The 111,838-nt window shown below is 72.0% G+C and carries 104 protein-coding genes, 6 pseudogenes and 1 riboswitch (1 of these 111 running past the window's edge); of the genes and pseudogenes, 39 read left to right on the top strand and 71 right to left on the bottom strand.

The features are described 5' to 3' along the window. The 6 genes from ACIBTS_RS12765 to ACIBTS_RS12740 all read right to left on the bottom strand — a co-directional run. On the bottom strand, window positions 1–652 hold the 5' portion of the coding sequence (locus tag ACIBTS_RS12765; RefSeq protein WP_399318870.1) for an amidohydrolase family protein. It extends 230 nt beyond the left edge of the window; only the first 652 of its 882 coding nucleotides appear in the window; its start codon is at window positions 650–652; its stop codon lies beyond the left edge, outside the window. Beyond that, entirely contained in the window at window positions 649–1,005 is a 357-nt protein-coding gene (locus tag ACIBTS_RS12760) for an L-rhamnose mutarotase (RefSeq protein WP_399318868.1), read from the bottom strand. Before ACIBTS_RS12760 ends, ACIBTS_RS12765 begins: the two co-directional genes overlap by 4 nt. Continuing rightward, entirely contained in the window at window positions 1,002–3,014 is a 2,013-nt protein-coding gene (locus ACIBTS_RS12755) for a hypothetical protein (RefSeq protein WP_399318866.1), read from the bottom strand. The genes ACIBTS_RS12760 and ACIBTS_RS12755 overlap by 4 nt, the downstream gene beginning before the upstream one ends. A gap of 74 nt (window positions 3,015–3,088) precedes the next feature. Continuing rightward, entirely contained in the window at window positions 3,089–3,994 is a 906-nt protein-coding gene (locus ACIBTS_RS12750; RefSeq protein WP_399318865.1) for a carbohydrate ABC transporter permease, read from the bottom strand. A gap of 55 nt (window positions 3,995–4,049) precedes the next feature. After that, entirely contained in the window at window positions 4,050–4,964 is a 915-nt protein-coding gene (locus ACIBTS_RS12745; RefSeq protein ID WP_319670518.1) for a sugar ABC transporter permease, read from the bottom strand. After that, a complete protein-coding gene (locus ACIBTS_RS12740; RefSeq protein WP_399318862.1) occupies window positions 4,961–6,322 on the bottom strand; it encodes an ABC transporter substrate-binding protein in 1,362 nt (453 codons plus the stop codon). Before ACIBTS_RS12740 ends, ACIBTS_RS12745 begins: the two co-directional genes overlap by 4 nt. A 385-nt stretch (window positions 6,323–6,707) precedes the next feature. Here ACIBTS_RS12740 and ACIBTS_RS12735 point away from each other — a divergent pair, with 385 nt between their 5' ends. The 3 genes from ACIBTS_RS12735 to ACIBTS_RS12725 all read left to right on the top strand — a co-directional run bounded on the left by ACIBTS_RS12735 (window position 6,708) and on the right by ACIBTS_RS12725 (window position 11,808). Continuing rightward, the gene (locus tag ACIBTS_RS12735) at window positions 6,708–7,505 is read left to right on the top strand and encodes a FadR/GntR family transcriptional regulator (protein ID WP_079663701.1); all 798 of its coding nucleotides are present in this window, start codon (window positions 6,708–6,710) and stop codon (window positions 7,503–7,505) included. Window positions 7,506–7,657: 152 nt separating this feature from the next. Further along, a complete protein-coding gene (locus ACIBTS_RS12730) occupies window positions 7,658–8,821 on the top strand; it encodes an exonuclease SbcCD subunit D (protein WP_399318860.1) in 1,164 nt (387 codons plus the stop codon). Beyond that, the gene (locus tag ACIBTS_RS12725; protein WP_399318859.1) at window positions 8,818–11,808 is read left to right on the top strand and encodes an AAA family ATPase; all 2,991 of its coding nucleotides are present in this window, start codon (window positions 8,818–8,820) and stop codon (window positions 11,806–11,808) included. Before ACIBTS_RS12730 ends, ACIBTS_RS12725 begins: the two co-directional genes overlap by 4 nt. On the opposite strand, the gene ACIBTS_RS12720 is transcribed toward ACIBTS_RS12725, so the two are convergent. Further along, a complete protein-coding gene (locus ACIBTS_RS12720) occupies window positions 11,802–12,248 on the bottom strand; it encodes an Lrp/AsnC family transcriptional regulator (RefSeq protein WP_399318857.1) in 447 nt (148 codons plus the stop codon). The genes ACIBTS_RS12725 and ACIBTS_RS12720 overlap by 7 nt on opposite strands. A gap of 178 nt (window positions 12,249–12,426) precedes the next feature. On the opposite strand from ACIBTS_RS12720, the gene ACIBTS_RS12715 reads away from it, so the two are divergent. Continuing rightward, window positions 12,427–12,906, top strand: a complete 480-nt coding sequence (locus ACIBTS_RS12715; RefSeq protein WP_399318856.1) for a rhodanese-like domain-containing protein — start codon at window positions 12,427–12,429, stop codon at window positions 12,904–12,906. A 134-nt stretch (window positions 12,907–13,040) separates the two neighbouring features. Here ACIBTS_RS12715 and ACIBTS_RS12710 read toward each other — a convergent pair whose 3' ends face one another. After that, window positions 13,041–14,756 carry a DUF885 domain-containing protein gene (locus ACIBTS_RS12710; protein ID WP_399318855.1) on the bottom strand — a complete coding sequence of 572 codons (1,716 nt, stop codon included), beginning with the start codon at window positions 14,754–14,756 and terminating at the stop codon, window positions 13,041–13,043. 33 nt (window positions 14,757–14,789) lie between these two features. After that, a complete protein-coding gene (locus ACIBTS_RS12705; RefSeq protein ID WP_079663707.1) occupies window positions 14,790–15,281 on the bottom strand; it encodes an Lrp/AsnC family transcriptional regulator in 492 nt (163 codons plus the stop codon). 60 nt (window positions 15,282–15,341) lie between these two features. Here ACIBTS_RS12705 and ACIBTS_RS12700 point away from each other — a divergent pair, with 60 nt between their 5' ends. Next, window positions 15,342–16,544 (top strand): trans-sulfuration enzyme family protein, encoded by a 1,203-nt coding sequence (locus ACIBTS_RS12700; protein WP_399318853.1) that lies wholly within the window; start codon window positions 15,342–15,344, stop codon window positions 16,542–16,544. A gap of 51 nt (window positions 16,545–16,595) precedes the next feature. On the opposite strand, the gene ACIBTS_RS12695 is transcribed toward ACIBTS_RS12700, so the two are convergent. The 3 genes from ACIBTS_RS12695 to ACIBTS_RS12685 all read right to left on the bottom strand — a co-directional run bounded on the left by ACIBTS_RS12695 (window position 16,596) and on the right by ACIBTS_RS12685 (window position 21,378). Beyond that, window positions 16,596–17,966 (bottom strand): GNAT family N-acetyltransferase, encoded by a 1,371-nt coding sequence (locus tag ACIBTS_RS12695; RefSeq protein ID WP_399318895.1) that lies wholly within the window; start codon window positions 17,964–17,966, stop codon window positions 16,596–16,598. Between the two features lie 262 nt (window positions 17,967–18,228). Further along, window positions 18,229–19,815, bottom strand: coding sequence for an alkaline phosphatase D family protein (locus ACIBTS_RS12690; RefSeq protein ID WP_399318851.1), 1,587 nt, complete (start codon window positions 19,813–19,815; stop codon window positions 18,229–18,231). A 120-nt stretch (window positions 19,816–19,935) separates the two neighbouring features. Further along, window positions 19,936–21,378, bottom strand: a complete 1,443-nt coding sequence (locus tag ACIBTS_RS12685; protein ID WP_399318850.1) for a PLP-dependent aminotransferase family protein — start codon at window positions 21,376–21,378, stop codon at window positions 19,936–19,938. Here ACIBTS_RS12685 and ACIBTS_RS12680 point away from each other — a divergent pair. Continuing rightward, window positions 21,369–22,262, top strand: a pseudogene (locus ACIBTS_RS12680) (DMT family transporter); the annotation flags it as partial. The gene ACIBTS_RS12685 and the pseudogene ACIBTS_RS12680 overlap by 10 nt on opposite strands. Before the next feature lie 45 nt (window positions 22,263–22,307). On the opposite strand, the gene ACIBTS_RS12675 reads toward ACIBTS_RS12680, so the two are convergent. Both ACIBTS_RS12675 and ACIBTS_RS12670 read right to left on the bottom strand, forming a co-directional pair. Then, entirely contained in the window at window positions 22,308–23,138 is an 831-nt protein-coding gene (locus ACIBTS_RS12675; protein WP_399318849.1) for an alpha/beta fold hydrolase, read from the bottom strand. Between the two features lie 190 nt (window positions 23,139–23,328). After that, window positions 23,329–23,982: an NAD(P)-binding domain-containing protein gene (locus ACIBTS_RS12670; protein WP_319670530.1), complete on the bottom strand. Its 654-nt coding sequence runs from the start codon at window positions 23,980–23,982 to the stop codon at window positions 23,329–23,331. 282 nt (window positions 23,983–24,264) lie between these two features. Between ACIBTS_RS12670 and ACIBTS_RS12665 the strand changes: the two genes are divergently transcribed. After that, window positions 24,265–25,026 carry a GntR family transcriptional regulator gene (locus ACIBTS_RS12665; RefSeq protein WP_399318848.1) on the top strand — a complete coding sequence of 254 codons (762 nt, stop codon included), beginning with the start codon at window positions 24,265–24,267 and terminating at the stop codon, window positions 25,024–25,026. A 129-nt stretch (window positions 25,027–25,155) separates the two neighbouring features. Here the strand turns inward: ACIBTS_RS12665 and ACIBTS_RS12660 are convergent, their stop codons facing one another. From ACIBTS_RS12660 to ACIBTS_RS12650, 3 genes are all read right to left on the bottom strand, one after another. Further along, entirely contained in the window at window positions 25,156–26,313 is a 1,158-nt protein-coding gene (locus ACIBTS_RS12660) for an ROK family transcriptional regulator (RefSeq protein WP_399318846.1), read from the bottom strand. A gap of 121 nt (window positions 26,314–26,434) precedes the next feature. Further along, on the bottom strand, window positions 26,435–27,097 hold the full coding sequence (locus ACIBTS_RS12655; protein ID WP_319345436.1) for a response regulator transcription factor: 663 nt from the start codon (window positions 27,095–27,097) through the stop codon (window positions 26,435–26,437). A gap of 14 nt (window positions 27,098–27,111) precedes the next feature. Further along, window positions 27,112–28,266: a histidine kinase gene (locus tag ACIBTS_RS12650; protein ID WP_319670552.1), complete on the bottom strand. Its 1,155-nt coding sequence runs from the start codon at window positions 28,264–28,266 to the stop codon at window positions 27,112–27,114. Between the two features lie 110 nt (window positions 28,267–28,376). Here ACIBTS_RS12650 and ACIBTS_RS12645 point away from each other — a divergent pair, with 110 nt between their 5' ends. The 3 genes from ACIBTS_RS12645 to ACIBTS_RS12635 are packed head-to-tail and all read left to right on the top strand — an operon-like array spanning window position 28,377 to window position 30,462. Next, the gene (locus ACIBTS_RS12645; protein WP_399318844.1) at window positions 28,377–29,300 is read left to right on the top strand and encodes an ABC transporter ATP-binding protein; all 924 of its coding nucleotides are present in this window, start codon (window positions 28,377–28,379) and stop codon (window positions 29,298–29,300) included. Further along, window positions 29,297–30,028: an ABC transporter permease gene (locus tag ACIBTS_RS12640; RefSeq protein WP_399318842.1), complete on the top strand. Its 732-nt coding sequence runs from the start codon at window positions 29,297–29,299 to the stop codon at window positions 30,026–30,028. The genes ACIBTS_RS12645 and ACIBTS_RS12640 overlap by 4 nt, the downstream gene beginning before the upstream one ends. 59 nt (window positions 30,029–30,087) lie before the next feature. Beyond that, complete coding sequence (locus tag ACIBTS_RS12635) at window positions 30,088–30,462, top strand: hypothetical protein (protein WP_399318841.1); 375 nt, start codon at window positions 30,088–30,090, stop codon at window positions 30,460–30,462. A 74-nt stretch (window positions 30,463–30,536) separates the two neighbouring features. Here ACIBTS_RS12635 and mug read toward each other — a convergent pair whose 3' ends face one another. The 14 genes and pseudogenes from mug to ACIBTS_RS12565 form a co-directional block, all read right to left on the bottom strand. Beyond that, window positions 30,537–31,034 (bottom strand): G/U mismatch-specific DNA glycosylase, encoded by a 498-nt coding sequence (gene mug, locus ACIBTS_RS12630; protein WP_399318839.1) that lies wholly within the window; start codon window positions 31,032–31,034, stop codon window positions 30,537–30,539. A gap of 53 nt (window positions 31,035–31,087) precedes the next feature. Beyond that, window positions 31,088–32,530 (bottom strand): adenylosuccinate lyase, encoded by a 1,443-nt coding sequence (gene purB, locus ACIBTS_RS12625; RefSeq protein WP_399318838.1) that lies wholly within the window; start codon window positions 32,528–32,530, stop codon window positions 31,088–31,090. Between the two features lie 73 nt (window positions 32,531–32,603). Beyond that, the gene (locus ACIBTS_RS12620) at window positions 32,604–33,668 is read right to left on the bottom strand and encodes an aminotransferase class I/II-fold pyridoxal phosphate-dependent enzyme (protein ID WP_399318836.1); all 1,065 of its coding nucleotides are present in this window, start codon (window positions 33,666–33,668) and stop codon (window positions 32,604–32,606) included. Further along, a complete protein-coding gene (locus ACIBTS_RS12615; protein ID WP_399318835.1) occupies window positions 33,665–35,053 on the bottom strand; it encodes a radical SAM protein in 1,389 nt (462 codons plus the stop codon). Before ACIBTS_RS12615 ends, ACIBTS_RS12620 begins: the two co-directional genes overlap by 4 nt. Then, window positions 35,013–35,309: a hypothetical protein gene (locus ACIBTS_RS12610; RefSeq protein WP_399318833.1), complete on the bottom strand. Its 297-nt coding sequence runs from the start codon at window positions 35,307–35,309 to the stop codon at window positions 35,013–35,015. Before ACIBTS_RS12610 ends, ACIBTS_RS12615 begins: the two co-directional genes overlap by 41 nt. A gap of 284 nt (window positions 35,310–35,593) precedes the next feature. Continuing rightward, window positions 35,594–35,788 (bottom strand): annotated as a pseudogene (locus tag ACIBTS_RS12605) (TetR family transcriptional regulator); the annotation flags it as partial. 398 nt (window positions 35,789–36,186) lie between these two features. After that, window positions 36,187–36,339 (bottom strand): annotated as a pseudogene (locus tag ACIBTS_RS12600) (glycoside hydrolase family 27 protein); the annotation flags it as partial. A gap of 77 nt (window positions 36,340–36,416) precedes the next feature. After that, entirely contained in the window at window positions 36,417–37,775 is a 1,359-nt protein-coding gene (locus tag ACIBTS_RS12595; protein WP_399318831.1) for a glycoside hydrolase family 43 protein, read from the bottom strand. A 460-nt stretch (window positions 37,776–38,235) separates the two neighbouring features. After that, complete coding sequence (locus tag ACIBTS_RS12590; protein ID WP_399318829.1) at window positions 38,236–39,078, bottom strand: SGNH/GDSL hydrolase family protein; 843 nt, start codon at window positions 39,076–39,078, stop codon at window positions 38,236–38,238. A 151-nt stretch (window positions 39,079–39,229) separates the two neighbouring features. Next, entirely contained in the window at window positions 39,230–40,243 is a 1,014-nt protein-coding gene (locus tag ACIBTS_RS12585) for a hemolysin family protein (protein WP_399318827.1), read from the bottom strand. After that, a complete protein-coding gene (locus ACIBTS_RS12580; protein WP_399318826.1) occupies window positions 40,240–41,583 on the bottom strand; it encodes a hemolysin family protein in 1,344 nt (447 codons plus the stop codon). The genes ACIBTS_RS12585 and ACIBTS_RS12580 overlap by 4 nt, the downstream gene beginning before the upstream one ends. Before the next feature lie 170 nt (window positions 41,584–41,753). After that, window positions 41,754–42,179 (bottom strand): GNAT family N-acetyltransferase, encoded by a 426-nt coding sequence (locus ACIBTS_RS12575; RefSeq protein WP_399318824.1) that lies wholly within the window; start codon window positions 42,177–42,179, stop codon window positions 41,754–41,756. Between the two features lie 360 nt (window positions 42,180–42,539). Further along, the gene (locus tag ACIBTS_RS12570) at window positions 42,540–45,107 is read right to left on the bottom strand and encodes an ABC transporter permease (RefSeq protein WP_399318823.1); all 2,568 of its coding nucleotides are present in this window, start codon (window positions 45,105–45,107) and stop codon (window positions 42,540–42,542) included. Window positions 45,108–45,111: 4 nt separating this feature from the next. Then, window positions 45,112–45,948 (bottom strand): ABC transporter ATP-binding protein, encoded by an 837-nt coding sequence (locus ACIBTS_RS12565; protein WP_399318821.1) that lies wholly within the window; start codon window positions 45,946–45,948, stop codon window positions 45,112–45,114. 147 nt (window positions 45,949–46,095) lie between these two features. Between ACIBTS_RS12565 and ACIBTS_RS12560 the strand changes: the two genes are divergently transcribed. Continuing rightward, entirely contained in the window at window positions 46,096–46,386 is a 291-nt protein-coding gene (locus ACIBTS_RS12560) for an antitoxin (RefSeq protein WP_399318819.1), read from the top strand. 4 nt (window positions 46,387–46,390) lie between these two features. Beyond that, a complete protein-coding gene (locus tag ACIBTS_RS12555; protein ID WP_319670548.1) occupies window positions 46,391–46,765 on the top strand; it encodes a fic family toxin-antitoxin system, toxin component in 375 nt (124 codons plus the stop codon). Window positions 46,766–46,769: 4 nt separating this feature from the next. Here the strand turns inward: ACIBTS_RS12555 and ACIBTS_RS12550 are convergent, their stop codons facing one another. Together ACIBTS_RS12550 and ACIBTS_RS12545 are read right to left on the bottom strand one after the other, a co-directional pair. Beyond that, a complete protein-coding gene (locus ACIBTS_RS12550) occupies window positions 46,770–47,498 on the bottom strand; it encodes a class I SAM-dependent methyltransferase (RefSeq protein WP_399318817.1) in 729 nt (242 codons plus the stop codon). 82 nt (window positions 47,499–47,580) lie between these two features. Next, window positions 47,581–48,267, bottom strand: coding sequence for an esterase/lipase family protein (locus ACIBTS_RS12545; RefSeq protein ID WP_399318815.1), 687 nt, complete (start codon window positions 48,265–48,267; stop codon window positions 47,581–47,583). 114 nt (window positions 48,268–48,381) lie between these two features. On the opposite strand from ACIBTS_RS12545, the gene ACIBTS_RS12540 reads away from it, so the two are divergent. Then, window positions 48,382–50,598, top strand: coding sequence for a LuxR C-terminal-related transcriptional regulator (locus ACIBTS_RS12540; RefSeq protein WP_399318814.1), 2,217 nt, complete (start codon window positions 48,382–48,384; stop codon window positions 50,596–50,598). Here the strand turns inward: ACIBTS_RS12540 and bioD are convergent. Genes bioD through bioB form a run of 3 tightly spaced genes read right to left on the bottom strand, consistent with a single transcriptional unit; the run spans window position 50,595 to window position 53,795 of the window. Continuing rightward, window positions 50,595–51,317 (bottom strand): dethiobiotin synthase, encoded by a 723-nt coding sequence (gene bioD, locus ACIBTS_RS12535; RefSeq protein ID WP_399318812.1) that lies wholly within the window; start codon window positions 51,315–51,317, stop codon window positions 50,595–50,597. The genes ACIBTS_RS12540 and bioD overlap by 4 nt on opposite strands. 2 nt (window positions 51,318–51,319) lie before the next feature. Continuing rightward, the gene (locus tag ACIBTS_RS12530; protein WP_399318810.1) at window positions 51,320–52,600 is read right to left on the bottom strand and encodes an adenosylmethionine--8-amino-7-oxononanoate transaminase; all 1,281 of its coding nucleotides are present in this window, start codon (window positions 52,598–52,600) and stop codon (window positions 51,320–51,322) included. Further along, window positions 52,593–53,795 (bottom strand): biotin synthase BioB, encoded by a 1,203-nt coding sequence (gene bioB, locus ACIBTS_RS12525; protein ID WP_399318808.1) that lies wholly within the window; start codon window positions 53,793–53,795, stop codon window positions 52,593–52,595. The genes ACIBTS_RS12530 and bioB overlap by 8 nt, the downstream gene beginning before the upstream one ends. A 147-nt stretch (window positions 53,796–53,942) precedes the next feature. On the opposite strand from bioB, the gene ACIBTS_RS12520 reads away from it, so the two are divergent. Then, window positions 53,943–55,070, top strand: coding sequence for an 8-amino-7-oxononanoate synthase (locus tag ACIBTS_RS12520; protein ID WP_399318806.1), 1,128 nt, complete (start codon window positions 53,943–53,945; stop codon window positions 55,068–55,070). A 75-nt stretch (window positions 55,071–55,145) separates the two neighbouring features. Here the strand turns inward: ACIBTS_RS12520 and ACIBTS_RS12515 are convergent, their stop codons facing one another. Both ACIBTS_RS12515 and ACIBTS_RS12510 read right to left on the bottom strand, forming a co-directional pair. After that, on the bottom strand, window positions 55,146–55,379 hold the full coding sequence (locus tag ACIBTS_RS12515) for a DUF397 domain-containing protein (protein ID WP_079663737.1): 234 nt from the start codon (window positions 55,377–55,379) through the stop codon (window positions 55,146–55,148). Between the two features lie 9 nt (window positions 55,380–55,388). Further along, window positions 55,389–56,249, bottom strand: coding sequence for a helix-turn-helix transcriptional regulator (locus ACIBTS_RS12510; RefSeq protein WP_319675164.1), 861 nt, complete (start codon window positions 56,247–56,249; stop codon window positions 55,389–55,391). A 213-nt stretch (window positions 56,250–56,462) separates the two neighbouring features. Here ACIBTS_RS12510 and ACIBTS_RS12505 point away from each other — a divergent pair, with 213 nt between their 5' ends. Next, on the top strand, window positions 56,463–56,945 hold the full coding sequence (locus tag ACIBTS_RS12505; protein ID WP_399318804.1) for an ATP-binding protein: 483 nt from the start codon (window positions 56,463–56,465) through the stop codon (window positions 56,943–56,945). Between the two features lie 53 nt (window positions 56,946–56,998). Here the strand turns inward: ACIBTS_RS12505 and ACIBTS_RS12500 are convergent, their stop codons facing one another. From ACIBTS_RS12500 to ACIBTS_RS12490, 3 genes are all read right to left on the bottom strand, one after another. Continuing rightward, window positions 56,999–57,472, bottom strand: coding sequence for a C40 family peptidase (locus tag ACIBTS_RS12500; RefSeq protein WP_319675166.1), 474 nt, complete (start codon window positions 57,470–57,472; stop codon window positions 56,999–57,001). Window positions 57,473–57,475: 3 nt separating this feature from the next. Further along, window positions 57,476–57,687: riboswitch (cyclic di-AMP (ydaO/yuaA leader) on the bottom strand. A gap of 338 nt (window positions 57,688–58,025) precedes the next feature. Further along, entirely contained in the window at window positions 58,026–58,331 is a 306-nt protein-coding gene (locus tag ACIBTS_RS12495; RefSeq protein WP_399318802.1) for a hypothetical protein, read from the bottom strand. A 7-nt stretch (window positions 58,332–58,338) separates the two neighbouring features. Then, entirely contained in the window at window positions 58,339–58,971 is a 633-nt protein-coding gene (locus ACIBTS_RS12490) for an ATP-dependent Clp protease proteolytic subunit (RefSeq protein ID WP_399318800.1), read from the bottom strand. Window positions 58,972–59,045: 74 nt separating this feature from the next. On the opposite strand from ACIBTS_RS12490, the gene ACIBTS_RS12485 reads away from it, so the two are divergent. The 8 genes from ACIBTS_RS12485 to ACIBTS_RS12450 all read left to right on the top strand — a co-directional run bounded on the left by ACIBTS_RS12485 (window position 59,046) and on the right by ACIBTS_RS12450 (window position 65,926). Continuing rightward, window positions 59,046–59,324, top strand: a complete 279-nt coding sequence (locus ACIBTS_RS12485) for a type II toxin-antitoxin system Phd/YefM family antitoxin (protein ID WP_079663743.1) — start codon at window positions 59,046–59,048, stop codon at window positions 59,322–59,324. A 266-nt stretch (window positions 59,325–59,590) separates the two neighbouring features. Continuing rightward, the gene (locus ACIBTS_RS12480) at window positions 59,591–59,893 is read left to right on the top strand and encodes an urease subunit gamma (RefSeq protein WP_010988499.1); all 303 of its coding nucleotides are present in this window, start codon (window positions 59,591–59,593) and stop codon (window positions 59,891–59,893) included. A gap of 10 nt (window positions 59,894–59,903) precedes the next feature. Continuing rightward, window positions 59,904–60,215, top strand: a complete 312-nt coding sequence (locus tag ACIBTS_RS12475; protein WP_399318798.1) for an urease subunit beta — start codon at window positions 59,904–59,906, stop codon at window positions 60,213–60,215. Beyond that, on the top strand, window positions 60,208–61,929 hold the full coding sequence (locus ACIBTS_RS12470) for an urease subunit alpha (RefSeq protein WP_399318797.1): 1,722 nt from the start codon (window positions 60,208–60,210) through the stop codon (window positions 61,927–61,929). The genes ACIBTS_RS12475 and ACIBTS_RS12470 overlap by 8 nt, the downstream gene beginning before the upstream one ends. 28 nt (window positions 61,930–61,957) lie before the next feature. Beyond that, complete coding sequence (locus tag ACIBTS_RS12465; RefSeq protein WP_399318795.1) at window positions 61,958–62,632, top strand: urease accessory protein UreF; 675 nt, start codon at window positions 61,958–61,960, stop codon at window positions 62,630–62,632. A 136-nt stretch (window positions 62,633–62,768) separates the two neighbouring features. Next, complete coding sequence (gene ureG, locus ACIBTS_RS12460; RefSeq protein WP_399318794.1) at window positions 62,769–63,446, top strand: urease accessory protein UreG; 678 nt, start codon at window positions 62,769–62,771, stop codon at window positions 63,444–63,446. A 1-nt stretch (window position 63,447) separates the two neighbouring features. Next, window positions 63,448–64,206 (top strand): urease accessory protein UreD, encoded by a 759-nt coding sequence (locus ACIBTS_RS12455; protein ID WP_399318792.1) that lies wholly within the window; start codon window positions 63,448–63,450, stop codon window positions 64,204–64,206. A 118-nt stretch (window positions 64,207–64,324) separates the two neighbouring features. Then, window positions 64,325–65,926 carry an alpha/beta hydrolase gene (locus tag ACIBTS_RS12450; protein ID WP_399318790.1) on the top strand — a complete coding sequence of 534 codons (1,602 nt, stop codon included), beginning with the start codon at window positions 64,325–64,327 and terminating at the stop codon, window positions 65,924–65,926. Window positions 65,927–66,037: 111 nt separating this feature from the next. Here ACIBTS_RS12450 and ACIBTS_RS12445 read toward each other — a convergent pair whose 3' ends face one another. The 6 genes from ACIBTS_RS12445 to ACIBTS_RS12420 all read right to left on the bottom strand — a co-directional run bounded on the left by ACIBTS_RS12445 (window position 66,038) and on the right by ACIBTS_RS12420 (window position 73,785). Further along, entirely contained in the window at window positions 66,038–66,820 is a 783-nt protein-coding gene (locus ACIBTS_RS12445; RefSeq protein WP_399318892.1) for a lysophospholipid acyltransferase family protein, read from the bottom strand. Window positions 66,821–66,960: 140 nt separating this feature from the next. Next, entirely contained in the window at window positions 66,961–68,220 is a 1,260-nt protein-coding gene (locus tag ACIBTS_RS12440; protein ID WP_399318789.1) for a PP2C family protein-serine/threonine phosphatase, read from the bottom strand. Window positions 68,221–68,286: 66 nt separating this feature from the next. After that, window positions 68,287–70,956: a SpoIIE family protein phosphatase gene (locus ACIBTS_RS12435; protein WP_399318787.1), complete on the bottom strand. Its 2,670-nt coding sequence runs from the start codon at window positions 70,954–70,956 to the stop codon at window positions 68,287–68,289. A gap of 113 nt (window positions 70,957–71,069) precedes the next feature. Further along, on the bottom strand, window positions 71,070–72,323 hold the full coding sequence (gene rocD / locus ACIBTS_RS12430) for an ornithine--oxo-acid transaminase (protein ID WP_399318785.1): 1,254 nt from the start codon (window positions 72,321–72,323) through the stop codon (window positions 71,070–71,072). Then, a complete protein-coding gene (gene ddaH / locus ACIBTS_RS12425; RefSeq protein WP_399318890.1) occupies window positions 72,320–73,132 on the bottom strand; it encodes a dimethylargininase in 813 nt (270 codons plus the stop codon). The genes rocD and ddaH overlap by 4 nt, the downstream gene beginning before the upstream one ends. Before the next feature lie 167 nt (window positions 73,133–73,299). Next, window positions 73,300–73,785 (bottom strand): Lrp/AsnC family transcriptional regulator, encoded by a 486-nt coding sequence (locus tag ACIBTS_RS12420; protein WP_319673445.1) that lies wholly within the window; start codon window positions 73,783–73,785, stop codon window positions 73,300–73,302. Between the two features lie 78 nt (window positions 73,786–73,863). Between ACIBTS_RS12420 and ACIBTS_RS12415 the strand changes: the two genes are divergently transcribed. From ACIBTS_RS12415 to ACIBTS_RS12400, 4 genes are read left to right on the top strand one after another with little or no spacing between them, the layout of a single operon-like run. Beyond that, the gene (locus tag ACIBTS_RS12415; protein WP_399318783.1) at window positions 73,864–74,616 is read left to right on the top strand and encodes a LytR/AlgR family response regulator transcription factor; all 753 of its coding nucleotides are present in this window, start codon (window positions 73,864–73,866) and stop codon (window positions 74,614–74,616) included. A 2-nt stretch (window positions 74,617–74,618) separates the two neighbouring features. After that, the gene (locus ACIBTS_RS12410; RefSeq protein WP_099937805.1) at window positions 74,619–74,978 is read left to right on the top strand and encodes a hypothetical protein; all 360 of its coding nucleotides are present in this window, start codon (window positions 74,619–74,621) and stop codon (window positions 74,976–74,978) included. Window positions 74,979–75,008: 30 nt separating this feature from the next. Further along, on the top strand, window positions 75,009–76,754 hold the full coding sequence (locus tag ACIBTS_RS12405) for a cation acetate symporter (RefSeq protein ID WP_399318781.1): 1,746 nt from the start codon (window positions 75,009–75,011) through the stop codon (window positions 76,752–76,754). Beyond that, on the top strand, window positions 76,751–77,956 hold the full coding sequence (locus ACIBTS_RS12400) for a sensor histidine kinase (RefSeq protein ID WP_399318779.1): 1,206 nt from the start codon (window positions 76,751–76,753) through the stop codon (window positions 77,954–77,956). The genes ACIBTS_RS12405 and ACIBTS_RS12400 overlap by 4 nt, the downstream gene beginning before the upstream one ends. Here the strand turns inward: ACIBTS_RS12400 and ACIBTS_RS12395 are convergent, their stop codons facing one another. Both ACIBTS_RS12395 and ACIBTS_RS12390 read right to left on the bottom strand, forming a co-directional pair. Then, window positions 77,957–78,127: a hypothetical protein gene (locus ACIBTS_RS12395; protein WP_361709030.1), complete on the bottom strand. Its 171-nt coding sequence runs from the start codon at window positions 78,125–78,127 to the stop codon at window positions 77,957–77,959. 61 nt (window positions 78,128–78,188) lie between these two features. Beyond that, a complete protein-coding gene (locus ACIBTS_RS12390; RefSeq protein ID WP_399318778.1) occupies window positions 78,189–79,139 on the bottom strand; it encodes a cytochrome c oxidase assembly protein in 951 nt (316 codons plus the stop codon). Window positions 79,140–79,279: 140 nt separating this feature from the next. Between ACIBTS_RS12390 and ACIBTS_RS12385 the strand changes: the two genes are divergently transcribed. Beyond that, window positions 79,280–80,059 (top strand): HAD family hydrolase, encoded by a 780-nt coding sequence (locus ACIBTS_RS12385; protein WP_399318776.1) that lies wholly within the window; start codon window positions 79,280–79,282, stop codon window positions 80,057–80,059. Window positions 80,060–80,083: 24 nt separating this feature from the next. Here the strand turns inward: ACIBTS_RS12385 and ACIBTS_RS12380 are convergent, their stop codons facing one another. The 4 genes from ACIBTS_RS12380 to ACIBTS_RS12365 all read right to left on the bottom strand — a co-directional run bounded on the left by ACIBTS_RS12380 (window position 80,084) and on the right by ACIBTS_RS12365 (window position 84,913). Then, window positions 80,084–81,517, bottom strand: coding sequence for a hypothetical protein (locus ACIBTS_RS12380; protein WP_399318774.1), 1,434 nt, complete (start codon window positions 81,515–81,517; stop codon window positions 80,084–80,086). Between the two features lie 195 nt (window positions 81,518–81,712). Continuing rightward, window positions 81,713–82,738, bottom strand: coding sequence for a 6-phosphofructokinase (locus ACIBTS_RS12375; protein ID WP_399318772.1), 1,026 nt, complete (start codon window positions 82,736–82,738; stop codon window positions 81,713–81,715). Window positions 82,739–82,928: 190 nt separating this feature from the next. Then, window positions 82,929–83,657, bottom strand: coding sequence for a glutamine amidotransferase (locus ACIBTS_RS12370; RefSeq protein ID WP_319344941.1), 729 nt, complete (start codon window positions 83,655–83,657; stop codon window positions 82,929–82,931). Between the two features lie 17 nt (window positions 83,658–83,674). Next, entirely contained in the window at window positions 83,675–84,913 is a 1,239-nt protein-coding gene (locus ACIBTS_RS12365) for a MurT ligase domain-containing protein (RefSeq protein WP_079663764.1), read from the bottom strand. A gap of 158 nt (window positions 84,914–85,071) precedes the next feature. On the opposite strand from ACIBTS_RS12365, the gene def reads away from it, so the two are divergent. Beyond that, the gene (gene def, locus ACIBTS_RS12360; protein ID WP_399318770.1) at window positions 85,072–85,626 is read left to right on the top strand and encodes a peptide deformylase; all 555 of its coding nucleotides are present in this window, start codon (window positions 85,072–85,074) and stop codon (window positions 85,624–85,626) included. Window positions 85,627–85,644: 18 nt separating this feature from the next. Here the strand turns inward: def and ACIBTS_RS12355 are convergent, their stop codons facing one another. Next, entirely contained in the window at window positions 85,645–86,286 is a 642-nt protein-coding gene (locus ACIBTS_RS12355) for a TetR family transcriptional regulator (RefSeq protein ID WP_399318769.1), read from the bottom strand. 178 nt (window positions 86,287–86,464) lie between these two features. Here ACIBTS_RS12355 and ACIBTS_RS12350 point away from each other — a divergent pair, with 178 nt between their 5' ends. Further along, the gene (locus ACIBTS_RS12350) at window positions 86,465–87,694 is read left to right on the top strand and encodes an acyl-CoA dehydrogenase family protein (RefSeq protein ID WP_399318767.1); all 1,230 of its coding nucleotides are present in this window, start codon (window positions 86,465–86,467) and stop codon (window positions 87,692–87,694) included. Between the two features lie 19 nt (window positions 87,695–87,713). Here the strand turns inward: ACIBTS_RS12350 and ACIBTS_RS12345 are convergent, their stop codons facing one another. The 7 genes from ACIBTS_RS12345 to ACIBTS_RS12315 form a co-directional block, all read right to left on the bottom strand. Then, entirely contained in the window at window positions 87,714–88,232 is a 519-nt protein-coding gene (locus tag ACIBTS_RS12345; RefSeq protein WP_399318765.1) for a cupin domain-containing protein, read from the bottom strand. An 86-nt stretch (window positions 88,233–88,318) separates the two neighbouring features. After that, window positions 88,319–89,383: a type III polyketide synthase gene (locus ACIBTS_RS12340; protein ID WP_399318763.1), complete on the bottom strand. Its 1,065-nt coding sequence runs from the start codon at window positions 89,381–89,383 to the stop codon at window positions 88,319–88,321. Window positions 89,384–89,531: 148 nt separating this feature from the next. Then, entirely contained in the window at window positions 89,532–89,768 is a 237-nt protein-coding gene (locus ACIBTS_RS12335; RefSeq protein WP_319251986.1) for a DUF6213 family protein, read from the bottom strand. A gap of 25 nt (window positions 89,769–89,793) precedes the next feature. Further along, window positions 89,794–91,188, bottom strand: coding sequence for an NADP-dependent succinic semialdehyde dehydrogenase (locus ACIBTS_RS12330; RefSeq protein WP_399318761.1), 1,395 nt, complete (start codon window positions 91,186–91,188; stop codon window positions 89,794–89,796). A 76-nt stretch (window positions 91,189–91,264) separates the two neighbouring features. Continuing rightward, window positions 91,265–91,747 carry an NUDIX domain-containing protein gene (locus tag ACIBTS_RS12325; RefSeq protein ID WP_399318759.1) on the bottom strand — a complete coding sequence of 161 codons (483 nt, stop codon included), beginning with the start codon at window positions 91,745–91,747 and terminating at the stop codon, window positions 91,265–91,267. Next, window positions 91,744–93,282: an ATP-dependent DNA ligase gene (locus tag ACIBTS_RS12320; RefSeq protein WP_399318758.1), complete on the bottom strand. Its 1,539-nt coding sequence runs from the start codon at window positions 93,280–93,282 to the stop codon at window positions 91,744–91,746. Before ACIBTS_RS12320 ends, ACIBTS_RS12325 begins: the two co-directional genes overlap by 4 nt. 118 nt (window positions 93,283–93,400) lie before the next feature. Next, complete coding sequence (locus ACIBTS_RS12315) at window positions 93,401–94,342, bottom strand: NAD(P)/FAD-dependent oxidoreductase (RefSeq protein ID WP_399318757.1); 942 nt, start codon at window positions 94,340–94,342, stop codon at window positions 93,401–93,403. Between the two features lie 79 nt (window positions 94,343–94,421). Here ACIBTS_RS12315 and ACIBTS_RS12310 point away from each other — a divergent pair, with 79 nt between their 5' ends. From ACIBTS_RS12310 to ACIBTS_RS12285, 6 genes are all read left to right on the top strand, one after another. Further along, on the top strand, window positions 94,422–94,994 hold the full coding sequence (locus tag ACIBTS_RS12310; RefSeq protein WP_319673460.1) for an XRE family transcriptional regulator: 573 nt from the start codon (window positions 94,422–94,424) through the stop codon (window positions 94,992–94,994). Window positions 94,995–95,107: 113 nt separating this feature from the next. Then, window positions 95,108–96,085: an NADPH:quinone oxidoreductase family protein gene (locus ACIBTS_RS12305; RefSeq protein WP_399318755.1), complete on the top strand. Its 978-nt coding sequence runs from the start codon at window positions 95,108–95,110 to the stop codon at window positions 96,083–96,085. Beyond that, window positions 96,082–97,326, top strand: coding sequence for an acyl-CoA dehydrogenase family protein (locus tag ACIBTS_RS12300; RefSeq protein ID WP_399318753.1), 1,245 nt, complete (start codon window positions 96,082–96,084; stop codon window positions 97,324–97,326). Before ACIBTS_RS12305 ends, ACIBTS_RS12300 begins: the two co-directional genes overlap by 4 nt. After that, complete coding sequence (locus ACIBTS_RS12295) at window positions 97,323–98,405, top strand: acyl-CoA dehydrogenase family protein (RefSeq protein WP_399318751.1); 1,083 nt, start codon at window positions 97,323–97,325, stop codon at window positions 98,403–98,405. The genes ACIBTS_RS12300 and ACIBTS_RS12295 overlap by 4 nt, the downstream gene beginning before the upstream one ends. Before the next feature lie 177 nt (window positions 98,406–98,582). Continuing rightward, window positions 98,583–99,443, top strand: a complete 861-nt coding sequence (locus ACIBTS_RS12290; RefSeq protein WP_399318749.1) for a phosphatidylinositol-specific phospholipase C/glycerophosphodiester phosphodiesterase family protein — start codon at window positions 98,583–98,585, stop codon at window positions 99,441–99,443. Between the two features lie 157 nt (window positions 99,444–99,600). After that, window positions 99,601–99,795 (top strand): hypothetical protein, encoded by a 195-nt coding sequence (locus tag ACIBTS_RS12285; RefSeq protein WP_319677462.1) that lies wholly within the window; start codon window positions 99,601–99,603, stop codon window positions 99,793–99,795. Between the two features lie 21 nt (window positions 99,796–99,816). Here the strand turns inward: ACIBTS_RS12285 and ACIBTS_RS12280 are convergent, their stop codons facing one another. The 7 genes and pseudogenes from ACIBTS_RS12280 to ACIBTS_RS12250 all read right to left on the bottom strand — a co-directional run. After that, window positions 99,817–101,046, bottom strand: coding sequence for a phosphodiester glycosidase family protein (locus ACIBTS_RS12280; RefSeq protein ID WP_399318747.1), 1,230 nt, complete (start codon window positions 101,044–101,046; stop codon window positions 99,817–99,819). Between the two features lie 156 nt (window positions 101,047–101,202). Further along, window positions 101,203–102,420, bottom strand: a complete 1,218-nt coding sequence (locus tag ACIBTS_RS12275) for a bifunctional class I SAM-dependent methyltransferase/NUDIX hydrolase (RefSeq protein ID WP_399318746.1) — start codon at window positions 102,418–102,420, stop codon at window positions 101,203–101,205. A 91-nt stretch (window positions 102,421–102,511) separates the two neighbouring features. Further along, window positions 102,512–102,961, bottom strand: coding sequence for a carboxymuconolactone decarboxylase family protein (locus ACIBTS_RS12270; protein WP_399318744.1), 450 nt, complete (start codon window positions 102,959–102,961; stop codon window positions 102,512–102,514). A 93-nt stretch (window positions 102,962–103,054) separates the two neighbouring features. Continuing rightward, the gene (locus ACIBTS_RS12265; RefSeq protein ID WP_399318742.1) at window positions 103,055–104,959 is read right to left on the bottom strand and encodes a glycoside hydrolase family 97 catalytic domain-containing protein; all 1,905 of its coding nucleotides are present in this window, start codon (window positions 104,957–104,959) and stop codon (window positions 103,055–103,057) included. A gap of 55 nt (window positions 104,960–105,014) precedes the next feature. Beyond that, window positions 105,015–107,315: a glycosyl hydrolase family 95 catalytic domain-containing protein gene (locus ACIBTS_RS12260; RefSeq protein ID WP_399318740.1), complete on the bottom strand. Its 2,301-nt coding sequence runs from the start codon at window positions 107,313–107,315 to the stop codon at window positions 105,015–105,017. A gap of 287 nt (window positions 107,316–107,602) precedes the next feature. Further along, a pseudogene (locus tag ACIBTS_RS12255) lies at window positions 107,603–108,291 on the bottom strand (sugar phosphate isomerase/epimerase family protein). A 23-nt stretch (window positions 108,292–108,314) separates the two neighbouring features. Next, window positions 108,315–108,608: pseudogene (locus ACIBTS_RS12250) on the bottom strand (inositol 2-dehydrogenase); the annotation flags it as partial. Here ACIBTS_RS12250 and ACIBTS_RS12245 point away from each other — a divergent pair. After that, window positions 108,600–108,773, top strand: coding sequence for a substrate-binding domain-containing protein (locus ACIBTS_RS12245; protein WP_399318888.1), 174 nt, complete (start codon window positions 108,600–108,602; stop codon window positions 108,771–108,773). The pseudogene ACIBTS_RS12250 and the gene ACIBTS_RS12245 sit on opposite strands and share 9 nt — an antisense overlap. 70 nt (window positions 108,774–108,843) lie before the next feature. On the opposite strand, the pseudogene ACIBTS_RS12240 reads toward ACIBTS_RS12245, so the two are convergent. The 3 genes and pseudogenes from ACIBTS_RS12240 to ACIBTS_RS12230 all read right to left on the bottom strand — a co-directional run. After that, window positions 108,844–109,041: pseudogene (locus tag ACIBTS_RS12240) on the bottom strand (hypothetical protein); the annotation flags it as partial. 110 nt (window positions 109,042–109,151) lie between these two features. Continuing rightward, the gene (locus ACIBTS_RS12235) at window positions 109,152–110,270 is read right to left on the bottom strand and encodes a sensor histidine kinase (RefSeq protein ID WP_399318738.1); all 1,119 of its coding nucleotides are present in this window, start codon (window positions 110,268–110,270) and stop codon (window positions 109,152–109,154) included. Next, window positions 110,267–110,929 (bottom strand): response regulator, encoded by a 663-nt coding sequence (locus ACIBTS_RS12230; RefSeq protein WP_399318886.1) that lies wholly within the window; start codon window positions 110,927–110,929, stop codon window positions 110,267–110,269. The genes ACIBTS_RS12235 and ACIBTS_RS12230 overlap by 4 nt, the downstream gene beginning before the upstream one ends. 254 nt (window positions 110,930–111,183) lie before the next feature. Here ACIBTS_RS12230 and ACIBTS_RS12225 point away from each other — a divergent pair, with 254 nt between their 5' ends. Continuing rightward, window positions 111,184–111,474 (top strand): hypothetical protein, encoded by a 291-nt coding sequence (locus ACIBTS_RS12225; protein WP_399318737.1) that lies wholly within the window; start codon window positions 111,184–111,186, stop codon window positions 111,472–111,474. Window positions 111,475–111,516: 42 nt separating this feature from the next. Beyond that, window positions 111,517–111,759: a hypothetical protein gene (locus ACIBTS_RS12220; RefSeq protein ID WP_399318736.1), complete on the top strand. Its 243-nt coding sequence runs from the start codon at window positions 111,517–111,519 to the stop codon at window positions 111,757–111,759. The last annotated feature ends 79 nt before the right edge of the window (window positions 111,760–111,838 follow it).

The raw sequence follows: 111,838 nt of genomic DNA, 5'->3' as shown, positions 1-111,838 counted from the left end.
CGTGGTCCGCCTCGGTGATCAGCCCCGACACCTTGCAGACCACCTGCGAATGTGCGGCCAGTAGACGCAACCGGCTTTCCCAGTCGGCCAGTTCACCGTCGGCGATCGACGGCTTGCCGGCGTGGTCGAGCACCTGGGGCAGGTCCGGGAAGCGCTCGGCCAGCCGGATCGCCTGGTCGAGCTGGTGGCTGCGGACGAGCACGTCGTAGCAGAGCCCGCGGTCCCGGACCGCCGCCAACCCGCGTTCGACATCGGGGCGTTGCAGCCATTCCGGATCCGTCTCGCCCTGCACGAGATGACGCAGGGACCGCAGATACGTACCGCCCGGCCCGGCGAGCAACCCGTCCAGCAGCTCGCCGACCCCCGGGGACGTCAGGTCCGCCCAGCCGACCACGGCCCCGATCAGCGGCTCCCGCTCCGCGAGCGCGAGCAGGTCCTTCGTCTCGGGCACGTCCGGCACGCACTGCACGACCACCGTGCTGTGCAGTCGGCGGCCCGCGATGGGCTGGGTGGCAGCGGTACGCAGGTCGTCGGGGGTGAAGGTGCGACGGATCGTTGCCAGTGCGGGGTCGTCGAGCCAGGGCTGGGGACGCTGGGCGAGGTCCCACAGGTGGTGGTGGGCGTCGATGAGCGGGGCGGTGGTGGGGGTCACTGACGGTCCAGGTCGGGTCGGTCCATGAGCGGGTTCAGGTGCCAGATCTCGGGGAGCTCCGTCCACTGGCGGGAGTCGCCCCGGTCGGGCCAGGGCTCCTGGCAGGGGTCGGTGAGCTTCCACCACTGCTGGGTCTCGGGGTCGGCTTCGAGGGCGGCCATGTCGGCCTCGAAGTCGTCGCCGTGGTACTCGAAGTAGGCGAACAGGACGTCACCGTGGAGGAAGATGCTGAAGGTGCGGATGTTCGACCGGTGCAGGGCGGCTTCGACGCCGGGCCAGACGGCCGAGTGCAGCTCGAGGTACTCTTCGCGGCGCTCGCGTCGGAGTCTGATGGTCTGGGCGACGCGCTTCATGCGGCTTCTCCCTCCGTGCCCGGCGAGGGCGGGCCGGCCGGGGTGTCGAACGGAGTGCGGTAGCTGGGGGTGCCGGCGCGCAGCCGGAGACGCAGGGTGAGCTTGACGCGGCTGGAGGCGGGCAGCCGGACCGTCAGGAAGGTGCTGTCGCAGACCTGCTCCGACTCGGTGACGACGGGCTCGGCGTGGCCGTAGTCGTACATGTCCCCGATCCAGCCGTCGTCCGCGCAGGTCGTGTACCGGACAGCGGCGATGGTGTGCTCGGCGAAGGCGCCCGCCTGGACGATCAGCGTGCGCTCGGCCTCGGGGGAGAGGTTCACCAGCTCGACGGTGGTCGCGTCGGGGTCGATGCAGGTGACCAGAGCGGCCACGTCCGGCGGCAGGCCGGCACGGCGGGCCTCGGCGTCGTGGTAGCGCAGCCGGGCCTGCTGCAGGCCGCCGTTGTACAGCACCTGGGGGCCGCCCCAGGTCAGCTGGACGAGGGCCTCGGTGACCACGGGGTTGGACTGCTGCCACACGTGGATGTCGGCCTCGGGCACGTCCAGGTCGCGGTAGCGGTCGATGCGCCGCAGGCGGTGGCGGACCTGGGCCTGGGCGGTGGCGAGGATCCGCTCGGGGTAGCCGGGGTCGTCCCCGGCGAGGAAGGCGAACCATGCCTTCTCGTGCCCGGACTCCTCCTTGGACCGGAACGGCCGCACGGTACGCCAGTCGATGCCGTCGGCCTCACGCAGCCCCTCCAGCCGGGCGCGGTCGGCGCCTGCGGCCGTGTGATGCCACAGGGCCACCGGTACCGGCGCGGTGACGGGGTTGTAGTCGAACCAGCCCGCGTCGTTGCGGCGGAACGGAACGTGGAACGTGGGCGTGTGGATGTCGGGGCCGAGTTCGACCGCCCACTTGGAGGGGAGGCTGGAGTCCGCCTCCGTGTGGGGCATCACCTTGCCGCGGCCGATGAGGGCGTCCAGGGAGGTCGCGACCATGGAGAGACAGTCGTCGTCGCCGGTGACCGTGGCCGCCGCCAGCGCCGCCACACAGGCCGCGTGGCCCACGCTGTGCCAGCCGTGCGGCCAGGACCAGCCGTAGTGGCCGCCGTACCAGCGGCCCTCCAACAGGCTGCCGACGACACCGTCCGGGCCTGCGTTGTCCGGGACGAGACCGCCGTTCGCCTCGGTGCGCTCCCGCCACGCGCCCACGTACTCGACGATCCAGTCGCGGTAGCGGTCCTCGCCGGACAGGATCCAGGCGTTGAGGACCAGCCCGGCCGCGGCGAGGTTGACCGCGGTGTCGCCGACGCCCATCCGGTCCCGCATCTGCGCGCCGAGCCGCGGGTCCGCCGAGAGCGGGAAGGGGCCGCCGTCCGCCTCCGGGATCCAGTCGAGCGGGAAGCCGTACGTCTGCGCCTCCTTGAGCAGCCAGGGATAGACGTCGCCGTCGAACAGGCCCGTGCGGTCGGGGTCGCTGCCGTTGTGCGGGCGGGTGATGACGCGATGCTCGGGGTCGTAGTTGCTCTTGGCCGGGTCGACGTACAGCTCGGCGAAGCGCAGGGCGCGCTCGGACCAGCGGTCGGGGGCGGCCATGCACAGGAAGTAGAGCAGCAGCAGGCTCTCGCCCTGATGGAACCAGTCGTAGCCGCGCTCGAACTCGTCCCGCAGCATGCCCAGTTCGGTGAGCTGCCGGGTCACGCCCTCCCAGTGCTTCTCACTGGCGGGCAGCAGATCGTCGGCGCCCCCGAGGAGATACAGCTGGGGCCAGTTGAAGAACACCTCGTAGAAGTCGTCCACACCGTCGCGGGTGGTCAGCGGGCCGGAGTAGTTCAGTTGTCCGTCCGGGCCGGTGAAGTCGCGGGCGAAGCGCCGCCAGGCGTGGTCGAGGAGGTCGAACAGGGACCGCTGGGCCACGGCCCAGCCGGGTGGTTCGAGCAGCGGCACCCGCGCCTCGATCTCGGGTGGTGCGACCGGGTGGTCGCAAGGGGCGTCCTCGGCCGTGGCGCGGTCGGCAGAGCTGAAGGGCATGGGAGATCTCCGTTCGGGGCGGGCGGCGGGACGGCGCGCGCCGGGGGCGACGGCCGGGCGGCCGGGACGGGCCGCTATTCCTTGGTGGCGCCGGCGAGCATCCCGCTGACCAGGAAGCGCTGGGCGAAGAGGAAGACGATCAGCACCGGCGTGATGGCGACGAGCGTCGCCAGAGCCAGCTGCGGGCGCTGGATCGCCAGGTCACCGACGGTCGGATTGAAGGACGGCACGTTGCTGAGCAGGGTTCCGACGCCCACCTGGATGGGCATCTGGCTGCTCTCGGGGAGCATGACGTACGGCAGGAAGTAGTTGGTCCAGTTGGCGACGAAGCTGAAGAACCCCACGAGCGCGATGACCGGGGTCGCCAGCGGCAGCGCGATGTGCCAGAAGACGCGGAACTCCGAGCAGCCGTCCATCCGTGCCGCGGCCAGCAGGTCCTTCGGTACGGCGGTGCTGAAGTAGATGTATGTCAGGTACACGCCGAACGGGTAGAACGAGTACGGCAGGATGATCGACCACATCGTGCCGATCAGATGCACCGCGTTGATCTCCAGGAACAACGGCACCACCAGGGTGGCGTTCGGCATGAGCATCACGACCAGGGTCGCGACCAGCAGGGTGTGCCGGCCGCGGAACTCGGTCATGGCCAGGGCGTATCCCGCGGGAATGGCGACACCGAGAGTGATGACCAGCGAGATCGCCGCGTAGAGAGCGGAGTTGCCCAGCCACTGCATGACGGCGTTGTCCTGGAACGCCGTGAGCGCGTCCCAGTTGGCCTTCAGTGCGTGCAAGGAGCCGAAGGACAGCGGGTTGTCGTGGACCAACTGCTGGTCGGTCTTGGTCGCCGCGAGGACGAGCCACAGCACCGGCAGCACGAAGAAGGCGAGGAACGCGGCCAGCACGGATCCGGTCAGCAGCCGGGAGGCCAGGCGCCCTACGGGCGGGCGACGCGGCGGCTGGAGGTGGTGAGATCGGCTCATGAGGGGCGCTTCCCGTTCCGAGCTCGCGGTGGCGGCGACGGGACCGCCAGAGGTTTTAGTCGGCATCGAAGAACCCCGACCGTGCGACGAAGACGGCGGCGGCCGACACGCTGACGACCAGGAGCTCCACCGAGACCGCGGCGGCGCCGTTGATGTTGTTCATCTGGAAGGCGAAGTCGTACGTCAGCTGGTTCAGCGAGTAGTCGCGTCCGGCGACGCCCACGCTGGCGAGGGACAGCAACTGCGGCTCCACGAAGAGCTGGGCGCCGCCCGCGAAGGCCAGGATCACCATGTACACGATCCACTTGCGGAGCATCGGGATCTGCACGTGCCAGGCGGTCTGCCAGGCGCCCGCGCCATCGATGCGCGCGGCTTCCATGACGTCCGTGGGGATGTTGTTGAGCGCGCCGTACATGACGACGATCCAGCCGCCCGCGCCGGTCCAGAACGCGATGACCGTGAACAGCAGGGGCAGGTTGCCGGGCGCGATCACCTCGCCGAAGGTGTGGAACCCCATCGCGCCCAGCAGCGAGCTGACCGGGCTCACCGTCGGGTCGAGCATGAACAGCCACACCAGCACGCTCGCGGCGCCGGCGAGCGCTCCGGGGACGTAGTAGAGGAAACGCAGCGCCTTGCCGACGGAACCCGAGGCCAGGCGGTGCAGCAGCAGTGCCAGGGCCACCACGAACACCACCAGGGACAGGAGCCAGCAGGCGAGGTAGACGCCGACATGGCTCACGGCGTCCAGGAAGCGGAAGTCCTGTGCCGTGGTGACGAAGTTGGCGAAGCCGGTGACCGTGCCTCCGGCGTCGGTGAAGGCGAAGTAGACCGCGTAGGCGGTCGGTAGGACGCCGAAGGCGACCAGCAGGACCACGTAGGCGGCGACGAAGGCCATACCGGCCCGGCTCTGCCGGGCGGCGCCGCGACGGCGCCGGGCGGCAGAGCCGGCCGGGGAGTGGGTGAGGGTCACTGGGAGACCTTGTATCCGTTGGACTTGGCGTACTTGACGATGGAGTCCTGCCAGGCCGGCAGCATCGAGACGACGCTCTTGCCCTGGGTCAGGCCGGGCTTGACGGTGGCGGCCCAGATCGCCTCCTGGCTGAACTGCCCCGAGCCCCAGCCGGGCCAGACCTGGGAGGACGCGGCCTTGAGGGCGCTCAGGTCACCGGCGAAGTAGCCGGAGGCGTCCTGTCCCTTCAGCCAGGTGTCCGCGGCGGGCGCGTATGCGGGGAAGCCCGGAGCCTTGGCGCCCTGGTAGGCGTTGTCCGTCGTGACCCACTTCAGGAAGTCGGTGGCGGCCTTGATGTGCGCGGAGTGCTGGGACAGCAGCCAGGTGCCGCCGCCGACGTTGCCCGTGGACGGCGAGGTCTCCCCCTTCCACTGCGGGATGGGCGCCGCCGCGATCTGCTTGGCCGGCGTCTTGAAGGTGCCCTTGAACAGCGCGCCGCCGTACCAGGCGGGGCCGGGCATGAGCAGGACCTTGTCGGTCTTGTTCTTGCCGAAGTCGGTGCTGAAGACCCCGCTGATGGACATGGACCTGTTCTTGATCAGCACGTCCATGAGCCCGGCCATCTTCGTGCAGGCCTCGCTGGAGGTGTTCACCGACACAGCCTTCGGTCCGGTGATGTGGTTGGCGCCGCACTTGCTCGCCCACAGGTAGATCTCGGGGGTGAAGGAGTCGCCGGCGTCGCCCACCAGATAGCCGGGGTGCTCCTTGGCCACCTTCTCGCCGAGCGTCTGGTACTCCTCCCAGGTCGTCGGAACCTGGTAGCCGAACTTCTTCAACAGCGGCGCGTTGTACCAGAGCACTGCCTGGGAGAGGTCGTTGCGCAGACAGTAGACGGTGCCGCCCACCGTGCAGACGTCGTTGGCGCCGGCGGCGAAACCGGTCAGGGTCGCGGTGGGGATCAGGCCCTTGTCGAGGGGCGCGGCGAAGCCCGCGTCGACCGCCCAGGTCGCCTCGTTGTTCTGCGAGCTGAACACGACGTCCGGCCAGCCCTTGCCGGTGCGGTTGAACAGCTGGACCTTGGTCTGGAGATAGTTCGAGCCGTTGGCGTCGCCGTCGTAGGTGACGATGTCCAGCTTCACGTCCGGGTGCTGCTGCTGGTACAGCTTCGCGGCGTCCACGCGGGTCGCGTCCACCCAGACGGTCAACGCGCCGTCCTTCTGCGGCACCTGGGCGAAGCCGTCCTTGGTCGTCGTACCCGTGGCGCCGCCGCCGCAGGCAGTCAGGGTGAGCGCCGCGGTGGCCGCGCAGCCGGCCAGCAACGCCACACGCCTCTTGCTGGACGCCCTCTCCCGGCCGGACGAAGGCTTGTTGACGGTCATGTGCGACTCCACTGGTTTCACAGGGCGCCCCGACCAGGGGTGGCACGGCGCGCGAAGGTGAGGCGACGCCAGGCCGAACCGGTCGGGCGTCGGGGACCGCGGACGGCCGTATCGCGTGCCGTCGCGGAAGAAATTAGCCGCCTTATCGAGTGAATCGTCAAGGGTTTGTGCAGCCTTCTCCCCGGCGATCTGCGGATGACGGTGCAACGCAGAGTCGAGGAATGCCCTATAAATTGCTATTTGCGTCAGTTGTGCCTCTTGCTTCCTGCTTCACAAAGAAGGACCCATCCGCTTGATGAGTACGACTCATCGAGGTTTGGGATACGATGGGCACGGCTCCACGGCGATCAGCCGTCCCAGTTGCGTCAGCCAGGAGGCAGGACAGATGAACGACACGCCCGCGGCCCAGGCGGCCTTGCCGACGCAGGCGCCCGCGGTTGTCACGGCAGCGGTGAGCGGCGCGGACGAGCGGCGTGACTACCGGCCCGGCTACGAGGTCGTGGCGGAGCGGATTCTCGAGTTCATCGCCGAGGCCCGTCTGTCGGCAGGTGATCGGCTGCCCACGGAGAACGATCTGGCGCAGAGGCTGAACACCAGCAGGGCGGTGGTGCGGGAGGCCGTGAAGATCCTTTCGGCGCTCGGCCGGGTCCGGGCGCACAAGGGGCGCGGACTGTTCGTCGCGGACGACGAGGGCATGCTCCTCACCAGCCGCTGGGGCGGCTTCTTCCGCCCCGTCGACCTCGATCACGTGCTCATGCTGTTCGAGTTCCGCAGGGTCCAGGAGACGGCCGCGAGCAGTCTGGCCGCCACCCGGGCCACGCCTGCCGAGCTGCGGACCATCGAGGTGGCCATGCAGCAGTGTCGGCACGGGTTCGTCCACGGTCAGGTCGACGAGTTCAACCAGGCGGACGAGGACTTCCACATGGGCGTCGCCGTCGCCTCGCACAACACCTTCCTCGTCAGCGCCGTGCGGGACGCGCGACGACTGCAGCGACAGTCGAGCGCGATCGGGATCCACGACAAGCTGGGCGAGGGCACCGAGGCGGCGGTCGAGGAGCATGAGGCGATCTACCGGGCCATCCGGGACGGCCTTCCGGACGAGGCGGCCCAGGCCACGGCGGCGCATCTCGACAGGACGCTCGAGGACTACCGGCGAGAGATCCAGCGGCGGCTGTTCGGTTAGGGGCTGTCGTTCGGATCACGCCGCGGGCGCGGGCGCGGGGCAGGGCAGCGGGTGACATGCGTTAGCGTGGCGGGTGTTTTGACGGCGAGCCTCGGGCTGGTCGTGCTGGTGAGAGGCGCAGTGGGGGTAAACGTGCAGGTCGGGGTGGCGTCATGAGGATTCTGCACACTTCCGACTGGCATCTGGGCCGGGCGTTCCACCGGGTGAACATGCTCGGCGCCCAGGCCGAGTTCATCCGTCACCTCGTCACCACCGTGCGCGAACGCGAGGTCGACGCGGTGCTCGTGTCGGGAGACGTGTACGACCGCGCGGTGCCTCCGCTCGCCGCCGTGGAGCTCTTCGACGACTGTCTGCACCGGCTCGCCGACCTCGGCGTGCCCACGGTGATGATCTCCGGCAACCACGACTCGGCCCGCCGTCTCGGCGTCGGCGCGGGCCTCATCGGCCGCGCGGGCATCCACCTGCGGACGGACCCCACGGCGGCCGGCACACCGGTCGTCCTTCACGACGCCTTCGGCGACGTCGCCTTCTACGGCCTGCCCTATCTCGAACCCGCCCTGGTGAAAGACGAGTTCGGCGTGGACAAGGCCGGCCACGAGAGCGTGCTCGCCGCCGCCATGGACCGCGTCCGCGCCGACCTCGCCGCCCGCGCGCGGGGGACGCGTTCCGTCGTCCTCGCCCACGCCTTCGTCACCGGCGGCGAGCCAAGCGACAGCGAGCGGGACATCACCGTCGGCGGGGTCGCCTCCGTGCCCGCCGGGGTCTTCGACGGCGTCGACTACACGGCACTCGGGCACCTGCACGGCTCCCAGACCATCACCGAGCGGGTCCGCTACTCCGGCTCCCCGCTGCCGTACTCCTTCTCGGAGAGCGCGCACCGCAAGACCATGTGGCTCGTCGACCTCGGCGCCGGCGGGGAGGTCGGCGCCGAGCGGATCGACTGCCCGGTGCCGCGCGCGCTGGCCCGTCTCCGCGGCCCCCTGGAGGCGCTGCTCGCCGATCCCGCGCTCGCCCGCCACGAGGACGCGTGGATCGAGGCGACGCTCACCGACGCCGTCCGCCCGGCCGACCCCATGGCCCGGCTCACCGAGCGCTTCCCGCACACCCTCAGCCTCGTCTTCGCCCCCGAGCGCGCACCCGACGACCCGGACGTCTCCTACGCCCGCCGCCTCGCCGACCGCAGTGACCAGGAGATCGCCGAGGACTTCGTGGCCCATGTGCGCGGAGCGGGCCCCGACGCCCACGAGCAGGGCGTGTTGCGGGACGCCTTCGACGCGGTCCGCGCGGACGACGCCGTACGGGAGGTGGCGCGGTGAGGCTGCACCGGCTCGACCTCACCGCCTTCGGCCCGTTCGGCGACCCCCAGACCGTCGACTTCGACGAGCTGTCCGCCGCCGGGCTGTTCCTGCTGCACGGCCCGACGGGCGCCGGCAAGACCTCGGTCCTGGACGCCGTCTGCTACGCGCTGTACGGCTCCGTACCGGGCGCCCGGCAGAGCGGCCAGGGCCTGACCCTGCGCAGCGACCACGCCGCGCCCGCCACCCGCACCGAGGTCACCCTCGAACTCACCGTCGCGGGCCGCCGGTTGGAGGTCACCCGGCAGCCGCCGCATGAACGCGCCAAGAAACGCGGCAGCGGCACCACGGTCGAGAAGGCCCAGAGCCGGCTGCGCGAGTACGACCCCGTGGCCGGGGCCTGGAAGGATCTCAGCCGCTCCCACCAGGAGATCGGCGAGGAGATCACTCAGCTGCTTGGCATGAGCCGCGAGCAGTTCTGCCAGGTCGTGCTGTTGCCCCAGGGTGATTTCGCGCGCTTCCTGCGCGCCGACGCCGAGGCCCGCGGCAGGCTGCTCAGCCGCCTCTTCGACACCCGGCGGTTCGCCGAGGTCGAGAAGCGGCTCGCCGAGCGTCGTCGTACCACCGAGGCACGCGTGCGTGAGGGCGACTCCGCGCTGCTCGCCGACGCGCACCGGATGCAGCAGGTAGCCGGGGACGCCATGGAGCTGCCCGAGCTCGACCCGGGCGAGCCGGGGCTGGCCGGGGCGGTGCTCGCCGCGGCCGCCGTCGCCCGCAGCACCTCCCGCGAGCTGTTGACGACCGCCCACTGCGGCCGCCTGGCCGCCGAGTCCGCGCAGGCAGCCGCCGAGCGCACCCTGGAGGAGGCGCGGGAACGGGCCCGGCTGCAGCGGCGGTTCACCGAGGCGCGGGAGCGGGCCGCGCTGCTCCAGGAGCGGGCCGACGCCCACCGGGAGGCGCAGGCGCGGATGGAGCGGGCCCGGAAGGCGGAGGCGGTGGCGCCGGCACTGGAGCTGCGCGAGGCCGCCGACGCCGAGCACACGACGGCGTCGGCACGTGCGGCACGCGCGCGTGCCCTGCTTGCGCAAGGGTACGCGGACGCCGGAGCCGCCGGCCTCGCCGCCGCAGCCCGGCGGGCCGCCGAGGAGTTGGGCGGGCTGGAGTCGGCCCGCCGGGGCGAGCGGCGGCTGGCCGACCTCGTCGCCGAGCGCGCCGACCTGGACCGGCGGGAGCGGGGCGACGAGGAAGTCCTGGCGGAGACCGAGGCCTGGCTCGCGGGCTGGGGCGCCGTCCGTGCGGGTCTCCAGGCCCGCATCGAGTCCGCCCAGGAGGCCGCCACCCGCGCCGAACAGCTCGACGGCCGACGCGAGCCCGCGCAGCGGCGCCTGAAGGCGGCCCGACTGCGCGACGAACTGGCCCATGACCTGGAGGCGGCCAGGCGCACGGCCCTCACCTCCGGCGAGCAGGCACAGACGGCCCGCGCGCACTGGCTCGACCTCAAGGAACAGCGCCTCAACGGCATCGCCGCCGAGCTGGCCGCCACCCTCACCGCCGGCGAACCCTGCGCCGTCTGCGGTGCCACCGAACACCCGGCGCCCGCCCGCAAGGTCGCCGGGCACGTCGACCGCGAGGCCGAGGAGCAGGCACTCGCCGCATACCAGCGAGCCGAGGAGCGCCACACCGAGGACGAGCAGAGACTCGGCCTCGTCCGGGAGGCCCTTGCCGCCGCCACCGCCGAGGCGGGCGACACCCCGACGGACCGGCTCGCCCTTGACGTCCAGGAGGTGGAGCAGGCCTACGCCCTGGCCCGGCGGGAGGCCTCCGCGCTGCATCCCGCGCGCGAGGAGCTTCGCCAGGCCGAGCAGGAACACGAACGCCGTACGGCGGCGCAGCGCGAGGCCGCGGTGCGGGCGGCGTCCCGGGTGGGCCATCGCGACCGCCTGGAGCGTGAACGGGCGGCGCTGGAGGAGGAGTTGACGCAGGCGCGGGGCGCGGCGGAGAGCGTCGCGGCGCGGGCCGCGGAACTGGAGCGGCAGACGGCCCGGCTCACCGAAGCGGCCGACACCGCCCGCGTCGCCGAGGAGAGCGCCGAGCGCCTCAAGGCCGCCGACGGCCGCCTCGACGAGGCCGCCTTCCGGGCCGGTTTCGACACCCCGCAGGCCGCCGCCGACGCTCTCCTCGACGACACCGCCCACCGCGAGCTGCAACGGCGGCTGGACGCCTGGCAGTCCGAGGAGGCCGCCGTACGGGCCGTCCTCGCCGAACCCGAAACGGCGGCCGCCGCGCAGCAGCCGCCCGCGGACCTCGCCGCCGCGGAGCGGTCGGCGGCCGACGCGGCCGAACGCCTGCGGGCGGCAGCCTCCGCCCAGGACGCCGCCGCCCGCCGCTGCACCGAGCTGGACCAGCTCTCCGCGCGCGCGGCCGACGGCGTGCGGCGGCTCGCCCCGCTGCGCGAGGAGTACGACCGGGTGGCCCGCCTGGCCGGTCTCACCGCGGGCACCTCCGCGGACAACGAGCGCAAGATGCGCCTGGAGGCGTACGTCCTGGCGGCCCGCCTCGAACAGGTGGCCGCCGCCGCGACCGTACGACTGCGGCGGATGTCCTCCGGGCGCTACACCCTCGTCCACTCCGACGACCGGGCCGGACGCGGGCGCAGCGGGCTCGGTCTGCATGTCGTCGACGCCTGGACCGGGCGCGAGCGGGACACGGCCACGCTGTCGGGCGGCGAGACCTTCTTCGCCTCACTCGCCCTCGCCCTCGGCCTCGCGGACGTCGTCACCGACGAGGCGGGCGGGGTCCGCCTGGACACCCTCTTCATCGACGAGGGCTTCGGCAGTCTCGACGACCAGACCCTCGACGAGGTCCTCGACGTCCTCGACTCCCTGCGCGAGCGCGATCGCAGCGTCGGCATCGTCAGCCATGTCGCCGACCTGCGGCGGCGGATCCACGCCCAGCTGGAGGTCGTCAAGGGGAGATCGGGGTCGGCGGTGCGGCAGCGGGGTCAGTGACCGACCGGGCGCCGGGGGAGCGGTGAGGAGTAGACGACGCTGGTCGTGACCGACCCCAGCGCGCCGATCCTGCCCGACACCTCCTCCAGGTGCCGCATCGAACGCGTGGCGACCTTGATCACGAAGCAGTCGTCGCCCGTCACATGGTGCGCCTCCAGGATCTCGGGCGTGACGGCCACCAGGTCGTGGAACGGCTTGTAGTTGCCGTGGGGGTAGCGCAGCCGTACGAACGCCAGGATCGGCAGCCCCAGCCGCTCGGGGTCCACGACGGCTGCGTACCCCTGGATGACGCCCGCCTCCTCCAACCGCCGCACCCGCTCGGTGACGGCGCTCGCCGACATCGCCACGGCCCGTGCCAGGTCGGCGAAGCTGGCCCGGCCCTCGCGCTGGAGGACCTCGAGGATGCGCCAGTCGGTGGCGTCCGGGGAATACGCGGTCATGGCCCGAAGGCTGCAGGGGAATCCCCGGCAAGGCAAGGCCGACGCCGGGGAACGCCCCTTCAAGGAGATGATCACCGGTCGTAGATTTCGGGACACCGGATTTCGGGACACCGGATTTCCGGTCATCGGATTTCCGGTCATCGAAAATCCGGTCGGAACCGCTACGGAAGGCCCCGCCATGACCGTCACGACCGCCGTCAACCCCGTCCTGCGGGTCGCTCCCGCCGCGCCGGCCGAGGCCGCCGCCTACTTCCGGGCGAGCCTGGCCTTCCACGCGGACGTCTCCGACGTGGCCGCGGCCCTCGCCGCCGACGGCGACCCCGGCTTCGTCGTCCTGGACTGCCGTTCCACCGAGTCCTGGGACCAGGGGCACCTTCCGGGCGCCGTCCACCTGCCCACCGCGCTCATCCCCGAGCAGGCCGAACAGCTCCTCGACGCCGGCGTGCCGGTCGTGACGTACTGCTGGGGCCCCGGCTGCAACGGCGCCACCCGCGCCGCCCTGGCGCTCGCCGAACTCGGCTACCAGGTCAAGGAGATGCTCGGCGGCTTCGAGTACTGGGCGCGTGAGGGCTTCGAGTTCGAGACCTGGGAGGGCCGGGAGCGGCGCGACACCGACCCGCTCACGGCTCCCGTGGACGCGGAGAACTGCGGCTGCTGACGGCCGAGTCGCCCGGTCGGTCCCGCACGACCTCCGTCGACGGACCCGGGTGGAACGAGGGTGGGGCAGGCAGGCGGGCCGGAGGACAGCGAAATTCCGCAGCCCGCCGGCCCGGCTCCGCCCCCCCCCGAGGCTCAGAGCCGCGCCAGCTCGTCCACCAGGTCGTCCAGACCCAGCGAACCCTGCGAAAGGGCCGCCATGTGCCAGGACTTGAGGTCGAAGGCGTCACCGTGGCGCTGCCGGGCCTTCTCCCGGCCCAGCAGCCAGGCCCGTTCGCCGAGTTTGTAGCCGATCGCCTGGCCGGGGATGGTCAGATAGCGGGTCAGCTCGCTCTCGACGAAGTCCGCCGGGCGGCTGCTGTGCGCGCCGAAGAACTCCTGCGCCAGCTCCGGAGTCCAGCGCTCACCCGGGTGGAACGGCGAGTCCGCCGGGATCTCCAGCTCCAGGTGCATGCCGATGTCGACGATGACCCGCACCGCCCGCATCATCTGCGCGTCCAGGTAGCCGAGCCGCTGCTCCGCGTCGGTGAGGAAGCCGAGCTCGTCCATCAGCCGCTCCGCGTACAGCGCCCAGCCCTCGGCGTTGGCGCTGACCATGCCGATGGACGCCTGGTAGCGGGAGAGGTTCGCGGCGATGTGCGTCCACTGCGCGAGCTGGAGGTGATGGCCGGGGACGCCCTCGTGGTACCAGGTGGAGACGAGGTCGTACACCGGGAAGCGGGTCTGGCCCATCGTCGGCAGCCAGGTACGGCCCGGACGCGAGAAGTCCTCCGACGGGGGCGTGTAGTAGGGGGCGGCCGCGCTGCCGGGCGGGGCGATCCGCGACTCCACCCTGCGCACCCGCTCGGCGAGTTCGAAGTGGGTGCCGTCGAGCGCGTCGATCGCCTGGTCCATCAGGCCCTGCAGCCAGTCGCGGACCTCGTCGACGCCCTCGATGTGCTTGCCGTGCTCGTCGAGGCGGGCCAGCGCCACCCAGGGGGTGTCCGCGCCCGGCAGGATCCGCTCGGCTTCCTGCTTCATCTCGGCGAGCAGCCGGTGGTACTCCGCCCAGCCGTACGCGTACGCCTCGTCGAGGTCGAGGTCGGTGCCGTTGTAGTAGCGCGACCAGCGGGCGTACCGCTCCCGGCCTACGGTGTTCGGCGCGCCCTCGGCCGTCGGCGCGTACACGTCGCGCACCCAGTCCCGCAGCTGTACGACCGCCGCGGTCGCCGCACGGGCCGCCTCGTCCAGTTCGGCGCACAGCGCCTCGGGCAGCGCGGCGGACAGCGCCTCGGCGCCGGTGGCCACGAAGTCCTCGAACCAGCCGCGACCCGCGCCGTCCGTGTCCGACCACTGGGTGAGCTGTTCGACGAACGTGGCCGTCGGCCGCGGCGCCGCGTACAGCTTGCGCTCCAGCCCGAGCGTCAGGGACTCCCGGTAGCCCGCGAGGGCGGCCGGGACCGCGCGCAGCCGCTCGGCGATCGCCGTCCAGTCCTCCTCGGTCTGCGTGGGCGTCACGGTGAACACCTCGCGCACATGGTGCGCGGGCGTGCCCATGTTGCCGATGGAACGCAGGCCCTCGTCGGCCTCGTGCACACCGAGTTCCGCGGTCAGCCGCTCGCGCAGCAGGCGCGCGCACCGGCGCTCGATGTCACTGTCCGCGCCGGGCCTCCGCTCCGCCTCGTCGAGCTTGGCCAGGGTGTCGCGCGCGAGCCGCGCGATCGCCTCCTGGCCGGCGGGCGAGAGGTCGGGCAGCCGACTCGAACTGTCCTTCACACCGAGATAGGTACCGGTCACCGGGTCGAGGGCGATGAGGTCGTCGACGTAGGCGTCGGCGACCTCGCGGGGCAGCGGGCTGTTGGTCTGTGACATGCGCCCCATCCTCGTACGCGGCGGCGTCGCACGTCACGGCGTTTGTCCCGAACCCGTCGGCGGCAGCAGCGGTCCGCACTCCCACTGCTGGAAAATCAGCCGCGTCTCGACCCGGGCGACCTCCCGCCGTGCCGTGAACTCGTCGAGGACGAGCCGCTGCAGATCCGCCATGTCCGCAACGGCGACATGGACGAGATAGTCGTCGGGCCCGGTGAGGTGAAAGACGGTCAGCGCCTCCGGCAGCGCCCGGATCCGCTCCACGAAGGGCCCCACCAGCTCCCGCCGGTGCGGCCTGACCTGCACGGACAGCAGCGCCTGCAGACCGCGGCCCAGCTTGGCCGGATCCAGCCGCAGCTGATGCCCGAGGATCACGCCGGAGCGGCGCAGCCGCGTCACCCGGTCCAGGCACGTCGACGGCGCGACGCCGACCTGCGCCGCGAGGTCGCGGTAGGTGGCCCGGGCGTCGTTCTGCAACAGCCGCAGCAGATGCAGATCGACCGGGTCCAGTACGACTGATTCGGCCATATATCGAACGTAGCACGGTGCTCGACGTATGCGACCCGTTCGATGTTCACCCTGCGGTCCATGGACTCAACCGCTGCGAGCACGCACGCGTACCACGGTGTACGTACGTCTGGAGCGACCCGCGCACTGGCCACCGAGGCCGTGCACGCCGGGCGGGACGACCTGGCCCGGCAGGGCCTGCACGCCCCGCCCATCGACCTGTCCACCACCTACCCGTCCTACGACAGCCGCGCCGAGGCCGCCCGTATCGACGCGTTCGCCGCGACCGGCGTGGAGCCGGAGGGCCCGCCCGTCTACGGCCGGCTGGGCAACCCGACGGTCGCCCGCTTCGAGACGGCTCTCGCCCGGCTGGAGGGCGCCGAGAGCGCCGTCGCCTTCGCCAGCGGGATGGCGGCGCTGAGCGCGGTCCTGCTCGCGCGCGCCGCGACGGGCCTGCGGCACGTCGTCGCCGTCCGCCCCCTGTACGGCTGCAGCGACCATCTGCTGACCGCGGGACTGCTCGGCTCCGAGGTCACCTGGACCGACCCGGCGGGCATCGCCGACGCGTTGCGCCCCGACACAGGCCTGGTCATGGTCGAGTCGCCGGCCAACCCGACCCTCGCCGAGGTCGACCTGCGGGCCGTGGCCCACGCCTGCGGGTCGGTCCCGCTGCTCGCCGACAACACCTTCGCCACGCCCGTGCTGCAACGTCCCCTCGAGCAGGGCGCGCGGCTCGTCCTGCACAGCGCCACGAAGTACCTGGGCGGGCACGGGGACGTCCTGGGCGGCGTGGTCGCCTGCGACGAGGAGTTCGCCGGACAACTACGGCAGATACGTTTCGCCACCGGTGGTGTGCTGCATCCGCTGGCCGGCTATCTGCTGCTGCGCGGCTTGTCGACGCTTCCGGTGCGGGTGCGGGCCGCGTCGGCGACCGCCGCCGAACTGGCCCGGCGACTGGCCGCCGACCCGCGTGTCGCCCGCGTCCACTATCCGCGCATCGGCGGCGCGATGATCGCCTTCGAGGTGTCCGGCGACCCGCACGAGGTGATCGCGGGCGTCCGGCTGATCACCCCGGCCGTGAGCCTCGGCAGCGTCGACACGCTCATCCAGCACCCGGCGTCCATCAGCCACCGCATCGTGGACGCGCACGAGCGCCGGGGCGCGGGCGTGAGCGACCGGCTGCTGCGGCTGTCGGTCGGGCTGGAGGACGTGGAGGATCTGTGGGCCGATCTGACGGGGGCACTGGGGCCGGTGCGCGCGCCGGGGACGTCCGTCACCGTATGAAGAAGGGCCCGGCGGCGCCCCGCCGGGCCCCTCACACGTGATGCGCCGGGGTCAGTCGCGTGTGACGCGTTCTCCGTGCCGGCGGGGCGTCTCGTGCGCCGCGTTCTTCTCCAGGCGGGCGGTGATCACGAGCGTCCCCTCCTCGATCTGGTAGTCGAGGGGCAGGCCGAGGCCGCGCATGGCGGCGACCATGCCCGTGTTGGAGGCCTGCGTCACGGCGTACACGCTCTCGCAGCCCGCCTCGACGGCCATGGCCACCAGCCGGCCGAGCAGTTCGGCGCCGATGCCGCGGCGCTGCCACTGGTCCTCGACCAGCAGCGCGACCTCCGTCTCGTCGCCGTCCCACAGCAGGTGGCCAAGGCCGACGACGCGGCCGGACGGCGTCTGCACGGCCAGAGTCTGGCCGAAGCGGGGACTGAGCAGGTGGTTGAGGTAGCGGTCGGCGTCGACGACGGGCCCGTGGTAGCGCATCCCGAGCGTGCGGGCCGAGCACCGCTCGTGCATCGCCTTCGCCGCCTGCACGTCACCGGTGTCGGCCCGGCGCACGGTGATGTCGTCGCCCTCGGGCAGCGTCAGCACGTCCTGGCCGAGCGGGACCCGCGGCCCGAGCCGGGCGTCGAGCTCCACCAGAGCACGCGCGCGTGCGAACTCGGTCGGGGTGAACGGCAGATACGGCCGCTCCACGGCGATCACTCCGCCTTCCGGCGCCCGCAGCCGCATCACGGTCTCCTCCAGCACACCCTCCACGGGTACGCCCTCCGACCCCCGGCCGCGGGTTCCGGCCGTGGCGGGCAGCGAGCGGATCGTGCACCGGCCGAGCAACTGCCGCAGAGCCAGCGGCAGTTCGGCCGCGTCCAGGGCGGTGCGGGTGGCCAGGCCCAGGATCCGGGTCGGCGCGTCCACCAGATCGTGGGCGTCGGCCCGTTCGATCCAGGTGCTCGAGCCGCCCGCCCGCGCGACGGCGCGGGTGATCTCGGCCGCCGCGAGGGGTCCCGGGGCGCGCAGCAGGAACTCGTCGACCGTGTCCTCGCCCAGCGGGTGGGTCTGCAGGCTCAGGATGTCCACCCGGTGGCCGGCGAGCGCTGCGCACAACGCCGCCAGCGACCCCGGAGCGTCCTTCACGGTCGTCCGCATCCGCCACAGGGCGCTCTCCTCGGCGACCCCGGAGGGCAGCTCGGACGGCCCGGCCTGCGGCTCCTCGGAGTGTGGCCGGGCATCGGTATCGCCCGTCGGCGGCGCGTGACCGTGGCGGCGTGCCCACCATGTGTGGAAGCCGGCCGTGGCGACGAGCAGGGCGGCGGAGACGGCCAGCAGCGCCGGGCCGTCGGGGCCGTGGCCCACCAGGTTCGCCACACCGTCGGCCACCGCGACTGCCGTGAAGAGCGCGGCGAGTTCCACCACGTCCCGCCGCCAGTGGTGCACAGGGCGTCCGCGTTTGGCACGCGTCACATCAGACATGTCTCGAGTCATGCGGCCACTGTGGAGGAACGGTGTTGCGTGATCACGAACGCATTGTGACCGACGGGTAAAGGTTCCTAATGCCCGTTTTGTTAATTCTTTTACGATCGCATCGCGCGTCGCATGCCGTGCGTCGCGGCTGTCACGACCGCACCGCGCACCGGGGGATGACGCCGATGCGCGGCACGTGGTGTCGAGACTACGGGACGCCGGACCGCACGCCCGACTACTGCCCGACCCGTCCCGGCTGCAGCACCTGCGTGAACAGCACCGTGCCGTCCTGCTCACGCAGCCGGACCGTCAACTCGCCGCTGTCGCCGTCGATGTCGACCTCGCCGAAGAACTGGTAGCCGGCCGCCGGCGAGACGTTCGCGGCGGCCGGCGCCTTCACGAACACCCGCTCCGGACCGAAGGTGTTGTCGAGCGCGCTGGCCGGGAAGGCGCCCGCGTTCAGCGGCCCGGAGACGAACTCCCAGAACGGCTCGAAGTCGGTGAACGCGGCCCGCGACGGCTGGTAGTGCTGCGCCGAGGTGTGGTGCACATCGGCCGTCAGCCACACCGTGCCGGTGATCCGCCGGTGCTTGATGTACCGCAGCAGCTCGGCGATCTGCAGCTCACGGCCGAGCGGCGCGCCCGGGTCGCCCTGCGCGACGGCCTCGATGTTCGCCCTGCCCTCGGTGGCGTCCGGCACGACCAGCCCCAGCGGCATGTCGGCGGCGATGACCTTCCACACCGCACGCGAGCGCGACAGCTCCCGCTTGAGCCACTCCAGTTGCTCGGCGCCGAGGATGCCCTGCGGGTCCACCCTCTGGTCGTCGGGCGAGTTCGCGTTGCGGTACGTCCGCATGTCCAGGACGAACACGTCGAGCAGCGGGCCGTGCCGCACGACCCGGTGGACGCGGCCCTCCTTGGCGCCCGGACGCAGCGTCGAGATCGGGAAGTACTCGCTGAACGCCCGCCGCGCCCGCCCCGCGAGCACGTCGACGCTCTTCTCGGTGTAGCGGGCGTCGGAGGCGGCGATCACCTCGCCCGGGTACCAGTTGTTGCGGACCTCGTGGTCGTCCCACTGGATGATGGACGGCACCTGGGCGTTGAACCGGCGCAGGTTCTCGTCCAGCAGGTTGTAGCGGAAGTTGCCGCGGAACTCGGCGAGGGTCTCGGCGACCTTCGACTTCTCCTCGGTGGTGATGTTCCGGTAGAGGCTGCCGTCGGGCAGCGCCTGCGCAGCCGTGATCGGTCCGTCGGCGTAGATGTTGTCGCCGCTGCACAGGAAGAAGTCGGGGTTGAGCTTGGCCATCGCGTCGTAGATGCGGTAGCCGCCGATGTCGGGGTTGATGCCCCAGCCCTGGCCGGCGAGGTCACCGGACCACAGGAAGCGCACCCCGTGACGACGTCCGAGCGGCGCGGTGCGGAAGGTGCCGGTCACCGGCTCGCCGGTGCGACGCGGGTCGTCGGGGTCGGCGAGCAGCACACGGTAGTGGATCTGCTCGCCGGCGGGCAGTCCGTGCAGCCGGGTCGTGCCGGTGAAGTCCGTGCCGGCGCCGAGCAGCGGGCCGTGCCAGCGGCGGGCGCCCCGGAAGGACTCGGTCGCCGCCGTCTCGACGACCATCCGCGCCGGACGGTCGGAGCGCACCCACACCAGCCCGGAGTCGGACGTCACGTCCCCGGTCTGCACACCCCAGCCCGCCTTGGGCCGCCCGGACAGCGCGAAGGCGGGAGCGGCGCCGAGCGCGGCGGGCAGGGTCAGGGCCGCGGAAGCGGCGAGCGAGCCGCGCAGGACGCTGCGGCGCCCGGGAAACGGACTGGGTGACATGGAGGGGCCTCCAGGGACGGGATCCGGCCGGTGTGCACAGCCACAAGTACTGGTGCGCCGCAGCGCACACGGAAACCGCAGGTGAACAACTGACCGCACACCCGGGGGATGCGACCCACATCACTGCCCGGCGGCCTCCCACATCAGCCGCACCCCGTCCCGGATACGAGCGGGCGACAGCTGCGCGTAGCCGAGCACGAGCCGTACCTCCGCAGCGCCCTCTTCTGCTGCGGCACGCGCGTGTGCGTACGCGCTGAGCGCACGCACCTCGACGCCGGCGGCGGCCACCCGTTCCAGAAACCGCTCCTGCGGCCCGTACCGCCGCGGAAGCCCGGCGATGACATGCAGCCCCGCCGCGATGCCGGACACCCGCGCCCCGGGGAAGTGCTCCTGGAGCGCGCCCACGAGGGCGTCCCGGCGCTCCCGGTAGACCCGCTGGCAGCGGCGCAGCTGGCGGTCGTAGTCGCCGCGCTCCACGAACCGGGCGAACAGCGCCTGGTCGAGGGCGGGATGACCGAGGTCCATGGTGCGCTTGCGTTCGACGACCTCCTCGGCCAGCGTCTCGGGGACGAGCAGCCAGCCCAGCCGCAGTCCCGGCGCGAGTGACTTGCTGACCGACCCGGTGTAGGCCACACGCTCCGGGTCGAGGCCCTGCAGCGCTCCCACGGGAGCGCGGTCGTAGCGGAAGTCGCCGTCGTAGTCGTCCTCCAGCACGAAGCCGTCCACGTTCCTCGCCCAGTCGAGCAGTTCGGTGCGCCGCCGCGCGGAGTACGCGATCCCGGTGGGGAACTGGTGCGCGGGCGTCGTCACCACGGCCCGTACGCCGGACGACCACAGCGCCTCCGGGGCGGGCCCCTCGGCGTCGAGCGGGAGAGGCACGGCGGTGACGCCGGCCGCCGCGTACAGAGCACCGTGCTGGGGGCTTCCGGGGTCCTCGACGCCGATGGCGTCCAGCCCGCGCGCGTGCAGCGCCAGGCCGAGCAGCGCCGTCGCCTGGGCCACGCCCGAGACCACCACGAGGCGCTCCGGGTCGGCGACCACGTCCCGGCGGCGGGCGAGGAGTTCGGCGAGCGCGGCGCGCAGTCGGGGCAGCCCGCGCGGGTCGGGATAGCCGAGCTCGTGGTGGGGCAGCTCGGCGAGCACCCGCCGCTGCGCGGCCGCCCAGGCGGCGCGCGGGAACAGCGACAGGTCCGGCGTCCCCGGTACGAAGTCGACCTGCGCGCCCGGGGTGCGTGGAGCGTGGTCACGCGCGCGTGGCCGGGCCGCCCGCACGGCACCGCCCACCCAGGTGCCGGCCCCCCGGCCGCTGCGCAGATAGCCCTCGGCCGTCAACTGCTCGTACGCCTCCGTGACCAGCCCGCGCGACACCCCGAGGTCGGCGGCGAGGTCCCGGCTGGACGGCAGCCGGGTGCCCTGGACGAGCCGCCCCGAGCGCACCGCGTCCCGCAGCGCGGCCTGGAGCGCACGCCCACGCGCGCGCGGCGGGGCGGAAGCGGCCGGCAACAGCACTTCCCAGGCCGCCGAACCGAACGGGCCGTCAGGATTGGTCCCCGATGACGTCATGGAAGTGGACCTTAAACCGGGCCGCCGTCGTTCCTAGCGTCACCTCCATGAACGCCACCATCATGCGCGGGAGCCTGCTCGCCGCGTTCGCCTGTGTCCTCGTCGGAGGGTCCTTCACCGCCAACAGCGTCCTCGGCGCCTACCCGTACGCCGGCGGCCAGGCCTTGCGCTACGGCCTCGCCTGCCTGCTGCTCATCCCCCTCGCCGGCGCCGGCGCCCGGGCCCGGCTGCGTGCGCTCACGGGCCGTCAGTGGGCACGCCTCGCACTGGTCGCGGCCGTCGGGATGGTCGGCTTCAACCTGGCCGTGCTGGCCGCCGAGCGCTCCGCGGAACCCGCCGTCCCCGGCGTCCTCGTCGGCTGCGCGCCCGTCGTCGTGGCGGTCCTGGTCCCGCTTCTGGAGGGACGGCGGCCCCGGCGCCCGGTGCTGTACGGGGCGTCGCTGGTCGCCGTCGGCGCGTTCACGGTGCAGGGGTGGGGCCGGACGGACGGCGCGGGGATCGCATGCTCGGTCTGCGCGCTGGCCGGGGAGGTGGGCTTCGCGGTCCTGGCCGTGCCCGTCCTGCGGCCGCTGGGTCCGCGGCTGCTGTCGGCGACGGTGTGCGGGCTCGCCGCGGCCGAGTCGGCCGCGATCGGGCTGCTCGTCGACGGCGGCGGGTGGCTGCGGCGGCCGGTCGGCGAGGAGGCCGCCGCGCTGCTGTGGCAGGCGGCCGTCGTCACCGTCGTCGGCTTCGTGTGCTGGTACATGGGCGTGCAGCGGATCGGGGCCGAGCGCGCCACGCTCTTCTCCGGCCTCATCCCGGTCGCGGCGGCCTGCACCGCCCCCCTCGTCGGAACGGGCTCCTACGGCCCCGTCCAGGCCGTGGGCAGCGCCCTCGTGGGGGTCGGAGTCGCCCTGGGAGCGGGGGTGTTGAGCCGTGCCCCCAGGGTGTCAGCGGCTGCCGTCGAGGATCACGCGGGCGACGAGCGCCGGGTCGTCGTTCATCGGGCAGTGGCCGCAGCCGGGCAGCCGGACCAGGCGGGCGGCCGGGATGATCTGCTTGGCGCGCAGGCCCTGGCGGCGTACGAGCAGCCAGTCGCGGGTGCCCCAGCCGACCGTGACCGGCATGCCGGGGAGGTCGTCGGTGAACCGGACGGTGGTGCCGGCCCGCAGGGTCTGGTCGAACCCGGTGGCCCGGGCCAGGGCCAGCGTCTCGGCGACCACGGCCTCGGGTGAGCGGCGGCTCGGGCGGGCGTAGATGGTGCTGGTGAGGGCGGTACGGCCGGCGGCCGTGCTCGCCAACCGCTCGACGAGGGGCAGCGGCAGCCGGCGGGAGATCTGCCGCATCGTCATCAGGACGCCGAAGGCGTAGCGCCGTTCGGCCTCCGACCAGAACCCGGCCGGGGACAGTGCCGTGACCGTCCGTACGAGCTTCTCCCGGCCGAGTTCCAGGGCGAGCAGGCCGCCGAGGGAGTTGCCGGCCACGTGGGGGCGGTCCAGCTCCAGCTCCTCGCAGAAGGCGCCGAACACGGCGGCCGTCGTGGGCAGGTCGTAGGCGAGCCCGTCGGGCAGGGCGGGGGAGACGCCGAAGCCGGGCAGGTCCACGGCGATCACGTCGCGCTCGGCGGCCAGGATGTCCACCACCGGGTCCCAGGCCTGCCGGTGGTGACCGATGCCGTGCAGCAGGAGCAGCGGTTCGCCTTCGCCCACGCGCGCGTAGGAGACGGTCACGGGCAGCGGGCCACTGGGAGAGGGGACCGTGAAGGAGACGGTGGCGGACATGGGAAGCTCCTCGTCTGGACTGGCCTGCGGACGCCTGGACGCAACGCCTTGGACGCCGACTGAAACGACGCCCTTAGACAGCTTGTCAGCAATTACTACTGGCGGGTAGCCCCCGTGTGGGTGAACTCGGTCCCGGCGGACCCGGTGGACCTGGTGGACCCGGTGGACCCGTGGTGGTTTTCCCTCTCGCTCAACGTGCCCTGCGCAGCTCCAGGTTGAAGTCCGCGTGACCGAAGCGGCGCATGAGGTCCAGCCACAGCGGCAACCACATCTCCACGCTGCGCGCCGCCCGGATGCCGCCCAGGTCGAGCACCCGGTCCGCAGGCCAGCCGAACTCCCCGAGCAACGCCGTGACCTGTTCCTTGGCGTCCGCGTCCTCCCCGCACACGAAGATCTGGTGCTCGCCCGGCACGCGCGCGGGATCCACCATCACCTCGCAGTTGACGGTGTTGAGGGTCTTCACCACGCGCGCGTGCGGAAACGCCCGCTGGATCTGCTCGCCCACGCTGTCCGACTCCACCGGCGACAGCCGCGCCTCCCCGTCGTCGAACGCCAGCGGGTTGGAGACGTCCACCACGACCTTCCCGTCGAGGTGGGACGCCCCGGCCGCCTCCAGCGCGGCCAGCGAGGCCCGCCCCGCCACCGCGTTCACGACCACCTCGGCAGCCGCGGCCGCCTCGGCGAACGTGCCGGCGCTCGCTCCGTCGCCCGCCTCCCGAGCCCACTCCAGGGCTGCCGGATTGTCCTTCGTGCGCGAACCCAGGACCACCGTGTGCCCCAGCTCCACCAGTTTTCCGCCCAGCGTGCGACCGACCTGTCCCGTACCCAGTACCGCGTACCGCACAGCGACCTCCCGTTCGTCGGATCAGACCTCCGTCACGGTAATTCCCGACCGCCCCGGGGTCCGTGTTTGACGACGAGGACTTTGCCGGAGTGTCACGAGAACGTGCCTGTAGGACCGCCCCGTAAACGCTTTCCCGGCAGTCGCCCGTCGGCGCCCCGAGGGTTCGAGTATTGGTCTTGACCAAGGGTGGGGGCCGCCCTATGGTCGCAGAGAAGTACAACAACCTTTAATAAACAAGGGCGCGAAAAACGCCGCCGGACCACGGCGATTGCGGAGGACAGGGTGGGGACCACGCAACTGGAATCGGTACCGGAACCGAAGTACTGGCATCTCAAGACCGTGCTCAGCGAGGCACTCGACTCCGAATTCACGGTGGGGGAGATCCTGCCCAACGAGCGTGAGCTGGCCGCCCGTTTCGGCGTGGCCCGCGCGACGCTCCGTCAGGCGCTGGAACAGCTCGAACTGGAGGGCCGACTGCAGCGCCGTCGTGGCGTCGGCACCACCGTCGCGCCGCCGCGCATGGGCGTCGCCGTCGGCACCGACCAGCAGGTCTGGCCGGGCACGGGCGACGACGCCTGGCAGGCCGTGGACTGCACGCTCGCGGCTCCGCCCGCGGCCGTCGCCACCGCCCTGGAGACCGCCCGCGACCAGGCGGTGCACATCGTGCGCCGCTCACGGGTCTCGCACGGACAGCCTGTCGCCGCGGAACTGCTCTACGTCCCCCGGACGTCGGTGCCCGACCTCGCCGTGATCGACGCCCCGTCCGAGGCGGCACACGCGCGTGCGGTGCTGCGCGAACTGCAGCACCTGGAACTGCAGGGCCAGGACCGCGCGGTGGAGCTGGGCTCGGCCCGCGCGGACGACGCCAAGGAGCTCGACCGGCTCCCCGGCGCGCCCGTCCTCGTCGTCACCACCCGCTTCTTCGCGCAGGGCCGTACCGCGGCGCTCTCCGTGGCCACGTATCGCGCTGACACGTGCCGCCTGACGTTCGGCGCGTCCGGCGGCGTGGAGATACACCACGGCCCGGAGCAGCAGGCGTCCTGAGCGCAGCGTCCGCCTCGGGTCGGAGGCGGCAGGCTCCCTGAACGGTCTGCGCCCCCGCCCGTGCGAGGACACGTCCCCCGCGCCCCGGAACTCCTCCGGGGCGCGGCGTGTTTCACCGGTGACGGCCGGTCAGCGCCGCGCCGTCACCGTCCCCTCCACCGCGAACAACTGCTCCTCCACATGGTCGAGGGCGAGCCGCAGCGCCCCCGTCGCCACCGCCGCCTCGCCGAGCAACGACAGGGTCACCTTCGGCGGCCGCAGACAGTAGCGCGCCAACTCCTGGCGCAGCGGCTCCAGTACACCGTCCAGACCGGCAGCCCAGCCGCCGACCACGACCAGCTCCGGGTCGAGCGCCAGGACCAGCGCGGCCACGTCGTGCACCAGCCGCTGGATGAAGCGGTCCACCGCCGCCCGCGCCTGCCGGTCGCCCCGGCGCGCCTGCGCGAACACCTTCGCGACCGCCTGCTCGTCCAGCGGATGCAGCGGCTCGTCCGTCGTCGACAAGAGCGTCTCCGGGGTCTCCCCCCGCCCGAGCAGGTGCAGCGCGCCGATCTCCCCGGCCGCCCCGCCGTACCCCCGGTGCAGCCGACCCCCGATCAGCGCGCCGGCGCCCGGACTCAGCCCGGCCAGCACGAAGACGACGTCGTCGGACTCGGTGGCCGACCCCTTCCAGTGCTCGGCCACGGCCGCCGCGTTGGCGTCGTTCTCCACCAGCACCGGACACTTGAAGGAACGGCTCAGCCGCTCGCCCAGCCGCAGTCCGGTCCACTCGGGCAACGCCGTGCCCAGCCGCACGGTCCCGTCCGCCTCGACGATCCCGGGCGTGCCGACCCCCACCGCCCGCAGGGAGGCGCGCGGCACGCCGGCCCGGCGCAGCAGCTCGGCGACCGCCGTCCGCAGCCGTTCCAGCCGCTCGTCCGCCGGAGCGCTCTCGTCGACGTCCTTGGCCTGCGCGCCCAGTACCCGGCCGTCCAGGTCGGCCAGCAGCGCGGCCACCCGATGCGAGCCGATCTCCAGACCCAGCAGATGCCCGGCCTCCGCCCGGAACCGGAACCGCCGCGCGGGCCGCCCCTGCCGTCGCGCGGCACCCTCCTGAGCCGCCTGCTCGACGACGAGCCCCGCCTGGATGAGATCCTCGACGACCCCCTCGACGGTCGGCCGGGACAGCCCGGTCACGCGGGTGACCTCCGTGAGCGTGGCGCAGTCCGTGGCACGCAGCGCATGCAGCACCACCGCGGAATTGATCCTTCGCAACAGCGAGGGATCCCCGCCGGTCAGCTGCCCCAACGTCCGTCCTCCCAGCTCGTGCGCGTGTGGGCGGATCGTACTCGGCAGGAGGCATCCCGGCGAGTGACGAACAGGTACCGATGACGTCACACCCCCCTCACGTCGACGTCACGCACCCCTCTCACCCCGGCGCGACGAACCCCGACTCGTACGCCGTGATCACCGCCTGCGTCCGATCCCGCGCCCCGAGTTTCGCCAGTACCGCGCTGACATGGGACTTGACCGTCTCCGTGCCCACGACGAGCCGCGCGGCGATCTCCGCGTTCGACATGCCGCGCGCCATCAGCCGCAGCACCTCGGCCTCCCGCTCGGTCAACCGGGCCCGCTCCAGTGTGTCCCGGGCCGCGCGGTTGCCCCCGCCTTCGCCGTACTCGGCGGCCAGCCGCCGCACCGACGCTGGGAACAGCAGAGACTCGCCCTCGGCGACCAGGCGCACCGCGTGCACGATCTCGGCGGGTCGGGCGCGCTTCAGCAGAAACCCGTCCGCGCCCGCGCGCAGCGCCTCGTACACGTACTCGTCGTTCTCGAACGTCGTCACGACCAGGATCTTCGGCGGCTCGGCCACCGTCCGCAGCACCGCGCGCGTGGCCTCGATCCCGTCCATCAGCGGCATGCGTACGTCCATGGCGACCACGTCCGGCCGCAGCTGCCGCACCAGCGGGATCACCGCCGCCCCGTCCGCCGCCTCGCCGACGACCTCGATGTCGGACTGCGCCTCCAGCACGGCCCGCAAACCGGCGCGGACCAGCGGTTCGTCGTCGACTAGGAGCACGGTCACCGGCATCCGGCCAGCGTAGATCACTTCATGGGCAGTTCTGCGTGTACCTGCCAGTCGCCCGCGTCCGGACCGGTCGAGGCCCGTCCCCCGAGCAGGGCCGCGCGCTCGCGTATCCCGCGCAGCCCGCTGCCGCGCCCGGGGCCGGGTATGCCGGCCGTCAGCGGGTTGCGCACCTCCAGACGCAGCAGACCGTCCGAAACGCCCACGCGGACCCGCACGGGAACGCCTCCCGCGTGCCGCAGCACATTGGTCAGCGCCTCCTGGAGGATGCGATAGCCCTCACGGGACACCGGTCCCGGTACCGCCTCCAGCGGGCCGCTCACCTCGGCGTCGACCGTCGCGCCGGACACCCGCGCGGACTCCAGCAGCCGGTCCGCGTCGGCGAGCGTCGGCCGGCTGTTCAGCGGCCGCTCGGCCTCGCGCAGCACGCCGAGCACCCGCTCCAGGTCCTCCAGGGCGGCCCGGCCGGTCTCCTCGATCGCGTCCAGCGCCCGGCCGGTGAACTCCGGGTCGCCCGCGGCCCGCGCCGCGCCCGCCTGCACGACCGCGACCGTGAGCGCGTGCCCGATGGAGTCGTGCAGCTCCCGGGCGATCCGGTTGCGCTCCAGCAACTGCTCGGTGCGCTCCTCCAGGGCGGCGAGCCGCTCGGCCGCCGACGGGCCGAGCAGCCCGCGCGCGAGCGCGGTGATCAGCTCGCCCAGGCCGACGACGACGCCGTACAGAGCGAGCAGGGGGACGGGGACGAGCAGCGCGAGCCACCAGCCCGGCGCAACGCCACCGGGCAGAGGCAGATCGTCCGACACCTGCCCGCCCGCGCCGACGGCCAGGTCGTAGACCAGGGCGGGCAGCCACACGCACGCGAACAGCGCCACCGCGCCGAGGGCCATCCGCGCCTCCAGCCACAGCACCGTCCGCAGCCGGTCCCGCCAGGTCGCCGAGGGCGCCACCGAGAAGTCGGGCCCAGGGTCGCCGGGCAGGAGCAGCAGCCGGGCCTGGACCCCCTCACCGGTGCGCACGGCAGGGACCAGTCCGAGCGGAACGAGCACCAGCGCGGGAACCCACGGCCTCGACGGGTCGATGTACATCCAGACGCTCACGACCAGCATCGGCACCCACAGATGCAGCAGTCGTGCGTACGTGATCCCCCGCAGCAGCGGGCGCAGGAAGCGGCCCATGCCGACCATCGTGGCAGCCCCCACCGACAACGGCCCTCCCCCGAGCGGGGGAGAAGCCCGCCCCGGACGGGGGAGGCGCCCCACCCGGGCCGGCGGCGAGAGTCGTGGCCATGACCAGCATCGACGTCCACGACCTCACCAAGGAGTACGGCCCCCGGCGGGCCGTGGACCGCCTCACCTTCAGCGTGCGGGCCGGCCGTGTCACCGGCTTCCTCGGGCCCAACGGCGCGGGCAAGTCCACCACCTTCCGCCTCGTCCTCGGCCTCGACCGGCCCACCTCGGGCACCGCCACTGTCGGCGGACGGGCCTACCCCGCCCTGCGTCAACCCCTGCGGCACGTCGGCGCCCTGCTCGACGCGCACGCCCCGCACGGCGCCAGGACCGGCCGCGACCATCTGCTCGCCCTGGCCGCGAGCAACCGCATTCCCGTCCGCCGGGTTGACGAGGTGCTGGCGGAGACCGGGCTCGCCCCGGCCGCGCGGCGCCGGGTGAAGACATACTCCCTGGGCATGCGCCAACGCCTCGGCATCGCCGCCGCCCTGCTCGGCGACCCCCAAGTGGTGCTCCTCGACGAGCCGTCCAACGGGCTCGACCCCGAAGGCATCGTCTGGATCCGCGGGGTGCTGAGGCGGCTGGCCGCGGAAGGACGCACCGTGTTCGTCTCCAGCCACCTCATGAACGAGACCGCGTCCTTCGCCGACCACCTCGTCGTCCTCGGCCGGGGCCGGCTCCTGGCCGACACCCCCATGCGGGACTTCATCGACGCGCGCGTGCAGCCCCGCGTACGCATTCGTACGACGGACCCGTCCGCACTCAAGAGCGCCCTCGCCCGGCACGGCCACGACGCCGTGGAACACCCCGACGGGCACTGGAGCGTGCGGCACGCGCGCGTGGACGACATCGGGCGCCTCGTGTCCGACGCCGGGGTTCCGCTGCTCGAACTGACCACCGAGGAAGGCACGCTGGAGCAGGCCTACCTCGACCTGACCGCCGCCGACACCGAGTTCGCGGCGCCTGCCCAGGAGGCGGCATGACCAAGGAATTCACTCCCGCGCTGCGCGCCGAGTGGATCAAGATCCGTACGCTGCGGTCGCAGGTCGGCGCCCTGAGCGCCGTGCTGCTCGCGACGGTCGCCTTCTCCGCGGCGGCCGGCGCGGCCGGCGCCGACGACACCGACCCGGACGTGCTCTTCTCCGTCTTCTCCGGGGTGAGCTTCGGACAGATCGCGGCGGTGACCTTCGGCGTGACGGCCGTCTCCGCCGAGTTCCGGGGCGGCGCCCTGCGGGTGTCGCTGGCGGCAGTACCCCGGCGGGGCCGTTGGCTCGCCGCGAAGCTGACGGCGATCGCCCTCCCGATGCTTGCCGCCGGCCTGGTCACCGGACTGGCGACGGCGGCGGTGGGCACGTCGGTGCTGGGGGAGAGGGCCGAGATCCTGACGACGGCACAGGCCCTGCGGGGCGTGGTCGGGTGCGCGCTCTACCTGACCCTCATGGCGCTCCTGGCAGCCGGCCTGACGACGGTGGTGCGCAGCGGCACGGCGGCGCTCGGCCTGCTCATCCCGTTCCTGCTGATCGTGTCCTTCGTGGTGGGCGACCTGTCCGGCGGCGCGGCGGACCTCCTCCCCGACCGGGCCGGTCAACTGGCCCTGCACAGCGCGCGGGAGAGCACTCTCGGCCCCTGGACCGGCCTCGCGGTGTCCGCCCTGTGGACGGCGATCGCGGTGACCGCCGGCGCCTGGCGGCTGCGACGCCGGGACGCCTGAGCACGAGCGCTCCACTGACGGGCCGCCAATTGCCAGTGGCGGCGGGTTTACTGGATCGCATGGACGTCGAGCAGTACCTCGCCGCCCCCGGCGACCGCCCGGCCGCCTTAGCGACCAGCCACGGTCTCGTGGCGGCGGACGCCGCCGTGCGCGTCGAGGCGGTCGAGCGGTTCCACGAGGACAAGGAGGACCTGGCCGGGGAACTGACGCGGCGATGGGGCGAGCCGCAGCACATCGGCCTGCAGACGATACGGCTGCGGACCGAGCGGGAGGACATACCCGAGCCCTGGTCCGAGCTGAGCCTCAGGGCAGGCCACGCATACCTCTGGCAGGTGACGGAACAGGGCCGCTGGGTGGCCCTGGGCGTGGCCGACCTCGACCCGGACGACGAGATAGAACTCCTCCTGGTCGTCACGGAGACCGCCCCACCCTAAAGCTGCCTTCGGGCGAGTGCCCCGACTGCCGCGGAACCGGCAAGCTCCGCCGATAGGCGCGCCGTTCGCCGACGTCAGCCCTGCGCCGCCACCCGCAGGCGGGCGAACTCCTCCGCCATCGTCGCCGCCGTCCAATGCGCGTTCAGTCCGCTCGGATTGGGCAGCATCCACACGCGTGTGTCCCCGATGACCCGCTCCTGCGGACCCACCGCCGCCTTGCGGTCGTCGAAAGCCGCCCGGTAGGCCGTCACGCCCACCACCGCCAGCCAGCGGGGCTTCAGCAGCGTCACCTTCTCCGCCAGGAGCCGCCCGCCCTCCCGGTACTCCTCGGCGCTCAGCTCGTCGGCCCGCGCGGTCGCCCGCGCCACCACGTTCGTGATGCCGAGCCCGTGCGACAGCAACTGCCGCTGCTCCGCCGGCTTCATCAGCCGCGGTGTGAAGCCGGAGAGGTGCAGCACCGGCCAGAAGCGGTTGCCGGGGCGGGCGAAGTGGTGGCCGGACGCCGCCGTCATCAGACCCGGGTTGATGCCGCAGAACAGCACGCGGAGGCCGCCCGCGACGACGTCCGGCACGAGACGGTCGCGGGCGGCCTCCAGCTCCGCCCGAGTGAAGCGTGCGACGCGGGTCAGAGGATCGCTCCGGGGGTGTAGCCGGCCGCCTCCGGGCGCTGCTTCACGATCTCCTCGACACGGCCGACGACCACGGCCACCTGCGCGGCGGCGGCGCCCGTGAAGGACAGCTTGTCGGCCATCAGCGCGTCCAGCTGCGCGCGGTCGAGCGGAAGACGCTCGTCGGCGGCCAGCTTGTCCAGCAGCTCGTTGCGCTCGGCGCCCTGCTCGCGCATCGCCAGCGCCGACGCGACCGCGTTCTCCTTGATCGCCTCGTGCGCCACCTCACGGCCGACACCGACACGCACCGCGCCCATCAGCACCTTGGTGGTGGCGAGGAACGGCAGGTAGCGGTCCAGTTCACGGGCGACCACGGCCGGGAAGGCGCCGAACTCGTCGAGCACCGTCAGGAACGTCTCCAGCAGGCCGTCGAGCGCGAAGAACGCGTCCGGGAGCGCGACCCGGCGCACCACCGAGCAGGACACGTCGCCCTCGTTCCACTGGTCGCCCGCCAGCTCGCCGGTCATCGACGCGTAGCCGCGCAGGATGACCATGAGGCCGTTGACGCGCTCGCACGACCGCGTGTTCATCTTGTGCGGCATCGCGGACGAGCCGACCTGACCCGGCTTGAAGCCCTCGGTCACCAGCTCGTGCCCGGCCATCAGCCGGATCGTCTTCGCCAGCGAGGAGGGGGCCGCCGCGAGCTGCACCAGCGCGGTGACGACCTCGTAGTCCAGCGACCGCGGGTAGACCTGCCCGACGGATGTGAACGCCTGCGAGAAGCCCAGGTGACCGGCGATGCGGTCCTCCAACTCGGCCAGCTTCGCGGCGTCGCCGCCGAGCAGGTCCAGCATGTCCTGCGCCGTGCCGACCGGGCCCTTGATGCCGCGCAGCGGATAGCGGCCGAGCAGCTCCTCGACCCGGCCGTAGGCCACGAGCAGCTCGTCGGCGGCGGTGGCGAACCGCTTGCCGAGGGTGGTGGCCTGCGCGGCCACGTTGTGCGAGCGGCCGGCCATGACCAGCTCGCCGTACTCGCCGGCCAGCTTGCCCAGGCGCGCCAGGACGGCCACCGTACGGTCGCGCACCAGCTCCAGCGACAGCCGGATCTGCAGCTGCTCGACGTTCTCAGTGAGGTCGCGGGACGTCATGCCCTTGTGGACCTGCTCGTGCCCGGCGAGGTCGTTGAACTCCTCGATCCGCGCCTTCACGTCGTGCCGCGTGACCTTCTCGCGCTCGGCGATGGAGGCCAGGTCGACGGTGTCCAGAACACGCTGGTAGTCGGCGATCGCCGCGTCCGGCACCTCGATCCCGAGGTCCTTCTGCGCCTTCAGCACGGCGAGCCAGAGCTGACGCTCCAGCTTCACCTTGTGCTCGGGCGACCAGAGCGTGGCGAGCTCGGCGGAGGCGTAACGTCCGGCGAGGACGTTGGGGATGCGGGGCTTGGCGGCAGCGGAAGTCACGTGTACGGATTCTACTGGCGATTCGTGCAGGCCACCGCCACCGCCCGGTTCGGCGGAACCTACGAGACGGCCGTCACCCCGCGGCGTCGCGCCGAACCTCGTCCGGCAGCAGTTCGGGGCGTTTGGGCGCCACCGCCGGCGTCGGGCCGAAAGCGTCGGCAAGGCTGGTCAGGATGGAGCCGGACCAACTGCTCTCCCCGAACACGCTGACCGGCATGGCGAGCACGCCGCACTCGCGCCAAAGCGTCTCCGCCGGGATTTCAACCGGGAAGAAATAGTTGCCGGGACACGTCCGGCTCGCCGTGGGAATCGCCCCGAGCACGTCGTCCGGCAACCGTTCGAACAACCGCTCAGCCCGTGCGGCCAGTGCGTCGACGACCTGCCGGGGCACGTCACTGTGCTCGGTCAGCAGGCGGTCGGCGAGCCTCAGCTGTGACGGCGTCGGCGGATCCGCCCGGAACGCTTCGGTCAACTCTGCTTGCGTCCGACCCAGCAGGACCACGCCGAATGTGCGTGGCCACAGCCATCCCTTGGTGACCGAATGCAGGAGGACCGCGCAACCGGTGTCCAGCAATCGCCGTGTGCCGGCGGCGAACGGGGCTCCCAGGTCGTAGACGCTGTCGATCAGCAGGCGGCGGCGTGGTGATTCCCGCAACCACGCAATCACCGCGGCGCACTCGGCATCGGACAGGTACCGGCCGAGCGGCTTGCTGGGGTTGGCGAGCAGCAGGTATTCGGGCCGGTCGTCCGCCGGCGATCTCGGCAGGGCCGGCGCCGGCAGCGTCGGGTAGGACGCGGGCGCCAGGCCCGCAGCGCGGGCCAGCTCGAAGTACACCGGGTACACGTCGCTGGGCAGCCACAACCGGGCTTGCACGGAGCGCAGCCAGTGGAACACCACGTCGAGTCCGTGCCGGACCCCTCGACAGACCATGGCGTGGCCGGACCACTCTTCCGGCAGCTCGAAGCGCCGCAGCCAGGCACGGGCGAGATCGCACCGGTGCACCGTGCCCATGTCGGTCGGCGGTTCCGGTCGCATCGGAGCAAGCGCCCGGTACACGTTGGTCTCGGCGGCATCCAGAAGCGACGAACCAGCAATGAGTTGCCGCTGCCGGAATTCCTGGAACTCCTCGAACCTCATGCCGTCGCACCTTCCGACGCGATCTCGCTGGCCCGGTCTTCCAGGGAGGCGTAGCAGCGTCCGTCGGCCATGACGTTCCAGCTGCGCGCGATCCCATGGGTGCGTTCCCAGAGCAGGCTGGGTTCGGTGTAAGCGGCGATCCGTATCGGCCGGCCGTCCCAGTCGCCGTGGTAGACCGGCGCCCCCCAGGGCAGGCGGCTCGCCAGTTCGAAGCCGTGCTGCTCGGCGAACCGGGTGACGACGGACAGCGACACCTGGTGCTCTCGGCTCCAGACGTTGGCGGCGCGGTCGAAGTAGAGCGACTCAGTGCTGGTGGATACGTAGAGCTCTTTGAAACAGACTTCCTCGACACCGAGAGCCGCGGCCCACGAAAGGTAGTCGGCGACCCCGGCCGCGTCGGCGACGCCGCCGTGCTGGAGCACGCAGATCAGCCTCATTTGCAGCCCCGGCCAGCGGTCACGTTCCTTACGCCAGGTGTTGATCACAGAGCTCACCGGCGTGCGCAGCATCATCAGCCGGTCGCTGACGGCGTCGTCCTGATGGTGCCGGGAGACCGCCAGCACGCTCAGGCCTGCGGCGCTCAGGGCTGCCAGTCGGCCGGCCTGGTCGGCGTGCTGCCCCTTCGCCAGGGTGTGCGCGTTGGTGATCAGCACGACCTTCGGGAAGGCCACCGAGCAGGCGGACACCAGCCGTAGCTGCTGTTCGAACGGTATGAGCGTGGGCTCTCCGCCGCCGGTGATCACCGCACGCTCGGCACCCGCCACTCGGGCGCGCTCCAGCCAGTGGGCGACCGCGTCCCACGGGACCCGGGCCGGCGGTTGGTCGCTGGAGATCGAAGCCGAGGAGAAGCAGAACGAACACCGCGCTTGGCAGGCGGCGGCGACCGGCAGAAGCGAAACCGAGCGCGGTCGCATGTCGGCGTAGCGACGCTGTGCCGATGCGTGCAGGTGCAGGGAAGCCGACATCGCATCCTCGACGGTTGTCGGGCGCAAAGTGAACTCGTCGCCCACGTGGTCGAGCTCGTGGACGGCTGACAACCGGATGCGAGCCTCGCGCAGTTCCATGCCGAGCCCGGTCGACACGTTGGGCACCAGCTTGTCCGGGTCCACCGTGGTTTCCAGCACCAGCAGCCGGTCGCCCGCGATGGCCAGCCGGTCCAGCAGGCGTCGCGCCTTGCCGATGCCGATTCCCAACTCCGCCCGGGTCAGCAGGTGGAACCGGTCCGGGTAGGTACTCTCCGGAATCCCCGCCTTACCGTAAGCGAAGGCGTACTTGTCGAAGCCCTTCGCGAAGTTCGACAGCACGATGACGTGGAAGCGCTGCTCGCTGTGGATCATCCCGTCATCATGCACGAACGGCCCGGGACGACAGGGGCCGAACTGCAACTGCGGTCACTGCGGAGAGGGCGCCGTCGCGGAGGCGTAGCTGGTGGAGTACGTATGCGCCGGATTTCTGCACGGCCCAGCCGGGAAGCAGGGTGTGGTTCTTCAAGCGGGGGTCCTCGGCCAGTGGGTAGGGCGTGCGCAGCCCGTGGGCGATCGTGGCCTGGAACCCGGCGTCCCAGTGCGCCGGACCGGTGGGCGCCCCGGGCCTCCGGGCGTCGATGATGCCGCGCGCGTGATCAACCACCGCCTCGTTCACCGCCTCCTGCAACCGACGGAAGTCATCGGCCGTGGCACCCCTGGACCGCCTGATCCGGATATCCCGTGAGCGCTGCTCATCAGAGCCTCCGCCAACTTGAAATCTCAGGTCAAAGGGCTGGCGTGACCGGCTCTCGGGGGGCTCACGCTGGTCGAGGGTGACTGTCTGCGCAGTAGGTCATCTATCAGCCATTGGCTTGGCGGTCTGTGAGGAAGAGCCGGGCGTCTCGGAGGCGGTCGACGGGCGCCGCAGTGCCCATGGCGCCGACAGCCGAGCGGCATGGATCAGCCCAACGATGCAGTTGCCGCACGCAGGTCTTCCAGGGCTGCCAGTGCATGTGGCGCGAGCCCTTCTGTGTCATCACGATCGCTTTCAGACCACTGGGCGTATCCCCGCTTGAACGCGAGGACTCCCAGCTCGCCCGCGAGGTGCGCGGTCGGGTCGGGGACGCCGCGGGCGATGAGCGCGGCTGTCATGGCGCCGCGAGACCGGGGTGGTCCGCCAGCTGAGCAACAACTCGGTGCCCAACCCGGCAGCCATCGAGGCCCTCGTACCCCTGGCCCTCCCACACCACATGCGGTTGCGCACCCGGGTGGTCATGGCGCTGAAGAACGCGGGCGAGCTGCTGCGGAAGGCCGATGCAGGGCAGCTCGACATCCGCGACAAACTTCGGCAAGCGCATCCAGGTCGCCTCATCGCGCCTTGGCCGCTCCCTGCGCGCGCCGCGTCGTAGTGCAGGAGTGGTGACACCCCTCGGCTGCCGCCGCACGCTTCCCCGGGCACCAGGGGGTCGCCCCGCTACGCCGGGCGACCCCCGCCGTCGCGACGAACGTTGACAGTGCCGCAGATCCTTGGGGCGGAGTCGGGGGGCCTCCCTCTCCTCGACGACGACGTACTGGTATCCGGCGTCCTTCATGCCCGACGACACCATCGCGTCGGTGGCCTGGCGGACCTGTGTCTCGTCGACACCGCATCCGAAGCTGTTCCAGCTGTTCCAGCCCAGCGGCTCGGTCAGCGCGGGGCTGCCCGGCCGGTGGTCGTGGGGGAGCACGTCGGTGCCGCCGCGGGTGGGTCCGCGACGGCATGACAGGGGGATGGTCGTACAGGTCAGGCCCAGGGGCTGACCACCGTGAAGGAGCTGTCGGCGCGGAACGTGTCGGTGCCCTGGTAGGGGTCGACGCGCAGCGCGTAGTTGTAGTGGCGCAGGTAGTAGCCGGGGTAGTTGTACGACTCCAGTCGCACGGAGCCGGCCGTGGAGCCCGGGCGGGCGCAGTAGGTGGCGTCCTTCTTGAAGACGACGCTGCCGTTGTCCGCGTCGAAGCGGGCCCGGAAGTCCCAGTGACGCAGATAGCGGCCGGAGGAGTCGCGGAAGGAGTAACAGTTGGCGTCGGCCAGGCCGGGCACGACGGTGAAGGTGGCGCTCTGCTTGACGGCGGTGCTGCTGGAGGAGTTCACCGGGTCGAGGTAGCCGAGGTTGTCGGAGCGCACCACGGCGTACCGGTCGGGGTAGTTGACCGATTGCAGCGACCTGGTGGTGTTGGTGGGCAGCGTGACACCGCCGGGGACCGTCTCCTTCAGCACGGTGGCGTGGCGTATGAAGCCGGACAGCCCGGGCACCTCGGTGCGCGGGGACCAGGTGGCGAAGTTGTCGTAGCTGTCGCTGTACCAGTACTTCCCGTCGCGGTAGCCGTCGAAGTAGAGGCGCCAGCCGCCGTTGTCGAGCTGGACCAGGGCCGGGCCCTCGACCCAGCTGCCGAATCCGGCCCAGTCGCCCGTCTTCAGGATGGTGTAGGGGCCGGTGAGGCTGGAGGCGGTGGCGTACTCGATGTACTTCGTCGTCTCGTTCTTGGTGAACGCGTGGTAAGTGGAGCCGACCTTGACCACGAAGGTGTCGATGTTGTTCGGCCCGATGCCGACCAGCTGGGTGGGCGCGGACCAGGCGGTCAGCGCGGAGTTGGTCGCCGTGATCTTGTACGGGGTGAAGGCGGTGGCGGTACTCGCCGTCGTCAGCGACACGATGACGTTGACGCTGCCGTCGGTGTCGATGAACCACTCGGGCGCCCAGGTGCGGGTCAGCCCGCTGATCGGGATCGTGTAGTTGTACAGGAACGTCCAGTTCACCCGGTCGGTACTGCGGGCGAAACCGATCGTGTTCCCCGTCCAGTTCGTGGTGTAGGTGAGGTAGTAGAACCCGTCGGTGTGCTTGAAGATGCTGGGGTCCCGGATCAGGCCCGACGGCGGGGTGTACGCAGGGCCCCTCTGAAGAGTGAACCCGGTGGCGTCCGGCGAGTCGTACACATACAGGTTCGACTCGCTGGAGTTGGTGAACGCGGTCATCGTGTATCGCGTGGCCTGCCCGGCGGGCGGGGCGGCGGCGGAAGCGGTGCCCTGGAGGGCGGGGACACCCAGCAGGACCAGCAGCAGCGGGCCCAGCAGGCCGAGCAGGGTTCTTACGATTCTGTTCAACTCTTCCTCCGGGCCCGGCCAGTCCGCTTGGCCGATCACCGTGCTGAAGGGGCGTGATTGTCCGAGATTTCGGACAATGTGCGGCACGTCGAGCAGAACCTAGACTTACGTCAAGGTTCCGTCAATATTTCTGACAGACTCCGTTCCATATGTGACGGCCAAACGCACGTCCGAACGACCCGGTCCCCCAGGATGAGTACTACTCATCTTGTGGATGCAGGTTTTGCGGGATGACTTGGATGGGATGAGGTTGACCGACGATCGATCCGGCTAGATGCGCTGCTACCTGGAGAGATTCATCAGCTCCAGGCGGTCCGAGTAGCGCTGAGCCCGATGCGTCCACATGGCATCCGTGTTACGTCAGCAAAAAAATAGGTGTACCTCCGTCTTGACCGGAGGGCCTCGTTCAGGAGTTACACCGAACGTTTTACAGTCCCGCTCGTGATCCGCCGGACAGGCCCTATGAGGGTCCCACCCGTTCCCAGTCCGTCACGGGGCCGGGGTTGGTGTGGTCCACAGGGGTGACCCAGAAGGCTTTGCCCAGCTCGGCGCTGAACTGGGCGCCGGTCCGGCCGTCCCCCGAGGAGCGGCCGGTGAGGCGGCGGCCGATCCATGGGAGCAGGTGCTGCCGGGCGAAGCGGGCGTCCGCCACGCGGCGGGCGGCCCAGCCCGGCGGCGGGGTGGCCGGCATCGGCATGTGCCACTCGGTGTCCTCGGGGTCGTGGCCGAGGGTCTGCCAGACGGCCTCGGCGACCCGGCGGTGCCCCTCCGGCGTCAGGTGCAGCCGGTCGACGTCCCACATGCGGGGGTCGCCGAGCGACGCGGCGCCGTACAGGTCGACGACGAGCGCGCCGTGCCGCTCCGCCAGCTCCTCGACGCACCCGAACAGCTCCTCCATGCGCGGCCGGAACCGCTCCAGGACGGGCCCCTGCCGGCCCGGGCTGCGCATCAGGACCAGCTGTTTGCAGGCCGGGGCGAGCTGCTCCACGGCCTCCGTCAGCAGGCCCTTGACCCGGCCCATGTCGCACTTGGGGCGCAGGGTGTCGTTGAGGCCGCCGACCAGGGTGATGACGTCGGCGCCCATGGCCGCCGCCACCGGCACCTGCTCGTCGACGATCTGCCCGATGAGCTTGCCGCGCACGGCCAGGTTGGCGTACCGGAAGCCGGGCGTGCGGGCGGCCATCCGCGCGGCGAGGAGGTCCGCCCAGCCCCGGTAGGAGCCGTCGGGCAGCAGGTCCGACATGCCTTCGGTGAAGGAATCGCCGATCGCGACCAGGCTGGTGTGTGTGGGGTTCGTCTGCATGGCGACATAGATGGTAGCCCGAGTCCCATACCCAGCGGTCGGTCACCTCCTGCCGCAGCCACCTCCTGCCGCAGTCACCTCTTGTCGGCGGACACCTCTTGTCGGCGGACACCTCTGAACCGTCCAAGCCCGTCGTTGTCCGCCCGCGACCTCAGGCCGGCTGCCCGAACAGCTCCCGCAGCACGTCCTCCATGGTCACCAGGCCGGCCAGCCGCCCGTCGGAGCCGAGTACGGCCGCCACATGCGTACGGCTGCCGCGCATCGCGGTGAGGACGTCGTCCAGCGGTGTCGCCTCCCGCACCCGCGCGATGGATCGCATGTCCTGCGGCCGGAACGGCACGTCCTGCGGCGAGGCGTCGAGAGCGTCCTTGACATGCAGGTAGCCGACGATCCGGCGCCCTTCGTCCACCACCGGGAAACGGGAGAATCCGGACTCGGCCGCCAGGCGCTCCAGCCCCTCAGGGGTGATGCCCACGCGCGCGTGGACGACCCGCTCCAGCGGCAGGACGACGTCGCGCACCGGGCGCCGGCCCAGCTCCAGGGCGTCGTGCAGCCGCTCCTGGGCGCGGTCGTCGATGAGGCCCGCCTCGCCGGCGTCCCGCACGATCTGGGCCAGCTGGGCGTCCGAGAAGGCCGCGGCGACCTCGTCCTTCGTCTCGATCCGCAGCAGCTTCAGCAGACCATTCGCGAAGGCGTTGATCGCGAAGATCACCGGGCGCAGCGTCCGCGCCAGGGTGACCAGCGGCGGGCCCAGCAGCAGAGCGCTGCGCACCGGCTCGGCGAGCGCGATGTTCTTCGGCACCATCTCGCCGAGCAGCATGTGCAGATAGGTGGCGAGGGCCAGCGCGATCACGAAGGACACGGCGTGTCCGGCGCTCTCGGGCACGCCCACCGCGTGGAACACCGGCTCCAGCAGGTGCGCGATGGCCGGTTCGGCGACCACACCGAGGATCAGCGTGCACAGCGTGATGCCGAGCTGCGCCGCCGCCATCAGCGCGGACACGTGCTGCAGTCCCCACAGCACGCTCTTGGCGCGCCGGTCGCCCTGATCGGCGTAGGGCTCGATCTGGGAGCGGCGGACGGAGATCAGCGCGAACTCGGCGCCGACGAAGAACGCGTTGACGACGAGGGTCGCCAGGGCGATCAGCAGCTGGACGGCGGTCACTTCCCGGCCTCCTGTTCAAGACTTCCGGACGACGCGGCGGGCGGCGCGTGCAGCAGCACGCGCGCGGCGCGGCGACCGGAGGCGTCCACGACGTCCATGCGCCAGCCGGCGACCTCGACGGTGTCGCCCGCGGCCGGTATCCGGCCCAGCTCGGCGGCGACGAGACCGGCGAGCGTCTCGTACGGACCCTCCGGGGCGTGCAGGCCCACGCGTGCGAGCTGGTCGGTGCGGGCGGCGCCGTCGGCCGAGTACAGGGCGCGGCCGTCGTCGTCCGTCCCGGCGGGCGCCAGGTCGGGCGTCTCGTGCGGGTCGTGCTCGTCACGGACCTCGCCGACGACCTCCTCGACGATGTCCTCCAGCGTCGCCACGCCCGCCGTGCCGCCGTACTCGTCGATGACGACGGCCATCGTCCGCTTGCCGGACAGCCGGTCCAGCAGCCGGTCCACGGTCAGCGACTCGGGTACGAGCAGGGGCTCGCGCATGATCTCCGAGACGGGCACGCGCACGCGGCGCTCCGCCGGGATCGCCAGCGCGTCCTTGATGTGCGCGGTGCCGACCACCGCGTCGAGGCTGCCGCGGTACACGGGGAACCGGGACAGGCCCGTCGCCCGGGTCGCGTTCGCCACGTCCTCGCAGGTCGCCGCGGCGTCCAGGGCGATGACCTGGACGCGCGGCGTCATCACGTTCTCCGCGGTCAGGTCGGCGAGGTTCAGCGTGCGCACGAACAGCTCCGCGGTGTCCGCCTCCAGGGCGCCCTCCCTGGCGGAGTGCCGGGCCAGGGCCGCGAGTTCCTGGGGGCCGCGCGCGGCGGCGAGTTCCTCGGTGGGCTCCAGTCCGAAGCGGCGCACGACGTGGTTCGCGGTGTTGTTGAGGTGGCTGATGAACGGGCGGAAGGCGGCGCTGAACCAGCGCTGCGCGTTGCCCACGGTCTTGGCGACCGCCAGCGGGGAGGAGATCGCCCAGTTCTTCGGCACGAGTTCGCCGACGACCATCAGGAACACCGTCGACAGGGCCGTGCCCAGCACCAGGGCGACGGAACTCGACCTGGTGGCCGACAGGCCGAGCGACTCCAGCGGCCCGGCGATCAGCTTGGCGATCGACGGCTCGGACAGCATGCCGACCACCAGGTTGGTGACGGTGATGCCGAGCTGGGCGCCGGAGAGCTGGAAGGTGAGGTTCCGTACGGCCTTGAGGGCCCCGGCCGCGCCGCGCTCGCCGCGCTCCACCGCCCGCTCCAGTTCGCTGCGCTCGACCGTGGTCAGCGAGAACTCGGCGGCGACGAAGGCGCCGCACGCGAACGACAGCAGAATCGCCACCAGGAGCAGCAGCACTTCGGTCATCGGGTCACCTCCGTCCCAGGATCGGACAGGGCGGGAAGGAACGCGCGATGTCGCGTGCGGGTACTGGGAGGCTCGCCCATGGGCGGACGCTCACACCTTTCACAAGTCGTCAGGGTGCCGTACGGACCCGTACGGTCCCCCAATGGTAAAGGGTCGGCAAAGGGATCTGGTCAGTCGGTGAGCGGTTTCACCCAGCGCCGCCATTTCTCCTCCGGCGCATACCCCGCCGCGCGCCAGGCATGATGCGCCGTCTCGTTGCCGGTGAGCACCATCGCGTCCCCGCGCCGCCCGCCCAGCCGTACGAACCGCTCCTCGGCGGCGGCCAGCAGCGCCGAGCCGATGCCCCTCCGGCGCCACTGCGGGTGCACCGCCAGCCGGTACAGATGGCACCGCCACCCGTCGAACCCGGCGATCACCGTCCCCACCAGCCCGCCGTTCTGCTCGGCGAGGATCAACGCCTCCGGGTCCCGGGCGACCAGCCGCTCCACCCCGCTCGGGTCGTCACTGATGCTCGTGCCCTCGGCGGCGGCCTTCCAGAAGGCGAGGACGGTGTCCAGGTCGTCGGGCGTCGCGGCCCGTATCCGCAGATCAGACATGCGGCGATCCCATCACGGGCGGCGCACCCCGTCGCGGAATTCCAGAATCCGGACGGTCACCGGCCCGCGCGGCCCGGCGACGACCGGAGCGAAGGCCTCCCTGCGCGGCCGCCCCTCCGGCGTCCGCCGCAGCAGCTCCAACTCCTCGACCGTTGCGCCGCAGATGATCGACCCGCTCGCCCAAAGAGCAGCCCCACGGCAGCCCGGCCGCCTCGTGTCGGTGGCCCCGGCGAATGTGGCACGCCAGTCGTCGGCGGGCGCGGGGGTGATCTGGTGTCGGCGCCGAAACGGAACAGACGCGGCATGAACTCTCCTCAGCCGCGAGCGACTTGAGTCCGCGCCGGGATTCCACCCCGTCCGTCACTCGTGCGCGATCGCCGCCAACACGTTCATCCGGGAGGCACGCAACGCCGGCAGCAGCGCCGCCACGACACCGACGACCGCCGAGCCCACGACGACCGCGACGATCGTGCCCCACGGGATCGCGAGCGCCTTCATGCCCTGCAACTCCAGCACCTGCTGTATGCACACGCCCCACACCAGGCCGAGCGCCAGCCCCAGCACCGCGCCGAACACCGCGATCACCACCGACTCCAGCCGGATCATCCGGCGCAACTGCCGCCGGGCCAGCCCGATGGCGCGCAGCAGCCCGATCTCCCGGGTGCGCTCCACCACCGACAGCGCCAGCGTGTTGACCACGCCGAGCACCGCGATGACGATCGCGAGCCCGAGCAGCGCGTACACCAGGTACAGCAGGACGGCGATCTGGTCATGCACCAGCTTCTTGTAGTCCGCCTGGTCACGTGCCTGCACCTGCGGATACGCGTCGAGCGTCGTGTCCAGTCGGGGGCGCAGCCGGTCGGCCGTCGTGCCGGATTTCGCGTTCACGTACAGCGCGGAGTCCTGCCCGCCCGGCACATACTTCTCGACGGTCGCGATCCCGAAGAACAGGCCGCCCTGCGTCCCGAACCCCTCGGCGGAGTCCTGGTCGGTGAGCGCGCCGACCTTCAGCGACGTCGTCCGGTCGCCGGGGAACTCCACCGGCAGCACGGTGCCGAGCCGCACCCCGTGGTCCTTGGCGAAGTCGACGTCCATGCCGATGGCGCCGGCGGCCAGCGCGCCCGCCGAGTCCCCCTGCGCGTAGGTGACATGCGCGACGTCGTCGATCCGGTCGTCGTAACCGCTGGCGGTCGTCTTGAGCCGCTTGCCGTCGGGCAGCCGTACGGCGACCGGCGCGAACCGCTGCCGTACGACGAGGCCGACGCCCTCGGTGCCGCGTACGGCGTCCGTGACCTCGCTGGAGAACGGGGTGAACTTGGCGTTCTGGATGACGAAGTCGGCGCCCAGCGTCCGGTCGATCTGCTGGTCGAAGGACTTGGACATGGAGGCGCTCGCCACCGACATCCCGCCCACCAGGGCGAGGCCCACCATCAACGCGGCGGCCGTGGCGCCCGTACGGCGTGGATTGCGCAGCGCGTTGCGCTGGCTCATCCGGCCGACGGAACCGAACAGCGCCGGGAAGGCGCCGCCGAGGACACGGATCACCGGACGCACCAGGAGCGGGCCCGCGACGACCGTGGCGATGAGCGTGAGGACCACGCCCAGGCCCAGCAGGGAGGCCGCCGACGCCGTCCTCGAGGAGGACACGCAGCCCACGAGCGCGGCCACGCCGAGCGCCCCGACGACCGCGCCGACCGCCGCGCGCACCTTCAGCGGCCGGCCCACCCCGGCGACGTCCGCGTCCGCCAGCGCCGCCATGGGCGACACGGTCCCGGCGCGCCGGGCCGGCAGGTAGGCCGCCACGAAGGTGACGCCGACGCCGACCACGTACGCCGCCACCGGGGTCGCCCAGCCGACGACCATCTCCGTGGTCTTCAGGTTCATGCCGAACGCACTCATCAGCTTGATCAGCCCGGCCGCGAGGCCGATGCCGGCGGCGAGACCGAGCGTCGAGCCGACGACGCCGAGCAGCACCGCCTCGGTGAGCACCGAGCGCCGCACCTGACGCCGGTCGGCGCCCAGGGCGCGCAGCAGGCCCAGCTCACGGGTGCGCTGGGCGATCAGCATCGAGAACGTGTTGACGATCAGGAACACGCCGACCAGGACGGCGATCCCGGCGAAGCCGAGCATCACGTACTTGATGACGTCGAGGAACCCGCCCAGGGCTTGTGCCGACGACTTGGCCTGCTCGTCGGCGGTCCTCACGTCGTAGGGCCCGGCGCCGACCGCTGCGGCGACGCGCTGCTTGAGGACCGTGTCGTTCACGCCGCCGGCGGCGTCGACGGAGATGCTCGTGGCCCTGTCCGCCGAGCCCAGGAGCTTCGTGGCGGCCGTCCCGGGGTCGAGGAAGACCAGGGCCGCGCCCGGGTTGGTGGTAGTGAAGGTGGCGATGCCGACGATCTCCACTTTGAACGAGCCCGGCTGGGCCATCACGGTGAGCGTGTTGCCGATCTTCACATGCTTCTTGTCGGCGGTGTCGGCGTCCAGCATGGCCTCGCCGGCGCCGTGCGGGGCGTGGCCGTCGGTCAGCTTCACGGGGCTGCGGTCGGTGAGGTACCAGTCGGTGGCGATGGTCGGCGCGCCCGTGGTGGGTCCGACGGACTTGTTCCCGCTGTCGACGACCGTGATGTTCTCCACGCTCACGTCCGGGTGGGCCGACGCGACCCCGTTCACGCGGGCCAGCTGCCCGGCGAGGGAGGCGGGCAGGGTCTGGACCGCGCCGGTCGGCACGGAGGAGCTCAGGTCGTCCTTGGGCTTGACCGTCACATCCGCCGCGGTGGAGGCGAAGAGCCGGTCGAAGGTGCGCGTCACGGTGTCGGAGAAGATCAGGCTGCCCGCGACGAACGCCACCGACAGGACGACGGCGAGCGCGGACAGCAGCAGCCGACCCTTGTGCGCGAGAAAGCTTCGCAGTGTCGCCTTCAGCACGGGGTCAGTCCTCCTCGGGGGCGCCGTCGACCAGCGCGCGGCTGACGTCGAGACCGGGGGTCCGGGGGGCGGCCCCGGAGAAAAGGCGCATTCGCTCCAGTACCGCCTCCGCCGTGGGTTGTTCCATCTCGTCCACGATGCGCCCGTCCGCGAGGAAGAGCACCAGGTCGGAGTGGGCGGCGGCGCCCGGGTCATGGGTGACCATGACGACACTCTGGCCGAGGTCGTCCACGGCCTGGCGCAGAAAGGCGAGCACCTCCAGGCCCGCCCGCGAGTCCAGGTTGCCGGTCGGCTCGTCGGCGAAGATCAGCTCGGGCCGGGAGGCGAGCGCCCGGGCGCAGGCCACGCGCTGCTGCTGGCCCCCGGACAGCTGCGAGGGCCGGTGTTTGAGCCGGTCCCGCAGGCCCAGCGTGTCGATCACCTGGTCCAGCCACTTCTGGTCCGGCTTCTGCCCGGCGATGTCCATGGGCAGGGTGATGTTCTCGGCCGCGTTGAGCGTCGGGATCAGGTTGAACGACTGGAACATGAACCCGATCCGGTCCCGCCGCAGCCGGGTCAGCTCCCGCTCCTTCAGCCCCGTGATCTCGGTGTCGCCGAGCCACACCTGACCGGCCGAGACGGTGTCGAGGCCGGCCAGACAGTGCATCAGGGTGGACTTCCCCGAGCCGGACGGGCCCATGACGGCGGTGAAACGGCCGCGCGCGATGTCCACGTCCACCGAGTCCAGAGCGAGCACCGTGGTCTCGCCCGAGCCGTACGCCTTGGTCAGACCGCGGGCGCGGGCCGCGATCCGGTCGGCCAGGGCCAGGCCGGGGGCATGCTCCGCAGCAGGTGTGGACAAGGCTTCCTCCTCGCTCGCGTGGACGGGCCGACTACGCGCCGGTATCCCTCCTGGCCGAGCGTAGTGTGACCCGGCGCACACCGCGCATTCCTTTTCGATTCCCGGCCGCCCTTGCCGCTGCTAGCATCACGGCGCTAGCGTCGAGGTATGGCGAAGACCCAGCTGAACGTACGCGTCGACGAGGGCACGGCCCGGGCCGCCCGCGAGCGCGCCACGGCGCGCGGCATGAGCGTCAACCGCTACATAGAAGAGCTGGTCAGACAGGACGCCGGGGAAATCGGTCATACGTTCGTCGAGGCGGCCAGTGACTTCATGAAGCAGTACGAGGCCGTCTTCGTGGAGGAGTTCGGCGCGGAGCGCGAAGGCGGCGGCACCCGTGGCGCGGGTACGCACGAGGCCGGTACGCGTGAGGCCGGTACGCGCGAAGGTCGCCGCTGATCCCTTGAGCGACCTTCGTATCGACCTCGCCTGGCTCCTCATGCTCGCCGAACAGAACACCCCGGGGGACCCCCAGGTCACCGACTGGGGGGCACTGGTCGCGGCCGTGGCACGCCACCAGGCCGAGATATTCGACGTCCCCGTCTACGACGACCCGCAGGCCCGCGCCGCGGCCCTGCTCCAACTCCTCATCCACGTCCCCGCGTTGGAGCGCTCCAACGCCCTGTTCGCCTGCGCCGTCGCATACGCCTATCTCGTCGCCAGCGGCCTGAAGGTCGCCACCTCGCCCGAACAGGTCCGCGACCTGGCCCGGCTGGTGAAGGACGGGCAGACGTCGGTGTCCGACATCGCGCAGGAACTGCGCCAGTGGAGCCTGTGAGGCCTCAGTCGGGCGCGTCGGGCCGACGGGCGGTACCGGTCACGCAGTAGGAGAACGGCAGCCGCAACCCCTTCTCCGGCAGCAACAGCCGTCCGTAAGGGCCGAGTTCGAATCCGGCCTCGCCCAGTGCGCCGACCGCGTCACGGGTGAGCCGGCAGCCGCCGGCCAGATGCGGCCACACCGTACGGTCCAGCGCGCGCTGGGTGAACCGCATCGCCCGGCCGCCGCCCGGCCCGTGTTCGAGGAACCGCACCTCGCCGCCGGGCCGCAGCACCCGCCGCAGCTCGGCCAGGGCGCGTGGCACGTCCCGCACGCTGCACAGCACCAGCGAGAGCACCGCCGCGTCGAAGGCCTCGCTCTTGACCGGCAGGGCCTCGGCGACGCCCGGCACGACGTCGACCGGGACCTCGGCGCGCAGGGCGGCCTCCAGCGCCGCCTGCCGCATCCCGCGCTCGGGTTCGATCGCGACGACCTCCGAGACGGCGCCGGGATAGTGCGCGAAGTTGAGCCCGTTGCCCGCGCCGATCTCGATGACCCGGCCGGAGAGTCCGGCGAGCAGCCGGTCGCGCACACCGGCGAGACCGGCCCGGGTCTCGGCGGCCGCGCCCAGCCGGGCGTAGCAGCGGGCGAACAGCGGATGGTGGACGGGATCACCGAGCACCTTGCCGGAACCGGAACCGGAACCGGAACCGGAACCGGAACCGGAGCCGGAACCGGTGGAGCACAGTCGCATGGCGACCTCCCGGGCAGGACGGGCCTACCTGGATTCTCCCCCGCGCGGGCCCGTCGCACCCCCGCTGTTCCGTCGCGTGCGGCTACTGGACGAAGTCGCGCACCCGTTCGTACACGCCGTGGTCGTTGTTCATGTCGTCGTGCGAGATGCACCCGACGCCGACGTTGGTGGCCCCGCTCAGCAGCGCCGAGGAGTCCGGGTCGACGGCGGCGTCGCAGTTCGACCAGTAGGTCGCGTAGTTCACGCTGCCCGGGGTCTCGTCACCGGAGTTGAGCGCGGTGACGAAAGAGCTGCCGGTGACCATCTCGGCGCAGGAGGTGTACAGCCAGCTGCACCACGCGGCGACCGACGTGCCGTGGTTGGTGCCGGCGACGGAGACGAAGTCGTCCACGTACGCCGTCCCGCCGAGGTTCTTGAGGTAGTAGCGGGAGCTGAGCGCGCCCATGGAGTGGACGACGACGTCGACCTTGCTCGCGCCGGTTCTCGCCAGCACGTTCTTGATCTCGGTGGCCAGCTGCGAGGCGGTGGTGGCGTTCGACTGGGACCAGCTGTAGGTCCACGCGTCGAGCTCGGAGGCCGCGTAGCCGTCGGCCTTGAAGTCGGCGACCCAGTCGTCCCAGCTGCTCGACGAGCTGCTGATGCCGTGCACGAAGACGATCGGGTCGTGGGTCGCCGCGTGGGCTGTGGGGGCGGAGAAGGACAGTGACAGCAGGAGCGAAGAGACCACGGCCGAGAGAGCCGCGGCGATGCGACGCTTGGGGCGCTGCATGATGCCTCCTGAAACGGGTGGGGTTGCCAGGAGTGTCCGGCGGGTCTACGCGCGCCGCATCGGTGAAATCGCCGGTCTTTACGGTTCAAGTAACCCGCCAGTAACGTCAGTTGTGTGGTGACACCGGTGAACCCCCCACCTCTTGACCGCACTTCGCCACCGCCGCCCCCGGACGCGGGTCCGCACCCGGCCTCGGCGCTGCCGGACGGCGTCCGCGTGCGCGTGCTGCGGCTCGTATACGGCGATCCGCGCGCCGCCGCCGAACTCGCGGCGCGGCTGACCGAACGGCAACGGGCCGGCCTCGACCCGCTGCCGACCGAACCCGCCGAGCTCGCTCCGGCCCTGCTGCGGGGCTACCGCCGGGAGCTCCGCGCCCTGCCGGAGGACACCCGGCTGCTGCTTCTGCTGGCCGCCGCCGACCAGTACCCGGTGGCCACCCACGCCTTCCTGCGGGCCGTGGCCGCCGCCCGCCTCGACACCCGGCCCCTGGAGGCGGCCGAGACGGCCGGTCTCGCCTACGCCACGGCCGGCGGCGTCGGCTTCCGCGACGCCTGGACCCGGATCGCCGCCTACGAGACGGCCGTTCCGGCCGACCGGCGCGACGTCCACCGACTGCTCGCCCGCGTTCTGCACGGGCCGGCGGAGACGCCCCGGCGGTCCTGGCACCGGGGCGCGGGCGCGCTCGGCCCCAGCGCGCGGCTCGCCGCGGAACTGACGGCGGCGGCCGCCCAGGCACGTGCCGCCGCGGAGCCGGCCCTCTCGGGCGCCCTCGCCGAACGCGCCGCCGCGCTCTGCGCGGACCCCCGCGAACAGTCCCGCCTCCTCGCCGACGCGGCGACCGACGCCTGGCACTCGGGCGACGGCGACCGCTCCCGCACCCTTGCCGCCCGCACACACTCGGGCGCCCTCACCGGCATCCTCGCCCTGCGCACGGGCAACGCGACGGAGGCCTTCGACGCCCTGCTGGCCGGCGCGGCGCGCACGCGGCGCGCCGGCGACGCCGTCCCGCCGGCGCCCCTCGCCCCCGCCTCCCACCTCCTCGCCCGCGCCGCCGAAGCCGCCGTCTACACCGGTGACCTGCGTCGATGTCGTGAAGTGGTGGCGGTCGCCAGGGAGCTGGGCGTGGACCCGCCGGGTGTGTCGGGCGGGATCGCCGCGGCCGTCGACGGGCGGTACGACGATGCGCGCGTTCTGCTGGAGGCGACCGCGGGACGGTGCGGGCCCGGCGGTGACCCCACCCTTCTCGTCCACGCGGGCATCGCCGCGCTGATGCTCGGCGACCACCCCCGCGCCGCCACCGCCACCGTCCGCGCGGCCGCCGCCGCCCGCGCCCGGCGCCTCACCACGGCCGTGTCCCAGGCCATGGAGTTCCGCGCCTACGCCGAGTTCTGGACCGGCCGCCCGCGGGCCGCCGAGACCGCCGCGCTGGACGCCCTGCGGCAGGCGTACGCCACCGGACAGGACAACGGCGCCTGCCATCTCCAGGCCGCCCTGGCGATGTTCGCCGCGCTCACCGGCGACGGCGACCTGTGCCGGGAGCGAGCCGCGGCCGCCCGCTCGTACGCCCTCGCCCACGGGCTGGGCCTGCCCGCCGCCCTCGCCCAGTGGGCCCTCGCCTACCTCGACCTCGGCTCCGGCCGCTACGACGCCGCCGCGACCCGGCTGCGCGCCCTCGCCGCCTCCGGCCCGGGCCACGGACACCGGGCCATCCGCCACCTCGCCACCCCGCACTATGTCGAGGCCGCCGCCCGCACCGGCGACACCCGCGTCGCCCGTGCCGCGCACGCCGACTACGACCGCTGGGCCCGTGCCGTCGGCAGCCCCGACGACCTCGCCCTCAGCGCCCGCTGCCGGGCCCTGCTCAGCCCGGGCGCCGACGCCCTCGACCACTACCGCACAGCCCTCGACCTGCACGCCGAAGGCGCCCGCGCCGTCGAACGCGCCCGCACGGAGCTGCTGTTCGGCAGTGCCCTGCGCAGACTGCGCCGGCGCACCGAGGCCCGCGACCGGCTGCACAGCGCCCTGGCGGCGTTCGACTCCTTCGGCGCCCCGCACTGCGCGGAGGCCGCCCGCGCCGAACTCCGCGCACTCGGCGCGCCCGCGGCCGCGCCGGCCGGTGGCGCCCGACGCCCGACGACCGACCTGACCGCGCAGCAACTACTGGTCGCCCGCATGGCCGCCGACGGCGCCACGAACCGCGAGATCGCCGCCCGCCTCGCCCTCAGCCCCCGCACCATCGACCACCATCTGCGCGGCGTCTTCACCCGCCTCGGCATCCGCTCCCGCATCGAACTCGTACGGCTGCTCGCGGACGCCGACGACAGACCCTAAGCGCCGAAACCGGTTCCCGTCCGGAACGTCTGCGCCTCCCACGTCCCGTCCAGGCGCGGCGCCAGCCAACCGGGCGCCGCGGTACGGAAGTCGGCTGGCGCGAGCGCACCCGATCCGGCCGGGAGCGCGCCCAACAGGGGCGCCCCGGCCACCTCCGGCAGGTCCGCCACGTTGCAACGGGACGCCAGGTCGGGGGAGTCGGGCCAGCTGCCGATCACGACGCCCAGCAACTCCACGCCTCGCGAGCGCAGTTCACGGGCCGTCAGTTCCGTGGTGTTCAGCGTGCCGAGCCCCGCCGACGCCACCACCAGCACCGGCGCCCGCAGCGCCTGCGCCGCGTCGGCCAGCGTCCCGCCCGCCTCGTCGAACCGTACGAGCAGACCGCCCGCGCCCTCGACGAGCACCAGGTCGTGGTCCGTCGCCAGCTTCTGGGCCGCTTCCACCACCTGGTACGGCCGCACCGGCGCGAGGCCCGCCCGGCGTGCCGCCGTCGCCGGGGCCAACGGCTCGGGATAGCGGGCGAGTTCGGCCGCCGTGAGCGCTCCCGCGAGCCGCGCGACCTCGTGGGCGTCCCCGGGCTCGTCCGGCCCGACGCCGGTCTGCGCGGCCTTCAGCACGGCCACCGAGCGCCCCGCCGCCAGCGCCGACGCGGCGATCGCGGCCGTCGTGACGGTCTTGCCGACCTCCGTGCCCGTCCCCGTGATCACCAGGATCGGCATGTTCATCCCTCCCGCGCCGCGGCGCACACCGCGCGCGCGATCCGAGCCACGTCCACGTCACCGGTGACGTAGGGCGGCATCGTGTAGACCAGATCGCGGAACGGGCGCAGCCAGACGCCCTCCCGCACGGCCGCCGCCGTGGCCGCCTTCATGTCCACCGCGTGGTCGAGCTGGACGACTCCGATGGCGCCGAGGACACGGACGTCCCGGACGCCCGGGATGTCGAGGGCGGGGGCCAGCCCGTCCCGCAGTCCGGTCTCGATCCGCTTGACCTCCGCGAGCCAGTCCTGTCCGAGCAGCAGTTCGATGGAGGCGCAGGCGACGGCGGCCGCGAGCGGATTGCCCATGAACGTCGGCCCGTGCGCCAGCACCGGCACCTCGCCCCGCGAGATCCCGTCGGCCACCCGGGAGGTGCACAGGGTCGCCGCCATCGTCATATAGCCGCCGGTCAGCGCCTTGCCGACGCACATCACGTCCGGGGTCACCGCCGCGTGCCCCGCCGCGAACAGCGCGCCGGTGCGCCCGAACCCGGTCGCGATCTCGTCGAACACCAGCAGCACGTCGTGCGCGTCGCACGCCTCGCGCAGCACCCGCAGATACGCGGGGGAGTGGAACCGCATCCCGCCCGCGCCCTGCACCACCGGCTCCACGATCACCGCGGCCAGTTCGTCGGCGTGCCGCTCGATCGCCGCACGCAGCTGCTCCGCGTACGACTCCTCGTACTCGACCGGCGGCGGGTCCACGAACACCTGCCGGGGCAGGACCCCGGTCCACAGGTCGTGCATCCCGCCCTCGGGGTCGCACACGGACATCGGCTGCCAGGTGTCGCCGTGGTAGCCCCCGCGCCAGGTCAGCAGCCGCTGCTTGCCCGGGCGGCCCAGCGAACGCCAGTACTGCAGGCACATCTTCACCGCGACCTCGACCGACACCGAACCGGAGTCGGCGAGGAAGACATGCTCCAGACCGTCGGGCGACATGTCGACAAGGAGCTTCGCGAGCCGTACCGCGGGCTCGTGGGTCAGCCCGCCGAACATCACATGGCTCATCCGCCCGAGCTGTTCGCGCGCGGCCTCGTTCAGCACGGGGTGGTTGTAGCCGTGGATCGCCGACCACCAGGACGACATGCCGTCGACCAGCTCACCCGAGCCGTCCGCGAGGCGCAGCCGCACCCCGCTCGCCGACGCGACGACGAGCGGGTCCACCCGGCCGGGCATCGGACCGTAGGGATGCCACACATGCCGCCGGTCGAGTTCGAGCAGTTCGGAGACGGGCAGCTCAGGCATTGGGCGCGAGGTCGGTACCGGCGCCGCGGCGGCGCACGGCGACCAGGTCGGTACGCGGCTCGCTCACCGCGGGAGCCTCAGCGACGGCAGCGCCACCGCACACGCCGCCGCCCTCGTGGGATCCGCAGCCCGCGCTCTCGTGCGCACCGCAGCCGCCGCCCTCGTGGGACCCGCAGTCACCGCCCGCCGTCACCCGGTGCTCGGGCAGCGTGACCTCGCCCGCGCCCTCCACCTCGAACCCGGCGTCCGCGATCATCTCCAGGTCGGCCTTGCCGGCCTGGCCCTCGGTCGTGAGGTAGTCGCCGAGGAAGATCGAGTTGGCCAGGTGCAGGGCCAGCGGCTGCATGGTGCGCAGATGGACCTCGCGGCCGCCCGCGATGCGCACCTCGACGTCCGGGCAGACGAACCGGACCATCGCCAGGATCCGCAGACACCGCTGCGGGGTGAGGTTCCACTCCTTGGCCAGCGGGGTGCCCTCGACCGGGATGAGGAAGTTGACCGGCACCGAGTCGGGGTCCAGCGCGCGCAGCGAGAACACCACGTCGACGAGGTCCTCGTCGCTCTCGCCCATGCCGGCGATCAGACCCGAGCAGGCCGACAGGCCGGCCGCGTGCGCCTTGTTGACCGTGTCCACCCGATCGGCGTACGTGTGCGTGGTCGTGATGTCCCCGTACGTCGACTCGGAGGTGTTCAGGTTGTGGTTGTAGGCGTCCGCGCCCGCCTCGCGCAGCCGCTCGGCCTGGCCGTCGGAGAGCAGGCCCAGACAGGCGCACACCTCGACGCCCTCGTTCTCTTCCTTGATCGCCTTGATGGTGCCGGCCACCCGGTCGACGTCCCGGTCCGTCGGACCGCGCCCGGACGCCACCAGACAGACCCGCTTGGCCCCGCCCGCGAGCCCCGCCGCGGCGGCCCGGGAGGCCTCGTCGGGCTTGAGCCAGGTGTACTTCAGGATCCCGGCCGTGGAGCCGAGCCGCTGCGAGCAGTACGAGCAGTCCTCGGGGCACAGGCCCGACTTGAGGTTGACGAGATAGTTGAGCTTCACCCGTCGCCCGAACCAGTGCCGGCGCACCTTCCCGGCCGCGGCCACCACGTCCAGCACGTCGTCGTCGGAAGTGGCGAGGACGGCCAGAGCTTCCTCGCGGGTCGGCAGCTCGCGCCGAAGCCCCTTGTCCACCAGCGTGTTCAGCAGGTCCATGAGAGCCGATCCTGTCCTACGCACCCGCTTCGGGCCAAGGTAGGGATCGCACAACACACCCGCTTCGACGTGTGGGTATTGCCACACCATGGGTGGCGATCGCTGCCGCTAGTGTCTGTCCGCTACCTACAAAAGCCCGGAGGACCCATGGCGTTCGGCTGGATCGACGAGCAGGCGGAGCTGCGCCGCCGCGCCGGACTTGTGCGGACGCTGCGGCCCCGCCCGGCCGACTCGCCGCTCCTCGACCTCGCGAGCAACGACTACCTGGGTCTGGCCCGGCATCCCCGGGTCGTGGCGGGGGCCGTGGAGGCCGCCAGGACGTGGGGCGGCGGCGCGACCGGTTCCCGACTGGTCACCGGCACCACCGAGCTGCACGGCGAGCTGGAGCGGGAGCTCGCGCAGCACTGCGGGTTCGAGGCGGCCCTCGTGTTCTCCTCCGGGTACGCGGCCAACCTCGCCGCCGTCACCGCGCTGGCCCCGCACGGCTCGCTGATCGTCTCCGACGCGGGAAACCACGCCTCGCTCATCGACGGCTGCCGACTGGCCCGCGGCGCCACCCAGGTCGTCGGACACGCCGACCCGCAGGCGGTGCGCAAGGCGCTCGGCACGCACGACGGTCCGGCCGTGGCCGTCTCCGACACGGTCTTCTCCGTCGACGGCGACGCCGCCCCGCTGGTGGCCCTCGCGGCCGCCTGCCGGGAGCACGGCGCCGGACTGGTCCTCGACGACGCCCACGGGCTCGGCGTGCTCGGGGACGGCGGCCGAGGCGCTCCGTACGCGGCGGGTCTCGCGGGCGCCGACGACGTCGTCGTCACGGTCACGCTGTCGAAGTCGTTCGGCAGTCAGGGCGGTGCGGTGCTGGGCCCCGCGCGCGTGATCGACCATCTGGTCAACGCGGCTCGGACGTTCATCTTCGACACCGGCCTGGCCCCGGCGGCGGCGGGCGCGGCGCTGGCCGCCCTCAGGCTGCTACGCGCGGAGCCGCAGCGCGCGCCGCGCGCCCGTGCGGTGGCGGACGAGCTGTACTCCCGGCTGACGGCCGCGGGCCTGGAAGCGGTGCGTCCGGACGCCGCGGTCGTCTCCGTGCGTGCGCCGTCCCCGGAGGAGGCCGTGCGGTGGGCGGCGGACTGCCGGTCGGCAGGCCTGGCCGTGGGCTGCTTCCGTCCTCCCTCCGTGCCCGACGGCATCTCACGCCTGAGGCTGACCGCCCGTGCGGACCTCTCCGGGGCCGAGCTGGAACGCGCTGTACGGGTGATCGACGAGACACGACCATGAGTCGGCGTGACACGGCCGTGGGTCGCCGCTGAGCACCGATTGCCGACTACTGCGGTGTGGTGTGCTGCGGTGTGCTCAGCGGAACGCCGCCGTGAAGCCCGTCCAGCTCTCGGGGGAGAAGAGCAGGGCGGGTCCGGCCGGGTCCTTGGAGTCGCGTACGGCGAGCAGGCCGGCCCAGGGGCCGATGGCCGGCCGGGCGGTCTCCACGCAGTTGTTCGCTCCCGTGCTGTAGCTGCTGCGCAGCCACCGCACCTGCGGGAGATGATCGGAATCGGTACTGGAAGGTACGTTCCGCGGTAGTGCGGACATGGTGCCTCCTTACGCGCCGTCGGCTATCGCGGCGATGTAATCCGATGAGTCCCCGGGCGAAAGGGCGTGCGCCCGAAGGGCGTTGAAGGCCTCGGTGTAGGCCTGGAGGTCTTCTTTCCGTTCGAGATAGACGCTACTCGTCAAGTGGTCGAGAACAACCACATCCAGATCAGAAGTGCGCGAAAATGAGAAGATAACGAAAGGGCCGGTTAGGCCGATATGCGCCCCGGCGGAGAACGGCAGGACCTGAAGTCTCACCTGCGGCAGCCGGGCCGCCTCCACCAGCCGGCCGAGCTGATGCGCCATCACCTCGGGCCCGCCCACCTCCCGCCGCAGCACCGCCTCGTCCAGCACCGCGTTCAGCTCCAGCGGCGGCTGCGCGCGCAGCACGTCCTGGCGGGCCAGCCGTACCTCCACCAGGGTGTCGAGCTGCTCCTCGTCGACGCCCTCCACTGCGGCCCTGGTCACCGCGCGCGCGTACTCGGGCGTCTGCAGTAGCCCCGGTACCACACTCGTCTCCAGTGTGCGCATCGCGCTCGCCTGGGACTCCAGACTGATGAAGTCACGGTAGGTGGGCGGCAGCACCCCCCGGTAGGCGTGCCACCAGTGGTCTCGACCGCCGCTGCCCTCGGCGCCCGCCAGCGCCAGCATCAGTTCCCGCAGCTGTGGATCGGCCACGCCGTAGGCGTCGAGGAGTAACCGCACATCGGCCGGTTTTGACCCACTGGTGCCGGTCTCGATGCGGCTCACCTTGGACTGGTGCCAGCCCACGAGCCGGGCCGCCTCACCACTGGTGAGGCCCGCCTGGGTACGCAGTGTGCGCAGTTCGGCGCCCAGTTTCCGGCGGCGCACCGCGGGACCGTGTTGCATGGGCTCCTCCTTACTCCTTACGGGCCGTCCAAATACGCTCTGTCGTCGCAGAGTTCACCGCATCGAGCGACAGATATATGCATAACTTGGTGGATCGCCACCCGTGACCGGCGTGGTAATGGCAGTCTGGCGAAGAAGCACCAGTCCGGGACCGTACTCGAACCACACGCACCGTGTCGGACTTCGGTCCCGTGGGAAAGGGACGACGTCGCCATGGCAGATCACCTGGAAGCATCCGTCACTCTGCCGAGCGATCCCGCTTCGGTCTCCACGGCACGCGGCTTCGTGGTCGGCACTCTCGGGGAGTGGGGTCTGCCGGCGGACACGGAGGCAGCCGACACCGTCCGGCTGATCGTCTCAGAACTCGCCACCAACGCCGTACAGCACACTTTCGGGCAGTCACCCACCTTCACGGTGGACCTCGTCCTCGACCGTGACGAACAGCTGCGCATCGGCGTCACCGACAGCCACCCGCGCTTCCCGAAACGACTGCCGGCCGCCGTCCAGCAGGACAACGGCCGAGGCCTGGTGATCATTCGCTGGCTGACCGCGGAGTGCGGCGGCAAGCTCAGAGTGCGGCCCACCCGGGAGGGCGGCAAGACGGTCACCGTCGTACTCCCGTGGACCGTCCCGGCGGCGGAGCCGGTGGCCGGAGCCCTGACTGCCCCGGCGGAGGGCGAGATCCCGGGGCGGTGACGGCGCGTCAGGGACGCCGGCGTCGCCCCGGGAGGCTCACTGGACCCGATGGCTCAGCGGACCCGGCCGTACCAGACGCTCTTGCTCCAGATCTTCTGCAGTTTCACCACGTCCCCGGTCTTCGGCGAGTGCCAGATCTTGCCGTTACCCGCGTAGATCCCGACGTGGTACACGTTCGAACCCGAGTGGAAGAACACGAGGTCGCCCGCCTTGCGGCTGGACGCCGAGATGTGCTTCGTCTTGTTGTACTGCTGGGCCGCCGTCCGAGGCAGGGTCTTGCCCGCCTTCTTGTACGAGTACAGCGTGAGCCCGGAGCAGTCGAACCTCTTCGGCCCGGTGGCCCCGTACTTGTACGGAGCGCCCTTCTTGGAGGCCGCGATCTGGAGTGCCTTCGTCGCCGGTGTGGCAGCCGAGGCGTCCGGGGCGAGCCCGGGAACCACGACCGAGCCGCCGACGGCGGCGATGGCGAAGGCCGAGGCCGTACCGGCCCGGACCATGAGCGACGGGACACGATTGAGCGCAGTCATGCGCAACCCTTCGTCAGCCGCCTGTGAAGGATGACCTGTCGGATTCGGGCTGGCGAAGTTGCCCGGCCGCTGACGCGGCTTCACCCCAAGGGCTGCTCGGCCCGGTCATGGCGTGACCGTTCCGGCGACCCGTCGTGCTTGGGTCCTCCACTCCTGCCGATGCACTTCTGTCGACCGGTCGTCCGGGCGGCGGCAGGACTCGGCGTCCGCCCGGACCGCCCCGCCTCTTGTGGCGGGGGCTTGTCGTCAGTCAGGGATCTTGGCTCACGGATGTCCGAAAATCCCAACGGAACCGGGGATTTGTGGGGTTACTCACCACTCACCCGTTCGGGTGGACACCCTGATGGCCGATCAGGTGTCAAGGCGGCCACAGGGCCCCGGACCAGCGGTGGAGCCCTTTATTCCGCCCGAAGAGCGTCCATTTGCGCAACCTCTACCGGCCGTGGAAGGCAGCGCACGCTACGCCGAACGGGGGTCGCCCGTCTGGTCCGTTTCAACTCCGGGCCGGACGGCACGCACGGGGCGCGGACCGCCCGGCCGGAGCCGGGTCGCGTCAACTGTCGGAGAGCGGAGGCACCGTGACGCGCGCCGTGCGGCGCTCCCCGTCCAGGACGCGCAGCGCCCGCGCGAGCGTCGGGGCGTGCAGCTCGTTCTCGCCCCGCTGGTGCATCAGCGCCAGCGCGTCACGCAGTACGGCGGCCTTGCTCACCAGCGCCTGGGCGGCCCGCAGCCCGCGGTACGTGTCGCCGTGGTGGGCGGGGTTGATACGGCCGAGCAGGTCGACGACGTCGAGGTAACCGTCGACCAACTCGGCCTCGGCGCGCGTCAACGCGGGCAGCGGCGGCAGTTCGGGCACCATCGGCCCCTCACCTCCCGCCCTGGCCGGCCGAGGTCTTGCGGGTGGAGACGATGCCGTCCACCAGGCCGTACGCCAGGGCCTCCGGGGCGGTGAGGAACTTGTCGCGCTCGATGTCCGCGCTGACCTGCTCCGGGCTGCGCCCGGTGTGCAGGACGAGCATCCCCTCCAGGGTGGCCCGGATGCGCGCCAGTTCATCGGCCTGGATGGCGAGATCGCTGGCCTGTCCTTCGACGGGCTCGGGCAGGGACGGCTGGCGGATCGTCATCCGCGCGCCCGGCAGCGCGAACCGCTTGCCCGGCGTGCCCGCCGCGAGCAGCACCGCCGCCGACGAACCTGCCTGGCCCAGACAGGTCGTCTCCACGTCGCAGGTGACGTACCGGATCGTGTCGTACAGGGCGGTCATCGCGCTGAACGAGCCGCCGGGGGAGTTGATGTACAGCGCGATGTCCCGGTCCGGGTCCTTGTGCTCCAGGTACATGAACTGGGCCATCACGTTGTTCGCCGAGAAGTCGTCGATCGGCGTCCCCAGGAAGACGATCCGCTCCTCCAACAGCTTCGAGTACGGATCCATCGTCCGGCTGCCGAAGCTCGTGCGTTCGGTGAACTCGGGCAGGACATGGCGGGCGGACGGTCGGGTCATCGGAAAGCCCCTCCTTCTGTGTCGGGCGCATCTGTAAAAAATGTACAGGACGTACGTGACGTTAGAATGGGGGTATGGCCTACGAGATTCCGGTGACGCAAGCCAGGGCTGAACTCGCCGACCTGATCAACCGCGTGGTGTACGGCGGAGAGCGCGTCGTCGTGACACGGCACGGCAAGCCCTTGGTCGCCCTCGTCTCCGCCGCCGACCTGGAGCGACTCGACGAGCTGGACCGGCCCGTGGAGGAGCCGGTGATCCGCTCCGTCTCCGCCGTGCGCGAGGTCGCGTCCGCTCCCCGCGAACAGCAGCGGTTCGGCATCGCGGCGGAACACCGGGGGCCGAACCCCTCGTGAGGACGCCGCCGGCCGGCGAGCTGTATACGGTTCGGTCCTCGGTGCCGTCCCGGGCGGCCTTGCCGTGGGATGGATACGGCGGGAGGACCTGGGCGCGTCGATGAGCGGGACGCCGCCCGCTGTCGCGATCATGCATCGGGCACCGCCCGGTTAACAGGCCCGAAACGCGGTCCAACTAGCCTGCCGGTCCATGCCACCAGGGACTTTTCCCCGTGGCCGCGGCAACCGGGCCCCGCACGGCCCGGAGCGAGGATGTGAGGTGGGACGTGCAACTGACCCCGCACGAGCAGGAGAGGCTGCTGATCCACGTGGCGGCCGACGTCGCCGAGAAGCGCCGGGCCCGTGGGCTCAAGCTGAACCACCCGGAGGCCGTGGCCCTCATCACGTCGCACATCCTCGAAGGCGCGCGTGACGGCCGTACGGTCGCCGAGCTCATGTCCTCCGGCCGCAAGCTGCTCACCCGCGACGACGTCATGGAGGGCATCCCCGAGATGATCCACGACGTGCAGGTCGAGGCCACCTTCCCGGACGGCACCAAACTCGTCACCGTCCACGACCCGATCGTCTGAAAGGGCCTCGATGATTCCCGGAGAGATCCTGTTCGCGGACGAGCCCGTCGTGTACAACGAAGGCCGCGAGGTCACCCGGCTGACCGTCCTCAACGCCGCCGACCGGCCCGTCCAGGTCGGCTCCCACTACCACTTCGCCGAGGCCAACCCGGGCCTGGCCTTCGACCGCGCCGCCGCGCGCGGCAAGCGGCTGAACGTCGCCGCCGGCACCGCCGTGCGCTTCGAGCCCGGGATCCCCGTCGACGTCGAACTCGTCCCCCTTGCCGGCGCCCGTGTCGTACCCGGGCTGCGCGGGGAGACCGGAGGTGCCCTCGATGCCTGAGATCTCGCGTGCCGCCTACGCCGACCTGTTCGGCCCGACGACCGGCGACCGCATCCGGCTCGCCGACACCGACCTGCTGATCGAGATCGAGGAGGATCGTTCCGGCGGCCCCGGCCTCGCCGGTGAGGAGGCGGTCTTCGGCGGCGGCAAGGTCATCCGTGAGTCCATGGGCCAGTCCCGCGCCACGCGCGCCGACGGCACGCCCGACACCGTCATCACGGGCGCGGTCATCGTCGACCACTGGGGTGTGGTGAAGGCCGACGTCGGCATCCGCGACGGGCGGATCACCGGCATCGGCAAGGCCGGCAACCCCGACACGATGGACGGCGTCCACCCGGAACTGGTCATCGGCCCCGAGACCGAGGTCATCGCGGGCAACGGACGCATTCTGACGGCCGGCGCCGTCGACGCGCACGTCCACTTCATCTGCCCGCAGATCGCCGACGAGGCGCTGTCCTCGGGTGTCACCACGCTCGTGGGCGGCGGCACCGGGCCGGCCGAGGGCTCGAAGGCGACCACCGTGACCCCCGGCCCCTGGCACCTCGCGCGCATGCTGGAGGCGATGGAGCAGTACCCGCTGAACATCGGGTTCCTCGGCAAGGGCAACACCGTCTCCCAGGAGGCGATGCTGTCGCAGATCCGGGGCGGGGCGCTGGGCCTGAAGCTGCACGAGGACTGGGGGTCGACCCCGGCCGTCATCGACGCCTCGCTGACCGTCGCCGACCGGACGGGCATCCAGGTCGCCATCCACACGGACACCCTCAACGAGGCCGGTTTCGTGGGCGACACCCTCGCCGCGATCGCCGGCCGCGGCATCCACGCCTACCACACCGAGGGCGCGGGCGGCGGACACGCGCCGGACATCATGACCGTCGTCTCGGAGCCGCACGTGCTGCCGAGCTCGACCAACCCGACCCGGCCGTACACGGTGAACACCGCCGAGGAACACCTCGACATGCTGATGGTGTGCCACCACCTGAACGCGGCGGTCCCGGAGGACCTGGCGTTCGCCGAGTCCCGGATCCGGCCGTCCACGATCGGGGCCGAGGACGTCCTGCACGACCTCGGCGCGATCTCGATCATCTCCTCCGACGCGCAGGCCATGGGCCGGGTCGGCGAGGTCGTCATGCGGACCTGGCAGACGGCACACGTGATGAAGCGGCGCAGGGGTGCGCTGCCCGGCGACGGCCGCGCGGACAACCACCGGGTACGCCGCTACATCGCCAAGTACACGATCAACCCGGCGCTCGCACAGGGCCTGGCCCGCGAGATCGGCTCGGTCGAGGGCGGCAAGCTCGCCGACCTGGTGCTGTGGGAGCCGGCGTTCTTCGGCGTCAAGCCGCACCTCGTCATCAAGGGTGGGCAGATCGCGTACGCGCAGATGGGCGACGCCAACGCCTCGATCCCGACCCCGCAGCCGATCCTGCCGCGGCCGATGTACGGGGCGATCGGGCGCGCGCCGGCGTCGAACTCGTTCAACTTCGTGGCCCCTCTCGCCATCGAGGACGGGCTGCCGGAACGGCTCCAGCTGGGCAAGAAGTTCGTCGCCATCGACTCCACACGCGCGGTGACCAAGGCGGACATGCGGGAGAACGACGCCCGGCCGCGCGTCCAGGTCGATCCCGACAGCTTCGCCGTGCACATCGACGGGGAACTCGTCGAGGCGACTCCTGCCGCCGAACTGCCCATGGCCCAGCGGTACTTCCTATTCTGATGGACACGTCGACGACAGGTGGTCCGTGATGGGCGGGGCAGCACTTCTGGTCCTGGCCGACGGCCGCTTCCCCGCCGGAGGGCACGCGCACTCCGGCGGGGCGGAGGAGGCCGTCAAGGCCGGGCGGATCACCGACGCGGCGAGCCTGGAGGCCTTCTGCCGGGGACGGCTGCACACGGCGGGGCTGGTGGCCGCGGCGCTGGCCGCGGCCGCGGCCGCCGGGGCGGACCCGGCGCAGCTGGACGCGGCGGCGGACGCCCGCACACCGTCCCCGGCGCTGCGGACGGCCGCACGGCGACTGGGCCGGCAACTGATGCGGGCCGCCCGCGCGACCTGGCCGAGCGCCGAACTGGACGCCCTGGCACGGGAGTTCCCCAAGGGGGCGCACCAGCCGGTGGTCCTGGGCCTGACCGCGCGGGCGGCCGGCCTGGGGGCGCAGGACGCGGCGTACTGCTCGGTGTACGAGAGCGTGAGCGGGCCGGCGACGGCCGTGGTGCGGTTGCTGAGCCTGGACCCGTTCGAGGCGAGTGCCGTCCTGGCCCGGCTGGCGCCGGAGCTGGACCGGGTGGTCGACCGGGCGGTGTCCGCCGGCACGGCGGTGGCGGCGGGCGGGGTCGACGCCTTGCCTGCGGCTTCCGCGCCGCTGCTGGAGATCGGGGCGGAGGTGCATGCGGCTTGGGCCGTGCGGCTGTTCGCCTCCTAGGTTGCTCGCCCCCGCCGCCCCTTCCCGTCCCATCCCCGGGGGCTTTGCCCCCAGACCCCGTTCGGCCCTGAAACGGGCCTCGTCCTCAAACGCCGGACAGGCTGAATCGGCCCAGACCGGCTGAACAGGAGCCGTTGTGCATCTTGGTCACTCCACCCACGGGCCCGCCGCCGTCAGTGCCGACGCGCGTCGGTCCGACGGTTCGCGCCGGGCCCTGCGGATCGGGCTCGGTGGGCCCGTCGGGTCCGGGAAGACCGCCACCGTCGCCGCGCTCTGCCGGGAGCTGCGGGACGAGCTGTCCCTCGCCGTCGTCACCAACGACATCTACACCCGCGAGGACGCCGAGTTCCTGCTCCGGGAAGCCGTGTTGCCACCCGAGCGGATCACCGCCGTCGAGACGGGCGCCTGTCCGCACACCGCGATCCGGGACGACATCTCCGCCAATCTGGAGGCCGTGGAGGATCTGGAGGACGCCGTCGGGCCGCTCGATCTCGTGCTGGTCGAGTCCGGCGGGGACAACCTGACCGCCACCTTCTCCAAGGGGCTCGTCGACGCGCAGATCTTCGTGATCGACGTCGCGGGCGGGGACGACATCCCGCGCAAGGGCGGGCCCGGTGTCACCACCGCCGACCTGCTCGTCGTCAACAAGACCGACCTCGCGCCGTACGTCGGCTCCGACCTCGCCCGGATGGCCGCCGACGCCAAGGCCCAGCGCGCCGAACTGCCCGTCGTCTTCCAGTCGTTGCGCGGCGACAGCGGGGTGAGCGACGTCGCCGCGTGGGTGCGGACGAGGCTCGCCGCATGGACGGCGTGACATGAGCGGGGTGCACGCCACCGCGCGGATCGGGGCGCGCGGCGACGGGCGTGGGGGGACCGCGCTGCCCGTTCTGGAGAGCGACGGGCCGCTCGCCCTGCGGCGCACCCGGGGCACGGGCGGTCAAGCGCGGGTCGTGCTGGTCGGAGCGATGAGCGGACCCCTCGGCGGCGACCGCTTCGCCGTCGAGGCGGACGTAGGCAGCGGCGCCCGGCTGCGGGTGGGATCGGCCGCCGCCACCATCGCGCTGCCCGGCCAGACCAAGGACGAAGCCCACTACGACGTACGCCTGAGGGTCGCCGACGACGGTGAACTGCACTGGCTGCCCGAGCAGTTGATCTCGGCCAAGGGCAGTGACCTGTTCGTCGCCACCCGGGCAGACCTCGATGCCGGGGCCCGGCTCGTGCTGCGCGAGGAGCAGGTCCTCGGGCGGGTGGGGGAGGAGCCCGGCCGGCTCACCAGCCGGCTCGTCGTACGGGTCGCCGGGCGGGTCGTCCTCGATCAGGAGCTGGCCTGCGGGCCCGGCGCTCCCGGTGGCTGGGACGGGCCCGCCGTACTCGCGGGACACCGCGCCCTGGGCCAACTCGTCGTCGTCCGGCCCGAGTTCGCCGAGCAGGCGGTGGCGGCCCGGGTCCTCGGGGAGCAGGCTTGTGTCATGCCGCTGGCCGGGCCCGCCGCCCTCGTCACCGCCGTGGCGCCCGACGGCCTGCGGCTGCGCCGTGTGCTGGACGAGGCGCTCGCCGCGCTCGACATCCGGTGAGCGGTACGTTCTGCTCCGGTTATCGGATTGGCAAAGAAGGTCAACGGCACCTGTTCTCAGGCACCTCACAGCCGAGAGGATCCCTCTGCCGCCATAACTAGGTAGGGAGAGGGCCCACTTGAGGGACATACGACCGACCAAACGGACCGCTGCGCTCGGCTCGGCCGGTGTACTCGTCGCCGCGACGCTGCTCGCCGGCGCCGTCGCGGCGCCCACGGCGAGCGCGACCAGCAGCCGCCCCGGGCAGGACCGTGAGGCGCGCGGCGCCGCGATCGCCGCGGACCGCGCCGCCAAGGCCGGCATCGACTGGCAGGACTGCCCCGCCGACTGGGGCCTGGAGAAGCCGATCCAGTGCGGTTGGGTCACCGTGCCGCTGGACTACGCCAGGCCGAACGGCAAGCAGATCAAGCTGGCCGTCGACCGCATCGGCAACACGGGCACGCCCCAGGAGCGCCAGGGCGCGCTCGTGTACAACCCCGGCGGCCCCGGTGGCTCCGGCCTGCGCTTCCCGCGCCGCGTCACCACCAAGGCCCCCGTGTGGACCAACGTGGCCAAGGCCTACGACTTCGTGGGCTTCGACCCGCGCGGGGTCGGCCACTCCGCGCCCATCTCCTGCATCGACCCGCAGGAGTTCGTCAAGGCGCCCAAGGCCGACCCGGTCCCCGACAGCGCGGCCGACAAGCGCGCGCAGCGCAAGCTCGCCCGTGAGTACGCGGACGGGTGCGCCGAGCGCAGCGGCAAGGCCGTGCTCGCGCAGATGACCACGCCGAACACCGTCCGCGACCTGGACGTCATCCGCGCCGCCCTCGGCGAGAAGAAGCTCAACTACCTGGGCGTCTCCTACGGCACCTACATCGGCGCCGTCTACGGCACCATGTTCCCGGGCCATCTGCGTCGCATGATCGTCGACAGTGTGGTCAACCCCTCCCGCGAGAAGATCTGGTACGAGGCCAACCTCGACCAGGACGTCGCCTTCGAGGGCCGCTGGAAGGACTGGCAGGACTGGGTCGCGGCCAACGACGCGACCTTCCACCTGGGCACCACCCGCGCCGCCGTCCAGGCCAAGTGGCTTCAGCTGCGCGCCACCGCCAAGAAGAACCCCATCGGCGGGGTCGTCGGCCCGGCCGAGCTGATCTCCTTCTTCCAGAGCGCCCCGTACTACGACTCCTCGTGGGTCCCGGTCGCCACCGTCTTCAGCAAGTACGTCGCCGGGGACACCCAGGCCCTCGTCGACGCGGCCGCCCCCGACCTCACGGACACGGCCGGCAACATCACCTCGGAGAACGGCAACGCCGTCTACACGGCCGTCGAGTGCACCGACGCCAAGTGGCCCACCAGCTGGCAGAAGTGGGACCGGGACAACACGGCGCTCAACAAGAACTACCCGTTCATGACCTGGGCCAACGCCTGGCTGAACCTGCCGTGCGCCACCTGGCCGGTCAAGCAGCGGACCCCGGTGGACGTCAAGACCCGCAAGGGCCTGCCGCAGGTGCTGATCGTGCAGTCCACGCGTGACGCGGCCACCCCGTACGACGGCGCCGTCGAACTGCACCAGCGATTCAAGGGCTCGCGCCTGATCACCGAGAAGGACGCCGGCTCCCACGGCGTGACCGGCCTGGTCAACACCTGCATCAACACCCGGGTGGACGCCTACCTCCTCACCGGCAGGCTGGACACCGCGGACGTGACCTGCACGCCGCACGCCACGCCGAAGCCGTAACCACCGGCAGCACGACGGCAACGAGGGGCGACCGGAGCAATCCGGCCGCCCCTCAAGCATCTTGACGAACCATCGATTCGGACCATCAACCCGAACCATCAACCCGGGCCGTCAACTCAGCGGCAGCCGACGGAACTTCCGTTCCTTCTGCGGCTTCTGCGGCTTCTGCGGCTTCTGCGGCTTCTCCGGCTTCTGCGCCTTCTCCGCCTTGGCCGCGGCGGCCTCCTCCGCCTTGGCGACGGCCGCGTACTGGTCCACGTACTCCTGCTCGGACAGCATCAGGATCGCGTACATGATCTCGTCGGTGATCGCGCGCAGCACCGCCTTCTCGTTCTCCATGCCGAGGTAGCGGGAGAAGTCGAGGGGCTTGCCGAAGCGGATCACCACGGGGTGCAGGGTGGGGATCTTCTTGCCGGGAGGCTGTGCCTCGAAGGTGCCGATCATCGCGCAGGGGATCACCGGCGCCTGGGCCTTCAGGGCCATCACCGCGACGCCGACCTTGCCCTTGTAGAGGCGGCCGTCGTGCGAGCGGGTGCCCTCCGGGTAGATGCCCAGCAGTTCGTCCTTGCTCAGGACGCCGAGGCCCTCGCGGATCGCCGCCTGGCCGGCCTCCTTGCCCGAACGGTCGACCGGGATCTGTCCGGCGCTGCGGAAGAAGGTCGCCGTCAGCCGGCCCTTGATGCCGGGGCCCGTGAAGTACTCGGCCTTGGCCAGGAAGGTGATGCGCCGCTTGAGGACCGCGGGCATCAGGAAGTGGTCCGAGAACGACAGGTGGTTGCCGGCGATGATGGCCGCTCCCGACTCGGGGACATGCTCCAGACCCTCTATGCGGGGGCGGAAGAGCAGTTTGAGCAGCGGCCCCAACACCACGTATTTCAGGAGGTAGTAGAACAAGGGAGTCGCTCCTCGGGTCCGGCGGATCGGCTCGTGGCCGTGTTCCAGCAGGTCAACCGGCATGGTGTGGGGTGTCAGTGTAGGGGCAGGCGGCGACGGCCGGAACCGTGCCGATCCAGGTGCGCGGCCCGTCCTCGCCGTCATAGCCGTACGACGACCAGGGCCGTGTCGTCGGTTGCGCCGCCTGGCGGCAGCAGCTCCAACAGGACGGCGTCGGCGAGGGTTTCCGGGTCGGCTTCCCGGTGCCTGGCGAGGGCGTCGGCGAGGCGGTTCACGCCGGTGTCGATGTCCTCCCGCCGGCGTTCCACCAGCCCGTCGGTGTACAGGGCGAGGGTGGCGCCGTCGTCGTAGGAGGTGCACGCCTGGGGTCGGGGGGCCGGGGTGGGGCGGGCGTCGAGCGGGGGATCGGTGGCCTGGTCGAGGAACTCCACGCGGCCGTCGGCGTGGACGAGCACCGGCGGCGGGTGCCCCGCGCTGCTGTAGGTGATGGTGTGGTGGTCGAAGTCGATGAACGTGGTGACCGCGGTGGCGGACTCGGCGCCGTCCACGACATGCGCGTACCGCCCGAGGACGTTCAGCGCCTCCGCCGGTCCCTCGGCGACCCGGGAGGCCGCGCTGAGCGCGCTGCGCAGCTGGCCCATCACCCCGGCGGCCTCCAGACCGTGCCCGACGACGTCACCCACCGACACGCCGATGCGGTTGCCGCCGACCAGGTCGACCAGGTCGTACCAGTCCCCGCAGACGTTGAGTGCGCCCACGGCCGGCCGGTAGCGCACGGCCGCCCGGTGGTGTCCGACCTGATGGCGGGCCGGCAGCATCGCCTCCTGCAGGACCAGGGCCACCTCGCGTTCGCGGGCGTGCGCCCGGCGCAGCCGCTCGTTGAGCTCCTGCAGCTCACGGGCCCGGGTGTACAGCTCGGCCTCCAGGACGCGGCCCCGGCCCCGGCTGTCGACCTGTGATCCGTTCCCGCCCGCCCCGCGCCGGCCGCGGGCCCGGATCAGCTCGGTGACCTCCTCGACCCGGTGCACCAGCAGCACCACCGATCCGTCCGGACCGTGCACCGGCGCGTTCACCGGGCTCCAGTAGCGCTCCTCCCACTCGCCGGGGCGCTCGACCGACTCGACGTCGTAGCGCTGCAGTGCCATGGCGTCCCGCTCGCCGGTGGCCAGCACCCGGCGCAGCGAGGCCTCCAGGTTGCGCATGCCGGTCGCGGCCTGGTCGTTGGGGTTGTCGGGAAACACGTCGAAGAGATGCCGGCCGATCATCTGCTCGCGCTTGCGGCCCGTCGCGCGCAGGAACTCCTCGTTGGCGTCCGCATACACCAGCTCGGGCGTCAGCAGCGCCACCATGCCCGGCAGGGCCTGGAACACCGCCGCGTAGTCGATCGCCGTGTCGTTCATGGCTCGCGTCCCATCCGCCGGTATTGCGCCATTTTCTCATGTGATGTGACGAATATGGGATTGTGCTCAGACGCCGGGATCGGTGAGCGACTGCTCGGCCCAGATGATCTTCCCTTCGGGGAGGAAACGGGTGCCCCATCGCTGGGTGACCTGGGAGACCAGCAGCAGTCCGCGCCCGCCCTCGTCGGTGGTGCGCGGATGGCGCAGGTGGGGTGCGGTGGCCCCGCCGTCGAAGACCTCGCAGACCAGGGTGCGCTCGCGGATCAGCCGCAGCCGGATCGGGCCGGTGGCGTACCGGATGGCGTTGGTGACCAGCTCGCTGACGACCAGCTCGGTGGTGAACGACAACTCGGCGAGGCCCCACTGCGCCAACCGGCGGCTCGCGGTCTTACGGGCCTCGGCGACCGCCGCCGGGTCGGCGGGCAGCTCCCAGTCGGCGACCTGGTCGACGGCCAGTCGGTGCGTGCGGGCCATCAGCAGGGCCACGTCGTCGTGCGGCCGGGCCGGGACGAGTGCGTCGATCACGGCCCGGCAGCGCAGGTCGAGACGGTCCGACGCCCGTTCCAGGGCCAGCCGCAACCGCTCCCGGTCCGTGTCCAGCGACCAGTCCTCGCCCTGGGCCAGCAGCCCGTCCGTGTGCAGCGCGAGCGTGCTGCCCTCCGGCAGGGTCACCTCGGCCGACTCGAACGGCGGGCCGCCCACGCCGAGCGGCGGCCCCTGCGGCAGCTCGACGAACGTGACGGTGCCGTCCGGCAGGACGACGGCCGGGGCGGGGTGCCCGGCGGCGGCCATCGCGCACCGCCCGTCCACCGGGTCGTAGACGACGTACACGCACGCCGACCCCACGGTCTGCGTCCCCTCGGCCCCCGGCTCCGCCCGCCCCTCTCCCGCCGCCACGCCGTCCTCGTGGTCCATGCGGGTGACCAGGTCGTCCAGGTGCGCGAGGACCTCCTCGGGCGGCAGGTCCAGGGCGGCGAGGGTGCGTACGGCGGTGCGGACGCGGCCCATGGCCGCGGCGGCGTCGATGCCGTGCCCGGGCACCTCGCCGACGACCAGGGCGACCCTGGCCGCCGACAGCGGGATCAGGTCGTACCAGTCCCCGCCGAGGCCGGTCAGCTCGTCGGCCGGCCGGTAGCAGGCGGCCACCTCGACCGCCTCCTGCTCGGGCAGCCGGCGGGGGAGCAGGTTGCGCTGGAGCACCAGGGCCGCGTCGCGCTCGCGGGTGTAGCGGCGGGCGTTGTCCACGCAGACGGCGGCCCGCGAGACGAGGTCCTCGGCCAGGGCCAGGTCGTCCTCGTCGAACGGCTCGCGCCGGTGGCCTCGCAGGAACGTGGTCACGCCCAGGGTGGTGCCCCGTGCCCGGACCGGCACCACCAGGACACTGGGCGGCTCGGCCGCGGAGGCCCCGGCCGACCCCCACCCCTCGGTGAGCCGCTCGGCCCGCCAGGGCCGCCCCGTCACCAGACAGCGCGCCGGCGGCGAGTCGACCGGATAGACAACGGCGGGGTCACCGGCGACGTCCCCGAAACCCTCGCACCCACCCGTCGCCCCACCCGCCTCGCGCGGGGCGGCGGACCCTTCGAGGCCGTCCTGCGCCGGAGGCGAGTCGGTCCCGTGGGCGACCGTGGGGGTGTCGGTGGCGTCCTCCAGGCCATCGGTCCCGCCCGTCGGCCGGCTCGTCCCGTGCGGGGGAACGGGGCCTTCCGGGCCGTTCTGGGGCGGGAGTGAGTCCGTTTCGTGGGTGACTGTGGGGGTGTCGGTGGTGGCTGTGCGTCGGCCGGCTCTGTGCAGGGTGACGGTGTTCTTCGGGGCGTCCGTCGGTCGCTCCTGGGCGGGCTCCGCGCCGCGCAGGACCGGCTCCAGCAGGTCCACGGTGACGACGTCGGCGAAACCCGGCACGGCCATGTCGGCCAGTTCCTGGGCGGTGCGGCCGATGTCCAGGCTACGGCCGATGCGCCGGCCGGCCCGGTCCAGCAGCGCCAGCCGCTGCCGGGCGCGGTGGCGCTCGGTCATGTCGACGACCGTGTAGTACACGCCCGTGGGATGACCGTGGTCGTCGTCGAGCCGGGTGAACGACAGCATGTGCGCCGTCTCCCGGTGCGGCGAGGCCCGTACATGCCCCAGGTGCTCGTAGCCGACGAGGGGCTCCCCGCTCTGCAGCACCCGCCGCATCTGCGCCTCGATGGCCTCGGAGTCCAGACCCGGCTGGACGTCCGCGAGCCGCAGGCCCAGCCGGTGCTCGGGCGGCCCGCCGCCGAACCGGGCGAGGGCCGCGTTCGACCACACGAAGCGCAGGTCGGTGTCGACGATGGCGATGCCGATCGGCGAGCCGCTCACCATCTTCTCCAGCACGTGTCGGCTCATGCTCCAGCCGGGGGCGTCGCCGCGCTCGTTCAGCAGGACCAGCCAGCGTGTCGGGCCGCCGGGCTCGTCGGCCGAGGTGATCCGGGCCATGACCGGGATCGGCCGGCCGTCCCCGCGGCGGGCCGACAGCAGTCCGGCCCAGCCGCCCTCCCGACGGCACCGCTCGAGGACGTCCGGCACCCGCGCGGCGTCCGCCCTGGTCAGCAGCCCGGCCAGCCCCCTGCCCACCGCGTCGGCCGCCGGATACCCCAGCAACCGCTCGGCGTCCCTGGTCCAGCCCCTGACCACACCGCCCGCGTCGAGCAGGAGGGGGGCGGCATCCGCCACGTCGAACCGCCGACGGGCAACGTCGTCCTCGTCGTGTGTGCCCACGGTCGACCTCTCTGTCGCTGAGAGTGGTCTACCACCTCCTGACTCAATCATCACCCTGCCTGCGCGACCGGCGCCGAGCCACCCGGGGACTGCGGGGCCGGTCCGCGGATCCCTCAGGCCTCCCGGGTCAGCACCCGCTCCAACGCCGACAGCGCCGAGGCGAGTTCCTCTTCGGTGATCGTCAGCGGCGGGGCCAGCCGAATGGTCGAGCCATGGGTGTCCTTGACCAGGACGCCCTCGCCCATCAGGCGCTCGCTCACCTCGCGCCCGGTGCCGAGCGCCGGGTCGACGTCCACGCCCGCCCACAGCCCCCGCGCCCGGAAGCCGACGACGCCCCTGCCGACCAGCCCGGTCAGACCGTCCCGCAGGACCGCCCCCAGCTCGGCCGCCCGGCGCTGGAACTCACCCGTCTCCAGCAGCTCCACCACCGCCGTGCCGACCGCCGCGGCCAGCGGATTTCCGCCGAACGTCGACCCGTGCTCGCCCGGCCGCAGCACCGACAGCACCTCGCGCCGCGCCACCACCGCCGACACCGGCACGATCCCCCCGCCGAGCGCCTTGCCCAGCAGCAGCACGTCGGGGACGACCCCCTCGTGCTCGACGGCCAGCGTGCGCCCGGTGCGCCCGAGCCCCGACTGGATCTCGTCGGCGACGAAGAGACAGTTCGCCCCCCGGGTCAGCTCCCGCACCCCGGCGAGATAGCCGTCGTCGGGGATGAGGACGCCCGCCTCGCCCTGGATCGGCTCGATGAGCACCGCGGCGGTCGTCTCGTCCACGGCCCGCTCCAGCGCGGCCAGGTCGTTGTACGGGACGATCCTGAACCCCGGCGTGAACGGCCCGAAGCCCGCCCGGGCCGTCTCGTCCGTGGAGAAGCTCACGATCGTCGTCGTACGCCCGTGGAAGTTGTCCGCGGCGACCACGATCGTCGCCCGGTCGGCCGGGACGCCCTTCACGTCGTAGGCCCACTTGCGGGCCACCTTGATGCCGGACTCGACCGCCTCCGCGCCCGTGTTCATCGGCAGGACCATGTCCAGACCGGTCAGCTCCGCCAGCCGCTCGGCGAATTCGGCGAGGCGGTCGTTGTGGAAGGCGCGGGAGGTGAGGGTCAGCCGGTCCAGCTGACGGTGGGCCGCCTCGATCAGCAGCGGGTGCCGGTGGCCGAAGTTGAGGGCCGAGTAACCGGCCAGCATGTCGAGGTACCGGCGGCCCTCGACGTCCTCCACCCAGGCGCCCTCGGCGCGCGCGACGACCACGGGCAGCGGATGGTAGTTGTGCGCGAGGACGGGCTCCTCGGCACGGATCAGGTCGGCGGAGGAACGCCCGGAGGCGGCATCGGCGGACCGCGCGGGGACGACGGGTGCGGTCATGAGCGGATCTCCTGCGTGCAGCACTTGATGCCACCGCCGGCCTTCAGGAACTCCGAGAGGTCGACGGGGACGGGGACATAGCCGCGCTCAGCGAGCCGGGAGGCGAGGACCTCGGCCTGCGGGGCGATGAAGACATGACGGCCGTCGGAGACCGAGTTCAGGCCCAGCGCCATGGCGTCGTCGCGGGTGGCGAGCACCGCGTCCGGATACAGCCGGGCCAGCACCTCCCGGCTGCCGGCCGAGAACGCCTGAGGGAAGTACGCGATGTTGTCGTCGTCGAGGACGAACAGCGCCGTGTCCAGGTGGTAGAAGTGCGGGTCCACCAGCGTCAGGCTGATCACCGGGTGACCGAAGAACTCCTGCGCCTCCCGGTGCGCCTCCCGGGTCGTGCGGAACCCGGTGCCGGCCAGCACGTACCGGCCCGTCCACACCAGGTCCCCCTCGCCCTCGCAGACGGACTCGGGCCGGTGGACGTCGAAGCCCGCCGCCTTGAACCAGGTGTCGTAGTGCACGGACTCCGGCCGCCGCTGCGGCGCGTGGAAGAGGGCCCCGAAGACCCGGCCCGCCACGACGACCGCCGAGTTCGCGGCGAAGACCATGTCGGGCAGACCGGGAGCCGGCTCCACGACGTCCACGGTGTGGCCGTGGGCCCGATAGGCGCTGATCAGCGTCTGCCACTGGGTCTGGGCCAGATCGACGTCCACCGGGGTGTCGGGACGCATCCAGGGGTTGATCGCGTACTGCACGGCGAAGTGTCTGGGTTCACAGACGAGGAAGCGCCGGGGGCGCTGCACACGGTCGTCGGTCACACTCTCGGGCACAGAGGGTTCCTCCGCTTTTCCTGCGGTGTCGACTGAGGGTTGACACCAAGGTAGGAACTGGCGGGGACGCACGACAAGGAACGAGCATTGCGTGTCTGCGCAGGAACGCTGCGTGGTGAGGCCGTTCTACGCAGGTTCGCTGCGTCTTCGCAGGTTTATTCGGGAGCGTGCTGGGTCGCGCCCGCCTCCGGGCTCTCCGGCAGCAGATGCGAGAGCACCATCACGCTGATCGTCTTCCGGATGAACGGCTCGGCCCGGATGCGCTCCAGCACGTTCTCGAAGTGCTCCACGTCCCGCGCCCGCACATGCAGCAGCGCGTCCGCCCCACCCGTCACCGTCATCGCCGCGGTGATCTCCGGATGGTTGCGCACCACCTCCGCCAGCCGCCTCGGCGGGGCGGCCCCCTCGCAGTACACCTCCACGTACGCCTCCGTGCGCCAGCCCAGCGCCGACGGCTCCACGGTCGCCGTGAACCCGGTGATCACCCCGGTGTCCCGCAGCCGGTCCACCCGGCGCTTGACCGCCGTCGCGGACAGGCCGATCGCCGTGCCGATCTCGGCGAAGCTCGACCTGGCGTTCGCCATCAGAGCCGTGATGATCTTCCGGTCGAGATCGTCGAAAGGGGCGGGCGCGCTGTTCATGCGGGCACTGTATCCAGGGCGTACGTCCACACCCCGGTACATGTCCAGCGGTGCGGATCGCCCCTACACTCCACCTTCATGCTGCGCGCCCTCGCCGTCGACGACGAACGCCCCTCGCTGGAGGAGCTGCTGTACCTGCTCACCGCCGATCCCCGGATCGGCAGTGTGGAAGGCGCCGGCGACGCGACCGAGGCGCTGCGCCGCATCAACCGCGCCCTGGAGTCCGGCCCGCACGGCCCCGAGGCCATCGACGTCGTCTTCCTCGACATCCAGATGCCCGGCCTCGACGGCCTCGACCTGGCCCGTCTCCTCACCGGCTTCGCGCGGCCGCCGCTGGTCGTCTTCGTCACCGCCCACGAGGACTTCGCCGTCCAGGCCTTCGACCTCAAGGCCGTCGACTACGTCCTCAAACCCGTCCGCAAGGAACGCCTCGCCGAGGCCGTGCGCCGGGCCGCCGAACTGCGCGGCGCCGCCGCCCCGCGCATCCCCGTGCACGAGCCCGACCCGGACCACATACCCGTCGAGCTCGGCGGCGTGACCCGCTTCGTCGCCGTCGAGGACATCACCCACGTCGAGGCGCAGGGCGACTACGCCCGCCTGCACACCGACCGCGGCAGCCACCTGGTCCGCATCCCCCTGTCCACCCTGGAGGAGCGCTGGCGCGCCCGCGGCTTCGTCCGCATCCACCGCCGCCACCTCGTCGCCCTGCGCCACATCGGCGAACTCCGGCTGGACGCGGGCACGGTGAGCGTCCTGGTCGGCGGCGAGGAACTCCAGGTCAGCCGACGCCACGCCCGCGAACTGCGGGACCTGCTGATGAGGAGGACCTAGCCGTGCCCCAGGACCCCGTCGAACGGCGCGTCGTCGTCACCGGCCCGCCGCGCCGCACCCGGCGCTCCTTCGGCTACTACCGCCCGCGCACCGAGATCGACGAGCAGACCACCCTCGGGCACACCTACGTCCGTTCCCTCATGCGCTCCCAACTGCGCGCCGCCCTCACGGTGTTCGCCGTCCTCATGCTGCTCGTCGGCCCGCTGCCCCTCCTCTTCGCGGCGATGCCCGACGCCCATCGCCTGCAGTGGGCGGTCCTCGGCTTCTGCCTCTACGCCCCGCTCGTCCTGCTCGCCCGCTGGTACGTGCGCCGCGCCGAACGCAACGAACGGGACTTCATCCGGCTGGTCGAGGACAAGTGAAGGGCGAGGACACATGAAGGCCGTACCGCGATGAACTCGACGTTCGCCGTTCCCGCCGTCGCCCTGGTCGTCGTCGCCACCGTCCTCGTCGGCGCCTTCGGGCTGCGCATCTCCCGCACCACCTCCGACTTCTACGTCGCCTCCCGCACCGTCGGCCCCCGCCTCAACGCGGCCGCCATCAGCGGCGAGTACCTCTCCGCCGCCTCCTTCCTCGGCATCGCCGGACTGGTCCTCGTCCAGGGCCCGGACATGCTCTGGTACCCCGTCGGCTACACCGCCGGCTACCTGGTCCTGCTCCTCTTCGTCGCCGCCCCGCTGCGCCGCTCCGGCGCCTACACCCTCCCCGACTTCGCCGAGGCCCGCCTCGCCTCCCGGCCGGCCCGACGGCTCGCGGGCGCCTTCGTCGTCGGCGTGGGCTGGCTCTACCTCCTGCCCCAACTCCAGGGCGCCGGGCTGACGTTGACCGTCCTCACCGGCGCCCCCGACTCGCTGGGCGGGCTGATCGTCGCGGTCGTCGTCACGGCGACCGTCGCCGCGGGCGGCATGCGCAGCATCACCTTCGTGCAGGCCTTCCAGTACTGGCTCAAGCTCACCGCGCTCCTCGTCCCCGCCCTCTTCCTGACCCTGGCCTGGCAGGGCGACGGCGCGCCCCGCGGCGCCTTCGATGAACCGGCCACCTTCCGCGACCAGCGCGTCGTCCGCGTCGACGACACCCTCGACCTCAAGCTGGAGAGCCCCCTCACCGTGACGGTGGACGGCACGGTCGACGGCCGCCCGCACGACGACGCCGTACTGCGCCTTTCCGCCGGCACCCACCACATCGAGCGCGGCGCCCGCCTCACCTTCGCCGCGGGCACCGCCGTCCCCACCGCCGAACGCGGCAGCAACGGAGGCATGTCCACCTCCCTCGCCGCCGGCCGCGAGGAACGCCCCCTGTACGCGACCTACGGACTGATCCTCGCCACGTTCCTCGGCACCATGGGCCTGCCGCACGTCGTCGTCCGCTTCTACACCAGCCCGCACGGGGTCGCCGCCCGCCGCACCACGGTCGCCGTCCTCGCCCTGATCGGCGCCTTCTACCTCCTGCCGCCCGTCTACGGCGCCCTGGGCCGCCTCTACGCCCCCGAACTCGCCCTCAGCGGCGACGCCGACGCGGCCGTCCTGCTGCTGCCCGACCGCGTCATCGGCGGCCTCGGCGGCGACCTGCTGGGCGCGCTGGTCGCCGGCGGCGCCTTCGCCGCGTTCCTGTCCACGGCGTCCGGGCTGACGATGGCCGTGGCGGGGGTGCTCGCACAGGACGTCCTGCCGACCCGCGGCGTACGGCACTTCCGGCTCGGCACCGGGCTCGCCATGGCCGTACCGCTCGCCGCGAGTCTGCTGGTCGGCGGGCTGCCGGTGGCCGACGCGGTCGGGCTGGCCTTCGCGGTGTCGGCGTCCTCCTTCTGCCCGCTCCTCGTCCTCGGCATCTGGTGGCGCCGGCTGACCCCGCCGGGCGCGGCCGCCGGGATGCTGGTGGGCGGCGGGTCGGCGTTCCTCGCCGTCGCCGCGACCATGGCCGGCTTCCCCGGCACGGGCGGCCTGCACGCGCTGCTCGCCTGGCCCGCGCTGTGGTCCGTCCCGCTGGGCTTCCTCACCATGATCCTGGTGTCCCTGGCCACCCCCGGCCGCGTCCCCGCCGGCACGGCGGCGATCCTGGCCCGCTTCCACCTGCCCGAGGAACTGCGCACGGAGGAGCTGCGGGCGGCGGAGACGAAGGCCGCGGAGCAGGCGGCATGAGCGGCTTCCTCGCGGGCCTCTGCATCGCCATCCTCCCCTTCCTCGCCGCGGGCTTCTGGCTGGGCCGCCGCACCGCACGCCCGGAAAGCCTGGGCGGACTGGGCACCCCCGTCGAGCACGCCACCTTCCAGACCCTGCACACCGCCTCCCTCGCCGCACCCCCGCTGCGGGCCGGCCTCACGGAGGAGACGGCCCGCAGATCGGCCCGCAGACTGCGCACCCTGCTCGGCACGGACGCCCTGTGCCTGACCGACGAGAAGGAGGTGCTGGCCTGGGACGGAGTGGGCGCACACCATCGCGCCGAGATCATGGAGCGGCTCGCCGGCCCCCTGGAGAACGGCCGCGGCGAGGCCTTCCGCCTGACCTGCGAGCACGCCGACTGTCCCGTCCGCTGGGCCGTCGTCGCCCCGCTCACCGTCGACGACCGGGTGCACGGCGCCCTGGTGGCCTGCGCGCCCCGCGAGTCCGCCGTCCTGGTGCGGGCGGCCGGCGAGGTGGCCCGCTGGGTGAGCGTCCAGCTGGAGCTGGCGGACCTCGACCAGTCCCGTACGAAGCTGATCGAGGCCGAGATCAAGGCCCTGCGCGCCCAGATCTCCCCGCACTTCATCTTCAACTCGCTCGCCGTGATCGCGAGTTTCGTGCGCACCGACCCCGAACGCGCCCGCGAACTACTCCTGGAGTTCGCCGACTTCACCCGCTACTCGTTCCGCAGGCACGGCGACTTCACCACCCTCGCCGACGAACTCCACGCCATCGACCACTATCTGGCCCTGGTTCGGGCGCGCTTCGGCGACCGCCTCGCCGTCACCCTCCAGATAGCGCCCGAGGTCCTCCCCGTGGCGCTGCCCTTCCTCTGTCTCCAGCCGCTCGTGGAGAACGCCGTCAAGCACGGCCTGGAGGGCAAGACCGGCACCTGCCACATCCAGATCACCGCACAGGACGCCGGCGCCGAGGCCCTGGTCGTCATCGAGGACGACGGCGCCGGCATGGACCCGGTCGCGCTGCGCCGCATCCTGGCCGGCGAGGTGAGCCCGTCCGGCGGCATCGGCCTGTCCAACGTCGACGACCGGCTCCGCCAGGTCTACGGCGACGACCACGGCCTGGTTATCGAGACCGCCCTCGGAGCGGGCATGAAGATCACCGCCCGGCTTCCGAAGTACCAGCCGGGCGTGCACTCGGCGGCCCGGCTCACCCCCGGGTGATCAGCTCGTCCTGGTCACCACCATCGCGAGCGTGATCAGCCCCAGCACGACCCAGCCGAACCACAGCCAGCCGTTGCTGCCGAGCGCCACCGTGTAGGCGGTCACCATGACGAGCCCGCCGACGGTGAGCACCCCCATGGTCTTCGTGGAACTGTCCGTGGTACCGGCCATCGCGACACCCTCCTCAGGGCCGCCCTCGGCAGGGCGGGTCCCCCTCCATGGTGCCCCGGGTTCAGCGCCCGCGTGCCTGGAGCGACGCAAGATAGGCGTTGTACGCCTCCAGCTCCTGGTCCCCGTCGCGGTCGGCGGCCCGGTCCTTGCGCTTGGCCTGCCGCTGCTCGGAGCCGTACCACTGGAACAGCAGGGCGATCAGCACCAGCACGGACGGGATCTCGCTGAACGCCCAGGCGATGCCGCCGGCCGCGTTCTGATCGGACAGCGCGTCGATGCCCAGTGAGGCGGGCGGGTTCTTGAACGTCTCGACCATCGGCTGCGAGGCCATCATCAACGCGATGCCGAAGAACGCGTGGAACGGCATGCCCGCGAACAGCTCCAGCATCCGCATCAGATAGCCGGGCCGGTTCGGACCCGGGTCCACGCCGATGATCGGCCAGAAGAACACCACGCCGACGGCGAGGAAGTGCACCATCATCGCGACGTGCCCGGTCCTGGAGCCCATCAGGAAGTCGAACAGCGGTGTGAAGTACAGCGCGTAGAGACTCGCGATGAACAGCGGGATGGTGAACGCGGGATGCGTGATGATCCGCATGTAGCGGCTGTGCAGCAGCATCAGCAGCAGCTCGCGCGGCCCCTTGCGGCCCCGGCCGGCGGCCGGCAGCGCGCGCAGCGCGAGCGTCATGGGCGCACCCAGCAGGATCAGGATCGGCGACAGCATGCTGATCACCATGTGCTGCACCATGTGCACGCTGAACATGACCATCCCGTAGTCGTTCAGCCGGGTGCACATCACGAGCCCGACGGTCAGCACACCGACGACGAACGACACCGTCCGGCCCACCGACCAGGCGTCCCCGCGCCTGCGCAGCCGCACGACCCCCCAGCCGTACAGACCGAGCCCCACCAGGCAGGCGACGAGGAAGAACGGGTCCGCCGACCACTGAAGACCCCGCCCCAGCGTGAACGGCGGCAGATCCATGGTCATGCCGTGCCCGCTGTGATCCATCCGCCGGCTCCTGATTCGTGGGGGGTTGTACGTTTCCTGCCGCCCACCAGAGTAGAGAAGCCCCCGGCGGCCTCCGGCACCGGGGCGGTTCACTCGGGCGGTCCCGACTCGGAAGCGTTCACCGCGGGGAGGCTTGTGCCATGTCTGTCATCTTCTTCGACATCGGCGCGACCCTGGCGGATCCCCGGAGGGAACCCGACGGCTCCCTGACCCTGCGGCCCCTGCCGCGGGTCCTCGCCGCGCTCGACGCCCTGGGCGAGGCACGCAAGGGCATCATCTCCAACCCCGGGTCGGCCGAGGCCGCCGTGGCACGGGCGCTGGCGGAGGCGTTTCCCGGCCGTTTCACGGACGCGGCGCTGGTGCACTGGGGAGTGAAGGACAGCCGCGGCATCTTCGACCGGGCGGTCGCCGCCACCGGCGAGGCGGCCGACGCGTGCGTCTTCGTGGGCGAGGACGCCCAGGAGCGCGGCTTCGCACGGGAGGCGGGGATGCGCACCGCGGCCCACCCGGTGTTCGCCCTCGCGGCGGCGGAGGACCGGCCCGTGCTCCGGGCGCGGATCGAGATCCGCGCCGGCCAGGACCTGCGCTCGTTGACCGCGGCCATGGACGAGACCGAGGCCGTGCCCGCCGAGGTGGTCTCCGAGCGGCTCGTGCTCGCCATGGTGACCACACGGGGCGTCGATGCGCTGCAACGCGCCGGTTTCACGGTGGACGTGCGGGGGCCGGTGGAGGAGACGGCCCGCGCCGACGCCGAGCAGGACGACGCCGAGCGCCGGGCGACCGAGAAGTTCATCGACGACCTGCTGGCGCGCGGCGAGGCCGTCTACGAGGGCGAGGAGCCCACCCCCCGGACGACCCATGTGGTCGAGCGCACGGACGACGGACGGCTCTCCGTCCGTCGTCTGCGCTTTCTGCACTGAGCCGACGTACTGCTCACCGGCTGCTCAGTCGAAGCACCGCCGGACCAGGGCCAGGCCCTCGCCGGTGTCGCTCCGCGTGATCTCGTGGGTCTTCAGCCGGGTCGCGCTGTCGTCGACGAACGCCGTGGCGGAGCGGTGTTCTTCGGGCACCCGGACCCGGCCGCGGCGGAAGAGGTCCTCGAGGAACGACGTGGCGACCCGCTCGGGGTCGGAGGGCCGCACCGAGCCGCCGGCCGGGTCCGAGCCCGCGATGCCGAAGCGTCGCTCCTGCGCCGGCGCGGAGAGGGTGAGCGGCTGGGTGACGCCGTACGTCGCGCCCTGGATCGTCACGGCCGTCAGGCCCTGATCGTCGGCGCCGCCGGGCGTCGTCTCGGCGATCGCGGCGGCCCTGCGGGTCAGCTCCGGCTCGGTGAGGGACGTGGCGGCCTCCAGGGAGAGGATGCCGTGCCGGATGAACGCCGAGCGCAGGGAGGGGCCGTACTTGCCGCCGTTGCGGCGCTGGTCCGCGGCGATCATGTGGCCCGCGACCTGCGCGTAGTAGGCGGACACCACGGGCGCGGCCACGACGGCGTCCACCAGGAGCTGTCCCGCCATCTCGGCGGAGAAGGCCAGACCGGCCTGGTCCTGGAGGTCCTGCTGGTGGAAGATCCCGGCGACGATCTTCAGGAACGCGCCGCTGAACACGCGCGAGAACGAGTGCGGCTCGCTGGTGAGCATGCTCGCGGGACCGTCCGAATCCAGCAGCACCGGGTCGCGGTAGAAGAAGCTGTTCGCCATGTTGCGCAGGCAGTCCGGGTCGACCTTCTCCGGATGGCGCTGGCGGATCGCCCAGCCCAGTTGCTCGGCCATCCTCGACACCCGTGAGGACAGTTCGAGGTCGCCCTGCGTCTCGGCCAGCACGGCGATCCGCAGCGATTCCAGCCGGAGCGAGCTCAGCAGGGCGCTGATGTCACCGAACGCCTCGTGAAGGGCGGCCGTCTCCGCACTCGCCGTGTCGAACAGCTGGGGGCGGAGGGCGTCGAGGACTCCGTGCCCCGTCTCGTGCTCGACGATCTCGTTGCTCTCGCACGTGGCGACGAGGACGCCTGCCACCGTGCGGCGGAAGAACGACAGGCCTCTACGGTCGTAGAAGGCGTTCAGGCCGTTCCCCGCGTCGAGGTGCGCGGTCAGGAGGCGTCCGACGCGCGGATGCCAGTGCGTACCGGTCGGGACCAGCGGCGCCCAGGTCTGACTGGCCCTGCTGAGCGCGTCGGCGGCCACCCAGTACCGGAAGGCCTCGGTGCCGGGTCCGGCACTGTCCGGCTGCGGGGCGTTGCCCGCGATGGCCGTGGGGAAGGGCTGGATGTCGAGCTGCGGCACGGGATGCGGTACGGGCATGCTGACCAGCGGAGGAAATCCGGGGTCGTCCTCGTACACCAGCACCGTCGGAAGGGTGACCTGCTGTTGCTGCACCGTCATGGAAGGGCTCCCTGAGTGGGGAGAGATGGGGGGTGGTCCTGCGCGTTCAGTACGAGGCCCCAGGAGCCGGGTGTCAATTCGAACAGAGGCGGAGGAGACGCCCGAGGCGGCCCGCGCCCAGTGCGCACGGGCCACCGAAGCGTGACGGTTCGACGGCCGGACGGGTGACCGTGGCTGCGTCGAACCGTCGGACGACTAGAGCACGCACTCCGCTTCCGCGTACCGCTCGTGCGGGACGGTCTTCAGCGTCTCGACCGCCTCGGCGAGGGACACCATCACGATGTCCGTCCCGCGCAGGGCCGTCATGTTGCCGAACTCCCCCCGGTGCACGGCCTCCACCGCATGCCACCCGAACCGGGTGGCGAGCACCCGGTCGTACGCGGTCGGCGTGCCGCCGCGCTGCACATGCCCCAGAATCACCGGCCGTGCTTCCTTCCCGAGCCGCGACTCCAGCTCGATCGACAGCTGCCGGGCGATCCCCGCGAAGCGCTCATGCCCGTAGACGTCCTTGGCGCCCTCGTCGAAGTCCATGCTGCCGGGCGCGGGCTTGGCCCCCTCCGCGGCGACGACGATCGCGAACCGCTTGCCCGCCTCGAACCGCTCACCGACCCGGCGGGCCAGCTCCTCGATGTCGAAGGGCCGCTCCGGTACGACGATGGCGTGGGCGCCGGCGGCCATGCCGGAGTGCAGCGCTATCCAGCCGGTGTGCCGCCCCATGACCTCCACGACCAGCACCCGCTGGTGGGACTCGGCGGTGGTCTTCAGCCGGTCGAGCGCCTCGGTGGCCACACCGACGGCCGTGTCGAACCCGAAGGTGACGTCGGTGACGGCGATGTCGTTGTCGATGGTCTTCGGCACGCCCACGATGGGCAGCCCCGCGTCCGACATCAGCCGGGCCGCCTTGAGGGTGCCCTCACCGCCGATCGGGATGATCGCGTCGAGACCGAGCTCCGCGACATGGCCCCGGGCCCGCTCCACGCCGTCGCGCAGATGCGAGGGCTGGACCCGGGAGGAGCCGAGGATCGTGCCGCCGCGGGCCAGGATGCCGCCCACCGCGTCGAGGTCGAGCTTGAGATAGTCGCACTCCAGGAGGCCCTTCCAGCCGTCCCGGAAGCCGATGACCTCGTCGCCGTGGTCGGCGACGGCACGGTGCACGACGGACCGGATGACGGCGTTCAGGCCGGGGCAGTCGCCGCCGGACGTGAGGACACCAATGCGCATAGCCCGAAACAACCTTCTCCACGTGGGCCGGTCCGGACCACGCTGTCCGGCTCGAATCCCCGCCACCCTAGCGGCATGAGGGGGCGGGGCCGTAGCACGCGTCCGCCTGCTGGACGTGCCTGCTCACCTGTGCGGACGTACCGTCAGACGGGCTGCTGACGGTGCGCTGAAAATCAGGTGAACATCCAGGTCAGGCAGGCTGCTGCGCAGCCGCGATACGCTCGCCCCGCAGCGCCTCGTACCAGCGGTCGTCGATCGGCGGCAGCGCGTTCACGTCGAGCGCCAGCTTCAGCAGCAGGTCCGCGATCAGCGGGTTGCGCGCCAGCACCGGGCCGTGCATGTACGTCCCGAACACGGTGTCGTTGTACGCGCCCTCGGTGCCGTCGCCGGTGCCGTTGCCCCTGCCGAGCTGGACCCGGGCCAGGGGGCGGGCGGTCGGGCCGAGGTGGGTGACGCCCTGGTGGTTCTCGAAGCCGGTCAGCTGCGGCAGACCGAGCCGCGGGTCGATGTCCCCGAGGACGTCGCCGACGCACCGCTCGCCCTCGCCGCGCGTCGTCGTCACGTCCAGCAGGCCGAGACCCGGCTCGCGCTGCCCGAGGTCGTTGACGAACTCGTGGCCCAGGATCTGGTAGCCGGCGCAGACCGCGAACACGATCGCGCCGTTGTTCACCGCCTGGTACAGGTGCGCGTCCCGGCGCAGCCGCTCCGCCGCGAGCCGCTGCGGACGGTCCTCGCCGCCGCCGATGAGGTAGATGTCGCCGGACGTCGGGATCGGCTGGTCGCTGCGCACGTCGAGGCGCGCCACGTCGAGACCGCGCTGCCGCGCACGGCGCTCGACGACGAGGGCGTTGCCCTGGTCGCCGTAGGTGCTCAGCAGGTCCGGGTAGATCCACACCAGCCGCAGTTGGTTGTCGCTCATGGAAACGTCCTTCGTGGTCAGTTGCCGACGCGGCGGCGCAGGTCCTGGAACGCGGTGTAGTTGGCGATGACCTCGATCCGGCCCGGCGGCGCCAGCTGCACGGCCTGGTCGAGGTTCTCGCACACCTGGAAGTGCTGGTTCGCGACCTCCAGACGCACCGCGAGGTCCAGCTTGCGGTCACCGACGACGAAGATCGGGTGGCCGGTCAGCCGCGTGTAGTCGACGTCCCACAGCCAGGACGTGTCGGTGCCGTCGGCGCCGCGCGCGTTCACCGAGAGGATGACCGGGGCCGGCGGCGGATCGATCAGGCTGAACGTCTCGAGCCAGCCGGCCGGGTTCTTCGCGAGCAGGAGTCTCAGGTCGCGCTGCATGAACTGGACGACGTCGTAGCGTCCGGCGACGGCCTGCACCTGGTACATCCGCTCCAGCGCGACCTGCGGCGGCACCCCGAAGACGGCGGCCACGGCGGCCGAGGAGGCGGCGTTGGCCTTGTTGGCGCGCCCCGGCAGCTGCAGATGGATCGGCCAGGCGGACCCGTGCGGATCGAGCACATGGTCCCCGGACAGCACCCAGCTCGGCGTGGGACGCCTAAACCCGCACTCGCCGCAGAACCAGTCGTCCCCGGGCCGCTGCATGACGCCACCGCAGGACGGGCACGACCAGGCGTCGTCCTTCCACATCTGACCGGCGGCGACCCAGATCACGTTGGGGGAGGAGGAGGCCGCCCACACCACCAGCGGGTCGTCGGCGTTCGCGACGACGACGGCCTTGGAACCGGCAAGCCCCTCACGCCAGTTCTCCGCGAGCATGCGGGTCTCGGCGGCCCGGTCCAGCTGGTCGCGGGAGAGGTTGAGCAGCGCGATGCACTTGGGAGCGGTGTCCCGGGCCACGCCCGCGAGGTACTTCTCGTCGACCTCGATCACGCCGTAGCGCGCGTCGGAGCCGCCCGCGAGGGCCGAGGTGATGCCGGCCGGCATGTTGGCGCCGAGCGCGTTGGACACGACCGGTCCGGCGGCGCGCAGCGCCTCGGCGATCAGCCGCGTGGTGGTCGTCTTGCCGTTGGTCGCCGAGACGAGGACGACGTCCAGGTTCTGGGCGAGCCTGGCGAGGAGGTCGGGGTCGAGTTTGAGCGCCACCCGGCCGCCGATCACCGAACCGCTGCCGCGCCCCGCGGCGCGCGACGCCGCCGCGACCGCCTTGCCCGCGGTCACGGCGATCTTGGCCCGCGGCGTGAGCGGGTCCGAGTTGCCTGCCATCAGTTCTCGATCCTCCTTGCGTACGCGCCGCGCCTCTGCCGTACGGCAACGTGGTAGGTGGTCAGCCTATCGAGATCCATTCGCACTCCCGAATCCCGGGACCGCGTCACAGCCGTGGACGGCATGCGCGTGTCAGAAAGGACCGTACCCTTGCCGCCATGCGACACGGCTCCATCCCGGGCGCCCACGGGCGCGTCCGGCCCCTCACCCTGCTCGGCGACCCCGTCCTGCACGCCCGTTGCGAGGACGTCACGGACTTCGGCCCCGAACTCGCCCGCCTCGTCGAGGACATGTTCGCCACGATGTACGCGGCCAGGGGGGTCGGCCTGGCGGCCAACCAGATCGGCGAGCCGCTGCGCGTCTTCGTCTACGACTGCCCCGACGACGAGGACGTCCGCCATCTGGGCCATGTGGTGAACCCGAGGCTGGTCGAGGCGGACGGCATCGTGCTGCGGGGACCGGAGGGCTGTCTGTCCCTCCCGGGCCTGGAGGCGGGTACGGAGCGCTACGACCACGCGGTGGTCGAGGGCGTCACGGTGGCCGGCGAGCCGATCACCGTCGACGGCACGGGATTCTTTGCCAGATGCTTGCAGCACGAGGCCGACCACCTGGAAGGCCGCGTGTACGCGGACCGGGTGGAGGGCCGGCGCAAGCGGAAGCTGATGCGCCAGGTGTCCCGAGCCTCCTGGCGCCAAGGGAGCGGTCAGGTCTGAAGGGGCGCGGGGCGGCCGTCAGAACCCGGGACCGCCGATCTTGTCGCCGGCCGCCGCGAGGCGACCCCACAACAGGTCGGCCAGACTGCGCACCAGTTCGACCCGGGAGCAAGGCCGCTCGCCCAGCCACCAGTCCCCGGCCGCGTGCATCATCCCGACGATCCCGTGCCCCCACACCCGCGCGAGCTGCTGGCTCCCGGGCCCGAGATCCAATCGGTCCTCGATGACCTGGGCCAGCTCCTCGCCCATCCGCCGAAGCAGCGGAGCGGAGTGCTTGCCGACATCGAATCCCTGCTCCCCGGGTGACCCGTCGGCCGGATGCATCAGAAACCGGTACACCTGAGGCCGGGCCTCGATGGCCGCGAGGTAGGTGTCGAGGGTCGCCTCGACCCGCTCCCGGCGCTCGGCGGGGGCGTCCAGCGCCGCCCGCAGCGAGTCCAGCAGCGCGTCGGTGTGCCGTTTGGCGAGGGCGGCGTACAGCCCTCCCTTGTCACCGAAGTGGCGATAAAGGATCGGCTTGGTGATGCCCGCCTCCGCCGCGATGGCGTTCATCGAGGCCTGCGGCCCGTCGCGCAGCACCACCCGGTCGGCGGCCTCCAGCAGCTCGCGCCGTCGGCGGTCGGCGGACCGTTGCTGCTCGGTCCGCTGCGTGGTGTCCATGTGCTCTCCCCACCCGTGCTGATTCGGTGACGCCTGCGCAAACTAACACCTGACAGCAGCCTGACATCGAACGGGCTGGCGGGCTCCAGGCCCGTCATCAGGAGTTGACTTTCCTTACCGATCGGTAACAGACTCTTGTTACCGCTAGTAACATGCACGTTCCGCCGCTGGAGGGGACATGGCCGAGTTCACCATGGAGCTCAACGACGAACAGAAGGAGGTCCGGGACTGGCTGCACGGCTTCGCGGCCGACGTCATCCGCCCCGCGGCCGCCGAATGGGACGAGCGTGAGGAGACTCCCTGGCCGGTCATCCAGGAGGCCGCGAAGGTCGGCATCTACTCCCTCGACTTCTATGCGCAGCAGTACTTCGACCCCACCGGCCTCGGCATCCCGATGGCCATGGAGGAGCTCTTCTGGGGCGACGCGGGCATCGCCCTGTCGATCGTGGGCACCGGCCTCGCCGCGGTGGGCGTCCTCGCCAACGGTACCGAGGAGCAGATCGGCACCTGGATCCCGCAGATGTACGGCGACGCGGGCGACGTCAAGGTCGCCGCGTTCTGCTCCTCCGAGCCCGACGCCGGTTCGGACGTCGCCTCGATGCGCACCCGTGCCGTGTACGACGAGGCCAAGGACGAGTGGGTGCTCAACGGCACCAAGACCTGGGCGACCAACGGCGGCATCGCCAACGTCCACGTGGTCGTCGCGGTCGTGGACGCCGAGCTGGGCTCCAAGGGCCACGCGTCCTTCATCGTCCCGCCGAACACGCCGGGTCTGTCCCAGGGCCAGAAGTTCAAGAAGCACGGCATCCGCGCCTCGCACACCGCCGAGGTCGTCCTGGAGAACGTCCGCGTCCCCGGCTCCTGCCTCCTCGGCGGCAAGGAGAAGCTCGACGAGCGCCTCGCCCGTGCGCGGGAGCGGGCCAAGGCCGGCAACGGCGAGCGCGTGAAGAACGCCGCGATGGCCACGTTTGAAGCTTCGCGTCCGGCGGTCGGTGCGATGGCGGTCGGTACCGCCCGGGCCGCGTACGAGGTGGCTCTCGACTACGCGATGACGCGGGAGCAGTTCGGGCGGCCGATCATCGACAACCAGGGCGTCGCCTTCCAGCTCGCGGACATGCGTACGTCGATCGACGCCGCGCGGCTGCTGGTCTGGCGCGCTTCCTGGATGGCGGTCAACGGCAAGCAGTTCACGGCCGCCGAGGGCTCCATGTCGAAGCTGTTCGCCAGCGAGACCGCGAAGAAGGTCACCGCGCAGGCGATCCAGATCCTCGGCGGCAACGGCTACACCAGGGAGTACCCGGTGGAGCGCATGCACCGCGACGCCGCCATCTACACCATCTTCGAGGGCACGAGCGAGATCCAGCGGCTGGTGATCGCCCGGACCTTGTCGGGGATGCCGATCCGGTAGCGCCGGCGGGGCGTCTCCCTCACCGGTGCCTCAAAGGGGTGAGCTGTTCGATGTCGTAGCGCTTCCGCAGGATCTCGATCGCCTCGTGGTCCGGTGGGCCCCCGGCGGCCAGGATCTCGAGCAACTCCTCGAAGTAGCGCTCGTGGTCGGGCGGCGGGGAGGACTGGAAGAACACCCTCGCCGTGGCGTCCGTCGGGTTGGCGAAGGCATGGGGGCAGCCCGGGGGCACGACGATGACCGTGCCCGGGGTGGCCCGGACCACCCCCGTGCCCGAACTTGACTGCCAGCGCTGCCAGTTGTCGGCCGTACGGACCCGCGGCTCGAAGGCGAGGACGTCCAGCTCGCCTTCGAGTACGTAGAACAACTCCTCGCTGCGGGTGTGCACATGGGCGCCCACGTCGAAGCCCGGCGGGACCTCCACCTCGAAGGTGGAGGCCACGCGCGAGTGTGTGCCGGTGACCTTGAACGTCACCCGCTGGGCCGGGGTCCGGACGACCCTGCCGTGGCCCGGCGGCACCAGCAGCCCGTCGCTCACCATGGGACCGGGAGGGCTTCGGGGCCGCGGATCAACGCGCCCTTCCCGGGCAGGGTCTCGGTGATCGTCGTCTCTTCGACCATGTCTGCTCACGCCCTCCCGTCGTCCGTGCGCTGCCAGCGCCCCAGTGTCATCTCGGCGGTGATGCCGGGCCCGAACCCGGCGAGCAGCCCGCGTGCCCGGTCGGCGGCGCCACCCTCGTCGAACAGCCGGCGTGCCGCGTCCAGGACGACGGCGCTGGCGATGTTGCCGTACTCGGTGAGCGTGGCCCGGCTGAAGCGGAACGCGTGCGGGTCGACCTGCAGGAACACACTGAGGTCGTCGAGGATGCGGGGGCCGCCCGCGTGGACTATGTAGAAGTCCAGGTCGGCAGCGTCCCAGCCATGCTTGCCCGCGAGGTCCTGCAGGGCCGGCGCGAGCGGCTCCATCGTGGCCGGCACCCGCTTGTCCAGCAGGAAGTGGAAGCCGGTCGCCCGGACGTCGTACATGATCCACTCTTCGGTCTTGGGGATCACGTACGAGCCGTTGCGCTCCAGCCGGATGCCCTCGCCGCCCCGGCCGCGCACCACGGCGGCCGCGATGCCGTCGCCGAACAGGCCGTTGCAGAGCAGGGATCCGACGCCGAGGTCGGTGGGCTGGTAGCACAGCGAGCAGAACTCGCAGGCCACGATGAGGGCGTTGGCCTCGGGGTAGGCGGTGCAGAAGTCGTGCGCCCGGTTGATCGCGGCACCGCCGGCCGCGCAGCCCAGCTGGGCGATCGGCAGCTGCCGGGTGGTGCTGTCGAAGTCCATCTCGTTGATCATCCAGGCCGTCAGCGAGGGCATCATGAAGCCCGTGCACGACACGTAGATGATGACGTCGATGTCGCCGGTGAGAAGCTCCGCCTCGTCCAGCGCCCGCTGTACGACCGCCGGGACACGGGCCTTGGACTCGGCCACGTAGACCCGGTTGCGTTCCTCGAAGCCCGGATGTTTCAGGGTCTCCTCGATGGGCTGCACGAGGTGTCGGGTCCGGACGCCGGTGTTCTCGATCAACCGGAGAGCCAGCGGCAGCTGGGCGTGGTCCCCATGGCGGGAGCGCGCCAGTTCCAGCGTCTCCTCCATCGTGATCACGTGCTCCGGAACCGACACCGAGGGCCTGCACAAAGTCGCCATGAACCGTCCCTCCAAAAGGTGGTTCACCACAGGGGTGCGTGCACACCCACGATCACCCGTTAGGGCGACGACTTCGCGCGGTGCTACTCCATCCGGGGGATATTTCCAGGTCAGGGGCGCGGGGAAGTGCGCGACCAGCCACAAGGCACTACGGCGCACCCCCGCTGCTGTGAGCGATACAGGCCACATCGATACGATCGGCAAGCTTTGCGAGCTCAATGGTCAAAGCAGCAACGGTGTCCTCGTCAAGCCCCTCGGCCCCGGCCTCGACAAGATGCAGCCACCGTCCACCCAACGTGCGGAGCAGCTTGCTCACGTCGGCCGCAGTCACCTGCAGGGTCCCGCGGTCATCGACGATCAGAGGCAGAGTCACTTCGCGGTTCACACCCGGGATCGTAGCCGCGCGGCGCTCACGCACCGTGCCAAACCGTGGTGATGTTGCAGAACTCCCGGATTCCGTGCCCGGACAGCTCACGGCCGTATCCGGACCGCTTCACCCCGCCGAACGGGAACCCCGGATGGGACGCCGTCATCCCGTTGACGTACACCCCGCCGGCCTCCAGATCCCGTACGAAACGGTCGACCTCGGCCTCGTCCCGGGTCCATACGTTGGAACTCAGACCGAACGGCGAGTCGTTGGCGATGAGCACCGCCTCATCGAGGTCGGCCGCCCGATACAGCGTGGCCACGGGCCCGAAGGCCTCCTCCCGGTGGATCCGCATCTCGCGCGTGATGCCGGCGAGAACAGTGGGCGGGTAGTACCAGCCGGGCAGCTCGGGCCGGCGGAGCCGATGCCCGCCGCACAGCACGGCCGCTCCACTGCGCCGGGCGTCCTCCACCAGCTCTTCCAGGTCCGACCGCCCCTGTTCGCTCGCCAGCGGCCCGACCTCCGTCTCCTCATCCAGCGGGTCGCCGACCTTCAGCGCCGTCATGCCCGCCACGAACCGTTCGGCGAACGCGTCGTACACGTCGGTGTGAACGATGAACCGTTTGGCCGCGATGCAGGACTGTCCGTTGTTCTGTACGCGCGCGGTCACCGCCACCTGCGCGGCCCGGTCGACGTCCGCCGACGGCATGACGACGTACGGGTCGCTGCCGCCCAGTTCCAGCACCGTCTTCTTGATCATCTCCCCGGCGGTGGAGGCGACCGCCCGCCCGGCCGGCTCGCTGCCGGTGAGCGTCGCGGCCTTGACACGCTCGTCGCGCAGCAGGTCGTCCACCGCCCCCGACCCGATCAGCAGTGTCTGGAAGCAGCCCTCGGTGAAACCGGCCCGATGGAACAGGTCCTCCAGGTACAGCGCGGTCTGCGGGACGTTCGAAGCGTGCTTGAGCAGCCCCACGTTGCCCGCCATCAGCGCCGGCGCGGCGAACCGGACCACCTGCCACAGTGGGAAGTTCCACGGCATCACCGCGAGCACCGGACCCAGCGGCCGGTAGCGGACCAGGGCGCGCGAGGCACCGGAGTCCTTCACGTCGGCGGCGGCCGGCTCCTCGTCGGCGAGCAGTTCCTCCGCGTGCTCGGCGTACCAGCGCATCGCCTTGGCGCACTTCGCGGCCTCCGCGCGGGCCTGCTTCACCGGCTTGCCCATCTCGGTGGTCATGATCCGGGCGATGTCCCGCTGGTCCTCGTCCAGGAGGTTCGCGGTCTGGATCATCAGGCGCGCCCGGTCGACGAAGCGCGTCGCCCGGTACGTACGGAACGTGGCCTCCGCGAGCTGGAGCCGGCGCTCCAGTTCCTCCTCGCCCATGGCCTCGTACGTGCGAAGCGTCTCGCCGTTCGCCGGGTTCACCGTCGCGATGGGCATGACCGACCTCCTGAAGAGCTGCCTGTGTCTCGACCTTCCCGCGCCGGGCCCGAGGCCGCAACGCGTGCGCATCCGCTCAGGGCGAGTGCTCCGTCAGGCGGTCGAGAAACGCGGACTGCGCCGTGACGATCACCTCGTGGGCCCGGGCGAGACCGAACCAGGCGACCCGGTCCAGTTCCGGGAACTCCTTGAGGCGTCCGGATCGCGGCGGCCACTCCAGGGTGAACGTGCCGGGGACGATCGTCGCCGGGTCGAGGTCCGCCTCGACGGCCCACGCCGTGACGATCTTGCCGTTCTTCTGGCGGACCTCGCCGAGCGGGATCGCCTCGCCGTCGGGCGGGGGCAGCCCGAGCTCCTCCCGGAACTCGCGGCGGGCCGCCTCCCAGGCCGGTTCGTCGGGCTCGTACTCGCCCTTCGGGACGGTCCACGCCCCGGCGTCCTTCCTCGCGAAGTACGGGCCGCCCATATGGCCGAGCAGCACCTGAGGGCCGTCGCCCGTGAGCCGGAACAGCAGCAGACCGGCGCTGCGCCGCTGCGCGGGCCCTGTCGCGGGTGTCACGGGTGCACCTCCGGGTGCGCGGCGAGCAGGGTCTGCACCGTGTCCGCCGCCGCCGGGCGCTTGTCCTCGCGGTAGCGGACCACGCGGGCGAAGCGGAGGGTGACGCCGGCCGGGTAGCGGGTGGAGCGCTGCAGACCGTCGTAGGCGATCTCGACGACGAGTTCGGGGTGGACGGTCACCACATGGCCGTCGTCCTCGACGGCGAGCTCCTTCAGCCGCTCGGTCTGCCAGGTGAGCATCGCGTCGGTCATGCCCTTGAACGTCTTGCCGAGCATGGCGAAGCCGCCGTCGGCGGCGCGGGCCCCCAGGTGCAGGTTGGAGAGCTTCCCGACGCGCCGCCCATGACCCCACTCGGCGGCCAGCACCACCAGATCGAGCGTGTGCACGGGCTTCACCTTCAGCCAGGACGCACCGCGCCGGCCCGCACTGTAGGGCGCGTCGAGGGCCTTGACCACGACTCCCTCATGGCCGCGCAGCAGCGTCTCCCTGGCGAACTCCTCCGCCGCCTCGGCGTCCTCGGGGCCGGACACGACCCTGCGGCGCACCCGCATCGGCTCGGGCACCAGCCGGGCCAGCTCCGCGTGCCGTTCGGCGAACGGCAGGTCGAGCAGGTCCCGGCCGTCCACGGACAGCGCGTCGAAGAAGACGGGGGAGACCGGGACCGCCTCGGCGGCCGTCGCCACGTCAACGCGGGAGCCGACGCGGCCGGCGGTCTCCTGGAAGGAGCGAGGGCGTCCCGTCTCGTCGAGGGCGATGACCTCACCGTCCAGGATGAATCGCGACCCGGCCAACTCCCGTGCGGCGTCCGTCACTTCGGGCAGGCGGTCGGTGATGTCGTCCAGGGTGCGGGTGTAGAGGCGGATGTCGTCGCCGGCGCGGTGCACCTGGACGCGGATGCCGTCCAGCTTCTCCTCCACCGCGCAGACGCCGAGCTTGCCGACCGCCTCGGTGACGGAGGGCGCGGTGTGCGCGAGCATCGGCAGGACCGGGCGGCCCACGGTGAGCCGGAACGTCTCCAGGGCCGGCGGCCCGTCCGCGAGCAGCGCCCGCGCCACCGTCTGCAGGGAGCCCGCCAGCATCACCGCCCGCCGTACGTCGGCCGGCGGCGCGCCGGTCGCCTGCGCCAGACCCTCCACGGCTACGGCGTCCAGCGCGCCCTGCCGGACCTCGCCGGTGATGAGGCCCAGCAGGAAGCGCTGCTCGTCCGCGGTGGCCGCGCCCATCAACGCGCCTACCAGCCGCGCCCGTTCGGCCTGCGAACCGGGGCCCGACACCGCGCCGAGCTCGGTGAGGAGGGCGTCCACCTCGCGCACGGTCAGGGTCGGCGCCCCGGCCGGGGCGACCGGTCGGCTCAGCACCTTCCAGCCGACGCCGAGGCGGCCCTGGGGGAGCCGCCCGGCCAGGTAGGGGATGACGATCGGCACGTCCTCCGCCTCCGCGTCCCGGAAGAGTTCGGCGAGCAGGGCGATCTTGCGGGAGCGCGCCGAGGCGGCGGCGACCTCCCGGGACACGTCGGCGAGCCGGGTCAGCAGCATGCAGCCATGGTGCGACAGGCTCCGCCGGTTTACACGCGGACGGACGGCTTTGGCTGCGATGGGCAGTCGACCGACTGCGGGTGCGTCGTGGCTGGTCGCGCCGTTCCCCGCGCCCCTTTTAGAGCGCTGCGTCGAGGTCCGCGAAGAGCAGCTCGCCGTTGATTGCGGCTCCGGCTCGGTAGCCGCGGCTCGCGGCGTTCACGACCTGCTCGGCGAAGCCCGAGGCGTTGCCCGCCGCCCACAGTCCGGGGACCGTCGTCAGGCCCCGTCCGTCGACCACGGGGTACGTCCCGAAGGGGGTTTCGGTGGTCTCGGCGCCCAGCCGGGTCAGCAGGTCCGTCTGCGGAACCGCCCGGGGCGCGACGAACAGCACCTCCCGGTCGTACACCCGGCTGTCCGTGAGCCGGACCCCGGTGAGCCGGTCGTCCTCGACGACCAGATCGGCCACCTCGCCGGGGACGACGTGCACGCCGGCCGCGGCCAGCCTGCGCAGGTCCTCGTCGGTCAGCTCCTCCTCGCCGACCGTGTGCAGGAAGAGGGTCACGTCCTTCGACCACTGGGTCACCATCAGCGCCTGGTGGACGCTCATCGGGGTCGTGGCGAGCACGCCGAAGGCCTGGTCGCGGACCTCCCAGCCGTGGCAGTACGGGCAGTGGACCACGTCCCGGCCGAAGCGCTCGGCGAGGCCCGCGACCGGCGGCAGCTCGTCCTTCAGTCCGGTCGCGACGACGAGCTGCCGGGCGTGCGCGGTCCGGCCTCCCCCGGGAAGGGCGCCCTCGGCGAGCCGTACGGCGAAGTCCTCACCCCTGACGGCGTCCACCACCCGGTCGTGGATCAGCTCCACGCCGTACCGCGCGATCTCCGCGCGGCCGGCGGCGAGGAACTCGGCGGGCGGCATCCCGTCCCGCGACAGATAGCCCTGCATGTGCGCGGCGGGCGCGTTGCGCGGCCGGCCCGCGTCGACGACCAGTGTCCGGCGCCGGGCCCGGCCCAGGACGAGCGCGGCGGACAGGCCGGCCGCGCCGCCGCCGACGACGATCACTTCGTACTTCTCGGTCATGGTGACCACCTCCGCCGCCACGCTCGCCGGACAGGTGCGGGATTGACAAACCTCTTTGCCGGTTCGGCAATATGGAGGCATGACTGCCGATGACGTTCTCGCGGAGGTCGGGCCGAGGCTCAGACGGATCCGGAAGGAGCGGGAGGTGACACTCGCGGCGCTGTCCGAGTCGACCGGGATCTCCGTCAGCACCCTCTCCCGACTGGAGTCGGGGCTGCGCAAACCCAGCCTGGAGCTGCTGCTGCCGATCGCGCAGGCCCACCAGGTGCCGTTGGACGAACTGGTCGGCGCGCCGCCGGTGGGCGACCCCCGGGTGCGCGCCAAGCCGCTCGTACGGCACGGGCGCACCTTCTGGCCGCTGTCCCGGCAGCCCGGCGGACTGCAGGCCTTCAAGGTGCTGGTGCCCCAGCGCGAGGAGCAGCCGGAGCCGCGCACCCACGAGGGCTACGAATGGCTGTATGTGATGTCCGGGCGGCTGCGGGTGGTGCTCGGCGAGCACGACGTGGTGATGACGGCGGGAGAGGCCGCCGAGTTCGACACGCGCGTGCCGCACTGGTTCGGATCGACGGGGGAGGGTCCGGCCGAGTTCCTGAGCCTGTTCGGGCCGCAGGGGGAGCGGATGCATGTGCGAGCCAGGCCCCGGCAGGGGTGACGGAGGCGACTCTTGCGCCGTTGGCTGTTCCCTCCCGGCAAGCGACCGCTTAGTATGCAATCGACCCCGGCGGAACACGCCGGTCGGACGACGCAGTCCCGTGGAGGCTCCGCATGCAGGCATGGCAGGTGCACGAGAACGGCGAGCCGGGCGAGGTGATGCGGCTGACGGAGGTGGAGCGGCCCACGCCCGGCGAGGGCCAGGTCCTGCTCAGGGTGCGTGCTGCGAACATCAACTTCCCGGACGTGCTGATGGCCCGGGGCCACTACCAGGTGCGGCCCCCGCTGCCGTTCACCCCGGGCGTGGAGATCTGCGGCGAGACCGAGGACGGCCGCCGCGTCATCGCCAACCCGGCCCTGCCGTACGGCGGTTTCGCCGAGTACGCCGTCGCCGACGCGGCCGCCCTGCTGCCCGCGCCCGAGCCGCTGGACGACGCCGAAGCCGCCGCGCTGCACATCGGCTACCAGACGGGCTGGTTCGGCCTGCACCGCAGGGCGCGCCTGGAGGCGGGCGAGACCGTGCTCGTGCACGCTGCCGCAGGAGGGGTCGGCAGCGCGGCCGTACAGCTCGCGAAGGCGGCGGGCGCGCGGGTCATAGGCGTCGTGGGCGGGGCCGGCAAGGCGGCCGTCGCCCGCGAGCTGGGCTGCGACGTGGTCATCGACCGGCGGGCCGAGGACGTCGTCGGCGCGGTGAAGGAGGCCACCGGCGGCCGGGGCGCGGACGTGATCTACGACCCCGTCGGCGGCGACGCCTTCACCCAGTCCACGAAGGTCGTCGCCTTCGAGGGTCGGATCGTGGTCGTCGGCTTCGCGAGCGGGACCATTCCGAGCCCCGGGCTGAACCACGCCCTCGTGAAGAACTACGCGATCCTCGGCCTGCACTGGGGCCTGTACAACACCAAGAACCCCAAGCTGGTCCAGCACTGCCACGAACAGCTCACCGAGCTGGCCGCCCGGGGCGCGATCGCGCCGCTGGTCAGCGAGCGCGTGCCGCTCGACGGCGCCGCGGCCGCCGTGCAGCGGGTCGCCGACGGCGTCACCACCGGCCGTGTCGCCGTGCTGCCCACGCTGCGGAACGGAGCCACCGCATGACCGTCGACGCAGCCGAACTCAAGCGCCGCACAGCCGAGTTGCTGGCCGCGCACCCGCCCACCCGTCTCCCGCCACCGCCCTCAACCGAGGGCCCTGCGGGCCCGCTCCCCCTGTCTGCGACCACGGACCGGCTGGACTTCCTGAAGGCCCGTTTCGACGCGGGGCTCGCCTGGGTCCACTACCCGGAGGGCCTCGGCGGTCTCGGCGCGCCCCGCTCCCTCCAGGCCGTCGTGGACGCCGAACTGGAGGCCGCCGGCGCCCCCGACAACGACCCGCGCCGCATCGGCATCGGCCTCGGCATGGCCGCGCCGACGATCCTGAAGTACGGCACCGCGGAGCAGAAGCAGCGCTTCCTCAAGCCGCTGTGGACGGGCGAGGAGGTCTGGTGCCAGCTCTTCAGCGAGCCCGGCGCCGGCTCCGACCTGGCCGCGCTCGGCACCCGGGCCGTGCGGGAGAGCGGGGGAGAGTGGGTCGTCAACGGGCAGAAGGTGTGGACGTCCAGCGCCCACCTGGCCCGCTGGGCCATCCTCATCGCCCGCACCGACCCGGACGTGCCCAAGCACGCCGGCATCACCTACTTCCTCTGCGACATGACCGACCCGGGCGTCGAGGTCCGGCCCCTGCGCCAGATCACCGGCGAGGCCGAGTTCAACGAGGTCTTCCTCACCGGCGTCCGCATCCCCGACTCCCGCCGGCTAGGCAAGGTCGGCGACGGCTGGCGGGTCGCGCAGACCACGCTCAACAACGAACGCGTCGCCATCGGCGGCATGCGCCTGCCCCGCGAGGGCGGCATGATCGGCCCCGTCTCCAGGACCTGGCGCGAGCGCCCCGAGCTGCGCACCCACGATCTGCACCAGCGGCTGCTGAAACTCTGGGTGGAGGCCGAGGCCGGCCGGCTCACCGCCGAGCGCCTGCGCCAACAGCTCGCCCTGGGCCAGCCCGGCCCCGAGGGCGCCGGCATGAAGCTCGCGTTCGCCCGCCTCAACCAGGAGATCAGCGGTCTGGAGGTGGAACTCCGCGGCGAGGAAGGCCTGTTGTACGACGACTGGACGATGCGCCGCCCGGAGCTCGTGGACTTCACCGGCCGGGACGCCGGGTACCGCTACCTGCGCTCCAAGGGCAACAGCATCGAGGGCGGGACCAGTGAGGTCCTGCTGAACATCGTCGCCGAACGCGTCCTGGGCCTGCCGTCCGAGCCGCGCACCGACAAGGACGTCGCCTGGAAGGACCTGTCCCGATGAGCGCACAGCCGGATCTTCTCTACTCCGAGGAGGAAGAGGCGCTGCGGTCCGCCGTCCGGGACCTGCTCGCCGACCACTGCGACGCGCCGGGCGTCATCGCCCGCACCGAGTCCGACACCCCGCACGACCTGGCGGCCTGGAAGGCGCTCGCCGAGGGCATGGGCCTCGCGGGCCTGCTGGTGCCCGAGGAACTGGGCGGCCAGGGCGCCACGCATCGCGAAGTCGCCGTCGTGCTGGAGGAGTTGGGCCGCGCTGTCGCCCCGGTGCCGTATCTGACCAGTGCCGTGGTCGCCACGGAGGCGCTGCTGGCCGTCGGGGACGAGGAACTGCTCGGCCGGCTGGCGTCCGGGCTGACCGTCGGCGCCCTGGCGGTCGCACTGCACACCGCCCCGGGCGCGCCCTTCAAGACCGTGCACGTCGAAGGAGGCGTCCTCCAGGGGGAGTTGACCGGCATCGCGGACGCCGCCGCGGCCGACGTGCTGCTCGTGCCGGCCGACGACGGCGGACTGTACGCCGTGGACGCGCAGGCCGTGACCGTCACCCCGCAGGTCGCCTTCGACCTGACCCGCCCGCTCGCGACGGTCGCGCTCGCCGGCGCCCTGGGCCGTCGCCTCGGCGACGCCGGACCCGCCGTACGCCGCGCCCTGCGGGCCGGAGCCGGGCTGCTCGCCTCCGAGCAACTCGGGCTGGCCGACTGGACGTTGACCGAGACCGTGCGCTACCTGAAGGAGCGCAAGCAGTTCAACCGGCCGGTCGGCGGCTTCCAGGCGCTCAAGCACCGGCTCGCCCAGCTGTGGCTGGAGGTCGTCAACCTGCGCGCCGCCGCCCGGGGCGCGGCCGACGCCCTCGCCACCGGCCGGGACGTCGACATCGCGGTGGCCGTCGCCCAGTCCTACGCGGCAGCAGTCGCCGTGCACGCCGCCGAGGAGGCGCTCCAACTGCACGCCGGGATCGGCATGACCTGGGAGCACCCGATCCACCTGTACCTCAAGCGGGCCAAGGCCGACTCCATCGCCTACGGCACGGCCGGCGCCCATCGACAGGCGCTGGCCGCACTGGTCGATCTGCAGGCCCCCTGAGAGCCTGTGTCACCCGGTGAAGCCCGCCCCACCTGGGGCGGGCTTCTTCGTGCGCCTGCGCGGAAGGAGTGAACACACGACGGCGGTCCGGCCAACTCCTGGCAGGTACAGGTTCCTTGGCGCTCGGACCGACTCATACTCCCTGTGGCTCGGACCCGCCCCACAGGGAGGAACAGCATGGCCCTCATCACCCGCCGCAGAGCTCTCACCGGCTTCGGCGCCACCCTCGCCGCGGTGCTCGCTCCGCCGGCCGGCAGCGCGTTCGCCGACGGACAGCACCACGGCCCCCGGCCGTTGTGGCGCGCCCACGCCCACAACGACTACGAGCACCCCCGCCCCCTCCTCGACGCGCTCGACCACCGCTTCGGCAGCGTCGAGGCCGACATCTTCCTCGTCGACGGCGAACTCCTCATCGCCCACTCGGCGGACGAACTCGACCCGACCCGCACCCTGGAGTCCCTCTACCTCGCCCCGCTCGCCGCCCGTGTGAAGGCCAACCACGGGTCGGTGTACCGGGGCCAACGGCAGCCGCTGCAACTGCTCATCGACATCAAGACCGAGGGCTCCTCCACCTACCTCGCCCTGGACGAGCAGCTCTTGCGCTACCGGCGGCTGTTCACGACGTACGCGCACGGCCGCGTCCACTCCGGCCCGGTCACCGCCGTCATCTCCGGCGACCGCGCGGCCCGTACGCCCATGGAGGCGCAAGCCCGCCGCCGGGCCTTCTACGACGGCCGGCTCACCGACCTCGGCGCCTCCGAGGCGTCGTTCGCCTCGCTGATCAGCGACAACTGGACCCTCAACTTCACCTGGCTCGGCGTCGGCGCCTTCCCCGCAGCGGAACGGCAGAAGCTGCGCGGGATCGTCGACGCGGCCCACGCGCGCGGGCAGAAGGTGCGGTTCTGGGCCACGCCCGACCTCGCCGGCCCCGCCCGGGACGCGCTGTGGAGGGAACTCCTCGCCGCCGGCGTCGACTACCTCAACACCGACGACCTGGCCGGCCTGGAGGCCTTCCTCGACGCCCATCGGACGGCATAGCGCCACGGCTTCGCCGCCACCTGTTCGGCACCACCGGCGAACACCGCTCGTCGACACCACCCGTTCGGCGGACAGGGCAGCCGCCCGGACGAACCCTCCGTTACGCCACACTTGCGGCCGAACGCCGCGAAAGCGGACGTGGCGGAGGAGGTTGACGGTGGCCATTTCGATTTCCGCGGTGCTGTTGCTGCTGCTCCTGGCGGTGATCTTCCTGCGCAACGGCGGACTGAAGATCTCGCACGCGCTGGTCTGCCTGCTGCTCGGGTTCTTCCTGGCCGGCACCAGCGTGGCTCCCACCATCCACAGTGGCCTCACGGCGACGGCCGACATCGTCGGCAGCCTTCGACCGTGAGGCCCCGCGGGGTCACCGGGGTTACTTGGTGAAGACGCCGATGCCGTTCGCCACCGGGCGCTCATAGCCGTCGGACGGGTGGTTGCGGACCGTCACCCTGGTCGCCCCGGCCGGGCGGGCCACCAGAGTCGACGAGCCGCCGCCGTCCAGGCTGAAGCCCTCGGTCGCACCGAGGCTCTTCAGGGCCGTGGCGACCTCGGCGATGGTCAGGCCCTTGCGGTAGGCGACGGCGCCGTCCAGCGCGAACAGGAGCACGCGCTTCCCGCCGTTGCCGATGCCGACGGCCGTCCGCACGGCCGAGACCGAGGTGTTCAGACCGGACAGCGGCTTCCCGCCCGCGAGGACCGGGTAGCCGCCGACGGCGAAGCCGTACGCCGACTGCGACGCCGACGACAGCCCGTACCGCACCGCCACCCGCTGGCCCTTGACGAGCTTCTTCAGGCGCTGCGCGCCCGCCTCCCGCCCGACCAGGACCGTGGTGCCGGCCGCGATGGTCCCGCTGCCGGGTGTGGTCGACGTCGAAGCGACCCGGCCCTTCCTGAGCACCACCTCGTAGGTGCTGGTGCTGCACTCCGCGGCCCGTTCGGTGTCCGTGCCGCAGGTGGCCCGCTTGCGCGAGACGCTGCCCCAGTCCGAGGTGTACGCGCCGACGGAGTTCTCCGGCAACGCGTACTGGTTGAGGCCGCCCAGCGGCAGCCGCCGCCCGAGGGTGCTGAACGTCCCATTGAGGGACAGGCTGTCGATGCGGGCGCTGCCGTCGGCGCCGACGCCGACGACGGCCCCGGTGTCGGTGCCCGGCGGCAGGGCGGGCCCGAACCGCTGCGCGTTCGGGACCGCGCCTTTGAGCGCCCTCCCGTTCACGATCGCGGGACCCACGCTGGCCCCGGTCGCCGCGACGCCGGGGTGCTGCGTCTCGGAGATGTTGAAGAAGTCGCCGTTGATGCCGGCGACGGCCTTCTGGTCGTCGGCCAGCGAGGAGATCGCCGCGCGGGCCGCGACCGCGCCCGGATACAACAGCCCCAGCCGCACGTGGGTGTTGGTGAGGTCGACGCTGAGCACATGCACATGCGTCGTCCCGGCGGCCGCCGACAGGTCGTACTGGCGGTACGCCACGCCCGCCGCCACGGTGGTCCAGGTCGCGGCCTCGGCCGGGATCGCCCCCGCGAAGGTCGCACCGGCCACGGTGCCGAGTGCGACGAGCAGCGTCAGCGGTTTTCGGCGTACCCCGCACCGATTCTGATGTGATGTCACAGACCCCCCTGGGTAGTTCAGTTCGGCCGCAACTCTCTCACGACCTGCGGGAACACCCGCCAAGAGGGTGGGCGCGATGCCACGGGAACGGGTGAGAAAACGCACGAATGCGGGTGTCCCCGCCCCCCGTTCCGCAGCGCCGCCCCATCGCGTGTGCTAATGCGTGTCCGACAGGCTCTGGGCGTACGGGGTGAAGTGGGCCGGGGGGTGGTCGATCGGGAGGTTCGGGCGCCAGGCGGTGAGGGACTGGGCGCTGCATACGAACAGGGACGGCGGCAGGTGGTCCAGGGAGTACCAGCGCCAGTCGCCGACGCGCTCACCCGGCTGGTCGGCCGGCTCGCCCGCCCAGTCGGTGACGACGGCGCCGACCGTCATCCGCACCACACCGTCGACCCGGTCGAGGAGCGTGCCCAGCAGGCGCACGTCCGACGGGTCCGCCCGCAGCCCGGTCTCCTCCCGCAGTTCCCGCACGACCGTCTCCGGGAGGGACTCCCCGGGTTCGACCGTGCCGCCCGGCAACTCCCAGGTGCCCCGGCGGTGGCGGCCCAGGAGCAGTCCGCGGGGGCCGTACAGGATGGCGCCGACGCCGAGCGCCGCGTGTGCGACGGGCGGGAGGTTCGTGCGGGGGCGGGCGCGGACACGCAGCGGGCGCCGGGCCCGAAAGACGCGGTAGGAGGCGCGGTTGGCCGGGTCGGGCGCCGTCACCGGCACGACGTCCTCGACGCGCAGCCCGTGCTCGGCGAGCAGTTCCTCCCACACCTCGGGGGCGGGCACCCACATGCGGACCGTCGTCTCGCCGCCGCCCGCGAACCGCAGCGTCTCCGGCCGGGCGACGAGGTCCGAAGAGGGCCCGTCCCCCCGGGAGTTGGTGTGCAGTACGGAGAAGCACAGTGTTCCGCCCGGGGCGAGCGCGGTAGCCAGGGCGGGGAACAGCCGTCGTGGGTCGATGAAGGGGACGGCGTTGACGGAGTAGACGACGTCGTAGGGCCGCGCGGTCCGCAGGTGTGCGACGGCGTCGGCGTGCACGAGCCGTAGCCCGGGCAGGGAGCCGTACCGGGCCCGGGCGCGTGCGATCTGGCCCGGCGCGGAGTCGACCGCGTCGACGATCGCCCCGTGCGCGCGCACGAGCCGGGCGGCGTGCCGGGCCGTGCCGCAGCCGAGGTCCAGGACGCGCCGGCCCGTCAGCTCGCCGAGGAACGTCTCGTCCGGCCCCGAGTCCGGGAACCCCCAGTCGATCCGCTCAGCCTCCGGCAGGACCGTCCCGCGCTGGAGATGGTGTGCGGCGTAGGCCTGCCAGGCGTCGGCGTTGACCGACTCCGGCCCGTCGCCGAGGGCGTCGTCGGCAGTGTCGTCGGGGGAGTGGGGGCGGGGCATGGGCGGGGCCTTTGGGGTGGGCGGTCGGTCGGTGCTCGTCGGCCGGGTGATTCTTACCGGCCCGGCGCCCCGGGATGCATGACACAGGCGCTCAGTGCACGGGATGCCTGCTGAGGATCGACACCCGGTTGAAGGCGTTGATGGTGACGGCCACCCAGATCACCGCCGAGAGCTGGTCGTCGGTGAGGACCTGCCGGGCGTCGGCGTACGCGGCCTCCTGTGCGGCGGCGTCGGACGGCACGGTGGTCGCCTCCGCCAGCGCCAGGGCCGCGCGCTCCGGGGGAGTGAAGAGATCGGTGTCCCGCCAGGCGGCGAGGACGCCCAGCCGGCGGGTGTCCTCCCCCGCCCGCAGGGCGGCGCTGGTGTGCACGTCCAGGCAGAACGCGCAGCCGTTGAGCTGGGAGACGCGCAGGTTGACCAGTTCCACGAGGGTGCGCTCCAGACCGGCGTCGGCGGCGGTCGCCCGCACGGCCTCGGACGTCTGGACCAGGGCGTGGTAGGCCTTGGGGCTCTGCTTGTCGATGAAGATCCGTCGAGTCACAGTTGAATATCAAACCACTCATGGGCCGGGGTGTCCGCCCGACCCGGGCGGCGGCCGCCATGGCGAGCCGTTCGCCCGGGAGGGGCGTGCTGCTCAGCGGTGACAGGTGGTGAGGCCGGGCCGCCAGGGGCAGGCGAGGGCGGCGAATCCACCGTTGCCCACGACGTCGACGTCGAGTGTGTCGCCGCCGCGCAGCACGCGACGGTCCTGGACGAGGCCGTCGGCGCCGTCCCTGATCGTCTCGAGCAGCCACCGTCCGGAGCCGATGGACAGCGGCACCCGCGCGGTGTGGGCCGCGCCCGCGAACACCCCGCCGAGGAACCAGCGGTCGCCGCTGCGCCGGGCCAGTACGGCCTGCTGCCCCGGCTGTCCGGCGAGCAGCCGGGTGTCGTCCCAGGCGGCGGGGACCTGGTCGAGGAAGCCCCGGGCGAGCGGCCGCACGTCGTAGGACTCCGGGGTGCCCGCGAACATCTGCAGCCCCGACTCGTAGACGACGGTGAGCCCGACCTCGGCCGCGTCGGAGTTGGGGCGCAGGCCGACCCGCTGGAAGGCGCCGGGGGTGAAGTCCATGGAGCCGATGACATTGCGGGTGAAGGGCAGGGTGGTGAGATGGGCGGCGGTGTTGGTGCGTTTCTCCTCGCCGCCGACGCCCTCCAGGGTCATCACCTGCGGCCAGGTGCGCTGGATGCCCTTGGGGATCGTGGAGCCGTGGAAGTCGACCATGAGGTGGTGGGCGGCCGTCTCCGGGAGGATCGAGTCGTACCACTGGAGCATGGACTGCGCCTCGGAGTTCATGAAGTCGATCTTGACGCCCTTGACGCCCCACCGCTCCAGGGTGGGCAGCCACTGGGCGCGTTCCTCGGGCGTGTCGAGGTCGCGCTGGTGGATCCAGACGACGATCCCGACGCCCTTGGCGCGGGCGTACTCGACGAGTTCGGGCATCCAGCTGGTGGTCTGCCAGTCGGGGTCGGTGACGTCCCACTCGTCCTTCTTGAAGTACCAGCCCGAGTCGACGGCCTCGTAGGGCCAGCCCCGTTCGGCCGCGTAGTCGACGTACGCCTTCTGCGCCGCGAGGCTCTGACCGGCCGGACGGCCGCCGGCCAGCCAGGTCCACAGCACGGTGCCGGGCCGGATCCAGGAGGGGTGCGGGACCTTGGAGGCGGGGGCGAGGTCGTCGGTGAACGTGGACCGGGTGACGGTGGCGAGGTCGCCGGTGACCATGGCCCGCCAGGGTGTGGCGAGGGGCCCGTCGGTGCGGACCCGGTCGTCGGCCAGCCGGATCCGGTACGCGCCGGCGCCCTGGGTGTGGGCGAGCCGGGCGCCCGAGTAGGCGCCGGTGAGGTCGGACTCGGCGAGCAGGGTGTAGCCGCCGGGAGTGGCGAAGAGCGCCTGGTCGGAGTAGTCGTTGGTGGGGGCGCTCGCGGCGGTGTACTGGGCGAACTGGCCCTCGTTGTCGACCCGGTAGGTGCTCAGCCAGGAGCTCGCGTCCGACGGCAGGTTGAACGCGGAGGTCTCGCCGAGCACGTCGCCGTACCCGGCGGGCAGGACGTAGCGGTAGGCGATGCCGTCGGCGGAGGCGCGCACCACGAGGTCGAGGCGGGCGCCGGCGGCGGTGGCGAACGACAGCCGGGTCTCGTTCATCCGGACCGTGCGGTCCAGGCGTTTGCCGGACCTGGCCCGGTATTGCTCGTCGACCCGCTTGTCCTTGCGGTGCAGAAAGCGCAGACCCTGGGACAGGTCGGCCTGTTCGGTGACGATGCCGACGGGCGACGGCTCGATGACGGTACGGCCGTCGTGGGACACCGCGAGGCTCAGCGTGCCGGTGGTGTCGTCCAGGGATATCCGCGCGCGGGGTGCGTGTGCGGCCGTGGAGACGGCCCAGACGTGGTCCTGCTGGTCGTGGTCCTGCTGTTCGGCCCGTGCGGGCCCGGTCGTGAGGAGCGCGGCTACCAGTCCGGCGCAGAGCGCGGCGGCCGCGGTTCTGATCGGAACAGCCATGAGAACCCTCCCTGTCGATGAGGTGGGGCGGAGTGTGCGGCCTGTCCGCCGGTCTCTACGGCAGTCCCCAGGCCGGACCCGGTTCGCTGACGGCGACGGGCGCGACGACGAGGTCGGGCCGGGAGCCCGAGTGGACGAGCACCTCGCGGCCCTTGGGCAGGTCGATGGCGAGGGTGCCGTCGGCCAGGATGTGGGTGCGGGCCGGGCTGCCGTCGTCGAGGAGCACGGTGAGGGCGCCGGTGAGGCCGTGCCGGAGCTTGAGCGGCGCGCCGGCCAGGCTCCTGATCCGGATGAACCGGGTCTTGCCCGCCTTGCGGACGGCACTGACCAGGAACGCGCCCTGGGTGCGGAAGTCGTGCAGGGTGACGTCCCCCCAGTCGGACGGGACGGCCGGGAAGACGCGGATCACGCCGCCCCAGCTCTGGCAGAACATGTCGTGCAGGGACTGCGAGGCGGACAGCGGGGTCTCGATGACCGGACCGGCCTCGGTGTAGTGCGTGTTGGCCTGGCAGGGGTAGCGGGTGGTGGTGTCGAAGAACTTCCGCAGATAGCCGATCGCGGTGTCGCCGTCGCCGGTCATCGCGTAGAGGGAGGCGGCGCCGGTGTAGCTGTAGCCGCGGTGCGCGCCGGTCAGCGCGTGCCAGCGCACCACGGACCTGGTGATCAGGTCGCGGCTCTCGGGCTGGTCCCAGTTGACCAGGTACAGCGGGTACACCATCAGCAGGTGCGAGTAGTGCCGGTGGGACTGCGCGTACGGGGTGTCGGCGCCGATCATGAAGCCGTTGTCGTCGACCGGGTACGGCGTGAGCCGGGCCAGCACATCCCGCCAGCGGGGGATCAACTCCTCGTCGACGCCCAGCAGTTCGGCGGACTCGATGAGGGTCTGACAGCCCCAGCGGATGAGTGCCAGGTCGTAGTTGGTGTCCTGCGGGGGCACGACGGGGTACTCGGGAGAGAGCGTGCTGGGCAGATGCAGCCTGCCGTCGCTGCCCGGGGTGAGGAAGTGCAGGTAGTAGGCGATCGCCCGGCGCAGCACCGGGTGGATCGTGTCGCGCAGCAAGGAGGTGTCCATGGAGTGCCGGTAGGACAGCCACACGTTGTGCAGCGCCCAGGTGAGGTCGCCGGTCTCGGCGCCGGTGCCCGGGCGGCCCACCTCCCGGTTGCCGAACATGTCGGAGCTGCGGCCGATGCCGGAGCTGTCCGCGCGGTAGGCGGCGGGCACGTTGGCGATCAGCTGTTCCTGGTTCTGCCGCAGGGTACTGGCGAGCGAGTCGAGTTCGGGGTGGTTGGAGCCGTGGATGAGCCAGTACTCCAGCTGGACGTTGAGGTTCCACCACACCGCGGGCCACGGGGTTGGCTCCAGCCAGGGTCCGGAGGTGGCCATCACGGGGCCGCCCGCGCGGCTGGCGGAGGCTGCCTTGTAGAGCTGGATCCAGTGGAAGCTCTGCAGCCGCCGGTCGGGGAACGACACGAAGCTCTTCGGGTAGAACGAGTGCCACCAGCCGGTGTGACGTCGCCGGAGGGCGCTGTACGACGCGGCGCGCCGCAGGTTGCGCAGCGAGTCGGCCTCGGCGGCGGTGTCGGAGGGGAAGCTGTGCCCGACGCTGACGAGGAGGTCGTCGCCGCTGCGGCGGTACGCGGTGGCGGTCTGCCCGCCGCCGCTGAGTGGCTGGAGAACCTGCTCGGTGCCGTCGGCGGCGGTCCGGGTGGTCCAGGCGGGATTGGCGGTGTAGCCGGTGGGCGGGGCCTCCTGGATCTTCCGGGGGCTGATGGCCTCCTCGGGGTGGAAGGTCCAGGTGACCCGTTCGCCGCCGCCGGCCGTGACCCGGGCGGCCAGGACCTCGTCGTGGATGAGGGCGGAGAGGGTGAGGGTGCCGGCGGTGGTGGTCACGGTGCCGGTGAGTTCGGCGTTCCACAGGCTCAGTCGCCAGTCGACGGCGGTGATGGTGCCGACCGGGTCGAGTGTGAGGTGTCCGACCGGCAGCCGGCAGGTGCCCCAGCCGCTGCCGAACTGCGGCCGGTGGTCCTGGACCCGGCCGTGCTGGACGGTGAAGCGGATCCGGTTGGCGCCCGGTTCCTGGTAGATCATGCTGCCGAGCAGCCCGTCGCCGAGGAACGGACCCTCGTACCAGCGGGTGGGCAGCCTGGTCCACAGCAGGTCCTGGTCGCGCAGGAACCTGCTCCAGGCGCCGTCGGTGGTCATGGTGGAGCTGAGCTTCCAGGGGCGTTTGCCGCCTGCTGAGGACGGCTCGGCGTGGGCGGTCCCCGGCAGGGCTGTGACTGCCGCTCCGCCGAGCGCGGTGCCGAGTACGGCTCTGCGAGGCACGGGTAAGCGCTTCCCCGGTTGCGAGGTCATCATCGTCCTCCAGATCTGACAGGCCATCAGTACAGGGAATACATCGGGTGTATCGGGGACCGTAGGCAGGGGTTCAGGGACCTGTCAATGGTTCAAGTCCTTGACTCCTCCGATGTATTGAGGTTGCCTGCTGGTATGTACCTGTCTGGGTGGGCGTGGGGCCGTTGGCCCTCCACGGTTGCTGTGATCCCGGGCGGGAGGGTCGAGATCTGCGGAGCAGGAGGGCGTGGACGCCGTCATGGCCGACGCGGAGCGTCGCGGTCCGATCGGGCGGTCCGGGCACCGCCTCACCGGTTCGGCCCATCGTTCGCCCATGCCTGCGGGAGTATCGATCGGGTGACTCGGGCGGTGAGTTCCTTGGTGATGCGGTCGAGCATGAAGGCCGACGACTCATGGGCGCGTTCTTCCCAGGCGAAGACGCAGGCGGTGGCTACGCCGTCGAAGTCCAGCTCGCGCAGGGTGCCGAAGAACGCGGTCCAGTCGACCTCGCCCTGGCCGATGTCGAGGTGCTGGTGGATGCGGGCGGGGGTGCCGGGGCGTTCTCCTCGCAGAAGTCGTCCGGGTGGGCCTCCAGGTTGAGGGCGATGCCCTCGCGCTCGAAGAGGGGCAGCAGTTCCTCCAGCGACCGCCAGAACGCGGCCTCGCTCGCCGCGGCGTGCTCGGGGCGGCCGTTGAACTCCGAGTTCATCAGGGGGCATTCGAGATCCGAGGCGATCTCGATCATGCGCTTCCAGTAGCGCACGGCCGCCTGCCGTTCGCTCTCGTCGGGCGAGGACCACTTGTACAGCGGCAGCACGGAGGACAGCTGAACGCCGTGCGTGCGCAGGGAGTTCTTCAGCTCGGCGACGCGCTCGTCGTCGGCGCGCGGATGCAGGAAGAACGGCATGAAGTCCTCGCGCGGCGAGAGCTCGATGTACTCGTAGCCCAGTTCGGCGACGGTGCGCACCATGGCGTCGAGGGGCAGGGCGCGGAACATGTACGGGGCCAGGGCGATTTTCCCGCGGCGCCTCCGTAGAACGCGGGACGGGGCTTGAGGTCGGTGGCGACGCCCGCGATCCACTCCCGGAACTCGGTGTCGAAGGCGTCGGCGAACCGGCCCACCCAGTCCGTGAGCACCTCCGTGCTGTGCTGCCCGGCGCTGCGCACGCCGACCGCCGCGGGGTCGGGCAGCCGGACCAGGCCGTCCTCGCCGACCGCTTCGCACTGGATGTCGTAGCCGTACCGGCAGTTGACGAAGACCCCAGGGTCGATGCGGACGCCCTTGGCGGTCTCGAAGAGCATCTGATGCCGATCGGGCTGACCACCGTCCGACAGGACGCGGTGCTCCTCGCGGAACGCGCGGTGCGGTTCGCGGTGGAGCGGCTGGAGAACCCCGAACTGGCTCCGCGGGAAGCGGTGTTGGAGCCGAAACTGGTGGTGCGCGCCTCCAGTGGCCCGCCGCCGGAGGGCGCGGCCTGAGGTCAGGGGCGCGGCCTGAGGTCAGGGGTGCGGGCCGGCAGCGCGGGTGCGCTGCCGGCCGGTCACCTCGCATGGTCCGCTGGGCGCGGGACCCGAAGCAGACGGTCTCGGACCCGAACGTAGCGAACACCGTCGGCCCGGCTCCCTGACGCCACAGGCCGTGCTCGTCGGCTTCCAGGCCCCGGCGCTCGCGATACCAGGCGCTCAGGGCCGCCGGGTCGGCGGCCCGCAGTACCCACCGATTCAAACACACGTTCCCTGCCGCCATCCTGCCAGGACGGCGCTCGGGCGGCCGGGGGAGCAGGTCACCCGGGGGCATCAGGGGGGCATCCGGGGGTCCCCGCCGCCTGTCGGCCTCGACGCCCGAGGGGCACCGCCTCAGTCCGTGCGGGTCGGGATACGAAGTTCCACCGCAAAGCCGCCGTCGGCGGTCGGCCCCGACGCGAAGGTTCCGTGCAGGAGCTCGGCGCGTTCCCCGAGGCCGACGAGCCCCTGCTGGGAGCCGGGGAGGGGAAGCGAGGGGCGGGTCGGCGGTGTGTTGGTGACGGTGACGCCGATGGTGCCGGCCTCGTGCCGGAGGTGGACGGTCGCACGGGCGCCGGGGGCGTGCTTGCGGACGTTGGTGAGGGCTTCCTGGACGGTGCGGTAGACGGCGCGCTGCGCCGGGGTGCCGATGTCCGGCGGGAGTTCGCCGGTCAGGTCCGTCGGGATGCCGCTGGTGGTCACGAGCTGGTGGAGGTCGGCGAGGGTGGGCTGCGGGGTGAGCTCGGTGGCCCGCCCGCCCGAGGCCCGCAACAGGGTGACCATGTGCCGCAGTTCGTCGAGGGTGTCGACGCTGAGGGTGCGGATGGTCCGGGCGCCCTCCCTGGCGCCCGGGTCGGTGGCGGAGACCTGGAGGGCGCCCGCCTGCACCGCGATCAGACTGACCTGGTGCGAGACCACGTCGTGCATCTCCCGGGCGAGCTGGGCGCGTTCGCGGGCCAGCACGGCCTGCGAGTGCAGCAGCCGCTCGTGCTCGCGGGCCTCTTCGATCTCCTCGAGGCGACGGGCCAGGTCCCGGCGAGCCTGCACGAGTTGCCCCAGGAAGACCGGGGCCGCGGCCGTGGCCAGCATGTAGAAGAAGTAGACGACCGTCCAGGTGCGATCACGGGAGGCGAGGTCGTCCAGCGGCCGGGGAGCCGCGGAGGCGAGCGCGAACAGCACCGCGCAGACGGTGAGCAGACGACGGTCGCGGGAGCGCTCGGCCAGCGTGAACAGGGCCGCGAACGGGGCGAACACGATGTCCAGCATCAGTGCGCCAGGAAGCATGAGCAGGAACACCGGAAGCGGGAAACGCCGGCGGAACGCCAGTGCGGCACAGCCCGCGGCGGCCACCCCCAGGGCGAACGCCGACTCTTCCTCCAGGCTGATCAGGAGGTCCGCGAGCGCGACCGCGACGACCACCGCGTCGACGACCGGGGCGGGAACCCGGGTCCACCAGGTCTGCGGCGAGCTCATCGGCTGGACTCCGGGCGCCGCCGGCCGTCGTCGAGCAGCCCGGCCCGCTGGGCGAGCAGCGCCGCCTGCACCCGGCCGGCGACGCGCAGCTTGGTGAGGATCGCGCTGACATGGTCCTTCACCGTGCCCGCGCTGAGGTGGAGGCGGCCGCCGATCTCGGCGTTGGACAGTCCCTCCGCGATCAGCACGAGGACCTCGCGTTCGCGCTCGGTGAGCCGTCCGACCCGGGCGGCCTCGACGTCGTCGTCGGCCGTCGCTCCCGGGTGGCTCTGCCACACTGCACGGGACGCCTTCGGTGACATCACCACCCCGCCCGCCACCAACGTCCGTACCAGCTGGGCGAGTTGGTCGGGCTCGGTGTCCTTCAGCAGGAAGCCGGCCGCGCCGGAGCGCAGCGCGGTCAGGATGTACTCGTCGGCGTCGAACGTCGTCAGCATCGCCACCACCGGCGGCTCGGGCAGGGCGCGCAGCTCCCGCAGTACGGTCAGCCCGTCGACGTCCGGCATCCGGATGTCGAGGAGCACGACGTCGGGGCGCTCCCGCCGTACGGCGTCGACGGCCTCGGCGCCCGCCGTGGTCGCGACGACCTCGATGTCGCCGGCCGCGCTCAGGATGAGCTTGAAGCCGGACCGCACCAGGGCCTCGTCGTCGACCACCATCACCCGGATCACGTGAGTTCCGCCTTGCTGTCGTTGCGCGGGGTCCAGGGCCGCACGTCGCTGTCGATTGTCGCTGCTTTCGACCGTAGAGCGGACCACGCCCGGTGGGTCGGCCGGGCGGGACGCTCCCGCCACCCGGGGGGAGGGTTCCAGCCGGACGGGGGAGCAGCGGGGCCGCGGCCCCGCCGGGTGGCGGGGTGGGACCGGACAGGTGCCGGATACTCCGGGTCCGGGCGGCTCTCCAGCCTGGAGACATGACCCAGAACGCAGACGACACGGTGCTCACCACGCCGATCACCGAGCAGGCCGCCGAGCAGGCCGCCGAGCCGGCCGCCGCGAGGGCCACCGCGTCGGCCACCGCGTCGGCCGCTCGGCAAGGCGACCAAGCCGGCCGAGTGGGTGCGATGAGCGCATCGCCGGGCGGCGGCCAGGAGTACTGGTGGCTGGCCATCGCCGTGGCCGTCGGCGTCCTGGCGGTCCTGCGCCCCGACCTGTACGCCTCCGCCACCGAACAGTTCGTCGTCGCCGTCGTCGGACACCGTTGACGGACCCGCGCCCGCCCCGGACACACCACAGGAGCAACCCCCGTGCTGTTCAACCCGCTGCCGAACCCGCATCAGCGTTCGCGCCCCGCCGGCCCGGCCAGGATCCTGCTGACCGCCGCCGTCGCGACGAGCCTCGCCGTCGCCGGACTGACACTCGTCGCCGTCACCGACTCCGACGCCCGCCCCGTGGGGCGGAAGACCCACACGGTCGTCGTCTACGCCGACGGCGACTGCAGGGCCCGACAGGACAAGACGCAGCAGCCGTGGGAAAGCACCGGCCCGTGACACGTGACACGTGACACGTGACACGTGACACGTGCCGCGGGCCGAAGGCCTCTGCCATCACAAGACGCCGCGCATCGGC

The organism is Streptomyces sp. NPDC050121 (assembly GCF_044460385.1).
Classification (GTDB): Bacteria; Actinomycetota; Actinomycetes; order Streptomycetales; family Streptomycetaceae; genus Streptomyces; species Streptomyces soliscabiei.
Note: the sequence above shows the minus strand (reverse complement) of the source record. Positions and strands in the feature narration are given on the sequence as shown.

Coding starts and splice junctions, on each gene's coding strand:
- ACIBTS_RS12760 (WP_399318868.1), bottom strand. CDS start 1,005: ATGAAGCGCGTCGCCCAGACCATCAGACTCCGACGCGAGCGCCGCGAA.
- ACIBTS_RS12755 (WP_399318866.1), bottom strand. CDS start 3,014: ATGCCCTTCAGCTCTGCCGACCGCGCCACGGCCGAGGACGCCCCTTGC.
- ACIBTS_RS12750 (WP_399318865.1), bottom strand. CDS start 3,994: ATGAGCCGATCTCACCACCTCCAGCCGCCGCGTCGCCCGCCCGTAGGG.
- ACIBTS_RS12740 (WP_399318862.1), bottom strand. CDS start 6,322: ATGACCGTCAACAAGCCTTCGTCCGGCCGGGAGAGGGCGTCCAGCAAG.
- ACIBTS_RS12735 (WP_079663701.1), top strand. CDS start 6,708: ATGAACGACACGCCCGCGGCCCAGGCGGCCTTGCCGACGCAGGCGCCC.
- ACIBTS_RS12730 (WP_399318860.1), top strand. CDS start 7,658: ATGAGGATTCTGCACACTTCCGACTGGCATCTGGGCCGGGCGTTCCAC.
- ACIBTS_RS12720 (WP_399318857.1), bottom strand. CDS start 12,248: ATGACCGCGTATTCCCCGGACGCCACCGACTGGCGCATCCTCGAGGTC.
- ACIBTS_RS12715 (WP_399318856.1), top strand. CDS start 12,427: ATGACCGTCACGACCGCCGTCAACCCCGTCCTGCGGGTCGCTCCCGCC.
- ACIBTS_RS12710 (WP_399318855.1), bottom strand. CDS start 14,756: ATGTCACAGACCAACAGCCCGCTGCCCCGCGAGGTCGCCGACGCCTAC.
- ACIBTS_RS12705 (WP_079663707.1), bottom strand. CDS start 15,281: ATGGCCGAATCAGTCGTACTGGACCCGGTCGATCTGCATCTGCTGCGG.
- ACIBTS_RS12700 (WP_399318853.1), top strand. CDS start 15,342: ATGGACTCAACCGCTGCGAGCACGCACGCGTACCACGGTGTACGTACG.
- ACIBTS_RS12690 (WP_399318851.1), bottom strand. CDS start 19,815: ATGTCACCCAGTCCGTTTCCCGGGCGCCGCAGCGTCCTGCGCGGCTCG.
- ACIBTS_RS12685 (WP_399318850.1), bottom strand. CDS start 21,378: ATGACGTCATCGGGGACCAATCCTGACGGCCCGTTCGGTTCGGCGGCC.
- ACIBTS_RS12675 (WP_399318849.1), bottom strand. CDS start 23,138: ATGTCCGCCACCGTCTCCTTCACGGTCCCCTCTCCCAGTGGCCCGCTG.
- ACIBTS_RS12655 (WP_319345436.1), bottom strand. CDS start 27,097: ATGCCGGTGACCGTGCTCCTAGTCGACGACGAACCGCTGGTCCGCGCC.
- ACIBTS_RS12650 (WP_319670552.1), bottom strand. CDS start 28,266: ATGGGCCGCTTCCTGCGCCCGCTGCTGCGGGGGATCACGTACGCACGA.
- ACIBTS_RS12645 (WP_399318844.1), top strand. CDS start 28,377: ATGACCAGCATCGACGTCCACGACCTCACCAAGGAGTACGGCCCCCGG.
- ACIBTS_RS12640 (WP_399318842.1), top strand. CDS start 29,297: ATGACCAAGGAATTCACTCCCGCGCTGCGCGCCGAGTGGATCAAGATC.
- ACIBTS_RS12635 (WP_399318841.1), top strand. CDS start 30,088: ATGGACGTCGAGCAGTACCTCGCCGCCCCCGGCGACCGCCCGGCCGCC.
- ACIBTS_RS12620 (WP_399318836.1), bottom strand. CDS start 33,668: ATGAGGTTCGAGGAGTTCCAGGAATTCCGGCAGCGGCAACTCATTGCT.
- ACIBTS_RS12590 (WP_399318829.1), bottom strand. CDS start 39,078: ATGCAGACGAACCCCACACACACCAGCCTGGTCGCGATCGGCGATTCC.
- ACIBTS_RS12580 (WP_399318826.1), bottom strand. CDS start 41,583: ATGACCGAAGTGCTGCTGCTCCTGGTGGCGATTCTGCTGTCGTTCGCG.
- ACIBTS_RS12575 (WP_399318824.1), bottom strand. CDS start 42,179: ATGTCTGATCTGCGGATACGGGCCGCGACGCCCGACGACCTGGACACC.
- ACIBTS_RS12560 (WP_399318819.1), top strand. CDS start 46,096: ATGGCGAAGACCCAGCTGAACGTACGCGTCGACGAGGGCACGGCCCGG.
- ACIBTS_RS12550 (WP_399318817.1), bottom strand. CDS start 47,498: ATGCGACTGTGCTCCACCGGTTCCGGCTCCGGTTCCGGTTCCGGTTCC.
- ACIBTS_RS12545 (WP_399318815.1), bottom strand. CDS start 48,267: ATGCAGCGCCCCAAGCGTCGCATCGCCGCGGCTCTCTCGGCCGTGGTC.
- bioD (WP_399318812.1), bottom strand. CDS start 51,317: ATGCCGATCCTGGTGATCACGGGGACGGGCACGGAGGTCGGCAAGACC.
- ACIBTS_RS12530 (WP_399318810.1), bottom strand. CDS start 52,600: ATGCCTGAGCTGCCCGTCTCCGAACTGCTCGAACTCGACCGGCGGCAT.
- bioB (WP_399318808.1), bottom strand. CDS start 53,795: ATGGACCTGCTGAACACGCTGGTGGACAAGGGGCTTCGGCGCGAGCTG.
- ACIBTS_RS12520 (WP_399318806.1), top strand. CDS start 53,943: ATGGCGTTCGGCTGGATCGACGAGCAGGCGGAGCTGCGCCGCCGCGCC.
- ACIBTS_RS12515 (WP_079663737.1), bottom strand. CDS start 55,379: ATGTCCGCACTACCGCGGAACGTACCTTCCAGTACCGATTCCGATCAT.
- ACIBTS_RS12510 (WP_319675164.1), bottom strand. CDS start 56,249: ATGCAACACGGTCCCGCGGTGCGCCGCCGGAAACTGGGCGCCGAACTG.
- ACIBTS_RS12505 (WP_399318804.1), top strand. CDS start 56,463: ATGGCAGATCACCTGGAAGCATCCGTCACTCTGCCGAGCGATCCCGCT.
- ACIBTS_RS12500 (WP_319675166.1), bottom strand. CDS start 57,472: ATGACTGCGCTCAATCGTGTCCCGTCGCTCATGGTCCGGGCCGGTACG.
- ACIBTS_RS12495 (WP_399318802.1), bottom strand. CDS start 58,331: ATGGTGCCCGAACTGCCGCCGCTGCCCGCGTTGACGCGCGCCGAGGCC.
- ACIBTS_RS12490 (WP_399318800.1), bottom strand. CDS start 58,971: ATGACCCGACCGTCCGCCCGCCATGTCCTGCCCGAGTTCACCGAACGC.
- ACIBTS_RS12485 (WP_079663743.1), top strand. CDS start 59,046: ATGGCCTACGAGATTCCGGTGACGCAAGCCAGGGCTGAACTCGCCGAC.
- ACIBTS_RS12475 (WP_399318798.1), top strand. CDS start 59,904: ATGATTCCCGGAGAGATCCTGTTCGCGGACGAGCCCGTCGTGTACAAC.
- ACIBTS_RS12470 (WP_399318797.1), top strand. CDS start 60,208: ATGCCTGAGATCTCGCGTGCCGCCTACGCCGACCTGTTCGGCCCGACG.
- ACIBTS_RS12465 (WP_399318795.1), top strand. CDS start 61,958: ATGGGCGGGGCAGCACTTCTGGTCCTGGCCGACGGCCGCTTCCCCGCC.
- ACIBTS_RS12455 (WP_399318792.1), top strand. CDS start 63,448: ATGAGCGGGGTGCACGCCACCGCGCGGATCGGGGCGCGCGGCGACGGG.
- ACIBTS_RS12440 (WP_399318789.1), bottom strand. CDS start 68,220: ATGAACGACACGGCGATCGACTACGCGGCGGTGTTCCAGGCCCTGCCG.
- rocD (WP_399318785.1), bottom strand. CDS start 72,323: ATGACCGCACCCGTCGTCCCCGCGCGGTCCGCCGATGCCGCCTCCGGG.
- ACIBTS_RS12420 (WP_319673445.1), bottom strand. CDS start 73,785: ATGAACAGCGCGCCCGCCCCTTTCGACGATCTCGACCGGAAGATCATC.
- ACIBTS_RS12415 (WP_399318783.1), top strand. CDS start 73,864: ATGCTGCGCGCCCTCGCCGTCGACGACGAACGCCCCTCGCTGGAGGAG.
- ACIBTS_RS12405 (WP_399318781.1), top strand. CDS start 75,009: ATGAACTCGACGTTCGCCGTTCCCGCCGTCGCCCTGGTCGTCGTCGCC.
- ACIBTS_RS12400 (WP_399318779.1), top strand. CDS start 76,751: ATGAGCGGCTTCCTCGCGGGCCTCTGCATCGCCATCCTCCCCTTCCTC.
- ACIBTS_RS12395 (WP_361709030.1), bottom strand. CDS start 78,127: ATGGCCGGTACCACGGACAGTTCCACGAAGACCATGGGGGTGCTCACC.
- ACIBTS_RS12390 (WP_399318778.1), bottom strand. CDS start 79,139: ATGGATCACAGCGGGCACGGCATGACCATGGATCTGCCGCCGTTCACG.
- ACIBTS_RS12385 (WP_399318776.1), top strand. CDS start 79,280: ATGTCTGTCATCTTCTTCGACATCGGCGCGACCCTGGCGGATCCCCGG.
- ACIBTS_RS12380 (WP_399318774.1), bottom strand. CDS start 81,517: ATGACGGTGCAGCAACAGCAGGTCACCCTTCCGACGGTGCTGGTGTAC.
- ACIBTS_RS12375 (WP_399318772.1), bottom strand. CDS start 82,738: ATGCGCATTGGTGTCCTCACGTCCGGCGGCGACTGCCCCGGCCTGAAC.
- ACIBTS_RS12370 (WP_319344941.1), bottom strand. CDS start 83,657: ATGAGCGACAACCAACTGCGGCTGGTGTGGATCTACCCGGACCTGCTG.
- ACIBTS_RS12365 (WP_079663764.1), bottom strand. CDS start 84,913: ATGGCAGGCAACTCGGACCCGCTCACGCCGCGGGCCAAGATCGCCGTG.
- def (WP_399318770.1), top strand. CDS start 85,072: ATGCGACACGGCTCCATCCCGGGCGCCCACGGGCGCGTCCGGCCCCTC.
- ACIBTS_RS12355 (WP_399318769.1), bottom strand. CDS start 86,286: ATGGACACCACGCAGCGGACCGAGCAGCAACGGTCCGCCGACCGCCGA.
- ACIBTS_RS12350 (WP_399318767.1), top strand. CDS start 86,465: ATGGCCGAGTTCACCATGGAGCTCAACGACGAACAGAAGGAGGTCCGG.
- ACIBTS_RS12345 (WP_399318765.1), bottom strand. CDS start 88,232: ATGGTGAGCGACGGGCTGCTGGTGCCGCCGGGCCACGGCAGGGTCGTC.
- ACIBTS_RS12340 (WP_399318763.1), bottom strand. CDS start 89,383: ATGGCGACTTTGTGCAGGCCCTCGGTGTCGGTTCCGGAGCACGTGATC.
- ACIBTS_RS12330 (WP_399318761.1), bottom strand. CDS start 91,188: ATGCCCATCGCGACGGTGAACCCGGCGAACGGCGAGACGCTTCGCACG.
- ACIBTS_RS12320 (WP_399318758.1), bottom strand. CDS start 93,282: ATGCTGCTGACCCGGCTCGCCGACGTGTCCCGGGAGGTCGCCGCCGCC.
- ACIBTS_RS12315 (WP_399318757.1), bottom strand. CDS start 94,342: ATGACCGAGAAGTACGAAGTGATCGTCGTCGGCGGCGGCGCGGCCGGC.
- ACIBTS_RS12310 (WP_319673460.1), top strand. CDS start 94,422: ATGACTGCCGATGACGTTCTCGCGGAGGTCGGGCCGAGGCTCAGACGG.
- ACIBTS_RS12305 (WP_399318755.1), top strand. CDS start 95,108: ATGCAGGCATGGCAGGTGCACGAGAACGGCGAGCCGGGCGAGGTGATG.
- ACIBTS_RS12300 (WP_399318753.1), top strand. CDS start 96,082: ATGACCGTCGACGCAGCCGAACTCAAGCGCCGCACAGCCGAGTTGCTG.
- ACIBTS_RS12295 (WP_399318751.1), top strand. CDS start 97,323: ATGAGCGCACAGCCGGATCTTCTCTACTCCGAGGAGGAAGAGGCGCTG.
- ACIBTS_RS12290 (WP_399318749.1), top strand. CDS start 98,583: ATGGCCCTCATCACCCGCCGCAGAGCTCTCACCGGCTTCGGCGCCACC.
- ACIBTS_RS12275 (WP_399318746.1), bottom strand. CDS start 102,420: ATGCCCCGCCCCCACTCCCCCGACGACACTGCCGACGACGCCCTCGGC.
- ACIBTS_RS12265 (WP_399318742.1), bottom strand. CDS start 104,959: ATGGCTGTTCCGATCAGAACCGCGGCCGCCGCGCTCTGCGCCGGACTG.
- ACIBTS_RS12260 (WP_399318740.1), bottom strand. CDS start 107,315: ATGACCTCGCAACCGGGGAAGCGCTTACCCGTGCCTCGCAGAGCCGTA.
- ACIBTS_RS12245 (WP_399318888.1), top strand. CDS start 108,600: ATGCCGATCGGGCTGACCACCGTCCGACAGGACGCGGTGCTCCTCGCG.
- ACIBTS_RS12235 (WP_399318738.1), bottom strand. CDS start 110,270: ATGAGCTCGCCGCAGACCTGGTGGACCCGGGTTCCCGCCCCGGTCGTC.
- ACIBTS_RS12230 (WP_399318886.1), bottom strand. CDS start 110,929: ATGGTGGTCGACGACGAGGCCCTGGTGCGGTCCGGCTTCAAGCTCATC.
- ACIBTS_RS12225 (WP_399318737.1), top strand. CDS start 111,184: ATGACCCAGAACGCAGACGACACGGTGCTCACCACGCCGATCACCGAG.